This window comes from Chlorogloea sp. CCALA 695 (assembly GCF_003003885.1).
Taxonomy (GTDB): domain Bacteria; phylum Cyanobacteriota; class Cyanobacteriia; order Cyanobacteriales; family Chroococcidiopsidaceae; genus Aliterella.
In genome coordinates this window covers 1-115,343 of sequence record NZ_PVWN01000008.1, presented here as the reverse complement: position 1 = coordinate 115,343, position 115,343 = coordinate 1, and the positions used below count along the sequence as shown (strand labels likewise).

98 protein-coding genes, 1 tRNA gene and 1 other RNA gene (1 of these 100 running past the window's edge) are annotated in these 115,343 nt (G+C 41.8%); 56 read left to right on the top strand and 44 right to left on the bottom strand.

Features of this window, described 5'->3' with window-relative positions; all coding sequences use genetic code 11:
* The 3 genes from C7B70_RS06720 to C7B70_RS06710 all read right to left on the bottom strand — a co-directional run.
* Positions 1–97, bottom strand: the start of a protein-coding gene (locus C7B70_RS06720) for a hypothetical protein (protein WP_106368285.1). 431 nt of this gene lie to the left of the window's left edge; only the first 97 of its 528 coding nucleotides appear in the window; it begins with the start codon at positions 95–97; its stop codon lies beyond the left edge, outside the window.
* A gap of 67 nt (positions 98–164) precedes the next feature.
* Positions 165–590: a hypothetical protein gene (locus tag C7B70_RS06715; protein ID WP_106368284.1), complete on the bottom strand. Its 426-nt coding sequence runs from the start codon at positions 588–590 to the stop codon at positions 165–167.
* Positions 591–719: 129 nt separating this feature from the next.
* A complete protein-coding gene (locus tag C7B70_RS06710; RefSeq protein WP_106368283.1) occupies positions 720–902 on the bottom strand; it encodes a CsbD family protein in 183 nt (60 codons plus the stop codon).
* Positions 903–1,114: 212 nt separating this feature from the next.
* Between C7B70_RS06710 and uvrB the strand changes: the two genes are divergently transcribed.
* The gene (gene uvrB, locus C7B70_RS06705) at positions 1,115–3,124 is read left to right on the top strand and encodes an excinuclease ABC subunit UvrB (RefSeq protein WP_106368282.1); all 2,010 of its coding nucleotides are present in this window, start codon (positions 1,115–1,117) and stop codon (positions 3,122–3,124) included.
* A gap of 42 nt (positions 3,125–3,166) precedes the next feature.
* On the opposite strand, the gene ppc is transcribed toward uvrB, so the two are convergent.
* Both ppc and C7B70_RS06695 read right to left on the bottom strand, forming a co-directional pair.
* The gene (gene ppc, locus C7B70_RS06700) at positions 3,167–6,175 is read right to left on the bottom strand and encodes a phosphoenolpyruvate carboxylase (RefSeq protein ID WP_106368281.1); all 3,009 of its coding nucleotides are present in this window, start codon (positions 6,173–6,175) and stop codon (positions 3,167–3,169) included.
* Positions 6,176–6,289: 114 nt separating this feature from the next.
* Positions 6,290–6,514, bottom strand: a complete 225-nt coding sequence (locus C7B70_RS06695; RefSeq protein ID WP_106368280.1) for a hypothetical protein — start codon at positions 6,512–6,514, stop codon at positions 6,290–6,292.
* 223 nt (positions 6,515–6,737) lie between these two features.
* On the opposite strand from C7B70_RS06695, the gene C7B70_RS06690 reads away from it, so the two are divergent.
* From C7B70_RS06690 to C7B70_RS06675, 4 genes are all read left to right on the top strand, one after another.
* Positions 6,738–7,103, top strand: coding sequence for an STAS domain-containing protein (locus C7B70_RS06690; protein WP_199192107.1), 366 nt, complete (start codon positions 6,738–6,740; stop codon positions 7,101–7,103).
* Positions 7,104–7,407: 304 nt separating this feature from the next.
* Positions 7,408–7,794, top strand: a complete 387-nt coding sequence (locus C7B70_RS06685; protein ID WP_106368316.1) for a Mini-ribonuclease 3 — start codon at positions 7,408–7,410, stop codon at positions 7,792–7,794.
* A 487-nt stretch (positions 7,795–8,281) separates the two neighbouring features.
* Complete coding sequence (rlmB, locus tag C7B70_RS06680; protein ID WP_106368315.1) at positions 8,282–9,214, top strand: 23S rRNA (guanosine(2251)-2'-O)-methyltransferase RlmB; 933 nt, start codon at positions 8,282–8,284, stop codon at positions 9,212–9,214.
* Positions 9,215–9,261: 47 nt separating this feature from the next.
* Positions 9,262–9,558: a DUF1816 domain-containing protein gene (locus C7B70_RS06675; protein WP_106368278.1), complete on the top strand. Its 297-nt coding sequence runs from the start codon at positions 9,262–9,264 to the stop codon at positions 9,556–9,558.
* Positions 9,559–9,584: 26 nt separating this feature from the next.
* On the opposite strand, the gene C7B70_RS06670 is transcribed toward C7B70_RS06675, so the two are convergent.
* Both C7B70_RS06670 and C7B70_RS06665 read right to left on the bottom strand, forming a co-directional pair.
* Positions 9,585–10,418 carry an alpha/beta fold hydrolase gene (locus C7B70_RS06670; RefSeq protein WP_233220841.1) on the bottom strand — a complete coding sequence of 278 codons (834 nt, stop codon included), beginning with the start codon at positions 10,416–10,418 and terminating at the stop codon, positions 9,585–9,587.
* A gap of 2 nt (positions 10,419–10,420) precedes the next feature.
* Entirely contained in the window at positions 10,421–10,999 is a 579-nt protein-coding gene (locus C7B70_RS06665; RefSeq protein ID WP_106368276.1) for a Uma2 family endonuclease, read from the bottom strand.
* Positions 11,000–11,101: 102 nt separating this feature from the next.
* On the opposite strand from C7B70_RS06665, the gene gatA reads away from it, so the two are divergent.
* Complete coding sequence (gene gatA / locus C7B70_RS06660; RefSeq protein WP_106368275.1) at positions 11,102–12,553, top strand: Asp-tRNA(Asn)/Glu-tRNA(Gln) amidotransferase subunit GatA; 1,452 nt, start codon at positions 11,102–11,104, stop codon at positions 12,551–12,553.
* A 104-nt stretch (positions 12,554–12,657) separates the two neighbouring features.
* On the opposite strand, the gene C7B70_RS06655 is transcribed toward gatA, so the two are convergent.
* Entirely contained in the window at positions 12,658–13,461 is an 804-nt protein-coding gene (locus tag C7B70_RS06655) for a fasciclin domain-containing protein (RefSeq protein WP_106368274.1), read from the bottom strand.
* Positions 13,462–13,875: 414 nt separating this feature from the next.
* Between C7B70_RS06655 and C7B70_RS06650 the strand changes: the two genes are divergently transcribed.
* From C7B70_RS06650 to C7B70_RS06640, 3 genes are all read left to right on the top strand, one after another.
* Complete coding sequence (locus C7B70_RS06650; protein ID WP_106368273.1) at positions 13,876–14,154, top strand: GlsB/YeaQ/YmgE family stress response membrane protein; 279 nt, start codon at positions 13,876–13,878, stop codon at positions 14,152–14,154.
* Between the two features lie 266 nt (positions 14,155–14,420).
* On the top strand, positions 14,421–15,215 hold the full coding sequence (locus C7B70_RS06645) for a glutathione S-transferase family protein (protein WP_106368272.1): 795 nt from the start codon (positions 14,421–14,423) through the stop codon (positions 15,213–15,215).
* 22 nt (positions 15,216–15,237) lie between these two features.
* The gene (locus tag C7B70_RS06640; protein ID WP_106368271.1) at positions 15,238–15,993 is read left to right on the top strand and encodes an amino acid ABC transporter ATP-binding protein; all 756 of its coding nucleotides are present in this window, start codon (positions 15,238–15,240) and stop codon (positions 15,991–15,993) included.
* On the opposite strand, the gene C7B70_RS06635 is transcribed toward C7B70_RS06640, so the two are convergent.
* Positions 15,990–16,574, bottom strand: a complete 585-nt coding sequence (locus tag C7B70_RS06635; protein WP_106368270.1) for a Uma2 family endonuclease — start codon at positions 16,572–16,574, stop codon at positions 15,990–15,992. The genes C7B70_RS06640 and C7B70_RS06635 overlap by 4 nt on opposite strands.
* Positions 16,575–16,578: 4 nt before the next feature.
* On the bottom strand, positions 16,579–17,265 hold the full coding sequence (gene lipB, locus C7B70_RS06630) for a lipoyl(octanoyl) transferase LipB (RefSeq protein WP_106368269.1): 687 nt from the start codon (positions 17,263–17,265) through the stop codon (positions 16,579–16,581).
* A 551-nt stretch (positions 17,266–17,816) separates the two neighbouring features.
* Here lipB and hpf point away from each other — a divergent pair.
* Positions 17,817–18,455 carry a ribosome hibernation-promoting factor, HPF/YfiA family gene (hpf, locus tag C7B70_RS06625; protein WP_106368268.1) on the top strand — a complete coding sequence of 213 codons (639 nt, stop codon included), beginning with the start codon at positions 17,817–17,819 and terminating at the stop codon, positions 18,453–18,455.
* Between the two features lie 34 nt (positions 18,456–18,489).
* On the opposite strand, the gene C7B70_RS06620 is transcribed toward hpf, so the two are convergent.
* Positions 18,490–18,942 (bottom strand): peroxiredoxin, encoded by a 453-nt coding sequence (locus C7B70_RS06620; protein ID WP_106368267.1) that lies wholly within the window; start codon positions 18,940–18,942, stop codon positions 18,490–18,492.
* Between the two features lie 118 nt (positions 18,943–19,060).
* Complete coding sequence (locus C7B70_RS06615) at positions 19,061–20,272, bottom strand: HhoA/HhoB/HtrA family serine endopeptidase (RefSeq protein WP_106368266.1); 1,212 nt, start codon at positions 20,270–20,272, stop codon at positions 19,061–19,063.
* 224 nt (positions 20,273–20,496) lie between these two features.
* Here C7B70_RS06615 and C7B70_RS06610 point away from each other — a divergent pair, with 224 nt between their 5' ends.
* Both C7B70_RS06610 and C7B70_RS06605 read left to right on the top strand, forming a co-directional pair.
* On the top strand, positions 20,497–21,315 hold the full coding sequence (locus tag C7B70_RS06610; RefSeq protein ID WP_106368265.1) for a sugar phosphate isomerase/epimerase: 819 nt from the start codon (positions 20,497–20,499) through the stop codon (positions 21,313–21,315).
* Complete coding sequence (locus C7B70_RS06605) at positions 21,302–22,864, top strand: glycosyltransferase family 39 protein (RefSeq protein ID WP_106368264.1); 1,563 nt, start codon at positions 21,302–21,304, stop codon at positions 22,862–22,864. Before C7B70_RS06610 ends, C7B70_RS06605 begins: the two co-directional genes overlap by 14 nt.
* Positions 22,865–22,904: 40 nt before the next feature.
* Here C7B70_RS06605 and C7B70_RS06600 read toward each other — a convergent pair whose 3' ends face one another.
* Positions 22,905–23,708: an SDR family oxidoreductase gene (locus C7B70_RS06600; protein ID WP_106368263.1), complete on the bottom strand. Its 804-nt coding sequence runs from the start codon at positions 23,706–23,708 to the stop codon at positions 22,905–22,907.
* Between the two features lie 25 nt (positions 23,709–23,733).
* Between C7B70_RS06600 and C7B70_RS06595 the strand changes: the two genes are divergently transcribed.
* The 12 genes from C7B70_RS06595 to C7B70_RS06540 all read left to right on the top strand — a co-directional run bounded on the left by C7B70_RS06595 (position 23,734) and on the right by C7B70_RS06540 (position 40,906).
* Complete coding sequence (locus tag C7B70_RS06595) at positions 23,734–25,572, top strand: fatty acyl-AMP ligase (RefSeq protein WP_106368262.1); 1,839 nt, start codon at positions 23,734–23,736, stop codon at positions 25,570–25,572.
* 36 nt (positions 25,573–25,608) lie between these two features.
* On the top strand, positions 25,609–25,980 hold the full coding sequence (locus C7B70_RS06590; protein ID WP_106368261.1) for a hypothetical protein: 372 nt from the start codon (positions 25,609–25,611) through the stop codon (positions 25,978–25,980).
* A 251-nt stretch (positions 25,981–26,231) separates the two neighbouring features.
* Positions 26,232–26,561 (top strand): hypothetical protein, encoded by a 330-nt coding sequence (locus C7B70_RS06585; protein WP_106368260.1) that lies wholly within the window; start codon positions 26,232–26,234, stop codon positions 26,559–26,561.
* Positions 26,562–26,608: 47 nt separating this feature from the next.
* The gene (locus C7B70_RS06580; protein WP_106368259.1) at positions 26,609–28,708 is read left to right on the top strand and encodes a pentapeptide repeat-containing protein; all 2,100 of its coding nucleotides are present in this window, start codon (positions 26,609–26,611) and stop codon (positions 28,706–28,708) included.
* A 301-nt stretch (positions 28,709–29,009) separates the two neighbouring features.
* Positions 29,010–32,828 carry an EAL domain-containing protein gene (locus tag C7B70_RS06575; protein WP_106368258.1) on the top strand — a complete coding sequence of 1,273 codons (3,819 nt, stop codon included), beginning with the start codon at positions 29,010–29,012 and terminating at the stop codon, positions 32,826–32,828.
* Between the two features lie 81 nt (positions 32,829–32,909).
* A complete protein-coding gene (purC, locus tag C7B70_RS06570; RefSeq protein WP_106368314.1) occupies positions 32,910–33,647 on the top strand; it encodes a phosphoribosylaminoimidazolesuccinocarboxamide synthase in 738 nt (245 codons plus the stop codon).
* A 52-nt stretch (positions 33,648–33,699) separates the two neighbouring features.
* Positions 33,700–36,075, top strand: a complete 2,376-nt coding sequence (locus C7B70_RS06565; protein ID WP_233220840.1) for a BamA/TamA family outer membrane protein — start codon at positions 33,700–33,702, stop codon at positions 36,073–36,075.
* Positions 36,075–36,950, top strand: coding sequence for a UDP-3-O-acyl-N-acetylglucosamine deacetylase (lpxC, locus tag C7B70_RS06560; RefSeq protein WP_106368257.1), 876 nt, complete (start codon positions 36,075–36,077; stop codon positions 36,948–36,950). Before C7B70_RS06565 ends, lpxC begins: the two co-directional genes overlap by 1 nt.
* Before the next feature lie 100 nt (positions 36,951–37,050).
* A complete protein-coding gene (gene fabZ / locus C7B70_RS06555; RefSeq protein ID WP_369831826.1) occupies positions 37,051–37,566 on the top strand; it encodes a 3-hydroxyacyl-ACP dehydratase FabZ in 516 nt (171 codons plus the stop codon).
* Positions 37,567–37,605: 39 nt separating this feature from the next.
* On the top strand, positions 37,606–38,448 hold the full coding sequence (gene lpxA, locus C7B70_RS06550; protein WP_369831829.1) for an acyl-ACP--UDP-N-acetylglucosamine O-acyltransferase: 843 nt from the start codon (positions 37,606–37,608) through the stop codon (positions 38,446–38,448).
* The gene (lpxB, locus tag C7B70_RS06545) at positions 38,448–39,650 is read left to right on the top strand and encodes a lipid-A-disaccharide synthase (protein ID WP_106368254.1); all 1,203 of its coding nucleotides are present in this window, start codon (positions 38,448–38,450) and stop codon (positions 39,648–39,650) included. Before lpxA ends, lpxB begins: the two co-directional genes overlap by 1 nt.
* Positions 39,650–40,906: a DNA cytosine methyltransferase gene (locus tag C7B70_RS06540; protein WP_106368253.1), complete on the top strand. Its 1,257-nt coding sequence runs from the start codon at positions 39,650–39,652 to the stop codon at positions 40,904–40,906. Before lpxB ends, C7B70_RS06540 begins: the two co-directional genes overlap by 1 nt.
* 55 nt (positions 40,907–40,961) lie before the next feature.
* Here C7B70_RS06540 and leuS read toward each other — a convergent pair whose 3' ends face one another.
* Entirely contained in the window at positions 40,962–43,520 is a 2,559-nt protein-coding gene (gene leuS / locus C7B70_RS06535; RefSeq protein WP_106368252.1) for a leucine--tRNA ligase, read from the bottom strand.
* A 104-nt stretch (positions 43,521–43,624) separates the two neighbouring features.
* On the opposite strand from leuS, the gene C7B70_RS06530 reads away from it, so the two are divergent.
* Positions 43,625–44,023 (top strand): gamma-glutamylcyclotransferase, encoded by a 399-nt coding sequence (locus C7B70_RS06530; RefSeq protein WP_106368312.1) that lies wholly within the window; start codon positions 43,625–43,627, stop codon positions 44,021–44,023.
* 47 nt (positions 44,024–44,070) lie between these two features.
* Here C7B70_RS06530 and C7B70_RS06525 read toward each other — a convergent pair whose 3' ends face one another.
* The 4 genes from C7B70_RS06525 to C7B70_RS06510 all read right to left on the bottom strand — a co-directional run bounded on the left by C7B70_RS06525 (position 44,071) and on the right by C7B70_RS06510 (position 47,272).
* A complete protein-coding gene (locus C7B70_RS06525) occupies positions 44,071–44,535 on the bottom strand; it encodes an anti-sigma factor (RefSeq protein WP_106368251.1) in 465 nt (154 codons plus the stop codon).
* A 131-nt stretch (positions 44,536–44,666) separates the two neighbouring features.
* Positions 44,667–45,323, bottom strand: coding sequence for a sigma-70 family RNA polymerase sigma factor (locus C7B70_RS06520; protein WP_106368250.1), 657 nt, complete (start codon positions 45,321–45,323; stop codon positions 44,667–44,669).
* Between the two features lie 435 nt (positions 45,324–45,758).
* Positions 45,759–46,301 (bottom strand): late competence development ComFB family protein, encoded by a 543-nt coding sequence (locus tag C7B70_RS06515; RefSeq protein WP_106368249.1) that lies wholly within the window; start codon positions 46,299–46,301, stop codon positions 45,759–45,761.
* Between the two features lie 89 nt (positions 46,302–46,390).
* A complete protein-coding gene (locus C7B70_RS06510; protein ID WP_106368248.1) occupies positions 46,391–47,272 on the bottom strand; it encodes a M23 family metallopeptidase in 882 nt (293 codons plus the stop codon).
* A 301-nt stretch (positions 47,273–47,573) separates the two neighbouring features.
* Here C7B70_RS06510 and C7B70_RS06505 point away from each other — a divergent pair, with 301 nt between their 5' ends.
* The 3 genes from C7B70_RS06505 to C7B70_RS06495 all read left to right on the top strand — a co-directional run bounded on the left by C7B70_RS06505 (position 47,574) and on the right by C7B70_RS06495 (position 51,635).
* Positions 47,574–48,449, top strand: coding sequence for a TIGR02281 family clan AA aspartic protease (locus C7B70_RS06505; RefSeq protein ID WP_106368247.1), 876 nt, complete (start codon positions 47,574–47,576; stop codon positions 48,447–48,449).
* A 129-nt stretch (positions 48,450–48,578) separates the two neighbouring features.
* Complete coding sequence (locus C7B70_RS06500; protein ID WP_106368246.1) at positions 48,579–49,019, top strand: hypothetical protein; 441 nt, start codon at positions 48,579–48,581, stop codon at positions 49,017–49,019.
* Positions 49,020–49,223: 204 nt separating this feature from the next.
* Positions 49,224–51,635 carry a PhoX family phosphatase gene (locus tag C7B70_RS06495; RefSeq protein WP_106368245.1) on the top strand — a complete coding sequence of 804 codons (2,412 nt, stop codon included), beginning with the start codon at positions 49,224–49,226 and terminating at the stop codon, positions 51,633–51,635.
* 105 nt (positions 51,636–51,740) lie between these two features.
* Here C7B70_RS06495 and purM read toward each other — a convergent pair whose 3' ends face one another.
* Positions 51,741–52,775, bottom strand: coding sequence for a phosphoribosylformylglycinamidine cyclo-ligase (purM, locus tag C7B70_RS06490; RefSeq protein WP_106368244.1), 1,035 nt, complete (start codon positions 52,773–52,775; stop codon positions 51,741–51,743).
* A gap of 396 nt (positions 52,776–53,171) precedes the next feature.
* Here purM and C7B70_RS27585 point away from each other — a divergent pair, with 396 nt between their 5' ends.
* From C7B70_RS27585 to C7B70_RS06455, 7 genes are all read left to right on the top strand, one after another.
* Positions 53,172–54,209 carry a septal ring lytic transglycosylase RlpA family protein gene (locus C7B70_RS27585; protein ID WP_106368243.1) on the top strand — a complete coding sequence of 346 codons (1,038 nt, stop codon included), beginning with the start codon at positions 53,172–53,174 and terminating at the stop codon, positions 54,207–54,209.
* Positions 54,210–54,325: 116 nt separating this feature from the next.
* Positions 54,326–55,894 carry a bifunctional pantoate--beta-alanine ligase/(d)CMP kinase gene (locus C7B70_RS06480; RefSeq protein WP_106368242.1) on the top strand — a complete coding sequence of 523 codons (1,569 nt, stop codon included), beginning with the start codon at positions 54,326–54,328 and terminating at the stop codon, positions 55,892–55,894.
* Positions 55,895–56,161: 267 nt separating this feature from the next.
* Positions 56,162–56,776, top strand: a complete 615-nt coding sequence (locus C7B70_RS06475; RefSeq protein ID WP_106368241.1) for a superoxide dismutase — start codon at positions 56,162–56,164, stop codon at positions 56,774–56,776.
* Between the two features lie 113 nt (positions 56,777–56,889).
* Positions 56,890–58,212, top strand: a complete 1,323-nt coding sequence (locus tag C7B70_RS06470; protein ID WP_106368240.1) for an NAD(P)/FAD-dependent oxidoreductase — start codon at positions 56,890–56,892, stop codon at positions 58,210–58,212.
* Positions 58,212–58,439 carry a hypothetical protein gene (locus C7B70_RS06465; protein ID WP_106368239.1) on the top strand — a complete coding sequence of 76 codons (228 nt, stop codon included), beginning with the start codon at positions 58,212–58,214 and terminating at the stop codon, positions 58,437–58,439. Before C7B70_RS06470 ends, C7B70_RS06465 begins: the two co-directional genes overlap by 1 nt.
* A gap of 33 nt (positions 58,440–58,472) precedes the next feature.
* Positions 58,473–60,662, top strand: a complete 2,190-nt coding sequence (gene ppk1, locus C7B70_RS06460) for a polyphosphate kinase 1 (RefSeq protein WP_106368238.1) — start codon at positions 58,473–58,475, stop codon at positions 60,660–60,662.
* Positions 60,663–60,847: 185 nt separating this feature from the next.
* Positions 60,848–61,759 carry a hypothetical protein gene (locus C7B70_RS06455; RefSeq protein WP_106368237.1) on the top strand — a complete coding sequence of 304 codons (912 nt, stop codon included), beginning with the start codon at positions 60,848–60,850 and terminating at the stop codon, positions 61,757–61,759.
* A 49-nt stretch (positions 61,760–61,808) separates the two neighbouring features.
* Here the strand turns inward: C7B70_RS06455 and C7B70_RS06450 are convergent, their stop codons facing one another.
* The 10 genes from C7B70_RS06450 to C7B70_RS06405 form a co-directional block, all read right to left on the bottom strand.
* Positions 61,809–63,092 (bottom strand): ABC transporter substrate-binding protein, encoded by a 1,284-nt coding sequence (locus C7B70_RS06450; RefSeq protein WP_106368236.1) that lies wholly within the window; start codon positions 63,090–63,092, stop codon positions 61,809–61,811.
* A 100-nt stretch (positions 63,093–63,192) separates the two neighbouring features.
* Positions 63,193–63,284: transfer RNA gene (locus tag C7B70_RS06445), tRNA-Ser, on the bottom strand.
* 75 nt (positions 63,285–63,359) lie between these two features.
* On the bottom strand, positions 63,360–64,286 hold the full coding sequence (gene crtB, locus C7B70_RS06440; RefSeq protein ID WP_106368235.1) for a 15-cis-phytoene synthase CrtB: 927 nt from the start codon (positions 64,284–64,286) through the stop codon (positions 63,360–63,362).
* Positions 64,270–65,709 (bottom strand): 15-cis-phytoene desaturase, encoded by a 1,440-nt coding sequence (pds, locus tag C7B70_RS06435; protein WP_106368234.1) that lies wholly within the window; start codon positions 65,707–65,709, stop codon positions 64,270–64,272. Before pds ends, crtB begins: the two co-directional genes overlap by 17 nt.
* A 142-nt stretch (positions 65,710–65,851) precedes the next feature.
* Positions 65,852–66,622, bottom strand: a complete 771-nt coding sequence (locus C7B70_RS06430) for a carbohydrate ABC transporter permease (RefSeq protein ID WP_233220843.1) — start codon at positions 66,620–66,622, stop codon at positions 65,852–65,854.
* Between the two features lie 308 nt (positions 66,623–66,930).
* Positions 66,931–67,494, bottom strand: a complete 564-nt coding sequence (locus tag C7B70_RS06425) for a 5-formyltetrahydrofolate cyclo-ligase (protein WP_106368311.1) — start codon at positions 67,492–67,494, stop codon at positions 66,931–66,933.
* 61 nt (positions 67,495–67,555) lie between these two features.
* Positions 67,556–68,500, bottom strand: coding sequence for a GDP-L-fucose synthase (locus tag C7B70_RS06420; protein WP_106368232.1), 945 nt, complete (start codon positions 68,498–68,500; stop codon positions 67,556–67,558).
* A 22-nt stretch (positions 68,501–68,522) separates the two neighbouring features.
* Complete coding sequence (gmd, locus tag C7B70_RS06415) at positions 68,523–69,593, bottom strand: GDP-mannose 4,6-dehydratase (protein WP_106368310.1); 1,071 nt, start codon at positions 69,591–69,593, stop codon at positions 68,523–68,525.
* Positions 69,594–69,894: 301 nt separating this feature from the next.
* On the bottom strand, positions 69,895–70,713 hold the full coding sequence (locus tag C7B70_RS06410) for a sugar transferase (RefSeq protein WP_369831824.1): 819 nt from the start codon (positions 70,711–70,713) through the stop codon (positions 69,895–69,897).
* A 491-nt stretch (positions 70,714–71,204) separates the two neighbouring features.
* The gene (locus tag C7B70_RS06405) at positions 71,205–72,341 is read right to left on the bottom strand and encodes a glycosyltransferase (RefSeq protein ID WP_106368231.1); all 1,137 of its coding nucleotides are present in this window, start codon (positions 72,339–72,341) and stop codon (positions 71,205–71,207) included.
* A gap of 83 nt (positions 72,342–72,424) precedes the next feature.
* Here C7B70_RS06405 and C7B70_RS06400 point away from each other — a divergent pair, with 83 nt between their 5' ends.
* Positions 72,425–73,351 (top strand): NAD-dependent epimerase/dehydratase family protein, encoded by a 927-nt coding sequence (locus C7B70_RS06400; protein WP_106368230.1) that lies wholly within the window; start codon positions 72,425–72,427, stop codon positions 73,349–73,351.
* A 36-nt stretch (positions 73,352–73,387) separates the two neighbouring features.
* Here C7B70_RS06400 and pgsA read toward each other — a convergent pair whose 3' ends face one another.
* The gene (pgsA, locus tag C7B70_RS06395; RefSeq protein ID WP_106368229.1) at positions 73,388–73,915 is read right to left on the bottom strand and encodes a CDP-diacylglycerol--glycerol-3-phosphate 3-phosphatidyltransferase; all 528 of its coding nucleotides are present in this window, start codon (positions 73,913–73,915) and stop codon (positions 73,388–73,390) included.
* A 403-nt stretch (positions 73,916–74,318) separates the two neighbouring features.
* Between pgsA and C7B70_RS06390 the strand changes: the two genes are divergently transcribed.
* Positions 74,319–75,002, top strand: coding sequence for a sugar transferase (locus tag C7B70_RS06390; protein ID WP_233220838.1), 684 nt, complete (start codon positions 74,319–74,321; stop codon positions 75,000–75,002).
* Positions 75,003–75,147: 145 nt separating this feature from the next.
* On the opposite strand, the gene galE is transcribed toward C7B70_RS06390, so the two are convergent.
* Together galE and ssrA are read right to left on the bottom strand one after the other, a co-directional pair.
* The gene (gene galE, locus C7B70_RS06385) at positions 75,148–76,146 is read right to left on the bottom strand and encodes a UDP-glucose 4-epimerase GalE (RefSeq protein ID WP_106368228.1); all 999 of its coding nucleotides are present in this window, start codon (positions 76,144–76,146) and stop codon (positions 75,148–75,150) included.
* A 94-nt stretch (positions 76,147–76,240) separates the two neighbouring features.
* Positions 76,241–76,628, bottom strand: a transfer-messenger RNA (tmRNA) gene (gene ssrA / locus C7B70_RS06380).
* 188 nt (positions 76,629–76,816) lie between these two features.
* Between ssrA and C7B70_RS06375 the strand changes: the two genes are divergently transcribed.
* The 3 genes from C7B70_RS06375 to C7B70_RS06365 all read left to right on the top strand — a co-directional run bounded on the left by C7B70_RS06375 (position 76,817) and on the right by C7B70_RS06365 (position 80,122).
* Entirely contained in the window at positions 76,817–77,128 is a 312-nt protein-coding gene (locus tag C7B70_RS06375) for an immunity 53 family protein (protein ID WP_106368227.1), read from the top strand.
* 199 nt (positions 77,129–77,327) lie between these two features.
* Positions 77,328–78,452 (top strand): class I SAM-dependent RNA methyltransferase, encoded by a 1,125-nt coding sequence (locus C7B70_RS06370; protein ID WP_106368226.1) that lies wholly within the window; start codon positions 77,328–77,330, stop codon positions 78,450–78,452.
* Positions 78,453–78,511: 59 nt separating this feature from the next.
* Entirely contained in the window at positions 78,512–80,122 is a 1,611-nt protein-coding gene (locus C7B70_RS06365; protein ID WP_106368225.1) for an NAD(P)/FAD-dependent oxidoreductase, read from the top strand.
* A gap of 22 nt (positions 80,123–80,144) precedes the next feature.
* Here C7B70_RS06365 and C7B70_RS06360 read toward each other — a convergent pair whose 3' ends face one another.
* From C7B70_RS06360 to psaA, 4 genes are all read right to left on the bottom strand, one after another.
* Positions 80,145–81,071: a hypothetical protein gene (locus C7B70_RS06360; protein WP_106368224.1), complete on the bottom strand. Its 927-nt coding sequence runs from the start codon at positions 81,069–81,071 to the stop codon at positions 80,145–80,147.
* A gap of 134 nt (positions 81,072–81,205) precedes the next feature.
* Positions 81,206–81,817, bottom strand: coding sequence for a Uma2 family endonuclease (locus tag C7B70_RS06355; protein ID WP_106368223.1), 612 nt, complete (start codon positions 81,815–81,817; stop codon positions 81,206–81,208).
* 157 nt (positions 81,818–81,974) lie between these two features.
* The gene (gene psaB / locus C7B70_RS06350; RefSeq protein WP_106368222.1) at positions 81,975–84,188 is read right to left on the bottom strand and encodes a photosystem I core protein PsaB; all 2,214 of its coding nucleotides are present in this window, start codon (positions 84,186–84,188) and stop codon (positions 81,975–81,977) included.
* 76 nt (positions 84,189–84,264) lie between these two features.
* On the bottom strand, positions 84,265–86,523 hold the full coding sequence (gene psaA, locus C7B70_RS06345) for a photosystem I core protein PsaA (protein ID WP_106368221.1): 2,259 nt from the start codon (positions 86,521–86,523) through the stop codon (positions 84,265–84,267).
* 392 nt (positions 86,524–86,915) lie between these two features.
* On the opposite strand from psaA, the gene C7B70_RS06340 reads away from it, so the two are divergent.
* The 5 genes from C7B70_RS06340 to era all read left to right on the top strand — a co-directional run bounded on the left by C7B70_RS06340 (position 86,916) and on the right by era (position 91,893).
* Positions 86,916–88,190: a hypothetical protein gene (locus C7B70_RS06340; RefSeq protein ID WP_106368220.1), complete on the top strand. Its 1,275-nt coding sequence runs from the start codon at positions 86,916–86,918 to the stop codon at positions 88,188–88,190.
* A 14-nt stretch (positions 88,191–88,204) separates the two neighbouring features.
* The gene (locus C7B70_RS06335; RefSeq protein ID WP_106368219.1) at positions 88,205–88,459 is read left to right on the top strand and encodes a hypothetical protein; all 255 of its coding nucleotides are present in this window, start codon (positions 88,205–88,207) and stop codon (positions 88,457–88,459) included.
* Between the two features lie 70 nt (positions 88,460–88,529).
* Positions 88,530–89,168, top strand: coding sequence for a histidine phosphatase family protein (locus C7B70_RS06330; RefSeq protein ID WP_106368218.1), 639 nt, complete (start codon positions 88,530–88,532; stop codon positions 89,166–89,168).
* Between the two features lie 422 nt (positions 89,169–89,590).
* A complete protein-coding gene (locus C7B70_RS06325; RefSeq protein ID WP_106368217.1) occupies positions 89,591–90,763 on the top strand; it encodes an RNA-guided endonuclease TnpB family protein in 1,173 nt (390 codons plus the stop codon).
* 146 nt (positions 90,764–90,909) lie between these two features.
* Entirely contained in the window at positions 90,910–91,893 is a 984-nt protein-coding gene (era, locus tag C7B70_RS06320; protein ID WP_199192096.1) for a GTPase Era, read from the top strand.
* Positions 91,894–91,970: 77 nt separating this feature from the next.
* Here the strand turns inward: era and C7B70_RS27580 are convergent, their stop codons facing one another.
* The 3 genes from C7B70_RS27580 to C7B70_RS06305 form a co-directional block, all read right to left on the bottom strand.
* Positions 91,971–94,193, bottom strand: coding sequence for a bifunctional diguanylate cyclase/phosphodiesterase (locus C7B70_RS27580; protein ID WP_233220837.1), 2,223 nt, complete (start codon positions 94,191–94,193; stop codon positions 91,971–91,973).
* 168 nt (positions 94,194–94,361) lie between these two features.
* Complete coding sequence (locus C7B70_RS06310) at positions 94,362–96,680, bottom strand: ATP-dependent helicase (RefSeq protein WP_106368216.1); 2,319 nt, start codon at positions 96,678–96,680, stop codon at positions 94,362–94,364.
* Positions 96,681–96,826: 146 nt separating this feature from the next.
* Positions 96,827–98,512: an NAD(P)H-quinone oxidoreductase subunit 4 gene (locus C7B70_RS06305; protein ID WP_106368215.1), complete on the bottom strand. Its 1,686-nt coding sequence runs from the start codon at positions 98,510–98,512 to the stop codon at positions 96,827–96,829.
* 106 nt (positions 98,513–98,618) lie between these two features.
* Here C7B70_RS06305 and C7B70_RS06300 point away from each other — a divergent pair, with 106 nt between their 5' ends.
* Positions 98,619–100,238 (top strand): glycosyltransferase family 39 protein, encoded by a 1,620-nt coding sequence (locus C7B70_RS06300; protein WP_199192095.1) that lies wholly within the window; start codon positions 98,619–98,621, stop codon positions 100,236–100,238.
* A gap of 80 nt (positions 100,239–100,318) precedes the next feature.
* Here the strand turns inward: C7B70_RS06300 and C7B70_RS06295 are convergent, their stop codons facing one another.
* A complete protein-coding gene (locus C7B70_RS06295; protein ID WP_106368213.1) occupies positions 100,319–101,404 on the bottom strand; it encodes a RuBisCO accumulation factor 1 in 1,086 nt (361 codons plus the stop codon).
* A 212-nt stretch (positions 101,405–101,616) separates the two neighbouring features.
* Here C7B70_RS06295 and ubiE point away from each other — a divergent pair, with 212 nt between their 5' ends.
* Positions 101,617–102,324 (top strand): bifunctional demethylmenaquinone methyltransferase/2-methoxy-6-polyprenyl-1,4-benzoquinol methylase UbiE, encoded by a 708-nt coding sequence (ubiE, locus tag C7B70_RS06290; protein ID WP_106368212.1) that lies wholly within the window; start codon positions 101,617–101,619, stop codon positions 102,322–102,324.
* A gap of 51 nt (positions 102,325–102,375) precedes the next feature.
* Positions 102,376–103,605 carry a DUF445 domain-containing protein gene (locus C7B70_RS06285; RefSeq protein ID WP_106368211.1) on the top strand — a complete coding sequence of 410 codons (1,230 nt, stop codon included), beginning with the start codon at positions 102,376–102,378 and terminating at the stop codon, positions 103,603–103,605.
* A gap of 36 nt (positions 103,606–103,641) precedes the next feature.
* On the opposite strand, the gene hflX is transcribed toward C7B70_RS06285, so the two are convergent.
* From hflX to sufR, 3 genes are all read right to left on the bottom strand, one after another.
* The gene (gene hflX / locus C7B70_RS06280; protein WP_106368210.1) at positions 103,642–105,327 is read right to left on the bottom strand and encodes a GTPase HflX; all 1,686 of its coding nucleotides are present in this window, start codon (positions 105,325–105,327) and stop codon (positions 103,642–103,644) included.
* 45 nt (positions 105,328–105,372) lie between these two features.
* Positions 105,373–106,395: a 7,8-didemethyl-8-hydroxy-5-deazariboflavin synthase subunit CofG gene (cofG, locus tag C7B70_RS06275; RefSeq protein ID WP_106368306.1), complete on the bottom strand. Its 1,023-nt coding sequence runs from the start codon at positions 106,393–106,395 to the stop codon at positions 105,373–105,375.
* A gap of 107 nt (positions 106,396–106,502) precedes the next feature.
* Complete coding sequence (gene sufR / locus C7B70_RS06270) at positions 106,503–107,156, bottom strand: iron-sulfur cluster biosynthesis transcriptional regulator SufR (RefSeq protein ID WP_106368209.1); 654 nt, start codon at positions 107,154–107,156, stop codon at positions 106,503–106,505.
* Positions 107,157–107,372: 216 nt separating this feature from the next.
* On the opposite strand from sufR, the gene sufB reads away from it, so the two are divergent.
* The 5 genes from sufB (at position 107,373) to C7B70_RS06245 (ending at position 112,860) form a co-directional block, all read left to right on the top strand.
* The gene (gene sufB / locus C7B70_RS06265) at positions 107,373–108,809 is read left to right on the top strand and encodes a Fe-S cluster assembly protein SufB (protein ID WP_106368208.1); all 1,437 of its coding nucleotides are present in this window, start codon (positions 107,373–107,375) and stop codon (positions 108,807–108,809) included.
* A 60-nt stretch (positions 108,810–108,869) separates the two neighbouring features.
* On the top strand, positions 108,870–109,652 hold the full coding sequence (gene sufC / locus C7B70_RS06260; RefSeq protein ID WP_106368207.1) for a Fe-S cluster assembly ATPase SufC: 783 nt from the start codon (positions 108,870–108,872) through the stop codon (positions 109,650–109,652).
* A 2-nt stretch (positions 109,653–109,654) separates the two neighbouring features.
* The gene (gene sufD / locus C7B70_RS06255; RefSeq protein WP_106368206.1) at positions 109,655–110,998 is read left to right on the top strand and encodes a Fe-S cluster assembly protein SufD; all 1,344 of its coding nucleotides are present in this window, start codon (positions 109,655–109,657) and stop codon (positions 110,996–110,998) included.
* 17 nt (positions 110,999–111,015) lie between these two features.
* Positions 111,016–112,275, top strand: a complete 1,260-nt coding sequence (locus C7B70_RS06250; RefSeq protein WP_106368205.1) for a SufS family cysteine desulfurase — start codon at positions 111,016–111,018, stop codon at positions 112,273–112,275.
* Positions 112,276–112,344: 69 nt separating this feature from the next.
* Positions 112,345–112,860, top strand: a complete 516-nt coding sequence (locus tag C7B70_RS06245) for a Uma2 family endonuclease (protein ID WP_199192094.1) — start codon at positions 112,345–112,347, stop codon at positions 112,858–112,860.
* A gap of 229 nt (positions 112,861–113,089) precedes the next feature.
* On the opposite strand, the gene C7B70_RS06240 is transcribed toward C7B70_RS06245, so the two are convergent.
* Positions 113,090–113,434 carry a YkvA family protein gene (locus tag C7B70_RS06240; RefSeq protein ID WP_106368204.1) on the bottom strand — a complete coding sequence of 115 codons (345 nt, stop codon included), beginning with the start codon at positions 113,432–113,434 and terminating at the stop codon, positions 113,090–113,092.
* Positions 113,435–113,662: 228 nt separating this feature from the next.
* On the opposite strand from C7B70_RS06240, the gene rnc reads away from it, so the two are divergent.
* The 3 genes from rnc to C7B70_RS26890 all read left to right on the top strand — a co-directional run bounded on the left by rnc (position 113,663) and on the right by C7B70_RS26890 (position 115,168).
* A complete protein-coding gene (gene rnc / locus C7B70_RS06235) occupies positions 113,663–114,328 on the top strand; it encodes a ribonuclease III (RefSeq protein WP_106368203.1) in 666 nt (221 codons plus the stop codon).
* A 419-nt stretch (positions 114,329–114,747) separates the two neighbouring features.
* A complete protein-coding gene (locus tag C7B70_RS28275) occupies positions 114,748–114,870 on the top strand; it encodes a hypothetical protein (RefSeq protein ID WP_255409314.1) in 123 nt (40 codons plus the stop codon).
* Between the two features lie 58 nt (positions 114,871–114,928).
* Positions 114,929–115,168 (top strand): tryptophan-rich sensory protein, encoded by a 240-nt coding sequence (locus tag C7B70_RS26890; protein WP_255409315.1) that lies wholly within the window; start codon positions 114,929–114,931, stop codon positions 115,166–115,168.
* The last annotated feature ends 175 nt before the right edge of the window (positions 115,169–115,343 follow it).

Sequence of the window (115,343 nt, the reverse complement as noted above, 5' to 3'; positions counted from 1 at the left end):
GCAATTCCGAACCCGTATCCGCATCGCCTAAACTTTCTGTAGTTCCTTGTGCCAAATCGTTCATAATTTGACGTTTATACTGATCGCTACTACTCATTTAATTTATTCTCCTTTTGTTTATTAATAACTGCTGATTGTTGTCAAACTTACAATCAATTGACAACTTATTTGTATTCAACCTGGTTAGATTGAACGTCATACTTTGCAGTTAAAATCAATTTTTTATCTGGGGCGTACATCAAAACTGTTAAGTCTTGATTGGGGAAGTTTTTGTGAAATCCTTGAGCTAAAGATTTGGCTAAAGGTTTTACTTCTGTGGGGCTAACTTGAGGAGTAACTATAACTCCCAGTTTATTGTTGTCGCGCACGTAAGCATCTTTAACTAATCCTTTGCTTTTGCTGACAACCCAGTTACCAAAGTCTTGTCCGCCTGCGCTATTTCCTCTTTCTATTTGCCCGTAATTGTTACTACTACTTGCGGCGGGTAAGGTTGGCGACTTTGCTTGAACAGCGCCATTACAAGCTACTGTTGTTGTTAGTACCAATACCAAGACTAACGCTGTTAAAATTCTGCGTAGTTGCTTAATCATGCTGAATTTACTTTGTTTTTATTTTTACAGATTGTGCGGAACATTAGTCTAATGTTCCGCTTTTTTATTTGTCTCTTAGTTTAATAAGCCTTGACTTTTGTTACAATCTACTTAAGGCTCATTAATCTATTAATCAAGCTTTTCTTTTACTTTGTCTTTTACATCTTCTACAGTATTGCGCGCTGTACTTTCGGCTTGCTTTGCTTTGCCTTCTGCTTGATCTTCAGGATCGCCTGTAACATTACCTAAAGCTTCTTGGGCTTTGCCTTCTATATTTTTACCAGCAGCTTTGATTTTGTCATCTAAACCCATGATCTTGTCCTTCCTTAAGTAATAAAATAGCTTCAAACTTATCTGAATTTTGAAGCAGAGTTGTTATCTTGTTTACAACTTAACTATTTATTCAAGCCTTAGACTTCTGCCAGAAGACATATTAGTTATCTATGCTAAAAGATGTAAAAACTTGGAACTAGCAGCAGTTATTAAGTTGAGATTTTTGTTAATAAAAGTAAAGTCAAAAATTAATGATAGTAAACAATAGCTCCTTTCAACTCCAAGCACCTTTTTCGCCCACGGGGGATCAACCAAAAGCGATCGCCCAACTAACCACAAGTATTCAAGCCGGAAAACGCTATCAAACTTTACTAGGCGCAACAGGTACGGGGAAAACCTTTACTGTTGCTTCAGTAATTGAAAAAATCGGCAAACCTACCTTAGTTTTGGCTCACAACAAAACCTTAGCCGCTCAACTTTGTAACGAGTTTCGAGAGTTTTTTCCTGAAAACGCCGTAGAGTATTTTGTCAGTTATTACGACTACTACCAGCCAGAAGCCTATATTCCTGTTACCGATACTTATATAGAAAAAACTGCCTCAATTAACGATGAAATTGATATGTTGCGCCACTCGGCTACAAGATCGCTTTTTGAACGCCGAGATGCGATCGTTGTCGCTTCAATTAGCTGTATTTACGGTTTGGGTACGCCGAGAGAATATTTAAAAGCGGCTATTCCCTTACAAATAGGCAAGGAAGTTAATCAAAGGGAACTATTACGCGACTTAGTTACCGTACAGTATCGCCGCAACGACTTAGAAATGAGCCGAGGACGCTTTAGAGTAAGGGGAGATGTCTTAGAAATAGTACCCGCCTATGACGATCGCATTGTTAGAGTAGAATTTTTTGGCGACGTAGTAGAGGCGATTCGTTACGTCGATCCGGTGACGGGAGAAATCATTAAAAGTATCGAAGCTATAAATATCTATCCAGCAAGACACTTTGTTACCCCTGAAGAACGGCTAGAAGGCGCTTGCGAAGCCATAGATCGAGAATTGAGACAAAGGCGACTTGATTTAGAAACTGAAGGCAAATTATTAGAAGCCCAACGCATAGATCAACGCACCCGCTACGACTTAGAAATGCTGCGGGAAGTAGGTTATTGTAACGGCGTAGAGAACTACTCCAGACATTTAGCCGGACGCAGCCCTGGAGAGCCGCCAGAGTGCTTAGTTGACTACTTTCCTGATGATTGGTTGTTAGTGGTAGATGAGTCTCATGTAACCATCCCGCAAACGCGGGCAATGTACAATGGCGATCGCGCCCGTAAAAATGTATTAATCGAGCATGGTTTCCGTTTACCCAGCGCCGCCGACAATCGCCCCCTCAAAGCCGATGAATTTTGGCAAAAGGTCAATCAATGTATCTTTGTCTCCGCAACTCCTGGAGAGTGGGAGTTGGAATTGTCAGAAGATCGCATTGCCCAACAAATAATTCGCCCCACCGGGGTAATCGATCCAGAAATTTTTGTGCGTCCCACCGAGGGGCAAGTAGACGATTTACTTGGAGAAATCAAAGATCGCATTGACCGCAAAGAACGAGTGCTAGTAACCACTTTAACTAAGCGCATGGCGGAAGATTTGACCGAATACTTGCAAGATCGGGGTGTTAGGGTGCGGTATTTGCATTCAGAAATCAACTCAATTCAAAGAATCGAAATCTTGCAGGAATTGCGAGAAGCAGTTTTTGATGTTTTAGTCGGTGTAAACCTGTTGCGGGAAGGCTTAGACTTGCCTGAAGTGTCTCTCGTAGCGATTTTAGATGCTGACAAAGAAGGCTTTTTACGCTCGGCGCGATCGCTTATTCAAACAATTGGGAGGGCGGCGCGTCACGTAAACGGACAAGCAATTATGTACGCCGACAATCTCACCGACAGCATGGCAAAAGCCATTGAAGAAACTGATCGGCGAAGAGAAATCCAGCTTGCTTACAACGAAAAGCATCAGATTACGCCCAAGTCGATTATCAAAAGATCCGCCAACTCAATATTGTCATTTTTAGAAGTATCAAGGCGACTAAATGCTCAGGAATTAGCCATCGTTGACGAACAAGTAGACGATTTACCTTTAGATAAATTACCTGACTTAATCGTGCAATTAGAAGCACAGATGAAAGACTCTGCCAAAAACTTAGAGTTTGAAGAAGCGGCAAAATTCCGCGATCGCATTAAGCGCCTGCGAGACAAGTTATTAGGGCATTAAACCCATTCGTAGAGACGTTCCACCAGAACGTCTCTACAATTTTTAACCAGTATTTCGCATTCCCGCCGCAATGCCATTAATAGTTAGCAACGCACCTCTGAGCAATTCTCCCTTGCTGTACCGAGAATGAATCACCCCTGAAGTTGTACTACCCGATTGACGTAAACGCTTGAGCAACGATACTTGCAAAAAGCCCAAAGGTACAATCGTCCCATTTCGCAATTGTACAGACCTTTGCAACACTGGATCGCCATCCAGCAGCCGCTTATGCCCTGTAATCGTCAAAATTAAATCCCGCGTCAGGTAATACTCGTTAGCAATTTGTTCAAATACCCTTTCTAAACGCGCTTTATCTTCTGGGTGTGACAACTCATCTACATAGTGCTGTCCCATTTGAATATCTACTTTAGCTAGAGTCATTTCTACTTTTGAAATCACCATTTTAAAAAATGGCCACTTCATATAGAAACACCGCAGCAATTTAATGTGATCTTCAGGGGAATCTTGCACAAACTCTTGCAAAGCCGTACCCACACCGTACCAAGAAGGCAACAAAAAGCGGGTTTGTGTCCAGCTAAATACCCAAGGAATCGCCCTCAAACCACTTATATCTTTATTTCCCCCCTGACGACGAGCGGGACGAGAACTAATTTGCAGTTGGCTAATTTCGCCAATAGGGGTTACTTGATGGAAAAAATCGATAAAGTCTGGCTGCTCGTAAATTAAATTGCGATAATGAGAACGCGATCGCGCTGAAAGCTCCTCCATAATCTCATTCCAAGGCTGAATATTATCAAACCCCGTCCGCAGTAAGCTTGCTTGAATTACGGCTGTTGCGATCGTTTCCAAATTATAGAGCGCTAATTGCGGCAGGGAGTATTTAGAAGCTAATACTTCTCCTTGTTCGGTAATTTTGATTCGCCCATTAATACTATTGCCTGGTTGCGCCAAAATTGCCTCGTAAGCTGGCCCTCCACCCCGTCCTACAGAGCCACCGCGCCCGTGAAAAATTCGCAAGTGTACCCCATACTCCTCAGCGATTTTTTGGAGTTCTTTTTGAGCTTTATGGATTTCCCAATTGCTACTTAAAAACCCTGAATCTTTGTTGCTGTCGGAGTAGCCTAACATTACTTCTTGTAAGTCAAAACTATGTCCCTTTGAGGCATAACCACCAGCTAATAAAGCGCGATAAGATGGCATCTCAAACAGTTTTTTCATTACCGAAGGGGCGCGTTGTAAGTCTTCTACCGTTTCAAATAACGGCACTACTTGCAGCGTCCCAGTAGCCGTACCGGGGTCAAATAGTCCAGCTTCTTTAGCTAATAACAACACTTCCAGTAGGTCGCTTAATTCCCGGCTCATACTGATAATGTAAGTCTGACAAAGATTAACGCCAAACTCTTGTTGCAAGCTTCGCACTACACGAAAGGTTTGAATCAACTCATTTGTAGCTGGAGAAAAAGGCAATTCTGTTGGTATTAAAGGGCGGCGAGTTTGAAGTTCGCTAGTTAGCCAAGTCACGCGCTCGGCTTCTGACAAGTCGTGGTAAGGTCGGGGTAGTATTTGCAGATATTCTAAAATTTCATTAAGCGCGTCAGCGTGGCGGGACGATTCTTGACGAATATCCAAATGAGCTAAGGTAAAACCATAAATTTCTACTTGACTAATCAAGTTATCTAATTCTCGGCAATTAATGCCCGTTTCCTTAAGATTGCTTTGAATTAGCCGTAAATCTGCTAAAAAATCAGTATCAGCATGATAAATTCCTTTGGCATCAATACTGATTACTTTTTGCCTTAAGTCTGTATTAGATAAACTAGCATTGCGATCGCGCGTATTTTCTAATTTTTTCAGCACATAGCACAACTTCAATCTATAAGGTTCTTGACGATAACGCAAAGCTTGCGCCTCATAAACCTCGTTCATCTGTGATTGTTCTTGCTCTAACGATTCCAATAGGTCAGGCAAAACATCGCTCAAATGCAAAGATAAACTTAACAAATCTGTAAGGCGTTTAACAGATTTGATATATTTTTCTAGTACCATCTGCCTTTGATAACAGGCTGTTTGCCAAGTAACTTCGGGCGTTACTGACGGGTTGCCATCACGATCTGAACCTACCCACGAACCAAATTTGCAAAAATTCTTGCTAGGGGGATTTAAACGCGGAAAGCTTTGAGCAATAGAGTGTTTCAGACTTTGATATAGCTTCGGAATTTCATCAAATAAAACTTCTTGGAAGTAATGCAAAGCATATTCTACTTCATCTAAAACTGCTGGCTTAAACTGATGCAGTTCGTCGGTACGCCACCACAGTCGGATTTCTTCAGTCAACTGCTCTTTTAATTCCGCCGCTTCCCAAGAACTTGCTTCATCAACAATTGCTTTACCTTCTTCTAATTGGTCGAGTTGCTGAAACAATTTCGCCATCCGGCGCTGCTTATCGCGAATTGTATGGCGCACAATCTCTGTAGGGTGCGCCGTAAATACGAGTTGAATATCTAGTTGGTCAATGAGGCTTTGAATGTGCTGGGGTGGCACATTCATCTCGCGCAAGTAAGGAAACAACGTCTGAAATGTACGCGGATCTTGAGGTTCGTTATGAATAGCTTGCCAATTTTTTTCTAATAAATTTGCGCCCACTCCCCCATTGACAAACTGCGGTTCTTCTGATATAGAATCAAGTAAAATCTGTTGAGACTTTTGGGGAAAACGGCTAAGAAGTTGTTGGCGCTGTTCGTAATGCTGCTCGACAATATTAATTAGCTGGAAATATAAAGCAAAAGCACGAGCGGCGCGGATTGCTTCATTAAAATCTAGTTGGGCAATTAACTTAGTGACAGACGACGCTTCGTCGTTGTTTGCTTGTCCTTCAGGGGAACACAAATCGCGCAGTTTTCCTAAAAGATCGACCAATTCTTGACCGCATTCAAGCCGAATTACCGACTCCCACAAGTCTTCTACTATTTGGAGGCGATCGCGCAAAAATAGATCGATGGGCGAGATAGTAACACCTAATACTTCATCAGACGAGTGGAGGAGCGAACTCATAAGTATCTATTCGGGTAAAGCCGGGAATAATCTAACAATTTTAGGGTTTAATTCCAATTAAAGTAGTTTCACAAACAACAAAATTTTGTTACCACTTGTGAAACGAGGCTATTACTAGGCATTTTTTTCAGGGAAAGGCAGAATAGGCAATAACTCGCCTCTAAACATTTCTACGCTGGCGAGAGAAGCTGCGCTTAAAATGGGTTCTAAGGCTTTTCCTACTACCAGCGCCACTAATACAGGTGCAGTGCTTAGTTGTAGTAAGGTACTACAAGAAATCGTCAGTAAACCCAAGTCTAAGCCATCCTTGGGTGATGGTTGGTGATAAGAGTTAGACATTGTTAATTTTAGTTAATAATTTTAGCGTTTTATTGATACTTAAGAGTGGTAATAATTTTAGTTCACTCTTAAAGTTAGTTTAGCGTTCCCCATACACAAGCAACAGACAAATGCCAATGTCTATTAACAAATTTAAGTTAAGTCTTTCAACGGTAGACAACTCCTCAGAAAAAAACTTATACTTAATCCTCAACTTGATGAATGACACCGCGAGGAGAGTATTATCGCTGAACCATTAAACCTAACTGTTAGCCTAAGAGGTACTCGTGAAGTCAAGGATAACTACCAGCTATTCCGCCTCACAGGGTTGTTAGATGCTTTTTCTGAACCAACATTTCGCAAGGTTATCGGCAAATATATAGAAGAAGGGCCCATACATATTATTTTGGATCTTTCTCAAATTGATTTTGTTGATAGTTCTGGCTTAGGCGCTTTAGTGCAACTTGCAAAACTTGCTCAAAGTGCAGGGACATTGCAAATTGTCACTAATGCCCGTGTTACGCAGACCGTTAAGCTGGTACGCTTAGAACAATTTTTATCTTTGCGCCCAAGTGTAGCTGTAGCTTTAGAAAATACTAAGCAGGCGTAAAACTTCTCACGTCAAAAACCAATTACCCGCTATCCAATTTTTTAATCTGGATAGCTTAATTTTTGTGTCGTTATTGTGAAGATAACTGTAGTTAGTCACCAAAACTTGGCGATCGCGCCATCATAGTCAAGGACAGCTACAACAGGTAACATACTAATAAATAACAGCACCTTTAGTAGAGTTATTGCCAATCCAAGAGTTATAGAGGAATACATAATTTGTGATTGAGGAGAAAAAGTGCTTAGTTCAAGAGCCTGAAGAATTAGCAATCCAATCTTTACAAAGGCTGGTGAATTTAACACCAATGAACCTTGCACAAATCCAACAAGTTTCTCCAGCAGCTTTAGCTTATATAGGTGATGCGGTATATGAGCTTTATATTAGAACAAACTACTTATTGCCGCCAAAAACTGCTTACGCCTACCACCAATTGGTAGTAGCTCAAGTACGGGCTGAAAGTCAAGCATTACAACTAGAATGTTTGCGGGATTGTTTAACCCCGACAGAACTTGAAATTGTCCGCCGGGGGCGCAATGCGGCTAACCGCCCACCAAAACGAGTAGATGCCGAAATTTACGGACGGGCTACCAGCCTAGAAACTTTAATTGGTTATCTTTATCTGACAAATTTCCCACGATTGAGTCAATTGCTGCAGAAACTAAACCTGCGCGAAGCGCCAGTAAACAAGTAAAAGCTATAAAGCTTATAACCAAAACACTTTTATGCTTTTGAGGGCTAAAATAAAAGCCATTGAGCAAATATGAAAAGATTATAAATATACATCGAAAGATTCCTTAAATCAATCTTTAGATACTAAAATAACTTTTTAATTTCTATAAACTACTATTGATTCGGCTTGCCAGAATCTAAATTAACAAGAACAAATGGCTGATAAACCTCAGAAGAAGATAATTTCTGGTAACCCATATCAGGGTAAACCGAGGATTGGGAATGACGGTGGCTCTAAACCTGTCTTAAAAAATCCCACAAATAAAGGCTATGGAATAGATCGTCAAAAACAATCTCCCAAAAGCTTTAAAATCAGTTTGCCTAACGTAGGACAACCAAAGAGCGATCGCTACAATAACGAAGACCGTTATACTCCTTCAAGTTCAAACGAAGATCGTTATAGTTCAAGTCCAAAGAGCGATCGCTACAATAACGAAGACCGTTACAAATTGCCTAACGTAGGGCAACCGAAAAGTAATCGCTACAATAATGAAGATCGTTACAAGCCTTCAAGTTCAAACGAAGATCGTTATAGTTCAAGTCCAAAGAGCGATCGCTACAATAACGAAGACCGTTATAAACCTGATCCCATTCCAGCAAAGGAAGAAGATAGTGACTTACTTTATGGTCGTCACACCGTATTAACCGCTTTAGAAAACCAGCGCTCTCTCCATCGGCTTTGGATTACATCGCGCCTGCGTTACGATCCCCGATTTCTCTCTTTAATTGATCTAGCAAAGGACAATGGCACAGTTGTTGACGAAGTTGAACCCAAACGATTAGATCAAATTACTAATCGCGCCAATCATCAAGGTATAGCGGCTCAAATTGCCCCCTACAGTTACAGTGAACTTAGCGAATTAATCGAAACAGCCAAAGCTCAATCCGAGCAGCCAGTAATTATAGTGGCAGATAGCATTAACGATCCCCATAATTTAGGGGCAATTATTCGCACCGCCGAGGCTATCGGCGCTCAAGGCTTAGTAATTCCGCAAAGAAGGGCGGTAGGGATAACTTCTACAGTCATGAAAGTAGCAGCCGGAGCCTTAGAAACCTTTGCCGTGGCAAGAGTTGTAAACCTTAGTCGGGCATTGGAAGAATTAAAAACTGCGGGTTTTTGGATTTATGGTACAGCAGCAACCGGAAGTCAGCCAGTACATACCGTACAATTTAGCGGTGCGATCGTTCTAGTTGTTGGCTCTGAAGGTGAAGGCTTAAGTTTATTGACTCAGCACTGTTGCGATGTATTAGTGTCAATTCCCCTAGTGGGAGATACGCCTAGTTTGAATGCCTCTGTAGCTACAGGCATGGCTCTTTATGAAATCTATCGCCAACGATGGGGAACTAGATTGCATTTAGACAAAGCGAAAAAAGAAATATAACAGTAGAGATTGAGAGAACACATTGTAAATAGTATTAGGACAAGAAAATGAAAAATGTTTGGCACGATCTCAAAGAAATTTTAACTAACTTCTTCCACAACTTCGGTTGGGCATGGTGGGTAGAAATTGTCACGCAAACCCCTAATTGTACTTACTACTTTGGGCCCTTTTTGAGTACAAAAGAAGCCAGTAATGCCCTTAATGGCTATGTAGAAGACCTAGAACAAGAAGGCGCTATAAACATACAAGTACAAGTCAAACGCTGTAAACCTCAAGCTTTAACAATCGCTGAGGACTTGGCAGAAAAAAGAGAAACATACAATAAGCCAGCTTTTAGTAATTAGATCCTAAATAGAGCGGCATCCTGCCCCTACTTTGTTACTTCAGGATGAGCAGCAAGCCAAGTATCAATATCGCTATTCACTTGCTGGGGTATTTCCCAAGGAAATAAATGGGCAGTGTTGGGGTAGCATTGCCACTGACAATTTTTAAGATACTGGGCAGTTTCTAGGCTTGAGGAAGGGGTAATATGTCGGTCTTCTGACCCCGCCAGCATCAAGCAGGGGACTCTAATTTGCTCTAAAGCCTCTAAACGGTTATAACCAGCGTTGAGGGCGGCATTTAAAGCAGCTTGAGCCGCCGGAGAAGTTTGCAAAAAAGCTGACATGGCATCGGAGGCAAGATAACGGTAGGTAGCCCCTGTATGTTGTTGGACAAGGTAGCGATAAAGAGACTTTTTCCCAAAAGTATCAATATTCCACTGCCAGCTAGGTTGTAGTTGATTAATGATTGAAGCTACCCCAGTGAATAAGTTGTCTTGCCAGCTAATCGGTGGATGATTGCCTCTAGGACGAGCCGCCGTAGCAATTAGAATTAAACCTGTAACTCGTTTGGGCAACTTTAAGGCTAATTCCATTGCCAAAATGCCACCTAAAGACCAGCCGAGAATTAGACATTTTTCAATTTGTAAACGGTCTAGCAGCGCCTCTAGGTCAATTAAATGGTCTTGCATGACAAAACTGCCCTGAAACCGACTTTTGCCATAACCACGCAAGTCGGGCGAAACCGTTTTAAAGTGTTGAGACAAAGGTTGAGTAAACACCGACATACTGCTACCTTTGCCGGGATGCCCGTGCAAGCAAAGAATTGGAAAACCTTGCCCTTGAATGTAAGTATTAAGCCAGTGAGGTTTGGATGATTGCAAAATTAAGCCCAAATTTCTTGTAAATCTAGCTCAAAACCTGGCAATATATCTTCCCCAGATAGAGAGTTAGGCGCGTTTTGAACTTCTACCGTTTGATTTGGGCGATAGATTTGTGCGCTCTTGCTTTCGGGATGAATTAACCACCCTAAGCGAGTGCCATTATCTAAATATTCTTGCATTTTGGTTTGCACATCAATTAGGCGATCGCTCGGTGAACATAATTCCACGACAAAATCTGGACAAATAGGCGCAAATTTACGCTTTTGAGCCGCATTTAAAGTATCCCAGCGCTCTTGTTTTATCCACGAGGCATCAGGAGAACGAATTGCACCATTAGGGAGCGTAAAACCCGCCGAAGAATCAAAACCTACCCCTAGACGATTTTGTTGATTCCACAGCCACAACTGCCCATTTAATCCCGAATTTTGCCTTCCTGTCTCGCTTCCGGCTGGTGACATGACAACTAATTCTCCGGTAGAAGTACGTTCAAATCTTAAATCTCGGTTGGATTGACAAATCTGCTCAAATCGTTCGTCGGTAAGCTCTATAGCGGAGTGGAGATTTAAAGTTAGGGCAGTCATAGCATTTATAGGATTGACTTACTACTAAACCTAGCAAGTTTTGAAGGCGCTGTAAGATGCGATCGCCTATACTAAATTGACTTATATTAGGAACGCGCTTTTATGGCATCTATCCGCGAGTTGCACCAGCAGCTAGTTAGCAAAGAACGTTCGGCTGTAGAAATTACTCAAGAAACTTTAAACCGCATTGCCACCTTAGAACCCAAACTACATAGCTTTTTGTGTGTCACGGCCCAGCACGCATTGTCTCAAGCACAAGCCATTGATGCCAAAATTGCCGCCAACGAAGACATTGGCTTACTAGCTGGAATTCCCATCGGCATTAAAGACAATATGTGTACTAAAGGTATTCCCACAACTTGCGCCTCAAAGATGTTGGAACACTTTATACCGCCTTACGAATCAACAGTAACGCAACTCCTCGCTCAAGCAGGAGCGGTAATGGTTGGTAAAACTAACCTTGATGAGTTTGCGATGGGAAGTTCGACGGAGAACTCGGCTTATCAAGTTACCGCCAATCCTTGGGATCTAACGCGAGTTCCTGGGGGTTCCTCTGGGGGTTCTGCCGCCGCCGTAGCCGCCGATGAATGTACTGTATCTATAGGCTCGGATACGGGGGGTTCTATCCGCTTGCCAGCCTCTTTTTGTGGAGTTGTGGGCATGAAACCAACCTACGGCTTAGTTTCGCGGTTTGGGTTAGTGGCTTTTGGTTCATCTTTAGATCAAATTGGGCCTTTTGGTCGCAGTGTAGAAGATACAGCAATATTATTAAAGGCGATCGCATCTTACGATCCCAAAGACTCCACAAGCCTAAATGTTAAGATTCCCGATTATACCAAATCGCTAAAACCTGACCTCAAAAACCTCAAAATCGGTATCATTACTGAAACTTTCGGCGAAGGGTTAGATCCCGTAGTTGCCCAAGCAGTGAGTAAAGCGATTGAACAACTCAAACAATTAGGCGCAGAAATAAAAGAGATTTCTTGTCCTCGTTTTCGCTACGGCTTACCCAGCTATTACATTATTGCCCCTTCAGAAGTCTCGGCAAATTTAGCCCGGTACGATGGAGTTAAGTACGGTTTGCGTGCTACCGACCCCGAAAACCTCTTATCAATGTACACTCGCACTCGTGCGGAAGGTTTTGGTACAGAAGTCAAACGGCGGATTATGCTCGGAACTTATACTTTATCGGCGGGGTATTACGACGCTTACTATCTCAAAGCTCAAAAAGTTCGCACTTTAATTAAGCAAGATTTTGAAAAAGCCTTTGAACAAGTAGATGTATTAGTATCGCCCACAGCGCCAACTACAGCCTTTAAAGCTGGCGAAAAGAATGCCGATCCTATTAGTATGTATTTGACCGATTTAATGACTATTCCCGTAAATTTGGCGGGTTTGCCAGGTTTAAGCTTACCGTGTGGCTTTGATGACAATGGTTTACCCATTGGTTTACAGCTAATAAGTAACGTCTTACGCGAAGACCAGTTATTTCAAGTTGCTTACGCTTATGAACAATCTACACAATGGAAAGATCGTACACCGTCGTTGAGTTGAAACTTGTCAAAAGTCTAAACACTTGTATAAAAAATCCCGCCTTGCTTAAGGCGGGTTAAAAAGTGATAAGTTTGATCGCTATCTAGCAAGCTAAAAGGAGCTTTTTAGATGTCTGGGGGCAAAATCACTTTGTCAATTGCATGAATTACGCCATTACTAGCTTGAATATCTGGCTGAACTACTTTAGCATCGTTGTTCAGTGATACACCTGTAGCCGGATCAACTTTAACGTTGATGGAACCACCCTCTACAGATTTTACTGCTCCAGATTTTAAATCTGTAGATGTTACCTTTCCGGGAACTACATGGTAGGTCAAAATTTTGACTAACAATGCTTTGTTTTCTGGTTTCAATAATTCTTGCAGAGCTTCTTGAGGCAATGCTGCAAAAGCTTGATCGTTTGGTGCAAAAATTGTAAATGGACCTGTACCTTCTAAAGTTGCCGTTAAATCTGCGGCTTTTAAAGCGGCGGTAAGAGTTTTAAAAGAACCATTGGCGGCGGCTAAAGCTACTAAGTTCTCACTTCCTGTTGACGCGCCAGGAGTAGTCTCAGTCGGTGATGAAGTCGATGGTACTGGAGTAGTAGCATCGGGGGTTGGAGCCGGGCTAGTTTCTGGAGTTGTTGCCGGAGTAGTAGCGTCGGGCATTGGAGCCGGGCTAGTTTCTGGAGTTGGAGCCGGAGTAGTAGCATCGGGCATTGGAGCCGGGCTAGTTTCTGGTGGAGTTGCGGCTCCACCAGAGCGATTGTAAGGAGGCTCGTTAAAAATACTTGGTTTAGGGTTAAGCACTCCTCCCCCGGACTGCTGCGCCTGTAAAGGGAAGCCAATTAAAACACTGGCGCTGGCAATTCCCAAAAAGTAAGTCACTTTTTTAAGCAAGTTACTACCATGCTTTTTGTTCTTAATCATTGTTGTTGTCCTTTTTTTATTTCCGGCACTTGATAAGTTTTACAACATTTACTTACAACTTGACAAAGATTTGGTCAAAAACATAACGCACATCTAGCTTAAGACTGATAATTTATCAATTTAATTGCTAGAAATATTATCTGAAAGGTTTTCCCATCAAATTGCTGTTTGTTAATAGTTAATAAGTTATTGATTGATTTAGTTTAAAGAAGCTGAATAGTTTTAAAAGTTCCCTCGACAAATTATTTTCTATAACCCAAATAAAATAGTGTCGTTAAAACTTTAAAACCAATGGACAAAGATGATATTTCTATGCCTTTAGATTCTTACTTACGATAGAGTGAAATTGATAAGTGCAAGTGATAACTTATACATAAGGGAACAGAAATACTAAAAACAAAAAGAGAAAAAAATATGTTTGGAATTTTAGCATGGGTAGTGTTGGGTTTAATTGCAGGCGCGATCGCTAAAGCCATTTACCCAGGTCATCAAGGCGGCGGTCTTCTTGCCACAATGATTTTAGGAATTTTGGGTGCGGTAGTTGGTGGTTGGCTAGGTGGAATGTTCTTTGGTGGCAATGTAGGGACAGCAGCATCGGTAGGAGCTTTGACAATTCCAGGCGTTATCTTTGCAGTAATTGGCGCGATTGTCTTATTGTTTATCTGGGGTTTAGTAACTCGCCGGACTGCATAACAAAATCATGCGGAAATTGAATAAGAATTAATACTCTCTTAGCTTGCAAGCTGGGAGAGTATTTTTTATTGATAATAGTAATATTAGATACAAGTAAGTTCAAACAAAACCTATCAACTTATAGTTAAATAAATAGAGCGATCGCCTCTTCTGCGAAAAAGCAAAAATTTCTTAGCTATATAAAGATAATTTGTCAAAATAGACCCTTTTGAGGAATCATAATAATAGGCACATTACTAACGTTAAATTCAAAGTAACACCTAAAAATGATTGAATTATACCAGTTTGAACTATCGCAGTATTCCGAAAAAGTGCGATTGATCTTAGACTACAAGGGCTTAGATTACCGCAAAATCGAAGTAATTCCAGGCATGGGGCAAATAGACTTATTTCGTCTAACTGGTCAACGTAAAGTTCCGGTGATCAAAGACGGTGCTAATATTGTGAGTGATTCAACGGAAATCGCTAAATATTTAGACCAAAAGTACCCTGATCGTCCGCTATTTCCCACCGATCCCAAGCAAAGAGGGTTATGTTTGCTAATAGAGGAATGGGCTGATGAATCCATTGGTGTAAAAAGCCGCCAAGCCTTATTTGGCGCACTAAGCCAAGATCAAAACTTCCGCAAAGCTTTATTGCCAAATACTACGCCAGACTTATTAAAAGGCTTAGTAGGAGCCGTTCCCAATGACCTATTAAAAATATTAGGGTTTGGAGTGGGCGCAAGTCCTGACATTGTAAAGTCGGCTGAAACTGATTTAAAGCAAGACTTAGAAGCATTGTGCTTGCTTTTAGCAGATAGTCCTTACTTAGTAGGCGATCGCACTACCTTAGCAGATTTATCGGTAGCAGGATTATCAATGCTAATTAAGTTTCCTGATGGCCCTTACTTAGATTTACCCGCTAATGTAAAAGGCAAAGGCGTACCAGGTTTAGCAGACAATTTAGCTTATCAACCATTTTTTACCTGGCGCGATCGCTTGTACAGCCAATATCGCAAACTTACTCCTGGTGCTGTAAATATTACAGGTTCGGCTCCTACAGCGATTAGTATTGATTGAGTAGTCCAGACGCTAAATAAATATGGACAAAGTAATCGCCTTTAATAATATTGAAAAGAACTTTGGCTCCCTAAAAGTCTTGCAAGGCATCACTGGTGCAATTAACCAGGGAGAAGTAGTAGCTGTGATTGGCTCCTCTGGGTGTGGTAAAAGTACGCTTTTACGCTGTTTTAACCGCCTAGAAGCCATCAATAGCGGACAATTGGTAGTTAACGGCATAGATATATCTCACCCCACCCTAAACTACCGAACTCTGCGCCAATTGCGAAGTTTGGTCGGGATGGTATTTCAGCAATTTAACTTATTTCCTCACTTGAGTGTCCTTGAAAATCTTACCCTTGCACCGCGTCAGGTATTAGGCAAAACACCGAAAGAAAGCGCCCAAATCGCCGGAGTGTACTTAGACAAAGTAGGCTTATTTGATAAAGCATCTGCTTATCCAGAACAACTATCTGGGGGACAAAAACAAAGAGTGGCGATCGCGCGAAGTTTGTGTATGAATCCACAAATTATGCTTTTTGACGAACCGACAAGCGCCTTAGATCCAGAACTTGTAGGGGAAGTGTTGCAAGTAATGCAGCAATTAGCCGCCGATGGAATGACAATGGTAGTTGTTACCCATGAAATGCAATTTGCCCGCGAAGTAGCAAGCAAAGTTATCTTTTTAGATAAAGGCAAAATAGAAGAGCAAGGGATAGCCCGTGATGTTATAACTAATCCCCAGAGCGATCGCCTGCGTACTTTTCTAAGTCGCTTAAAAATAACGAGTAATTTCTAGCCTTCATGCTGCAATGCTTGGTTAAATGCGATCGTTGCATCGTATTGATCGGGCATATTTAAGCAGCGAACAAGTAAATTTATATCTAATTCCGGTAAAAACTTACTTTTATCTACCTGTTCGTATTTACTGGCTTGTAGGTGGTAAATAAATACTCGCTGCTTTTGGTAAAACCAAACTTCCGGTACACCCCAACGCCTGTATTTTTCTAGCTTATTCACACCACCGCTAGTAATAACTACTTCAATAGCGATATCTGGTATAGGCTTAATAAAATCTAAGTTATACGATTCATCAGGCTCTCCCCTTGCGCCATCTTCACGATTTCCTAGCGTATATCCACCTGTAGTATAAAATCTTCTCCCAATATGTCGCAGGTAAATTTCCAGCAACAAACCTACTGTACTTTTCGATTCTTCATGCGCTGGTGAAGGGGACATTATATCTAGGGTTCCATCTAAATAAGTTAAACGTATTTTTGTGTCTTCTAGCAAAGATGCGATCGCCTCAAACTTTTCCCACGAGATATCGTAAAGAGTAATAATCGATTCTTGGTTGCTAGTTTCTAATTGTTCAAGCATGGTGCTACAACTCCTGATTTTCAATAAAATCAACCCTAAATACTTCCGCAAAAGCTACCGCTAATTGGGTGCGTACTTCCTCTAATTTAATACCTGGAATCCATTGCGCCATACTCCCTACAGCTTTATCCGCAATTCCACAAGGTACTATTTGCTCAAACCCCGTTAAATCGGGACATACATTTAAGGCGAAACCGTGCATAGTCACCCAGCGACTAACTTTGATGCCGATCGCACCCACCTTAACCCCTTCTACCCAAACCCCTGTTAATCGGTTAAGGCGATCGCCTTTTAATCCATAAACCGCCAAAACCTTGATCAACACCTCTTCTAACTGTCGCAAGTACCAGTGCAAATCTTGACGATAGTATCTCAAATTTATTATTGGGTAGCCGACTAATTGACCTGGACAATGATATGTTACTTCCCCACCTCGCTCTACTCGGTACACCTCAAAGCCGCTTTTGTCAATATCAAATTTTACAAAATCTAGACTAGCACCTTGTCCCAAGGTATAAACGGGCGGATGTTCTAGCAAAATTAGAGCGTCATGCAAACTAGGATTATCGATGCGCTCTTGTAGTAGCTTTTTTTGCCAATCCCAAGCTAGGGAGTAGCTTATTAATTCTCTGTTATATAAGTAACAGCAACGGCGGTGAGTTTCAGTTAATGTTTTGGTACTCGCAATCATTACAAAAATCAAGGGTAATTTTTACTAAATTTGAGCTTAAAACCCGGCGCTAAAATCAAGAATTGTCAACAGATGCAAAAAATCTTGAAGCTAGAGCAAAATAACTGTTTTCTCCAATACAAAGTGGTAGGGTAACTGTATGATCTCAAATCGGCAGGGAGGAAGTTTCTTCTAACCTAACCATGCACCAGAAAGTTGAAGTGTTGAAGGGCAAAATATCAATATCTATACCGTTGGTATAAGGGCTAAAAATTTCAATCGTAACTGTAAAACTATATACCTTAACTGCTAACTAATTAAGTTAGCTATCAGAAAATCTTTGCGATCTTCAAACAACGTAAGCCAATCGACTTTAGCAGTAAAAAAGGTAATATAAATAGGGTGCGTGGTAGCAATGAAAAGATATTTAAATTGTAACTGGATGCTCAAAAAGCAGAAATCGGCATTGCCCCACTAAACCAAGGAATAGTTATTTATAATAATCGCTATTACTCTAGCTTTGCCTTTGAACAAAACACAATTAGCACAAGCAATTTAGCGGAGAATTAAATATGAAGCTTGTCATTCACGGCAAAAATATTGAACTTACCGATACAATTCGTGAGTATGTACATCAGAAGATTGAAAAAGCGGTAAATCATTTTCAATCTTTGACGACAGAAGTAGATGTACATTTATCTGTAGCTCGCAATCCACGTATTAGCAGCAAGGAATCAGCAGAAGTAACAATATATGCCAACGGTAGTGTAATTCGTGCCGAAGAAAGCAGCGAGAGCTTGTATGCAAGTATAGATTTAGTCGCAGATAAAATAGCTCGTCAACTGCGAAAATACAAAGAGAGAAAGCAACCTAATAAAGCGACCGTTGAACCAATAGTAGAAGCAGATAGTGACGACACGATACCATTAGTAACCGACTTAATAGGCGATCGCACTCCTCAATTACCAGCCGAAGTTGTCCGTACTAAGTATTTTGCCATGCCACCAATGACAACAGCCGAGGCATTAGAGCAATTACAAAACGTAGACCATGATTTTTATATGTTTTGCAATGTCCAAACTGGAGAAATAAACGTAATTTACGAGCGCAATCATGGCGGCTATGGTGTAATTCAACCGCGCAATAACGGACACAATAATAATGGTACTACTCAAAGTAAAAGTAGCGAAAAACCTCATTTAGTTAAATAAATCTGTAGGGCGTACACTTAAGTACGCCCACTTATTACACTGCTTGCAGAATTTTCAACGATTCTTGAATGTGACCTTTAAAGTCAAATTGGGAGTTGAAAATGTGTTTGACTACTCCTTGCTCATCGATAACATAAGTTACTCGTCCTGGAAGTACAAAAGCTGTTGACGGAACACCGTAAAGCTTACGAACTTGGTTATCTTTGTCACTAAGTAGAGTAAAAGGTAAATTGTACTTAGCAGCAAATTTTTGATGAGATTCTGGGGAATCGGCGCTAATGCCAATAACTTCTGCCCCAGCACCTTTAAATACTTCATAGAAGTCTCGAAATTCGCAAGACTCTTTTGTACATCCCGGCGTATCATCTTTAGGATAAAAGTAAAGTACGACGGATTTTTGAGCGCGAAAATCTTTCAAGCTAATAGACGTACCAGATTGAGAAAGAAGGGTAAATTCTGGCGCTGTATCTCCAACTTTAACGGGCATAGTAATTAGTTATTGGTGATTTTTTTTATCCTAGCGCGATAGCGCAAGCGCGCACGCAGGGCTTCGCATCCTCGAACAAACCAAGGAAACAATACTTGCTTTGTATTGCTTCCTCTGACTATGCAGCCTCGCTTTGCAACTCTCCAGCTTTCACCCCGATTTGCTGGGTTTGATTTCCACGCTGAATTTTGAGTTGTAAAGTCTGACCGATGCGGCTATTTTCAACAAGATTTTGCAACTGTTCCCCGGTAGTCACAGGTTGCTTGTCAATTTGCAAAATTACATCGCCGCGTCGTAAACCCGCCGATGCTGCGGGGGAATTAGGTACTACACGCACTACTAAAACACCTTCAACTTCCGGTACATTAAGCGGCGAATTGGGGTCGGTATTGTTAGCTTTGGCAAGTTCTGGAGTCAGATTCTCCATTTGTACGCCTAAGTAAGGGTGAGCAATTTTCTCGCCGCGCATCAACCTATCTTTAATCTCTTTGGCTTTATTAATCGGAATTGCAAAGCCAATTCCCATCGCATCGGCGCGAATCGCAGTATTAATGCCAATTACTTCACCTTGATCATTTAGCAATGGCCCGCCAGAATTGCCGGGGTTAATGGCTGCATCAGTTTGGATAAATTCTAAACGCTTATCAGGAATACCAACTTGAGCGCTAGAGCGTTTTAAAGTTGAGACAATACCTAAAGTAACCGTACTATCAAAGCCTAAAGGATTTCCCACTGCGATCGCCCAATCACCTACTTGCACTTCTCCCGAATCTCCTAAAAGTGCGACGGGTAAATCGCCGTTGGTGGAATTAACTTTAATTACCGCTAAATCGGTAACTTCGTCAGCGCCCTGTACTGTGCCTTCTAAGGTGCGTCCGTCCTTTAACCTTATTGTTACTTTGTCTGCCTGGTTAACTACGTGAGCATTGGTCAAAATCTCGCCACTACGGTCAATAATAAACCCCGATCCTATCCCTCTTAATCGTTCTTCGGGCATTCGCTGGGGGAAACTTTCACCAAAAAAGCGCCGAAAAGTAGGATCTTCAAACATCGGATCGTTAATTCTCCGCGTTACGGTACGCTCAGTATCAATACGAACTACTGCTGAGCCTACTTTGTTGACGGCGGCGGAAACAAAGTTATTAGAGCCTACATTAGCTCTGGGAGGCTTTTGAGCGACAATTGGAGCCGAATCTACAACGGTTGGCATTGATAGAGCTTGAGACGGCATGACGCGCAAGCTACTAAAGGCAAACAGTACCCCAAAGGCGATCGCTAGTCCATGAGTAATTAGTTGACGTAAGGAGCGCAATTTATTCTTTAATCGCATAGTATCAATAATTCAAGAGCCGAGATAAACAGCAACTTCTCTTAGTGTATTTGATGGCAATAGAGTGTGGCTCAATTTTAGCAATCCCCTAACTAAAAATAAGCAGCTATTTTTAAGCTCGAAAAGTTGCTGTTGCCTTTTGGCAGGTAATTCTTTTTGTTTCTTTAGCTGACACCGTTATTTTTACAGTAAAATTTTGCTAATAAATTTATAAAATTAGTTTAATGAAAATTGCAGTTTCTAATATCGCTTGGCAACTAGCCGAAGAAGAAACGATCGCTCAAATTATGCAAGCTTTAGAAATCAAAGGAGTGGAAATTGCTACTACTAAACTTTGGTCTTCGCCTTCAGTAGCAACAAAAGATGACATTGAAGACTATAAGAATTTTTGGCAAAGTAGAAATATCAAAATTGTTGCTATGCAATCTCTATTATTTGGTAAACCAGATTTAACGATTTTTGCTAATGCTGAAACGCGCCAAGAGACGTTTACATACTTGGTAGAGACGATTGAGTTAGGTAGCAAATTAGGTGCTAAAGTTTTAGTATTCGGCGCTCCTAAAAATAGACAACTTGTGGGCTTAAACTACGAACAAACTCAGGAAATAGCTCTAGAGTTTTTTCATAAACTAGGTGAATTTGCCGCTAATTTAGGAATAAGTTTTTGTATTGAGCCTAATCCTCAAGTTTATGATTGCGATTTTATTACCGATTCTCGGCAGGGTTTTGAATTAGTAAATAAAGTTAACAGTGCTGGTTTTAGATTGCATTTAGATACGGCTGCTATGACTTTAAGTAACGAGTCTATTTCTCAGGCTTTAAGACAATCTTTCAGCACATTATGTCACTTTCATATTAGCGAACCTTCCCTAGTAACGATAGGAGAAGGAAAGGTAAATCATGAAATTTTTGCTCAAACTTTAGCAAGTCTTAATTATCAAGGTTGGACATCGGTTGAAATGAAAGCACAACACCCAATTTCAAATGTTTTAAATGTCTCAAAAGCTCTAGAATTTGCAATTAAATACTATGGTAACAAGTAAGCAATGCGATCGCATTATCTTAGTTTTTTGCCTTACGACCTGCTTGCTTGCTTTATTTATCGGTTCTTTTCGTGAAGTTGGCGCTTTTGGGGTAGAAAGTGATTTTTATGAAGTTTATGCGGTACAAGCTGAAAATATTTTAGCAGGAGGTTTTTACACTTATGAGCATAATCCCCCTGGTTATTGCTTACTTTTAGCAGCGATAACTTTTTTAACGGGGAATACTTTTATAGCTGGTAAACTTATTAGCGCGTTTGCTACCGGATTTTTTGGTTGGATATCTTACCTTTTACTTAAAACTTTATTTGGATATAAGATTGCTTTTATATCTACTATTTTTTTATTACTTACCTTAATTCCTAGCTCTTTTTTAGCTGCTACTGATGTAGTTAGCTCGGCGTTTATTACTCTATCTTTGTATCTCTTTTTACGTCAACCATTTTTAAGTTTGAATAATTGCTTTTGGTTAGGATTTGCGGCGGGAATTTCCTATTTAATGAGAGGAAATGCAATTTTTGTAAGTGTAGGCATTGCTTTTTGCTTAATTTTTATAAACTTTGAGCGGATAACTTGGCAAAAAAGATTAATTAAAGCTGTTATTTTTATAATTGGAGTTTTTGTAGTAACTTTTCCTTGGTTTATTTATACTTGGAAAGTTAACGGTAGTGCTTTTGCAAGTACGGCTTATTTACAAGTCGCCGCACACTTTTTTCATCCCCAAGATGATGAATTTATTACTAATATACAAGCAATGCGATCGCATTTTCATTCTTTCTCAGAAGTCTTGCTATACAATCCACCCAAATTAATCAATAGATATCTGCAAGATGTTTTGTTTTTGAACATTCCTAAACTCTTTTTACCCAAATCTTTAATAGATAGTCTAAACTTCCCGGTTTATCAGCTTGTTTTAGCTATACCTTTGTTTTTTGTGCTTAGGGGACTATTTTTTATAATCAAAGACATCAAGCAAAAGCAAGATAAACTTACTCAAAAACAGACAGCTTTTTTATTACTAAACCTCCTCGGTTATTTACTTTTAGTTTTGGTAGGATTTCACCGCCGCTATTATCTGTTTTTGTTTCCGCTTATATTCACTTCAATTATTTATCCTTTGGTTATTTTTCCCGGAAAAGCTCGTTTATATAGATTGGCGTTTAACTGGATTTTTATAATACATTTAGTTTTAGTTTTGAGCGCGGCGGCTTATATAGAAACTAAATTAATTCTAGTTTCCGAACCTAAGTATCTGGTAGAGATAGCAGCTTTTTTAAAAACTTCCTCTTTACCTAACGAAACTATTATTGTTCGCAAATCCCACCTGGCTTATTTAGCAAATTTGAAAGCAGAGTTTCCTTTAGCAACAAATGCTAACGAATATTTAGATAAAGCCAAAGAAATTAATGCTAGTTATATTGTTTATAGCGATTATGAAGCTAGTTTATGGAAAGGTCTGGAATCTTTGAGTAACCCAAAAACATTGCCAAGTACATTTAAACTAATTTACACTCATCCACCAACAAATACTTTAATTTATGAAGTAAAATAATCAATTACCAATTACCAATTACCAATTACCAATTACCCAATTAAGTTTTACTTTTAGCAATCAGACGGTCAAAATAATAGTTTAATCCTGGAGCAATGAGACTGTGGAATTTATTTAATATAGTAAGTTCTAAACCAGGTGCGATCGCAAAAGTTTTTTTCTCTATTCCCTTAACAATCTCTTTAGCCACCGCTTCCGCACTCCAAACCTTTGCTGTAGCAGTAATTAGCTTTGTTGCTGGTGGTTTAGTCTTATTTTCTTCTGCAAGTTGAGGAGTGTCTGTATCTGGTGGATAAATAATTGATATTCCTACTCCCAAACCCTTCAATTCACCGCGCAAAGATTCCGCCAAACCCCGCACCGCAAACTTACTAGGACTATAGGCACTATACCCATAAATGCCAATTAAACCCGCACCCGACGAAACTAAAACGATATGACTGTTTGGTTGCATCGCTGGCAATGCTGCTTTAATACAATAAAGAGATCCAAAGTAATTAATTGCCATTGTCTGCTCAAATATTTCTAGGGGTAACTCTTGAAAGTAGCCAGGGTGTGCGATTCCCGCCGAATTAATTAAAAAGTTAGGTAAGCCATTGCGCTCGATTGCAGTATTAATTGCTGCGGTTGCTTGCACTCCATCGGCTACATCAGCGCTTAAAGTAATAACTTGCTGGTTTGAATCTAAGCATTTTGACAAAATCTCAACTTTTGCAGCTTCAAGCCTGGTGCGATCGCGCCCAATAATTGTAATATGGCTGCCAAGACTTGCTAATAATTGCGCTGTAGCTTTACCAATACCACTAGAACCACCAGTAACGATCGCGTGTTTTTGAGCAAACATAATATTTAATTAGAATTTACAGCTAATGTCCGGCGAAAAAGATTACTTAAATTTAGTAGAATTATTGCGATATCGCTCCCAGCACCAAAGTAATTGCACTGCTTATACTTTTTTAACAGATGGAGACGCAAGCGTTAGCGTAACTTATCAAGAGTTAGATTTACAAGCTCGCGCGATCGCTGCAAACCTACAATCAAAAAGAGTTAGCATTGCCCTTTTAGTCTATCCCTACGATGGCGGGTTGGAATTTATCGCCGCTTTCTTTGGCTGTTTGTACGCAAAAGTAATTGCTGTACCCTGTCATCCCCCGCGCAACCGCCACGCCAGCAATGATTTAGCGGCGCGTTTAACGTCTTCTCAAGCAAAAATTGTTTTAACTACCAAAAACCTTAAATCTAAGCTCAAAAATCAGCTAGGAACCCTTGCACCTTTAGAATGGCTAACTACTGACGAGCCTTACTCAAATACCGACTGGCGAGAACCAAATATAAGTGGCGATACCTTAGCTTTTTTGCAATATACTTCTGGTTCTACGGGAGTGCCTAAAGGTGTCATGATTACCCATGATTGCGTACTACACAATCAAAAAATCTTGCAACTAGCCTTTTGTCATACCGAAAAATCTATTGGTGTCGGTTGGTTGCCTTTATTTCACGATATGGGACTTATTGGTAATGTACTGCAATCGTTGTATGTAGGAATGCCTTGCATTTTCCTTTCACCCATTGCTTTTGTGCAAAAACCCGTGCTTTGGCTACAAGCCATATCTCGTTACGGTGCAACTACTAGCGGCGCTCCCAATTTTGCTTACGAGTTACTGTGTGATCATGTTACCCCGGCGCAAAAACAAAATTTAGATTTGAGTAGTTGGGATGTAGCTTTTACTGGCGCTGAACCCGTGCGCGTTGAGACTATGGAGCGCTTCGTAAAGGCATTTGCAAGCTGTGGTTTTCGTAGCGAAGCCTTTTACCCCTGCTACGGGATGGCGGAGGCTACGTTGCTGATTTCTGGGGGTGAAAAAACTACGCTACCAGTAATTAAATATGTTGAAAAAGCCGCCTTAGAAAAAAATCAAGTAATTACCGTAGATAGTTACAGAGAAGGGGTAAAAAGCCTTGTTAGTTGTGGTAAATCTTGGTTAAGTGACACAATTGCGATCGCAAATCCCCATTCTTTAACCCAATGCCAAGATAATCAAGTTGGAGAAATCTGGGTTTCAAGTTGCGGAATCGGTAAAGGTTACTGGAATCTAACTGAACAGACAAACCACACTTTTCAAGCTTCCTTTCCCGACAATCCGCAATTAGGCTGCTTTTTGCGTACTGGCGACTTAGGCTTTTTAGCTGATGGCGAACTATTTATTGTTGGTCGTCAGTACGATGTTTTGGTATTTTGGGGATTCAACCACTATCCGCAACACATCGAACAAACCGTAGAACAATGTCATCCCGCCTTAAAACCTAACTGCGGTGCAGCTTTTTCCGTTGAAGTAGATGGGGAAGAAAAGCTAGTTATTGTCCAAGAATTAGAACGCAATTATCGCCATATTTTAGCTAAAGATATAGCTGAAACTGTCCGGTGGGCGGTATTTGACCAACATTTAATCGATATTTATGCGATCGCTCTGCTCAAACCTGGTAACATACCCAAAACCTCTAGTGGCAAAATTCAACGCCAAACTTGCAAGCAAAAGTATCTCGATGGTAGTTTAAATATTCTCAGCCAGTGGCGTTTACAAACATCAAGCAATCTAACGTCTTTAATCAACCGATACTTAAATCCCCTCACCCACGCCAAAAGATACTTGACGTTTACTAAAGGTAGCTTGCGGCGCTGGCTATTTTTAATACACCGCAGCGATTAGTTATCCTAGAGATAGCGCAATTAAAATTATCTGAAAATGAGTCTTAAATCTTTCGATCTCAATATTTCTAATTTAGGACGGTGGATTGCTATTATTGGCGTTGCTTGGCTAATTGGTACTGTTGGCTTAGGGTGGCTTGTCAATTGGTTTCTAATTTTGGTGGGATTACTGATATTAGTACCCGTTTTAGGCTTTTTTGGCTTTCGCTTTTGGCTGCAAAGCAACCTAATTCAAGATAATTGTCCCGTCTGTCATTACGAATTTACAGGTTTAAATAAAACTCAATTGCCATGTCCTAATTGCTCTGAACCTTTGCAAGTAATTCAAGGTAAGTTTAATCGCTTTACTCCGGCGGGGACTATTGACGTGCAAGCGGTGGAAGTTTCTAGCCAATCGCGGGATGATTGAAGCTAAATTGACTAGACAAAAATATCGATAATTAGCTAACTTACTCTTAATATTTCTACACAATAAATTAGCCAATAACTTATATAATTATTCATCCCCAGTAAAGAAAATGGTATAGAGAAGCACAACTTTTTAGTTGTTCGCTAGGATGCAGTTTGCAATAAAAAAATTTGCTAAAGTTTCCTCACCAAAAAATGTTTGCCGACTTATAATTTGTGACTAAAGATAGTTATAGCTAACGCCAACCAAAAATGAATACTGAAGAAAGCGAACAAGACTTACAGCGTCGTTTGCAAGAACTAGAAGTTTCACTGCCTACTAACACCCACCCGGTAGCAACCCCAAGCAAAACCAGCAACAATTCTGTAGCAGGATTAAATCAGTTTATCAGCTTGTTTAAGTCTTTACCCAACGTGGGAAAGATAATTGTAGTCGGCGTTGGGACTATAGTTGGATTTGCCATACTCAAAAGCTTATTAAGCTTAGTCGCAACGCTGTTTAGCCTAGCGTTTTTAGGGTTGATTGTATATTTTGGATATCAGTTTTTGGTAGCTCGTAACTCTCAAAAAATAGAAAAGTAATTCCAACGCTAGGTAGGGAAATCAAAACTTTATATTAAGGATATAAAATGGCTAATCCAAGTGTGAGGAGAGGAGGCGATCGCAATTATAAGCAAGTAAAGCTAAAACCACTACCATTAGTGACTAGACGTTTTGCAGCTTGGGCGATCGAAATATCAATAATTGCTAGTAGCACTATAGTTCCTTATAGCATGGGAATCTATGCCAAAACCCATTTAGCAGAGCAAGTACCATTAAACCCAGTCCTCGTAGCAACTGAGAAAGTAATCACAAGTACCTTTGCTTTGCCTGCAAGTAAAGAAGTTAAAGAAGTTCCACCATTAACTAATTTACTCTGGTCTGCGGCTCTTTTAACCCCCCTGTTACTAGGTAGCTGGCAAATATATCTACTCGCCAAAACTGGCAGCACATTGCCCAAACGCTGGCTAGGTATTCGCGTAGTTACTACCGCCGGAAAACCCCCAGGATTAGCAAAAATTGTCCTCCGCGAAGGGGTAGTCGCTTGGGGGTTGCCGTTATCTATTGCCTACACAGTATGGCGTTGTAGTGGCTTATTTCCTGATCCTGGCGTGCTTGCCGTCTTAGCGGGGGTAATGGTGTTAGGAGAAGGTATTAGCGCCCGATTTGACCGCCAGCGCCGCTCGTTGCATGACCTAATTTCAGGAACTTACGTTGTCAATGCTAGTCGCATCTATGCCCCCAATAGTGGGCGCTTAGGCGAAAATAACGGGCAGGCAGTGGAGGGGAATACATCTATTTACAGTTGGAAAAAACCCGCCGCTCATGTTGCCGATGCAGCGATTATCTTAACTAAGAAAAAAAAAGTACAGCGCGATTTGTGGGTTTGGATGCGTCGCCATCCCAAATTTACCTTGACAGTTGTGGCAAGTTGTAGTGTGGGGACGGTAATCGGGACTTTAATCGCTACTGGGCTTTACGTTCGCACGCAAATAGATAGCGGGCAATTTGAGTACAATAGCGAACAATTATTAGCAGCCACCAAACAATTAAATTCTACCGAAGCGAACACTTTAACCCAGCGCACTGAAGCAATTTTAAATCTGGGTACAGTAAACAATCCCCAAGCCAAGCAGTTGTTAGTTAATTTATTGGCACAATCGACTAACCCAGAATTAACTAAGGTGATTCAACAAGCATTGGTTGCAAGCGGTACGGAGGCATTGCCAGCGTTGCAACGGTTGAATTTGTCAAGCGCCAATAATTTTGATGCTTCTAGCCGCCTTCAGCTTGTAGCTACCCAAAATGCGATCGCCGAAATTCTCTCCATTTATAGCGGCAAATTGACTTCGGTACAATTAGAGCGGATTAATTTAGGTGAGGCTGGTAATTTTAGCTTAGTCCTCAATCAAATTGACTTTGCTGGCATTGACCTAAGCGGAGCAAATCTCGACCGGGCTAACTTAGTAGATAGTCAATGGCAAAGTGTAGAAAATAATTCCACTGCTACCCTCAACGACGCGCAAATGAAATTTGCAATTCTTACTGGCGCAAACTTTAGCCGCGTCTCTATGCAGCGCGTTAACTTGTTTCATGCCAATCTCAACCAAGCTAACCTAGCGTTTAGTAACCTTACAAGTGCTAACCTTAGCAGCGCTCAACTGGTAGGAGCCGATTTGCAACAGGCTATATTAACTTCTGCAAGCCTTACCGGGGCAAATTTAGCCGGAGCAAATTTAGCTAAAGCTAATCTATCTTCTGCTCGTTTAGGTCGAGTTAGCGCCTTAAAAACTAACCTCCAACTTGCAGATTTAAGTGCTACCGATTGGCAAGGAGCAGATTTAAGCGGGGCAGATTTGAGCCGTGCTAATCTTAGCAATGCTAACTTGAGCTACGCACGAATGCAAAATGCTAACCTGCACCAAGCACAACTGCAAAATGTCAGCTTGCGAAATGCTGATCTTAGCCAAGCAGATTTGCGGGAAGCTGATTTAACGGGAGCCGATTTAGCTGGAGCAATTTTTGCCAATTCAAAATCTGCTCAAGCTGATGGGTTTATTCAAGCACCAACTGAGGAATCTCAATCGGCTTTACTCAAAGGCGTTGACTTTACCAATGTTAAAAACTTAGATACTACCCAGCTTGCGGCTATTTGCCTCCAAGGTGGCACTCATCCCCGTTGTCCTTAATCGTTGCTACGAGAAAGGAGAGATTTTTCTAGCATCAAAAGTTATTGAGACAGCGCTTTTTATTTTCTCAAAAATCAGTGATATTTATCACTATTTAGGTTTAAGTTGTGACTTTTATTAGTTGAAATTACTTAGATTTTGAAAAATAAATTTACACTTTTAGCACCCTAGGTTGCTGCTTTGACAAAAGTAAGCCAAAATCGAGAGTAGATTTAGGCTTACTTTTTTATTTCAATAGTGCTGATTTTTATAGGTAACGAAGGATTTTCCCTAGTTAGAGAAGCACAAATCTAAGTTAAAGATGAAAATACAACAAAAATTACTTCTTAGCTTTCTCTTTCCTTCCTTAATGGCAGGGATAATTGTCTGTTTTGCGATCACTAATAACTTAAGTATTCTTAACAATATTGCCCAAGTCAATCAAAGTTCCATCAAAGAAGTTACAGCCTTAACACAAATAAAGTTTGCTGGTACAGCAATCCAAGGTTATGCGAACTACTTGCAAAGACATAATAATTCTGCTTTAGAGCCAACTCCAGCGCTACTAACAAAAGCCGAAATTTATACAGGTATCAAAGTAGAATTAAATAATCTTGCAACGAACTTCAATAATCTTAAATTCGCTACCAATCAAAGTATTTATATCAGCGAACGAAGTTTCTTTAAGCGAAGTAACGAAATTCAGCAAGAAAAGAATGAAGTAGTAACTATAAATAACCTTGGTAAAAAACTGACTAATTATAGTCAGCTTGTAAATCAATATTTGAATCTAAATAATACAGATAGTATAAAAGCAGAAAGCTTTTTAAACCAATCTTTAGAGCCGTATTTTAAAACGATTATAGTTCCCTTAATTGAAGAAGCTTCCATTGATGCCCAAGCAGAATTAATAAAAGAAGCTAAAGAAATTGAACAAAGTATTGCCCATAACAATACAGTAATTAGCATCCTGGCTGGACTGAGTTTTGCCCTAAGTATTATTTTAAGTTCCGTACTATCTCGCACTATTTCTCAACCCATAGTTGAGTTAAAGAAAGCCGCCATAAACATTGCTAAAGGTAATTGGGCTACCCGCTTAAGCATAAAAAACAAAGATGAGCTTGGCAGTTTAGCGAAAGCTTTTAATCAAATGAACGAAGCTTTGGAGAAAACGACAGTTTCTAAAGATTATGTTGATAATATTATTGAGACTATTGTAGATAGCTTGATTGTTTTGGATCAAGATAAAAAAATTATTAAGCTTAATAAAGCAACACTAAGTTATCTAGGTTACAAAGAAGAAGAATTAATTAATCAGCCTTTTTCAAAAGTATTATGTGAAGCAGAAATAGCTAAAGTTTTTGCAAAAAAAGAATCGAGTAAAAGGATAGAAACAAGTTATTTAAAAAAAGATGGCAAACAAATATCAGTGTTATTTTCAAGTTCGTTGATGCGACAAGCAGGAGAAATTAAAGGCATAGTTTGTGTAGCCGGAGATATTAGCGAACAAAAAGCCCAGGAGAGCGATCGCGCTCTAGCAGAAGCGGAGAAAAATTTACTATCTACAGCAATCTCTCACGCCGCCGAAGCAATCGAAATTACCGACACCGAAGCAAGGTTTATATATGTTAATCCTGCCTTTGAGACAACCACTGGCTATAAACGTGCGGAAGTAATAGGGCAAACCTCGGCGGCTTTACTAAGAAGCGGAAAACACGATTCAGCCTTTTATCGAGAAATAGCAGTTACCTTGAGCAATGGTCAAGTATGGAGCGGCAGTTATACGGGTAGACGTAAAGATGGCACTTTATACTACCAAGACGTAACTATTGCACCCGTATTTAATTTAGCTGGATTAATTACTCACCATGTCGCAGTTAAAAGAAATATTACCGAACGCAAAAAAGCTGAAGAAAGATTAGAAAAAATTAATCAATGCTTTTTAAGTTTCCAAACAGAGCCGATGGTCAATATTAATCGACTTGCCGCTTTATGTGGAGAATTATTAGCCGCAAACTGCGCTTTATATAGTCGCTTAGATGAGGGAACACTATACTCCGTAGGTCAATGGCAGACTCCAAAAGGCTATAACGGGGTCAGTAGTGGGGAGGGGCACATCTGTTACGACGTAATTAATAGTGGTAGTGATGAAGTAGTTATTCTCAACGATTTACTCAATACAAAATATGCCCAAACCGAACCAAATGTACAGCAATACAATTTACACACCTATGTCGGTCAAGTTGTCAAGTGTGAAGGTTTAAGGATAGGTGCAGTGTGCGCCTTATACAAACAAAACTTTGTTCCCAGTAATGCCGATCGCAAAATTTTAGGAATAATTGCCGCCGCTATTGGTGTAGAAGAAGAAAGACGAGTAACTCAACAAGCCCTAAGCGCCAGCGAAGAAAGGTACGCCCTAGCCGCTCAAGGGGCTAACGATGGGCTATGGGATTGGAATTTAGTAACTGAGGAAATTTATTTTTCGCCTCGCTGGCGAACAATGTTGGGTTTAAGCACTGGAGAAATTGGTAACAAAAAAGAAGACTGGTTTAGTCGCGTCCACCCAGAAGATATCGAGCAATTAAAAAATGCGATCGCTTCCCATCTAGAAGGAAAAGTTCCCTATCTAGAAAATGAGTACCGCATCCAGCACAAAAACAGATTAACACGCTGGATGCTAGTACGAGGATTAGCCGTTGGCGACTCCACAGGCAAGCCCCACCGTTTTGCTGGCTCTCAAACAGATATTACCGAGAAAAAAGTCGCCGAAGCTCAATTAAGGTACGATTCCTGCCACGATAGTTTGACGGGGTTAGCCAATCGCCGTCTATTTATGGATCGTTTAGAGGAAGTGCTTGCTCGTACTGCCGACGATCAAAATTATTTATTTGCCGTCCTGTTTTTAGACTTAGACAGATTTAAGGTAGTAAATGATACGTTAGGTCATGAAATAGGCGATCGCTTGCTCGTAGCTGTAGCCCGTACCTTAGAATCTTGCGTGCGTCCTGGAGATACTGTTGCGCGCTTAGGTGGAGACGAATTTACAGTTTTACTTGACAACATCAAAGGTATTGACAATGCTACCCAAGCGGCGGAGCGGATTCAAAATCAACTCACCTTACCCTTTAATATTGGGGGCAACGAAGTATTTAGTACCGTTAGTATGGGCATCGCTTTAAGCAGCACTGGTTACAAGCAAGCAGAGGACATTTTACGCGATGCAGATATGACAATGTATGGCGTAAAAACCCACAGAAATGGTGGGCAATACTACCAAATTTTTGATCCCACTCTCCATTCTAAGGCGCTGGGGATACTGCAACTAGAAAACGATTTAAGAGGAGCGCTCGGACGACAGGAATTTGTTTTGTGCTATCAGCCAATTGTATCGCTCAAAAACTTCCGTATTGTTGGCTTTGAGGCTCTAATTCGTTGGCACCACCCAGAGCGCGGTTTAGTGTCTCCTGTCCAATTTATTCCGATGGCTGAAGCTACAGGCTTAATCAATGCTATCGGCTACTGGACGCTAGAGGAGGCTTGCCGTCAATTAAAATCCTGGCAAGAGCAGTTTTTTGGCAAACCATCTTTAACTATCAGCGTCAACCTATCTACTAAACAGTTTACTCAGGCAGATTTGCTCGACCAAATCGAAAAAGCTCTCCAAATAACTGGGCTAGAAAGCCGCTTTTTAAAGCTAGAAATTACTGAAAGCGTATTGGTAGAAAATGCCGAGCGCGTGAATGCTATGCTCGTACAAATGCGGCAAATGGGCGTGCGGTTGTCTTTAGATGATTTTGGTACGGGCTACTCATCTTTAAGCTATATGCATAGTTTCCCGATTGATACGTTGAAAATTGACCGCTCTTTTGTTACTGACGTTGATACAGAATTAGGCAAAATAGAAATTATCCGCACGGTGGTTGGACTTGCTTGGAATTTGGGCATGGATACCATCGCGGAAGGAGTGGAAACCAAAACTCAAATGTATCAACTCAAATCGCTAAAATGTAACTCCGCCCAAGGATACTATTTCTCAAGACCCTTAGATGTAAAAGCCGCTGAAGCCTTGATTGCCCAAGAGCGCGAGTATTTTAACAATACAAACAAAGTCGAAGGATTGGAATTTTGGGCAAGAAAGTAACTAGAATTACCTTGGTTGCAAACCACAGGTAGAATAGTTAAGCCTGCTTTTTGTAGGTTTATTGCCATCATTGAAACTATCATGTCTCGCACCAAAATCTACGAAGGCAAAGCGAAAATTATTTACGCTACCGAAGACTCGGAAATTGTTATTGCTGATTTTAAAGACGATGCTACCGCTTTTAATGCGCTCAAACGCGGCACTATCGACGGGAAAGGTAAAATTAATTGCCAGATATCTCAAGTGTTATTTCAATATTTGGAACAGTGTGGCATTGCTACTCACTTGATCGACTGCCCAAGTTTAAACCAAATGCGGGTAAAAAAAGTAAAAATTTTGCCCCTAGAAGTGGTAGTCAGGAACATTGCTGCGGGTAGTCTATGTCAACAAACAGGATTGCCATTGGGAACGGTATTAGCTCAACCATTGGTAGAGTTTTATTACAAAAATGATGCTTTGGGAGATCCTTTATTGACCCACGATCGCCTATTATTACTAAAACTCGCAACTAGTGAGCAAATTGACCAATTACAAGAACTTGCCAAAAAGTGCGATCGCGCTCTATGCGAATTTTTCTCAAACTGTAACTTGACTTTAGTAGACTTCAAATTAGAGTTTGGCACTGATAGTAATGGACAACTACTTTTAGCTGATGAAATTAGCCCCGATACTTGCCGCCTTTGGGACAATTTAGAATCCGATCCCCAAAATCGCGTAATGGATAAAGATCGCTTTCGTCAAGACTTAGGTAAAGTAGAAAATGCCTACGAGCAAGTTTTAGAAAGAGTTTTAGCCCAGTCTAATTTTAGGAGTAAGTAGAAAAAAAAGTAAGGTTTTTTGTTGAAGTTTAATAACTGAGGAACAAAGAACAGTGCCAAGTCTTCAAAAAGTTTCTTATAGCTCTAACTTATGGTGTGTGGAAGTGTTAAATAATTTCAATAAAATCTCAATAATTTCTGCTCGTTGGATGTTAAGCCGCCCTTTACAGGCTGCATTATGGTTAGTCGTAGGAATTTCAGCCTTTAATTCAATTTTGGCTCCAGAAATTGCTCAAGGACAACCCGTTATTAAAAAAACTCCGGCGCTGAAAGCTGAAAAGTTGCAGGTAAACTCAACGGTGAGTAATAGTGTGGTAGTAGAGACGATAGCTGGGCAAGAACTAGCCCAAACTCCCACGAATACAACCCCTTCTACTACGCCCAACCAATCGACAACCGATACAAATTCCCCGGTAAATCCCCCCGCACCAATAATACCTGCTCCAGGAACGGAAGGCTCACCGCAACAGGAAACCCCCAATCAACTAGAATTTGATATCACTCCAGGAAGTCAAAGCCCAACGATTGACAACAATACTCCAGCCCCAAACCCCCAAGCACCAGACAACGCTACCCCAGCACCAGATAATGCCGCCCCCGAAGCAGGCTCAGAGCCAAATCCAGAGGTGTTAGTCGGAGAAGTATTAGTTCAAGGTCAAGAAGGGCAACTAACTACTGAACTTGAAAACCAAGTATATCAAGTAATCAAAACTCAACCAGGACGCACGGCAACGCGATCGCAATTACAAACAGACATCAACGCTATTTTTGCCACCGGGTTTTTTGCTAACGTTAGCGCCGAACCAGAAGATACAGCTTTGGGAGTGCGAGTAACATTTATCGTCCAACCCAATCCAATTTTACGCTCTGTGCGAGTACAGGCAAATGCCGGGACAGAAATCCCATCGGTACTACCCGCAAAAATTATTGATGACATATTCAAAGAACAATACGGCAGCATTCTAAATTTGCGCCGCTTTCAAGAAGGAATCAAACAATTAAATAAATGGTATCAAGACAACGGCTATGTTTTAGCCCAAGTAAATGAGGCTCCAGAAGTAGCCACTGATGGCACGGTGACTTTGGTAATAGCTGAAGGCGTAATTGAGGATATTCAAGTTAGCTTCCGCAACAAAGACGGAGAAGACACCGACGAAGAAGGCAAGCCAATTAAAGGGCGCACTCGTGAATTTATCGTTACCCGCGAACTAGAACTAAAGCCTGGACAAGTTTTTAATCGCACTACCGTCCAAAGAGACCTACAAAGAGTATTTGGGCTGGGTTTGTTTGAAGACGTGAATGTGTCGCTCAACCCCGGTGAAGACCCGCGCAAGGTAATTGTAGTCGTTAACGTAGACGAGAAAAATAGCGGCTCTGTAGGTGCGGGTGCGGGTTTTAGTTCCTCAAGCGGCTTATTTGGTAGTTTGAGCTATCAACAGCAAAACTTGGGCGGCAATAATCAAGACTTGGGCGCAGAATTTCAAATTGGTCAGCGAGAACTACTATTTGATTTGCGGTTTACAGATCCCTGGATTGGTGGCGATCCTTACAGGACATCTTATACCGTTAATTCTTTTAGACGGCGTACAACTTCTCTAATTTTTGACGGCGGCGAAGATGAAGATGAAGTTACTCTGCCGAATGGAGATCGTCCCCGAATTCTGCGGCTTGGCGGCGGCGTAAACTTTACTCGTCCTTTGTCCAAAGACCCTCTCCGCAAGTCAGAATGGACAGCCTCAGCAGGCTTGGAATATCAACGGGTATCGATCCGCGACTCGGATGGCGAACTTAGTCCCAGAGATGAACTAGGTAATGACTTAAGTTTTAGTGGCGACGGTACGGACGATTTATTAACCTTGCAAGCTGGGGCAGTACGCGATCGCCGTAACGATCCACTCAGACCAACTAGCGGCTCCCTAGTCCGGTTTGGCGTTGAACAATCTGTGCCTATAGGGGCAGGTAATATCTTACTAAATCGAGTCCGGGGCAGCTATAGTCAATACTTCCCCGTCAGCTTCATTAATTTCAGCAAAGGGCCGCAAGCTTTAGCTTTTAATATTCAAGGCGGTACAGTATTAGGAGATTTGCCACCTTACGAAGCTTTCCTATTAGGGGGTAGCAACTCGGTACGAGGCTACGATGAAGGCGACTTAGGTAGCGGACGGAGTTTTGTGCAAGCTACTGCTGAATACCGCTTTCCTGTGTTCTCAATTGTCGGCGGCGCGCTATTTTTTGATGTGGGTACAGACTTAGGTAGTGGTAGCGAAGTTCCTGGAGATCCAGCCGGAGTAAGGGGGAAATCTGGTAGCGGTTTTGGCTACGGCTTGGGGGTAAGAGTTCAATCGCCTCTAGGCCCAATTCGGATCGATTATGGTTTTACTGATGAAGGCGATAGCCGCTTGCACTTTGGTATAGGAGAAAGATTCTAATGGGTGAGGGGCAAAAGGTAAATAAACATACTCTAGCTGACCAATTTAGCCTGTCGGGGGTGGGGTTGCATAGCGGTGTTACTACTACCGTGCGGGTTTTACCTGCTCCAGGACAAGGGCGCTATTTTGTGCGGGTAGACTTGCCCCAAAAGCCAGTTATTCCAGCTACAGTAGCGTCTGTAACTAATACAGTTTTATCGACCCAATTAGGGGAAAAAGACTCTGGCGTTCGCACGGTAGAACATCTGCTTGCCGCCTTAGCAGGTATGGGGGTGGATGATGCCCGAATTGAAATAGATGGGTTAGAAGTGCCTTTATTAGAAGGTTCTGCCCAAAGATGGGTAGAGGAAATTGCCTCTGTTGGGTTAGTAGAATCTTTGCCCAGGCGATCGCCACCGCTATTAACGCAGCCGATTTGGGTACGCCATCAAGATGCCTTTGTAGCCGCTCTCCCCGCCCCAGTAACCCGCTTTACCTACGGAATTGATTTTGATGTAGCAGCTATTGGCAATCAATGGCATAGCTGGCAAGAAACGCCGCTAGAAGACAATTCTTTTGCCCAAGAAATTGCCCCGGCGCGGACGTTTGGTTTGGCTCACCAAATCGAGGCATTACAGCAACAAGGTTTAATTAAGGGCGGAAACTTAGATAATGCTTTAGTTTGCGATCGCGCTCTGGGCTGGCTAAATCCTCCTTTGCGATTTGCAAATGAACCAGCACGTCATAAAATTTTAGACTTAGTGGGAGATTTGAGCTTAGTGAAAAATTTGCCTGTTGCTCATTTTTTGGCTTACAAAGCCAGCCATAATTTACATATTCAACTAGCCCAACTATTAGAGGAAAGCTTAGAAGATGAGGAGAAGGGGGAATATTAACCCGCACAGCTTGAGCTATTTCCTCAGCAAAAAACTTGCTCAAGTTCTCTATAAAATGTCCCCGCTAAAGATAAAATTACATTTCTAGTCCTGCACGTTTTTGACTCCCATGAAAACCGCCCTAACTAACTTAGAATTAATGGCAGAATCAGCCAGCCCTATTGATGAAAATACCCCATTAAAAACAGTTTTTAATGTTGAAGAAATCCAAAAATTGCTACCTCACCGCTACCCTTTTGCCCTTGTAGACCGGATTATTGAATACGTACCGGGAAAACGGGCTGTGGGGATTAAAAACGTTACCTTCAACGAACCGCATTTTCAAGGGCATTTTCCCGGAAGACCAATGATGCCAGGAGTATTAATCGTTGAAGCAATGGCGCAAGTGGGCGGAATTGTACTAACTCAATTGCCAGAAATGGAAGGGGGACTATTTTTGTTTGCGGGGATTGATAAAGTTAGGTTTCGCCGCCCCGTTGTCCCAGGAGATCGCTTAATTATGACTGTGGAACTGTTATGCGTCAAACGCCGTCGTTTCGGTAAAATGCAAGCTCGTACCGTGGTAGATGGGCAATTAGTTAGCGAAGGCGAATTGATGTTCTCTTTAGTCGATTAAACTAAGCAAAATTATCCTAACAGCCACTACAACTAACCTCTGCTTCTCGTTGGAGACCTATCTTTGAAGACCTTAATTCATCCTACTTCTGTAATTCATCCTGGCGCAGAATTGCATCCTACCGTTCAAGTTGGGCCCTACGCGGTAATTGGCAAACAAGTTAAAGTTGGCTCTGAAACTATCATCGGCGCTCATGTTGTTTTAGAAGGCCCTACAGAGATAGGACAAGGAAATCAAATTTTCCCCGGCGCTGCTATTGGACTTGAACCCCAAGACCTTAAGTATGATGGGTCTTTGAGTTGGGTAAAAATTGGCAACTATAACCGCATCCGCGAGTACGTGACAATTAATCGCGCTACGGGGGAAGGAGAAGCAACGGTAATTGGCGATCGCAATTTATTAATGGCTTATACTCATGTAGCTCACAATTGCGCGATCGCCGATTATGTCGTTATTGCTAACAGTGTTGCTTTAGCAGGTCACGTAAAAATAGAGTCAAGAGCTACTATTGGCGGTGTTTTGGGCATTCATCAGTTTGTGCATATTGGCAAGTTAGCCATGGTGGGTGGTATGAGTCGTATTGACCGCGATGTCCCGCCTTATATGTTAGTAGAAGGTAGTCCCGCCAGAGTCCGCAGCCTCAATTTAGTGGGTCTAAAACGGGCGGGAATATCAGAGTTAGACCAAGGGGCAGTTTTTCAAACTTTAAAAAAAGCTTTCCGCAGTCTTTACCGCTCAAATTTAACAATTAGTGCGGCGTTAGAACAATTAGAACTATTGCCAGATAACGATTACATTCAACATCTGCGCGAGTTTTTGCAATTATCGCAAAGGTCAGAGCGGCGCGGTTGTATACCCGGTCGGAGTCCACGCAAGAATTAATGGCTTTTAATCTAATTGAGCAAATAAAGAAAGTCAGAATTTTTATTAGCACTGGGGAAGTATCGGGAGATTTACAAGGTGCGTTGTTAATTACCTCCCTCAAGCGTCAAGCCATTAAAGCAGGGGTAGAGTTAGAAATTGTTGCTTTAGGGGGCGCTAAAATGGCGGCGGCGGGAGCAATTTTATTAGGCAATACTAGCAGCATTGGCTCGATGGGACTATTAGAAGCGCTGCCTTTTATTTTGCCAACTCTTCAACTCCAAAAACAAGCGATTGCATCTTTAAAGGCTCAACCGCCCGATCTGGTCGTGCTAATTGACTACATGGGCCCCAACATGAAAATCGGCAGTTACATTCATTCATCGCTGCCCCAAGTGCCTGTAGTTTACTATATTGCCCCCCAGGTCTGGGTGTGGTCAGTGACGGCGCGGGCAACAACGCGAATTATTGAAATTAGTAATAAGTTACTAGCAATTTTTCCTGAAGAAGCCCGTTATTTTGAAAAGCGGGGCGCAAATGTTAGCTGGGTAGGGCATCCTTTAGTTGATCGGATGCAAAATGCCCCAAGTCGGGAAGTTGCCCGGAAATTACTAAGCCTTGCGCCAGAAACAACCGCGATCGCCCTGATTCCCGCTTCTCGTCGCCAAGAGTTGAAATACTTGCTTCCAGCAATGTTTGAGGCGGCGAAGCAAATTCAATCTCAGTTACCCAACGTGCGGTTTTTGATTCCTTTAGCTTTAGAAATCTATCGCCAACCGATTGAAAAGGCGATCGCCTCTTACGGTTTGCAAGCTACTATTGTTTGTGGTCAAACGACTGAAGCTATTGCTGCTGCTGATTTAGCAATAACTAAGTCGGGAACGGTGAATTTAGAAATTGCACTGCTAAACGTGCCACAAGTAGTGATTTATCGCGTTAGTAGCTTAACAATTGCGATCGCTCGATTGTTAAAGTTTTCCATTCCCTTTATGTCGCCGCCCAACTTGGTAGAAATGAAGCCCATCGTGCCAGAATTGCTCCAAGAACAAGCCACGCCCGAAAATATTGTCCAAATAGCTCTAGAATTATTGCTTAATCCTATTCGTCGCCAAGAAACTCTAGACGCATACAAACAAATGCGCTTATCTTTAGGAGAAGTGGGAGTATGCGATCGCGCTGCCTCCGAAATTTTCCAACTATTAGAGGCAAGGGGTGAGAAGTAATCGACAATGGAAAAACAACCCTTGCAACTCGTCCCATTGCTATAGACTTATTTGCCGGGGTGGGCGGATTTTCTCTAGGAATAGAGCAAGCAGGATTTGATGTATTAGTAGCTGTAGAAAGCGATCCAGTTCATGCTTGCGCCTATAAGTTTAATTTTCCCCTCACAGAAGTAATCTGCCAAGATATTACTCAAGTAACCGCCGATACCATTAGACAAGCGGCTTTAAAAGCCTGGATTGCTCACTACAAAACTGACACTTTATGGGACGGAAAAATTGATTTAGTTTTTGGTGGGCCTCCTTGTCAAGGATTTTCACTCATGGGCAAACGTTTGATAAATGACGATCGCAATCATTTAGTTTTAGAATTTTGTCGCTTAGTCCTTGAACTAAATCCCCGCTATTTTTTGATGGAAAATGTGCCGGGAATGGTAGCCGGGAAACACAAAACTTGGTTAAATAAGCTCAAAAATAAGTTTAAACATCATGGGTATCATAGTAGGGCGCAAATTTTAAATGCGGCGGATTTTGGCGTACCCCAAAGACGCAAAAGACTGTTTTTTTGCGGCGCACAAGCTGGAATTAGGATTTATTTTCCCAAACCTGTAGCCGGTCTAGTTACAGTTGTAGATGCGATTGCCGATTTGCCCGATTTAGATAGTTTTCCCGAACTCAAAACCACTGATCAAGTGCTGTTAAGTTTTGAGCAATTAGCTCAAGCCGAGCAAAAAATTAGCGTGTACGCGCAAACTCTCCGCGAATCTAACTATTTTGCTTACCCGCGCGCGTGGAATCCACAATTGCTTACAAGTTCCCTGCAAACCCAACATAATCAAACTTCTATAGCTCGTTTTGCTGCAACGATCGCTAATCAAAGAGAACCAATTAGCCAATTGCGCCGCTTAGACTTAAATGGATTGTGTCATACCTTACGGGCTGGAACAGGAAGCGATCACGGTAGCCACACTTCCCCCCGTCCAATTCACCCAATTTTACCGCGAGTAATTTCAGTTAGAGAGGCGGCGCGGTTGCATTCTTTTCCTGACTGGTTTCGCCTGCATCAAACTAAATGGCATGGATTTAGACAAGTAGGCAATTCTGTACCTCCACTATTAGCCCAAGCTGTCGGTAAAAGTATTATTACTTCTTTAGCCCTAACGCCCGTCTCGCCTCAAATGGTTTTAACTCAAGGAGATCTGCAACTCTTACGCTTTGATGCTTGCCATGCAAAACAGTATTGGCTAATGAATGAGTAATCCTAAGCAATTACCAATTACCAATTACCAATTACCAATTACCAGTTACCCAAAGTCAAACTACAAAATTAACCAATTTTCCCGGCACAACAATTACTTTTTTAATCGCCTTCCCTTCCAGATGACGTATAGCTGCTTCCGACTGACGGGCATAATTTTCTAATTCTTGCTTATCAGCTTGGGCGGGAACTTGAATTGTGCCTCTAGTTTTGCCCATAATTTGAATTACTAGCGTTATCTCATCGGCGATTAAAGCATTAGGATCGTAAGTAAGCCATGTTTGCTGATGGATTGAACCCGTTTTACCGCTCAAATGCCACAATTCCTCGGCAATATGGGGCGCAAAAGGCGCGAGTAGCTGCATTAGTGTCTCAATCCCTTCCGCGTATACGGGAGAGTCAAAACATTTAGAATCTGCGATCGCATTACTTAACTTCATCAATTCCGAAACCGCCGTATTTAGATGATACTCCCCTTCTAAGTCTTCGGTAACTTCCTTAATTGCTGTATGAATTGCTCTTCGTAGCTCTTTTTCGGGCTTACTCAAGTTACCGTTTCCAATACTTATTTTCGCCCCATCAAACTCGCTCACCAACCGCCAAATCCGATTTAAAAAGCGAAATTGCCCTTCAACATCCGCCTTATCCCATTCCAAATCTTTTTCAGGCGGCGCTTTAAATAAAATAAACATCCGGGCGGTATCTACGCCATATTGGGCAATTACATCTTCTGGTGCTACGCCGTTGTATTTCGACTTAGACATTTTCTCGTAGAAAACCTCCAATTCTTCTCCAGTTTCTGGATCTTTTGGATCTTGTTCTTTTACTAAAGCAGAGGGAATATATTTATTAGTAACGGGGTTTTTGTAGGTAACTGCTTGTACCATGCCTTGAGTTAGCAAGCTTTGGAAAGGTTCATCAAAGTTGATTAGTTGGCGATCGCGCAATACTTTAGTAAAAAACCGCGAATACAATAGATGTAAAATTGCGTGTTCAATGCCGCCTACATACTGATCTACAGGCATCCAATCGTTAGTTTTGGCACTAGCAAAAACTTCTTTGTCATTTTTTGCATCAGCAAAGCGCAAGAAGTACCACGAAGAATCAATAAAAGTATCCATCGTGTCTGTTTCGCGCAAGCTAGGCTGGCTACAAGTCGGACAAGGAACATTTACCCAACTTTCCAATTGTGCCAAAGGAGAAGCGCCGCGCCCAGTAAAAGCCACATCATCAGGCAATTTTACAGGCAAATCTTGTTCTGGTACGGGTACAGCGCCACAACTAGGACAATAAATAATTGGAATTGGTGCGCCCCAGTACCGTTGCCTTGAAATCAACCAATCCCGCAGGCGGTACTGTACTCTTGCTTTACCGTAGCCTTTTTGTTCGGCATACTGAACGATCGCACCAATCGCCTTTACAGAGTCCATCCCCTCAAAAGCGCCAGAATTGACTACGAGTCCTGCGTCTGTATACGCTGCCTTTAAAGAGGTTTTAGACGATGTTTTTACTGTCCCTGGTGGCACAATTACTACTTGAATTGGCAGTTGCTTTTCTTTAGCAAACTTAAAATCTCTATCGTCGTGGGCTGGTACGCCCATCACCGCCCCTGTACCGTACTCGTACAGCACGTAATCGGCGATTAAAATCGGGATTTCTGAACCCGTAAAAGGATTAACCGCTATCCCCCCGGTAGGAATCCCCCGTTTAGGTTTATCTTCCGCCGTGCGTTCTAATTCGCTTTGACTTGATACTTCTTTAATAAACGCTTCCACCGCTTCTTTTTGCTCTGGCGTAGTCACACTAGCTGTCAAAGGGTGTTCAGGAGCCAAAACAACGTAAGTCACGCCATAAACGGTATCAGGGCGAGTTGTGAACACGCCAATTTTTTCTTCTAAGCCAACAATGGGAAACTCTAGGTAAGCACCAACAGATTTGCCAATCCAGTTTGCCTGCATGGTTTTAACTCGCTCCGGCCATCCGGTCAGCTTGTCTAAGTCATTTAGCAGTTGTTCGGCGTAGTCGGTAATTTTTAAAAACCATTGCCGTAATAGTTTACGCTCAACCATAGCGCCACTGCGCCAAGACTTTCCCGCACTATCTACTTGCTCGTTGGCGAGTACAGTTTGGTCTATAGGATCCCAATTTACGGCAGCTTCTTTTTGGTAAGCAAGCCCAGCTTGAAAAAACTGTAAGAAAATCCACTGCGTCCATTTGTAATATTCGGGCGCACAAGTGGCGATTTCTTTTTCCCAGTCAATCGACAAACCTAAACGTTGCAACTGACTCCGCATCTGAGCAATATTTTGATACGTCCACTCTTGAGGAGGAATACCCCGCTCAATTGCCGCATTTTCCGCCGGGAGTCCAAAAGCATCCCATCCCATCGGATGCAGTACGCGATAACCCTGCATCCGCTTGAGTCTGGCAATTACATCCGTAATTACATAATTACGGACGTGACCCATATGCAAGCTTCCCGATGGATAGGGGAACATAGAGAGAGCATAAAATTTTGGCTTACTTTCATCTGTAGAGGTGCGGTCTAAGCCAATATCTGCCCAACTTTTCTGCCACTTTTCCTCTACGACTGCGGGAATATAACGGGACTCCACAAACAAACTCCTGACTTGAAGCGATCGCGCATTGGTGTTTCGTTATTGTGGCACAATCTCGGTTTTTCCTGAGCTTATTGACACTTTTCAAAAGGGTATTTATTTTGTTAAAAGTTTTTGTATACGGCACTTTAAAGCCAGGAGAAAAAAATTATCCTTTCTATTGCACTCAAGCTGTAGAAGTTATTGAAGCGATCGCCTACGGTAAATTATACGACTTACCAATGGGCTATCCAGCCGCAATATTTCCTGAATCTGATCTTGTCTGGGGTTATGTACTGACGTTTTACGACACTACAGTTTTACAAACTTTAGACGAATTAGAAATTTACGATCCTAACCAGCCAATTAGCCAAAACCTCTACCAGCGATACCAAATAGAAGTTTACAACCCAAACTTTAATTCCTTGGGTAAAGCATGGGTTTATTGTATGAACCAACAACAAATTGATGCTTATAAAGGTGTTTTGATTAGCAATGGCTGGTGGACTAGCAAAAAATAAGCTGCTAACTATTGCTAACAGCTTATTTTGATAATAAAAATTTCCGATTATTGCTTGTGTGGTGCTGCTTTTTGGGGTTCAAAGGCAGATTCGGGAAGTTCAACTAAGGGAGTATTTAAGGCAACTACTAACTTTTCTTCTGTGCGGATTGCCTGATTGCTTACATTCGCCATCTGTAGCACCTGACGACCAGGAATAACGCTTGATACTGCCGCAATAACTGCCGCCGCTACTGCCGCACCAGCCCACTTCAACGAGCGATACTGGCGGCGTTTTTCTATTTTGCCAAATACCTGTTGAATTGTTTGCTCTACGTTTTGCGATGCAGGGGGTACGGGTAGAGTTTGAAAATTTTGGCGCAGTGCCAATAACCGTGCGTATAGCTTCTGAGTTTCGGCATCATTGTTTAAACGTTCTTCTACTTGTCGCTTTTCTGTAGAAGTGACTTCACCGTCTAGGTAGGCACTTAATAGCTCGAAGAAGTCGCGCTTCTGTGTGTTCATATCATTCATCAAGTATTTTTATTACCGGGATTAAAGGCGAACAAGTTACTTAGCAGTTATTCAAATCAACCGAGGGATTTTTAAATTCAAGGTCTATTTTAACATTTTTGCCAAGTTACATAAAAAGTTATTTGGGAGTTTTAACCATCTAAATAGCTTTGCAGTTGAGATTGAAGTCTAGTTCTAGCTCTAGCTATTCTTGACTTGACGGTTCCTAAAGAGACTTTGGTAATTTCGGCAATATCTTCGTAGGCTAAACCTTCAATTTCTCTTAAAACTATGGTTGTGCGAAAGACTTCGGGCAAGTCAGAAATCGCCTCCTGTAATTGTTCATAAAATTCTTGCGTTGTTAACTCCTCCTCTGGGGAGGGATTTTCGCCAGCAATTTCCCAGTTCATTTCCCCATCTTCCATAAAACGGGGAGCATCTAAAGACAGAGGGCTTGCCACTCGTTTACGCTTGCGTAACTCGTCGTAAAACAAGTTGGTAGCAATGCGGCTCAACCAGCCCCGAAACTTGACTGGTTCTTGTAAACGTTTGATATTGCGATACACTCGAATCCAAACTTCTTGAGTCAAATCCGCGCGATCTTGCCAATCAGGAGCTAGGTGATACAACACCCGTTCCACGTGAGATTGATAGCGCCGCAGTAACTCAGAAAAAGCAGCACGATCTGGGCTGCGTTCAGATTGACAACGCAAAATTAAATCGTAGTTTGACAATTTATCTATTTGCACTGGTGCTTGAGGAGACTTTGCCTCAACTGATGACCAGGGTACAGAAATAGCTAGACTCATACACGCCAATAAGAAACATCCCATTTTACTAGACAAGTCTACTAATAGTAAGTTCCCGATTTGAGTGTACTCGCCCTTGGCTCTATTTGGCGGCGATAGGATAGCCCATACTGTTGCCAATTGCTGCCTATAGGCTCAAGCCATTTGTTCCTGGTGGTAATGTTTTTTACTGGGCGCGAATTTGTAGTATCTTTGGGATGATTTGCTAAACGAACGACAGTAAGCAAGTTGAAGCACAACTTTATTATCAAGACTAAAAATAGTTTTGTTATCGCCCACCTTGCCACCTACAGCTACAATTAACTGCTTTTTTACACCTATTACTGCGGTAAAAAAGCAACCATTACGTTCTTAATTTGAGTTTGCCGGGTTTCTGCTAAAAACCCCTAAGCAAGCAAACAAATCTTCATATAGAGGTAGAAGCATCAAAGCGATTTACTCTGGCACTTGCTCGAAGGAGGGAGCGTAAGCTTGAAGTAGGGCGCTGACTTGTTTTAAAACTTCTTCCCCTGAATTTTTGCCTAAAGCTTGCCTTTCCGGGAAAAAGTCAGGACGATCTATGCTTTGGGCGATCGCTTCGTTTACTTGCTGAATAATCAATTGATCCAATTCTTCCTTAGCTCGTTGACGTTGATAATTGCCACCTTCTTCCGTGGTGGCATACAGTGGGGGCAGGCGGTTTAAAGCATAGGCTGCAATATCTCCAACATCGAGATGGCGATCGCTCGTAACTTCTATTTCTGCCACTCTAGCTAAGGCTTCAGTCAGTACCAATTCTTCCATGACATTGATAAACTGCTTGCGTTGTACAGCTACTACTTCCCCAGTTAGCAGCGACCCCATCAGCTTATCTAACCCCATATACTCCGCAGCAGATAGCTCTGAGGCTGCATCGCAAATAGACCCTACCTCCGCTTCCATTGCTGGTGTAAGATAACCAGTTTGAAGGGCTTGTTCAACTATTTTTTCAATACCCATAATGTCCCTAAACTCTATGGCACTTGCTGGTGATTTCTACATTACTCAATAATTTTGCCTTACTATTACAGAAAAATTGCAAAACAGAGCTAATTAAATTTGCGCTCGCGCCAAGGAGTAGGATCGACCGATTCTCCTTGTACGTATAATCCCCAATGTAAATGTGGCCCTGTTACGGCTCCTGTGGAACCTACAGCGCCAATTACTTGACCTGCTTTAACAACCTCTCCTTCTTGGACATTAAGACGGCTGAGGTGCAAGTAAGTCGTAATTACCCCTTGCCCGTGATCAATGCCAATGATATTACCGTGGACGCGAAAACCTTGGGAAACTCTGCCAACTAAAGCAACGCGCCCATCGGCGGGAGCTATAACTGGAGAGCCTATAGCTCCGGCATAATCTACGCCACGATGATAGTAGTCTTGAGCGAATTTACCATTATAGTAGCGACGGACTCCGTAAATAGCAGAGATTCTGCCTTTATTAGGCTTAAGAAAAGCTCCATCCCAAAATTTTTGCGGAGTTTTCAGCGCTTTAAGCTCGGCTACGCGCTTTAGCTCGTGTTCTGTAGCTTCAAGCCCAGATTTTCCTGGGGATAGTCTAATTCGTTGGACGGGAAATTTGCGATCGCCTACAAATACCGACATTTGTTTAGTTTCCGCTCCAGCATCTATTTGTAACGATCTTGTACCTGGCTTTTGCAGGGGGGTTGTCGGTAAAAATGCACGGTATTTATTCGCGGCGATGGCAAAGGTGGGGTAAGTTTTTTTGTTAATTGTCACCGATGGGGGGCTAGAGGCGGTGGGATTATCTGGAGTTACGACTACTGTTAAAGTATCTCCTAATCGCGGTTTGGCTGGGCTAACTTGCACTTGCAGCGCTTTTACCGAAGTTGCCAAAATTGTTGAAATAGCGACAGCTATTGTCAGTACCAGACTATTTTTGAAGTAGTTGGTGCTACTTTTACTCATAAGTTGCAGTGCCTTTAAGCTGAGGATTTTTAACAATTAAGTTTTGCTCTTGAATCAGATTACTTTTTGACTAGCTTCTTTGGCAAGCTAGTCTTGAGCTTCTGCTATTTTTTGCACTTTGAGGCAACGGAGAGAACCTATAAATAGCAACGTTTTACCCGTTAATAACTGAGGGGTTTTTGCTTTTAAGGTGTGAATTTAATAAATATCATCTATTACCTGACATCGCTAATAAAATTTTGTATGCTGGAGAATTGATAGCAAAAATACTACAAACAATTTTAAGTAATTTTACGCAAGTATGAAACGGTTTCTATCTCTACGTTTAGAATTAATTTTGCTAACTGGAATACTAGGATTAATCGGCACTGCTTGTAATAGCTTTAGTGCAGCTAAATTGCCTAAAAAGCAAAATCCTCAAGTAGCAATTGAACCTTTCGCAATCCCACAAACAGCAAAATTGCCGCCGCCACAAGTAGTTGAACATGATCGCTTTGAAAGTGCTTTAGATAAGGCTTATGGGGCTTTAACTATTACTCAATCTGCTCAAGGTGCAGAAGATTGGGGCTTAATAGCAGCACAATGGAGCGAAGCGATCGCCTTAATGAAAACTGTACCAACCCACAGTCCTTACAAACTGATCGCCCAAAAAAAAATTATCCAGTACCAACAAAATCTTAAGTACGCCCAGCAACAAGTAATTCGCCCGATTCCACCGCGTCCGGCTCCCTTGCGCGCAATTCTGCCCACCGGATCTATTGTTACCCCCGTACAACCGCTACCAATACTTACTCCCACAAGTTCGGGAGTGTTTCAAGCAGCGATCAAAACCCGTCATGGGGGAACTCCTGTAGTTGATGTTACTTTCAATGACAGTACGCAATTTGAAATGATTGTCGATACGGGGGCTAGTGGTACAGTAATTACTCAACAAATGGCTGCGGTTTTGGGAGTTGTCCCGATAGGTAAAGCTACAGCAAATACTGCTAGCGATCGCAATGTAGAATTTTCTATTGGCAACGTTAATTCTATAGAAGTGGGTGGTGCGGTAGTTAATAATGTCCCTGTGGCGATCGCTCCGACGGCAAACTTAGACTTGGGATTGTTAGGGCAAGATTTTTTTAGCAATTACGATATCACAATTAAACGCGATGTTGTAGAGTTTCGACCCCGTTAGCCTGTAGAACTTTCTTTACCCAAAATTAACTAATGCTTACTTACTTGTTAATTTAGCAACTGTTAACCTGAGTTAAATCTGCATTAGGCAATTTTTTACTTTAATGCAGAGTGTTTTTAGGAATTAGGAATGGGTAATTATCTCAATAATTGCTTGGTAATTGGTATTGCTCTATTTTTACCATTCAATTGTCCAGCTTTCGCTGAGACTAAATTTATAAATATCAGCCTAAAGACAGGTGCAAATCAAAGTTTTAATAACTTGATGCAGCAAGCTGAATCAACAGCTATTAATTTAATCAACCAAGAGTTCAATCGGTTATCAAAAATTACAGAAGTTGGAATTATTGTAAGTTGCGATCGCAATGGGCAAGTAGTACCAATACTTTCCTCTAGAGTTTCCCGCGCTAATTGGCAAGCTCAACCTAGCATCGAATCTTGGACTAAGTATTTTACTAAAGCAGAAATTTTATTGGGCTTTAATTTACCTCAGAAAACTAAACCTAATTTACATAGATTATCAGTAAATCTTAGTTCCCAACAGAGCGATCCTGGCTTCCGAGATGACTGAAAATTTAGTTATTTTTAGGCGATTTTAGCGCAGGTTTGCTACCAAATTTAATTAAACCAAAGTCTTTAGGAAAAATTTGTTTTAGTGTTAACCCAAACATTAACTCATTTTAATCTCGTAAGAGTATGGTATCAAAGACAACAAACTTATTGTTGCCAAAAAGCATTTTTTAACTACGGCAATTTTAAGCAATAAAGAGGTCTGATGTCTAAGCTTACTCGAAGACAGCTACTTGTGTTTTTTGGTGCAAGTGCTGGTAGTGCAGCGTTTGCGCCAATTTTAGGCGAAAAATTATTTGATAGCACGGCTCAAGCGGCGGAAACATTAAAATTTACTCCCGTGCGTTTGCCTCATCCTTTACCTATTTATCAACAGCAAAATAGCTACTACGCTACAGGTGTAGAACGCGGAAACGTTCTAAATGCGGCGACGGATACAAGGTTAAGTACCTACACAATTATTGATGATGTGGTAGTACCGCCAGAGTACGAGCGTTACGTTATTGTTAGTTGGGGCGATCGCGTATTTCCCAATAAAGACGAATATTTTGGTTACAACTGTGACTACACAGGCTTTGTGCCGATTAATGGCGACAACGATGGCTATTTGTGGGTAAATCACGAATATGTTTCTTATCCCATTAGCGCTTTAGCACCAGAATCGCCTACCGACTTGACCGGATTCCCTGAATCCTTTACGTCTGTTATCGGTTATACCCCTACAGTCAAAGATCGCACGCTTTTAGGCGAATTTTTGTACAACATGGGTGGTTCGATTTTACGAATTTCTAGAAGAGTTCGCGGTGGGCGCTTTGGGGTCGTCAGCGATGCCAAAAACCGACGCATTCACACCCTTTCTGGCTTAGGAATCAATAGCGGACGGATGGATGCTTACAAAGCCGTCACTGCTTGGGGAGCTAAAAGTTATCAGCAAGGCGACCAAAATTATTTAATTGGTACAGGCCCGGCGGCGGCGGAAGTATTTAATATTAGTAGCGATGGTTTGGGTAATAAAATTATCGGTACAGGACACAATTGTTCCGGCGGGACAACTCCTTGGGGAACAATTATGTCCGCCGAAGAAAACTTCCAAGCAAGTACAGCCTTCTTTGTAGGCGTGCAAGAAGCAGTAAAACCCGATGGTACTCAAACTGGGTACATTGCTGGCACGACTGGGGCAGAGTTTGGCATGGTAGGAGAAAAATACGGCTGGATGGTAGAAATCGATCCTAACGACCTCAATTGTCGCCCCCGCAAACATACAGCTTTGGGTCGATTCCGCCACGAAAACATTACCATGCGCGTTGAGCGAGGTAAAAAATTAGTAGCCTATATGGGTGATGATCGCCGGGGAGGTCATACTTATAAATATGTGAGCGATCGCCAGGTAACTAACCCTACAAGTAAAAATAACAGTGCTTTATTTGAGTCTGGGACTCTCTACGCTGCGCGCTATCAGCCTGATGGTACAGGGCGATGGATTCCGCTTCAATTAGACACCAAAACTAGCCCCAATCGTCCCTCTGATATTGCATCTACAGAAATTGCTCAATTGGGTAAAGCGAGTAATAACGGACTTGTTCGCTTACCCCGGCGCAATGGCGTAGCAGGGCAAACTACCGATGGTGGTTCTTTATCTGTTACTACTAGCGCCGTTGTGAATTCTAGCGGTGTAACTACTTCCTTTGGCGAGGCGGAAGCGCTCCCAGATTACCGTAACAAGCGGCTATCAGACTTTTATTCAACTCAAGGTGCGATAGTTTGTGATGCTTTCTTAGCGGCTAATTTGGTGGGAGCAACGCCAACAGCGCGTCCTGAAGACTTAGAAGTGCATCCCCGTACTAAAGAAGTGTTTATCGCTTATACCGACGGCGCAGCCGGGGGCGATGGTTATCCTGATTCCAAGATTTTTGTTGTGTCTAAATACACTAGCGCTATCAATGATGCTCAACCGTCGGGGGAACTATTTAAAATCACTGAAAATAGTGCTGATGGTACAGGTTTATTTTTCCGTTGGACGCGATTTGCCAAAGGTGGAGAAGCAGGGGCGGAAATTGGCTCTGGTTTTGCGAATGTAGACAACTTGGTATTTGACAACCAGGAAAATGTCTGGGGTGTAACAGATATGTCTACTGGCTCTCACAATGGTTTTGATGTGGGTGCGGCGGCGACTCCTAAGCTGATTGAACATACTGTAGTAGGCGCAAGCTCAACGAGTGCGGTTGCTTCTGATAAAAATGTCGAGACTTCTAGCTTGATTGGGGTGTTTGGCAATAACTGGCTATTTTATATTCCCACCAGTGGCGCAAAGGCTGGAGAAGTTGTACCTTTTGCCTATGGGCCGCCACGCTGTGAAATGACTGGCCCTACTTTTGTGTCAGATACGCTAATTATTTCTATTCAGCACCCAGGGGAAGATTGCCCCTACGCTCCTCAAGTTACTCTTAATCGTGATATTGAGATGTTGAATTTGGATGGTACTTTGTTTACTCAAAATCGAACTCTCCCACGCGGTAGCAATTGGCCCAGTAATATTAAGGGCAATGCTTTGGGCGCACCTCGTCCTTCAGTAATTGGTATTCGTCGTAGAAATTCGAGAAATCGTAATTTTGTCTAACTGATGTATTAATTACTTTTGTGTATATTTACAACAGGTAAGTCTTTTTTAAATAAGAGACTTACCTTTTTATTGCGAAAAAAATATTAAATTGGATTGGGTATTTTAACTAATGTCTGTTATCCCCTCTAACTTACCCGTCCCAGCGATTACTTCACCGATCGCATAGGTGGCAATTTCTTGGGAGTTAAACCACTCTATTGCTTGCCTAGCTTGGTTTGGTGGTACTAACAATACAAAACCAATTCCCATATTAAAAGTATTAAACATTGCCGCCTTATCTACGGAGCCAACTTCTGCTAACCAATTAAAAATTGGTGGAATCACCCAACTATTAGCATTCACCTGGATAGATTGATTTTCACCTAAACAGCGAGGTAAGTTTTCTGGCAACCCTCCCCCGGTAATATGAGCCATACCGTGAATTTCTAAACCGTTCGCAAGGGCTGCAAGTACAGGTTTAACGTAGATTTTGGTTGGGGTGAGCAATCCTTCTCCTAAGAAGCTGCTCCCTACTTCCTCAACGCGATCGCTCCAACTATATTTACTCTGGTCTACAATCTTACGGACTAAGCTAAAACCATTACTATGCAATCCATCACTAGCTAAAGCGATCGCCATATCACCAATTTTTACTTGGGATCTATCCAGCATCCGGCTTTTTTCGACAATTCCCACACAAAAACCTGCCAAATCGTACTCCCCCGGCTGATAAAATCCCGGCATTTCCGCCGTTTCTCCACCGAGTAAAGCGCAGCCAGCTAGTTTACACCCTGTAGTTATCCCTGTAACTACTTGGGTTAATTGTTCGCTTTGTAACTTCCCGGTGGCTAAATAATCTAAGAAAAATAATGGCTCTGCTCCGCTTGTGAGTACGTCATTTACACACATTGCTACTAAATCTATGCCTACGGTATGATGACAGTTGAGAATTTGAGCTAGTTTTAATTTTGTCCCTACTCCATCAGTTCCCGATACTAAAACTGGCTCCTTAAAGCCTCCAGGTAACTGAAAACAGCCGTTAAACCCACCCAATCCCCCGATAACTTCTGGTCTGTGGGTGCTGTGAACTAAATTTCGGATTCGTTCTACAAACGCTCTCCCCGCTTCAACATCTACCCCTGCCTCTCGATAATCCATAAAAACTAAACTGCCTCTGTTGCGATCGCACGTCCACGATGTATTTTACAAGCTATAAGCCTTTAAGCCTGCTTCAAAAACCAAGAAAAGAATTGTAACAAGTCTTGTAAAGTTTTATAAATATTTTCTCATAAAGGCAGTAGGTATAAAAACCTGCAAACATTGGCATAGTCTGCTTTTACTCCACTGTACTCCGTCAAAAGTATAGATTAAATTTATATCTTTTGCGTTATGGCACTGATCCCCAACTTAAAACCTTCGTGTTAGTCTGTTGCAGTTGTTAATCAAAAAATAAAGACATAACGAGTCCAAGTTTGGAGTATAAAAAAATCGCCTTTGGCAACAACTCCAATACGGATTTAACTGCAAATTGCAAACTGTCAACACAACGGATACATGAATAAACAAATTTTGTGGACTGCTGCCGCCCTGCTAACAACTACCATTGCAATTCCATTAGCCAGTCAGGCTGAAATTGTTCGAGAAGTTGAATCGACAAGAGACAGTCAACCAGCACTTACTTCTAGCCCTAGGGCAAAAAATTTGCCTGTGGTGAAAGTGGGTGAGTACAAGTCCCCAGTAAAAAATCGAGCCGATGGTCAAGTAATTGCTAGAATTCATCCCCATCAACAAGTTGGTTCAAATCGTCAAGCTGCGACAATCTACATTCAAAATCTTCCGGTTTTAACGTTTTTGAGTGCCAAAGACAGAGTTACTAGCAAAACAGAATCCATCAATAATCAAACTAAAGTTAAAGTTGCCACTACCGAAACTAAGGTTGTCAACAAAGAGAATAATTTACAATCTAGCAATACCCCCGTTTGGAGAGCAACTAGAGTTGCAGCCAAGCTCAATCAAATCAATTTAGCAAGTTTGGATGCTCAAGAAATTGCCGTAAGTTGGAAAAGTAGCGATCGCTACGGCATTAGAGTTAACGGTGAAGAATTGGTAGAAATCAACACCGAAACCTTACTCCCAGACACCACAAAAGATCCCGCCTTAGATGCTTTGCAAGTAACCAATCGTCTGCGCCGACTTTTGGGCAATGCACCGCCTTTAAAGGTCATTGCGGGATTACCAGAAGCGCCAAAACCTCAAATCGTCAAGCAAGCCCAGCAAGTTGTTGCTCAAGCTGTTAAAGTTGGTTCTCGTGGCATGGCTTCTTGGTATGGGCCAGGGTTTCACGGTCGTCGCAGTGCCAACGGTGAGAGATACAACCAAAATGGCTTAACTGCCGCTCATCGTAGTTTACCCTTTGGCACAAAGGTAAAAGTAACTAATGTACGGACTGGTCGCTCGGTAGTTGTGCGAATTACTGACCGAGGCCCTCATGTCCGGGGACGAATTATTGATCTCTCGGCGGCGGCGGCGCGGATAGTAGGAGTTATGCAAAGTGGTGTAGCCCCAGTACAGGTTGAGGTATTAGGTAGATAGGGGAATTGGTAATTGGGAATTGGTAATTGGGAATTGGTAGGGAGACAACTTTTGTTTATCCTTACCAAGGATTGACGATAAACTAACAGGTGAGCAAAAATTCTGAGGAAATCTAGGTGCGCCTGTTTACAACGGTTGCAGCTTTGCGTTGCTACTTGAAGCTGTACCAAAAAAGAAATCAATCGCCTGATGAGACAGATAATCCCTCGGTTTCCATTGGTCTTGTTCCAACGATGGGGGCTTTGCATTGGGGTCATTTAAGCTTAATTGCACGAGCTAAAAAGGAAAACGATTTAGTAATTGTGAGTATTTTTGTTAATCCTTTGCAATTTGCTCCTACAGAAGATTATCAGAGCTATCCTCGGACATTGGAACGCGATCGCTTGCTGTGTCAGCAATCTGGCGTAGATGCTATTTTTGCCCCAGAGGCTCAAGAGTTGGGGGTAAACGAGCAATTATCCTCTCGTACTCAAGTTGTACCACCTAGTAGTATGACCTCAGTTTTATGTGGCAAAACCAGACTAGGACATTTTCAAGGAGTAGCAACGATTGTTACTCAGTTATTTAATATAGTTCAACCAAATAAAGCTTATTTTGGGCAAAAAGATGCTCAACAAGTTGCGATTATTCGACGGTTGGTTAAAGATTTGAATTTTTCGGTAAAAATTGTTACTTGTCCAACAGTTAGAGAAACGTCAGGACTTGCTAAAAGTTCCCGCAATCAATATTTGACCCCAGTGCAAATAGAGCAAGCAGCCGTTTTGAATCGTAGTTTGCAGCAAGCAAAGCTGGCTTTTCAAGCTGGAGAACGCGATCGCCAAGTATTGGAAGCTATTGTAAATAAAGAATTGGCAACAGTTGAATGTGTAGCTGTTGAATATGTTGAATTAGTAGAACCAGATACATTAATGCCTTTAGAAAAAATTGAAGATCGAGGATTACTAGCGATTTCTGTTCGTGTGGGATCTGCAAGGTTAATTGACAATGTATTGTTAAAAGTGCGATCACCGATTGTTGCTATTGATGGCCCGGCGGGGGCGGGAAAGTCTACCGTAGCAAGACTTGTAGCGGCGGAGTTGGGCTTAGTTTATCTCGATACGGGGGCAATGTACCGGGCGTTGACTTTTCTTGTTTTGCAATCGGGAATTTCTGTAGATGACGAGCGCGCGATTGCTCAAGTAGTTAGCAATTGCTCTATCCAATTATCTAGCAGTACCGACGATTTAGATTATCCGGTGCGAGTGTGGATTAATGGCGAAGAAGTAACCCAAGTAATCCGTAGTGCGGAAGTTACAGCCAATGTCAGCGCGATCGCATCTCAAAAAGCTGTAAGAAGTGCTTTGCTACAGCAGCAACAATCTTGGGGGCTTAAAGGTGGCTTAGTCGCCGAAGGACGGGATATTGGTACTCATGTTTTTCCTAATGCTGAATTGAAAGTATTTTTAACCGCCTCTGTGAGTGAAAGGGCCCGTCGTCGCCAGCAAGACTTTCAAACCCAAGGGCAAGTTGAGATTACTTTAGAGCAATTAGAACAAACTATTCAAGAACGCGATCGCGCTGATAGTACCCGCGAACTTGCTCCCCTCCAAAAAGCCCCCGATGCTATAGAACTTTGTACTGATGGTTTGAGTATTAATCAAGTTATAAATAAAATCATTTCATTATATCATGAAGTGGTGATTTAAACAAATACACAACATTAAAGTTAACTAAAGTGCGATCGTCTACTTTCATTTACAGTTAGACATTCTGGCAAGCTAACTTAGAGCAATAAATAAACTAAAACTTTGATTGGAACAGCGATTTGGAGTTTTAACCCGAAAAACAAACTATTAACTTTTATTTCAGTAGCAATTTATTAGTGAATTTATTAGAGAGTCAGCTTAATATGAGTGCTAAAGCTTGCAAATAGCTCTGTGCTTGGCAAGAGCTTACTTAAGGATTTTTTGACAATGGCCTTTGAACTTTCGCCTTTACCTTACAATTACGACGCTTTAGATCCGTATATCGACGCGCAGACGATGCAAGTGCATCATGACTTACACCACCAGGCTTACGTAAATAACTTGAATGCAGCCTTAGAAAAGTATCCCGAACTGCAATCAAAAAGCCCAGAAGAATTGATTAAGGATCTAAGTAATTTGCCCCAAGACATTACAGGCGCAGTCCGCAATAATGGCGGCGGTCATGTAAATCACACGATGTTTTGGCAAATTATGGCTCCAAACGCCGGGGGAGAACCAACCGGAGCAGTTGCTCAAGCTATTAGCGAAAACTTTGGCGATTTTGAAAGCTTCAAACAGAAGTTTAACGACGCAGGAACAAAGCAATTTGGTAGTGGTTGGGTGTGGCTAGTTCGTACCACCGACGGCAAAATTGAGATTACAAGTTCGCCAAACCAAGACAACCCCATGTCTTCGGGAAACTTCCCCATTATGGGTAATGATGTGTGGGAACACGCTTATTATCTCAAGTACCAAAACCGCCGCGCGGAGTACCTTAAGCAGTGGTGGAATGTAGTTAATTGGGATGAGGTTAATAATAGATTGGCGCTCGCTAGTCGTTAGTAGCTACTTTAGTTAATAGAGCAGACAGTCAGGCGAAGTCTTGGCTGTTTTTTTTGCAGGTAAGTTGATTAATATCAAGAGAGTGCAACCTGTAAAAACTGAGGTAAAAAAAGTTGACTTCAACTAACATCAATGACTGTGCCATTGTTATTGGTGGTAGCATTGCGGGACTATTGAGCGCTCGTGTACTTGCAGACCGTTTTGCTTCAGTGACCATTATTGAAACCGATAAATTGCCCGATTTGCCAGAGGCTCGAATCGGCGTACCGCAATCTGTTCAGCCTCATATTCTTTTTACTAAAGGGTACAGAATTTTAGTTGAACTATTCCCCAATATTGAGGAACAATTAAGGGCGGGGGGAGCAATAGCTATAGATTGGACGCGAGAATTTAATCATTTTAGTCGTCGGGGATGGAATGCAACTTCAAGTTTTCCCTCCGACTTGATTTCTGTTAGTTGTTCGCGTCCCTTATTGGAGTGGTGTATCAGACAGCAGTTAGCTAATTACGCCAATATTCATTTTGTAGACAAACATCGTGTTACAGGACTACTTTCGCATAGCAAGACACGGATTACCGGAGTAGCTTTGCGTTCAGCTACAGGCGATCGCCAGGAGTTACCAGCGTCTTTAGTTGTCGATGCTAGTGGTCGCCGTTCTGCTGCGCCTAGTTGGTTGCAAGAGTTAGGTTTTACGCCGCCACCAGAAACCATTATTAATCCTTTTTTAGGCTATGCAACCCGCCGCTATAAAGAACCGGAGGGTTTTAAATCAAATTGGAAGGTAATGCTAATTTCTCAGTCGCCGCCAAAAGGTACGAGATTAGGCTATTTAGCAAAAATTGAGGGGGGCGAATGGATTGCAACTTTAGGCGGGTATGGGGGTGACTTTCCCCCGATAGATAATCAAGGTTTTTTAGATTTTGCCCGTAGTTTGCCAAGCTTGGAGTTTTACGACGCAATTAAAGGCGCTGAACCAACATCACGCATTTATGCTCATCGCGCTACGGCTAATCGACTGCGCCATTATGAAAAAATTAAGTTACCTCAAGGCTTTGTCTGTTTGGGTGACGCGGTATGTGCTTTGTGTCCGGTTTATGGACAAGGAATGACGGTAAGTGCGATCGCTGCAACAATTTTGCGCGACTGTTTAGGCGACCTTAATCCGACTCGTTTCCAAAAAAAGTTAGCTAAAAGCAATTCTCTGTCTTGGATGTTAGCAACGGGGTCAGATTTACGTTTTACGACTACTCAAGGTGGAAATAGACCTGTTAAATCGGGGGGATTTTTCACTTCTTACACTGAGCGATTGCTAAAGATGACAAATTCTGACCCCAAGATGAACGCTCTATTAATGGAAGTAGCTCATTTACTCAAGTCGCCTTTAGCGTTTTATCAACCTCAAATTGCCTTTAAAGTGTTAACTAAAAAAGATTGATGGATAGCAACGAATTAGCACAATATATAGAAGCAACAGATAGCATTTCTAAGCCTTGGCTGTTGGTACAATTGCGTTTAAAGAAACTCGAAGAAGCAAGAACAAGTATTTCTGCGGATGAATACTCTACAAAACTTGCAGAAATTCACCAAGATTTGATGAATTTAGGGCAGTGGTGGATCGGAATAGAAGAAAAAGAATTTGGTACGCCAAAGTTGGAAAATTAGTCAACGATTACAGCTTTACAAGCAAGTAAAACTATGCCTAGATCGAAAAAAACTCCGTTGGAAATTAACCTCAACGATCCGCAATATTACTTTAACCGCGAATTAAGCTGGTTGGAGTTTAATCATCGGGTATTGCAAGAAGCTGCTAACGAAAACTCCCCTTTGTTAGAACGATTGAAGTTTTTGGCAATTTTTAGCACCAACTTAGACGAGTTTTTTATGGTGCGCGTAGCAGCGTTGAAGCAGCAAGTAGAAGCAGAGGTAAGTAAATTAAGTCCTGATGGGTTGACGGCTCAAGAGCAGTTAGAATCCGTGAGTCAACATCTGCGCCCTTTAGTTGCCAAACAACACCAACACTTTGAAAAAATAATTAGACCGCTTTTAAACCAAGCTAGCATTCATATTATTGACTATATCGATCTCAACCAAGAACAGCGTAGTTATTTACAAACCTACTTCGAGCAGCAAATTTTTCCAGTTTTAACGCCTTTAGCTGTAGATCCAGGGCATCCATTTCCGCATATTTCTAATCTCAGCTTGAATCTAGCAGTCGTCGTCAAAAACCCAGAAACCGATGAGGAATTATTTGCCAGGGTAAAAGTACCAAGAGTATTACCGCGATTTTTGCCGCTACCAGAAGAATTGAGCTTTACACCTAATGGATCTCCGGCAAAGTGGGCGGGTGTACCTTTAGAACAAGCGATCGCTCACAATCTAGAATCGCTGTTTCCGGGCATGAATATTCAAGAATACTATCCTTTTCGGATTACCCGCGATAGTGCGCTGGATTTAGAAGAAGATGAGGCGGATGACTTATTAGAAGCGATTGAGCAAGAACTCCGTAAACGGCGCGTAGGTGGCGTTGCAGTCCGCTTAGAAATTCAACCCCAAACTCCCGAAATTGTTCGCCATCGGCTGATGCGAGAACTAGAATTAGCGGAAAGCGATGTTTATGAAAACGATGGGTTATTGGGTTTGGGCAGCTTAATGTCATTTTTGGCATTGCCAATGCCCGAACTTAAAGATCCGCCCTGGAAATCTGTAATTCCGCCCCGCTTGCAAAAGTTAGGCTCTTTTAATTCCCCCTCTACAGACTCTAATTTTGACTTTTTTGCGGCAATCCGCGAACAAGATTTGTTGGTACATCATCCTTATCATTCTTTTTCTTCTACCGTCCTACGGTTTATTAACGATGCTTCGCGCGACCCGGATGTACTGGCAATTAAAATGACGTTGTACCGCACTTCAGGAGATTCGCCCATTGTTAATGCTTTAATTGCGGCGGCGGAAAATGGCAAGCAAGTAGCGGTGCTTGTAGAGTTAAAAGCTCGGTTTGATGAAGAAAATAATATTTATTGGGCGCGGCGGTTAGAAAGGGTGGGAGTTCATGTAGTTTACGGATTAAGCGGACTAAAAACCCACTCTAAAATAGTAATGGTAGTGCGCCAGGAAGGCGATCGCATTCGGCGTTATGCTCATATCGGTACGGGTAACTACAACCCTAAAACCGCTAGACTCTATACAGATTTGGGCTTATTTAGCTGTCGAGAAGATTTGGCGGCAGATTTGACAGATTTGTTCAATTACCTTACAGGCTACTCTAGGCAGCGCTCTTATCGGCAGTTATTGGTAGCTCCGGTAAATATGCGCGATCGCACTTTAGCTTTAATTCGTCGGGAAATGGAACAAACCCAAAGTAGTAGTATTCCAGGGCGGATTATTGCCAAAATGAACTCCCTTGTCGATCCACAAATTATTGCTACGCTTTACGAAGCTTCCCGCGCTGGGGTGCAAATTGACTTAATTATACGCGGTATGTGTTCTTTACGTCCCCAAATCCCAGGAATTAGCGAAAATATCCGCGTTATTAGTGTAGTCGGGCGATTTTTGGAACACTCTCGGATTTACTATTTTCACAATCAAGGCGAAGAAGAAATTTATATTGGTAGCGCCGATTGGATGCCACGCAATTTAGATCGCCGAGTAGAAGCAATTACCCCCGTGCGAGATCCTGATTTGGCTAAAGACTTAGAGGAAATTCTTGGCATCACTTTAGCCGACAACTGCCAAGCTTGGGAATTGCAGTCTGATGGTAGTTATAAAAAGCGCGGCGCTACTTTAGATGACGTGGCGGTTCCTCAAACTAACTCGCAAAAGCTATTTATGCAGATGGCATTGCAATCGGCAGGTGTAGGAGAGAAACCTAGCCCGAATCCCAAATAAACTTACTTTAATGAGTACAAAACCGGAAATTTTTGCGCTTATTGAGCTTTTAAAACCTGTTAGTAATTTTCTAGTCCGTTCTAGCTGCCCTTTGCTCAGTCCAATCCTTGATATCTGCCTTCTTAGCGATTAACAAAAGCATGGCCTATGCTAAGTTTTTAACAAAAGTGTGTGAGTAGAAACGTATGATTAACTTCAATAAACTCAAATTTGGATTAAATCTATTAGTGGTAGCGCCCCTAGCGGCGGGGATTGCTGTTATTAACACGAGCTTATCTACAGTTCAAGCTCAAACCACAAATAATAGTGTAGAAACCTCTGCCCAACTACCAGAGAACACTGTGCAGTTTTCTATCAGTAGTACGCAAATTCCTGCGGCAGCTTTTTTAGATGCTTCCCAATACCAAACAGCTTTTCTTGAGCCGAATAATTCTGCCGCAGTCACAAATAATCCTCTCCCAAGTTCTCAAACCGTTGCGGCTAATCCAGAGAACTTAGACCAATTACAACAAACCGCTCCGGCTTTAGAACAAAATGTAACTCCGGCTCCAATTCCTGGCACTACTGCCACTGATGCTAATAATTTGAGCAAGCAACCCTCTATTGTTAACCAATTGGAGAATTTGACCGATTCGCCAGAAGTCGCTCAACTCCCGGTAGCTCCAGGTAGGAGAACTCGCGGCGGCTCTAGTTATGTAGGACTAGGCGTAAACGTTGGTTTAAGCGGTGATACGGTCTTAGGTGATGGAAACTTGATGATTATCAGCAAAATTGGTTTGACAAACTCCTTGGCTTTGCGTCCCGGCGTGATTTTAGGTGACGATCCTATAATCCTTCTTCCTGTTACTTACGAGTTTTCTATCCGCCGTGCAGAGGCTTTGGAAGAATCTTTACGGATCGCCCCCTACATCGGTGCTGGCGTAACGATCTCCACCGCCGAGGATGATGACATTGGTTTATTGCTAACAGGTGGTATAGATGTCCCCTTAAGCAGTCAGTTTACGGCTAATGCTGGGCTGAACGTCGGGATTGCTGACGAAACTGATATTGGGCTATCGGTGGGAGTTGGTTATAACTTTGGCGGCTTCGGACTTTAATTAGTCGGTAGGGACACAATTATTTGCGTGTCCCTAGAATTAATGCTGACTATTTCGGGCTAACTTGACTCGTAACTGATAACTTGCCATCATTAGTTACCGTCCACACATCGTAAACGCCCAAGACATCGCCGTTTTCATCAATATCTACGTTGCCACTTGCTCCTTGATAATTGATATCTTGACCGGATTTTAATAACTTCAACCCTTCGCAAACGTCTGATACTTCTGTCCCTGGAGCATTCGCAACTTCACGAATTTTACTTTGCACACCAACCCCTGTATTAGCTTTAGCAGCTTCGGCGGCTAGAGTTAAAAGCGCTGCTGCATCCCAAGAGTGGGGTACATACTCTCCTGGTGGTTGATTTTTTTTAGTTTGCCACAGCTTCGTAAGCGCTTGTAAAGCTTTGCCATCTGCACCGGGTACAGTTCCAATTGCGCCGCCAATAATAAATTTACCATCGCTAGATTTACCAACTTTCCCCGGAAAACCTGCGGACTTCACGCCGTCGGTGAGCATAATTTGGATGCCTTGGCTGACTCCTTGCTGGTAAGCAGATTTGAGTAGCAAGCTACCAGTTTCTTCGTAAAGTATGGCAACAACCGCATCGGGTTTATTGGCAAAAGCCGCCGCCGATTCAGTATCAAAAGTAGTTGCTTTGGGGTCGTAACGAGTGGGTTTAGCTTCATTAACTATCGTTCCACCCAATTTTTTGAAAGCACTAATAAAAGCTTTTTCAAACCCAACGCCATAGTCATTATTGATAGCTACCGTTGATACCCGTTTAAAACCTTTTTCCTTTGCCAATTGAGCTAAGGCTAAGGCTTGGTAAGTATCTGGGGGTGCAGTCCGCGCCCAAAATCCCTTAAGTTCGCCTTTTTTGGCTCGTTCGGTAAATACTGGGCTAGTGCTACCAGGAGAAATTAAGACAACTTTGTTACGCGCTGCTACCCCGATGGCAGCACCAGAAACGCTACTAGCGTAAGAACCAACGACTCCTGCCACTTGATCTACTTCGGCAAGCTTAGTCATTGCTGTAGTGCCAGCTACGGGGTCAGTTTGATCGTCTTGGGATATTAGGGTAACATTTTGCCCGTTTACACCCCCACAGGCATTAACTTGTTCTACTAATAACGGTACAGCCCCCGCCATTTGCTGCCCAATAGTAGCTAAATCTCCTGTTAGGGGTAGTAGGGAGCCAATTTTTAGTCCCTCATTATTAGTTGAAGTTGAGGGCGTGGGGCTAGTTTCTCCTGTGGGAGTAGTAGGTTGACAACCGACCGCTAGTAGCCCACTTGCTATTGCTAAAGCGATCGCAAATTTATTAACCATAAAAATATTCGACTCCTTCACTGCTAAAAATTCAATTCATTCCACAATTTGCAAATGAATTTGATTTTAGACCAAAAGAGCCAAAACATTGTTCGGAAAACGGAGAAGGAGGGATTCGAACCCTCGGTACGGAGTTACCTGCCGTACAACAGATTAGCAATCTGTCGCTTTCGACCACTCAGCCACCTCTCCAGTTATGAGGCAATAACTAATCTACCAGACCTGACAACAATATGCAAGTGTTTTGATCAAGTCGGGGCAACTTGATCAAAGCACTTGACTTCGCAGCCAAGCCATTGGTAGATAACGAAGCTTTTTGAATCCCGACACGTAAGCCCGTTTTTTAAATACGTCGTAATCGTTACGTTCAATTTCTAGCAAAATCTGACTGTAAAGCATTAAAGATGCGAGGACTGGCCAGCGTGCATCGGGTGCTAGGTAGCCAATTCCTTTTTCAGCTTGGCGGTAATACTCTTGGGTACGGCGAATTTGAAAGCGCATTAGTTCTCGCCATCGCTCGTCAATTACACCTTTAAATAAATCTTGCTCCGTGTAGTCAAAGCTTGCTAACTCGGCTAAAGGTAGATAAATTCGTCCTCGCCTAGCATCTTCGCCAACATCGCGCAAAATATTTGTAAGTTGATTTGCAATCCCTAAAGTTACCGCTTCCGGGGTGGGATCGGGGATTTTTTGCTGACTCCAAGAGGCAGTATTGCACCGACTATCTACCCCCATCACCGTTGTTGACATTAAACCCACTGTCCCCGCAACTCGGTAACAGTACAAGTTTAAGTCTTCAAAGGTTTCGTAACGACTACGGTACAGATCCATTTGCTGTCCCGCAATCATGTCTCGAAACGGCTGAATATCTAGCCCGAAGCGTTGAATAGTATCTACTAACGCCACGTCCGGGTCTTCAAGCGGCTGGAAGGCAAACAGCGCTTCTAACTGTTTTTCCCATAGTTCTAGGGTTTCTGGGGTCGTAAATTCTGCCGCCGGGCCGTCAACTAATTCGTCTGTCCGGCGACACCAAACATAAATTGCCCAAATTGCTCGGCGCTTCTGCTGGTTCATAAGCAGTGTGCCGAGATAAAAAGTTTTGGAATACTTTGCCGTAATTTGGCGGCAAAGTTCGTAGGCATCCTCTACAGAGACTAATTTTCTCATGCACGGGGATTCAGGCAGTTGCAGCATTCGTTGCAGTCTGGAGTGGCGTTTGTAAGGGTTCGGACAATGTTGTCTCAATTTTGGTGCTGGCGATCGCCTGCGCTGTTAGCTTACCAGAAAATACGGCTCCTTCCATACTTGCTAGGTAGCGTTGCATGGTGTAATCCCCAGTTAAAAAGAAATTTTTAATTGGGCTTGTTTGACTAGGGCGGTACTCTTGGCGACCAGGAGTGGCTTTGTAGACTGATCGTGGAGTTTTAACGACGTGATACTTTAGTAGTTTTGCTTGATTATCACCGCTAAAATGGTCGGGAAATAATTTTGCAAGTTCGCTTGTAGTAGCAGCAATAATTTCCTCGTCCGATTTGCTAATCCACTCTTTTGCTGGCGCTAAAACTAATTCCAACATGGAGCGGTCGGGATTAGCATATTCGCGGCAAGTATTGCTCATATCGGCGTAAACATTTAGTAAAGGCGATCGCGAAAATAATAAGTGATCAATGTCCGTTAACTTGCGGTCAAACCACATATGGACGTTAATTACAGGTACGCCTTCTAATCCGTCTAGTTTTTGAAAATACTCCATTTTACGCCAAGGCTCTGGGAGGAGTAATTTTAGAGGATCTACAGGCAACGCCGAAACATATAAGTCCGCCGTTACAACTTCCTCGACTGCTCCCTTTATTCCACTAAGTAAAAAGCCTTTAACGGAGCCATCGGGGTTAAGCAGAATTTCTTTGAGCGGTGCGTTTAAGCGCACTTCACCGCCGCTATTAGTAATATGGTCTACTATTGGCTGGCACAACCTTTCTGTCGGCGACCCATCCAAAAAAGCCATTTTGGAGCCATTTTTTTCCTGGAGGAAGCGGTTGAGAGCCGTTAATAAAATAGTTGCCGAAATTTCATCTGGGCCGATAAAGTTCAGCGATTTGCTCATAGCAATAAATACTTCTTTGTTGACTCTTTCGGGAATTTTGTGGTTTTGCAGCCATTCCGTCCAAGAATACTTATCCATTGCTTCGACGTACTTTTGCCCTTGAATCATCGCCGGAATTAACCCAATACCAAAGCGGATTTTTTCATTCCACGTCAGCATATCGTTGTTGCCCAAAATTGCTGCTACCCCGTTAATTGGCGCTGGCAAATTGGGAAAGTCGAAACGGCTGTAAGTTCCTGGCGCGTCTGGCTGGTTGAAAATCATTGAGTGTTCTTTCCACTGCAACCGATCTTCAATGTCTAATTCTTTGAATAATTGCAACATATTGGGGTAAGCCCCAAAGAAGATATGCAGCCCGGTTTCGTACCAGTCGCCGTCTGCATCTTTCCACGCTGCCACTTTACCGCCCAATACGTCCCGGCTTTCCAAAACTATCGGCGTATGACCCGCATCTGTAAGATATTTGGCACAAGACAGTCCTGCTAGACCTGCCCCGGCGATCGCTACTCGCATATATATTTTTTTACTTGTGAGGATTATTAATGTTTCTGGGTTTAATTATACTTTGCATTCCGTTACACTTTGCACCAGTAAAAGTAATATTTAAGAACAATTACTTAGTTAAGTGAGTATTGCCGTCAAAACTGCCAATTTTTTACCCTTTGACCCCGCTCCCAGCCTCCGTTGGCACTATATAACGCTGTAAAAACAAAAATAGTCCTAACACCGGAGCAATAGAAATTACCGATCCGGCAGCAATTAATCGCCAGTCTAAAGAAAATGTCCCCGCTAAATTAGCTACTCCCAAGGGCAATGTGTACAATTCGGGGCGATCTAAAACTATTAAAGGCCACAAAAAATCGCTCCAAGAGCCGATAAATACAAAAATTGCCAACGTCATTAAGGCGGGGCGAATAGCAGGTAGCATTATGTGCCACCACAACCCTAATTCCGTACATCCATCCATACGGGCGGCTTCTTCCATTTCTTTGGGTACGGCGGCAAAGGCTTGTCGCAGTAAAAATATGCCAAAGGCTGAAGAAATCGCCGGGAAAATAATTCCTATATAAGTATTTCTGATTCCTAGCTGGACTGTGAGTATGTACAAGGGAATCATGACGATTTGAAAGGGAATCATAATTGTGGAAACAACTAAGCTAAAAATTACTTCTTTTCCCCGAAAATCTAACCTTGCCAAGGGATAAGCCGCTAAAGCGCAAAATAATAAGTTCAATCCTACGCTTAATACGGCGATCGCACTACTGTTAAATAAATACGTGCCAAAGGGGTTTGTTTGCCATACTCGAATGTAATTATCTACTGTCGGCTGGCTTGGCAACAACTGTGGTGGAAATTGAAATATATCTTCAGTCGGCGATTTTAATGATGTACTTACTAGCCACAACAACGGCAATAACATCAACATTGCGCCAGATCCCAATACTCCATACTTAAACGCGTTCTTCCACCATCGGTTTGGTCTATAAGTTGTATTTTTTACTTTCATTTCTTTACCTATCTATTTAACTAAGTTTATTATTTCTATTTAATTAAAAATCTCTTTGTCTCTCCCTTATTTTGCTCTACAAACTATCAGTTTATTTTTTAAAAATGCTTGACTTATTTACATTAAGTGTCGTACTATGGAATTATATTGATCTAACTAAATGCTTGCTAAAGGTAGGTGGTTAGGGCGCAGAGGAGAATTCTCCTTTGCGCGGCTTGAATTAAAAATTAATTTAGGATTATCAACTCTTTCTCTGTACAAATGCCGTGCAGTTTTTGATCCCAACAATTAATTGGCAACTGGGGTATAAAAGCAAAATCAAAGACTACTCCTATAGTGGGTATAGTAGTCCAGAGGGGAGAACTAAGTAAGCGGTCATAATAACCGCCCCCGTAGCCTAAACGGTAGCCTAGCGCGTCACAACCCACCGCCGGAACAATAATTAAATCTACATCTTTCGGTTGTAAAAGAGGAGCCGTAGGTAAAGGTTCTAGAATGCCGTAAAAGTTGGTTTGTAAAGGTTGTTGCCATGCCCAAGAGTGCCAAATCAACGATTTATTAACGCAGCGTGAAAACCCCCAATTATGTTTAGTAGTAAATAAACAACTCAAATCTGGTTCAAAGCGAAAACTAAAATAAGCGGCAATAGTTTTCGCGTTAACAAATATAGCCGATGATTGCAATAAGGCGCAAATGTGGCTACTTTTTTCTTGCCATTGGGAAGGTGGCAACTGTTGGCGCTGCTGCAAAAGTAATCGCCTTAATTGATTTTTGCTTGTTGGAGGATTAATAGTAATAATCAATTGCCGGTATTGGGGAGTAGAGACGCGCCTAAAACGCATCCCTACAATTTTAAGTAGAGTGCTGGCGATACCAAGCGATCGTATTACTTAGCCCTTGTTTAAAATCTATTTGGGCTGTAAAGTCAAAAGCCTGCTTTGCTCTATTCGTATCCAAGCAACGGCGCGGTTGACCATTAGGTTTACCTGTTTGATAGACAATTTCGCCCTCAAACTCCATCAACTGACAAATTAAGCTAATTAAGTCGCCAATAGAAATCTCATAACCCGTTCCCAAATTGACAGGCTCCGCTTCATTATAGGCAACGGTCGCCATCACAATTCCTCGTGCCGCGTCTTGGGAGTAAAGAAATTCACGAGTAGGACTGCCATCCCCCCAAACGGGAAGTTGCCGATCTCCCCGTTGCTGCGCTTCGTGGACTTTACGAATTAAAGCTGGAATTACGTGGGAACTATCGGGATTAAAATTATCTTCAGGACCGTACAAATTTACAGGCAATAAATAAATGCCATTAAAATCATACTGCTGCCGATAAGCTTGGAGTTGTACTAATAGGGCTTTTTTAGCAATGCCATAGGGCGCATTAGTTTCTTCTGGGTAGCCATTCCAGAGGTCATCTTCCTTAAAAGGTACAGGAGTAAATTTTGGATAGGCGCAGATTGTACCGACACAGACAAATTTTTCAATTCCTGCTTGATAGGCACAGTGAATTAGTTGTGCGCCCATCATGAGATTGTCGTAAAATAATTCCCCAGGTTTGACTTGATTTAAACCAATGCCGCCCACGTGGGCCGCTAGGTGAATTATTATGTCTTGATGCTCGATAACACGCTGACAGTTTTCTAAAGTTCGCAAGTCGCGATCGCTAGATCTTACTACAGTAATTTTATTAGGGTCTGCCCCAGCAACGCCCAGTTGCTCAACTACTTGACGACCTAAAAATCCCGCCCCACCAGTAACAAGAATCCGTTTGTTTTTTAAGTCTAAAACGGTCATAATTTTATTGCTTTTATATAAGTTAAAAGTGGTTGCCAGTCTGCTGCCGAGTTGTCGCTAAATCCTTCATGTCATGAGTACCGTCAGCGCTACTATAATTCAAAGCTTGTAAGTCAGCTTCTACCATAATTGCGACTAACTCCTTAAACGTAACGGTAGGTTCCCAACCTAAACATTGCTTTGCCTTACTTGGATCGCCAATTAATAATTCTACTTCTGCTGGACGCAAGTAGCGCTCGTCAAAGTCTACATAGTCGTGCCAATCAAGATTGACATGGCTAAAAGCTAAATCGAGAAATTCCTGAACGCTGTGGGTTTCCCCTGTAGCAATTACGTAATCATCGGGTTTGTCTTGCTGCAACATCAGCCACATAGCTTTAACGTAGTCTTTGGCGTAGCCCCAATCCCGTTTAGCGTCGAGGTTTCCTAAATAGGTTTTTTTCTGCTTTCCCGTGACAATACGGGCGATCGCTCTCGTAATTTTGCGCGTGACAAAAGTTTCTCCTCGGCGGGGCGATTCGTGATTAAATAAAATCCCGTTACAGGCAAACAAATCGTAAGATTCGCGGTAATTGATGGTTTGCCAGTGGGCGTAGACTTTAGCACAGGCGTAAGGACTTCGCGGGTAAAAGGGTGTTGTTTCTTTTTGGGGTACTTGTTGCACTAAACCATACATTTCTGATGAACCCGCTTGATAAAACCGGACTTCAATCCCTGTACGCTGTTGATAATCTCTAATTGCTTCTAATAAACGTAGCGTTCCCATCCCCACTGTATCAACCGTATACTCTGGCGAATCAAAGCTGACTCGAACGTGAGACTGAGCGCCTAAGTTATAAATTTCTATAGGTTTAACGTCTTCTAAAATTCTTCTTAGAGTTGCACCGTCCGTCAAGTCGCCGTAGTGTAAAAATAACCGCGCCCCTTTTTTGTGAGGATCTTCATACATATGGTCGATGCGATCGGTATTAAATGTTGAAGTGCGGCGAATAATACCGTGTACTTCATAACCTTTTTCTAGTAGAAGTTCCGCCAGATAAGAACCATCTTGTCCGGTAATTCCTGTAATCAGCGCTCGTTTGCCTTCACTCATGCTAGTCCTTTGGGGTGATCTCAAGTAAATACTCATCTGATATAAGTTACCAGATGAGCGAGATTTTTCCAACGATTGGTGTTAAATAAATTTAATTAGGATTTAACTTATGTTTGTTATTACCCTTAAAATTTATTACTGAACCAACAAATTATTTTTCTTGGTTCAGTAATAAATTAATTTAAATTCTAAATATTAATTGAAAGATTTATTAAATGTAGTTTTTTATTTCAAGTTTTCTCTGAAAAATTAAGGTTCGAGCTACAATTTTCAAGCATCGAACCTCTACAATAATATTGCTTTAGTAAGCGCCATTATTTTTGGGGACAAGTACAACTCCAATTGTTTTGATAATTATCCATATATCTAACCAAAAATTATGATTTTTTGCGTAGTAAAGGTCAATTTGAATGCGGCGACTGTAGGGGATGTCATTCCTTCCTGACACTTGCCACAATCCTGTAATCCCAGGTTTTATAGTTAAAACCTTATCGATATACCCCCCATACTTAGGTAATTCTTCAACTACTAAAGGGCGTGGGCCTACTACACTCATATCTCCTAGCAAAACATTCCAAAATTGCGGAAATTCATCAAGGCTAGTCAATCGTAAAAATCTGCCAATCCTTGTTATTCTAGGGTCTTTTTTTAGCTTGAAGTTGTTTTCAAACTCCTGACGAAATACCGGAGAATCCATTAAATCTAGCAACACCTCATCGGCATTAGTGACCATAGTGCGAAACTTAATGCAAGTAAAAAGTTTGTAATTTTTACCCACTCGTTTTTGCATATAGAAAATTGGTCCTTTTGAACTTAGGGCAATTAACGAAACTAGCAATAAGTACAATGGAGAAAATCCAATCAACACAAACAGCGAAAATACAATATCAAATAGTCGCTTATTAAACTCTTTGTTTAAGCGCAACCATAGGTAAAGATTTTTAAATAATCTCCGTCCAGAAGGCAATGATTCAGTTTTTGATTCCACCCCGCTAGTAGCAACGCGGACTATAGAAGTCACTCCTTTAGACCATTTGCTACCACCATCGACACAACCAGGATTGCCTTTTACGAAGGCTCTTAATCGCTTGCCAAAGAGGAGTGAATGGGCAGTCATCATACTCCTTAACACAATCCACACCACACATAGTCCCGATCTTAAAGCCAGATGACCATAAATAAAGCGATTTTGATCTAAATCATTGTGGATAACCTTAAAAATGTATATTTTACTACCCAACTAGGTCTGTTTCAGGGCTCAAAGTTCCAGAAACTAACTCTAGGATTTACCTAACACTGTAATAATACGATTACTTTTCCTCATCGATCAAAATAAAAAATGGCGTTTTTAGCTTCCCACTACCGCAGGCAACCTCCAAAGAAATGCCAGTGAAGAATTTGCTGCAACTAGCTAACAACTACAGTGTAGTAGTACCAGCCGAATATGAAACGTGGCGATAGGTTCGTACTTGCTTTTGTGCTGAAGTTTATCCTAAATCATGATGGGTCTTGAAAGCACAAGAAATAAAAAAATATGCGTTGTGTATTTTTTTCTTAACTAGAAACAATTTACAACGCTGTACCACCCTATTTTTGCTCAAGTTCATATAGCTACGTTCGAGCGGAAAATTGCTGCCAGGAATTTTCGACAAAATCTTGATAATGCTTTTGGAAAATTGTCGGCGCAAACTGTCTAGCGTGATTATAGATTGTCTCAGAATGAAAATTTTTGGCGCATTGTTCAAACCTCTCTACCGCCTCTATTAGCGCCGTCACCGTTTGCGCCTCAAAAAATAAACCTGTACCATTTTTTGGGTGTTGATAGATATCTAGGACGGTTTCTAACGCTCCTCCAGCGCCATAGGCAATTACTGGCGTACCGCAAGCTTGGGCCTCAACAACGGCAATGCCAAAGTCTTCATAGGCTGCGTAAATAAAGGCTTTAGCCTGGGACATATATTTTTCTACTACTTCGTCCGGTTGCGCCCCTAATATCTGGACATTTGGCTGCGCTAATTTCCGAATCTCTTTGAGTTCCACGCCTTCACCAATGACTACTAATGGGCGCTGTAATTGGTTAAAAGCTCGGACGATTAAAGCTACTTGCTTATAGCTTACTAACCGAGAAACCGTAACGTAAAAATCTTGTTTTGTCTCTAAAAAAGGAAACCGCTCAATATTGACGGGTGGGTAAATTACAGTGGCGGTTCGGCGGTAGCAGCGCCAAATCCGCCGCGCGGTATTTTGAGAGTTGGCAATGAAGTAGTCTACCCGGTTGGCTGTAAGTACATCCCACTGGCGCAGTTGGTGCAGCAAATACCTAGTGAAAACTCCCGGCAAACCTCGGCCCATTTGGCTGCTACGGAGGTAATCAAAGGTCAATTCCCAGGCAAAACGCATAGGAGTATGACAGTAACAAACGTGCATTTGGGTGGGGCTAGTTAAAACACCCTTGGCGACGGTGTGGGCGGAGGAAAGAATAATGTCATAACTGCGTAAATCTAGCTGTTCAATGGCGAAGGGCAATAATGGCAAGTATTTCTGCACTCCGTTTTGACTACCAGGAAAGTGTTGGAGAAAAGTTGTACCAATGTTTCGCCCAAATAAATAACTTTCTTTGTTGGTTGATTCAAAATCAATTAAGGCATACAAGTCAGCTTCAAAGTTATTGAGAATGGCTTGAACTACAAGTTCTGAGCCACCCGTAGCTTTGGGGGTTAACCATTCATGGACGAGGGCATATTTCACAGGGCAAACTTACGGATTTTACAAAGCGCGATCGCACTAAAACTGATAACCTCGATCAAGGCATTTAAAATTTTAATTTAGCTATGCGAATTTTAATTATCGGCGGTACTCGGTTTATTGGCGTATACCTAACAAAGCTATTGGTAGCTCAAGGTCACGAAGTTGTATTATTTAATCGTGGCAATCATCCTGTCCCCTCTGGAGTAGAACAAATTATTGGCGATCGCACTATCAAGAGCGATCTGGTTGAAAAGCTTTCGTCACAACACTTTGATGCTATTTTTGACAACAATGGTCGGGAACTATCTGATACTCAGCCTTTAGCTGAAATCTTTGCAGGCAAAGTGCAGCATTTTGTCTATATGAGTTCGGCGGGAGTTTATTTACAAGCTGTGGAACTCCCCCACGTTGAAGGAGATGCGGTAGATCCCAAAAGTCGTCACAAGGGTAAGCACGAAACTGAGGCTTATTTAGCAGATTTAGGTATTCCTTTTACTTCTATTCGTCCTACGTATATTTACGGACCGCAGAATTATAATCAGCTAGAAAGTTGGTTTTTTGACCGCTTGGTGCGCGATCGCCCAATTCCTATTCCCGGTAATGGTTTACCTATTACTCAATTAGGTCATGTAGCAGATTTAGCCGCCGCGATGGTGCAAGTATTAGGCTGCGAACGGGCGATTGGGCAAATTTACAACGTATCGGGTGATCGCTACGTTACTTTTGATAATTTAGCTCGTGCTTGCGCTGTGGCTATGGGCAAAGCCCCCGAAAATGTCCAAATTGTCCACTACAACCCAAAAAACTTTGATTTTGGTAAACGTAAGACTTTTCCTTTCCGCCCTCAGCATTTTTTTACTTCGGTAACCAAAGCTATCAATGAGCTAAATTGGCAACCTAAATACGATTTAATTTCTGGGTTAAAAGATTCTTTCCACAACGACTATTTAGCCACAGGTAAAGATCGCATCGAGGTGGATTTTTCTGTAGATGAGCAAATTTTGGGTTAATTACTGGTAAAAAATCCTTCTGGTTCAATTTTCTGCTTAGTGCTGGTTTTGAGGTGGAAACATATAAATTGCCCCGGAAATCAAGGTCATAGCTACGGAGAACCAAAAAGTAGCTTTAGCAACAATTGCCCAGTTTTCTGGTAGCGGTGCAATTAATAGCGCGATCGCTGCTATTTGACTAACAGTTTTAAGCTTACCCCAAGCGTTCGCTCCCACAACGGCGGTAGTTCCAGTTAAGCCTGGGGTAACGCGCCACCCAGCAATAGTTAATTCCCGCGCCAAGATTAAAAATACTCCCCACGCGGGGACTTGTCCTAGTTGAATTAATGCTAGTAACGGACTAAGTACGAGCAATTTATCTACCAACGGATCGAGGAATTTCCCTAATTCTGTGACTTGGTTCAATTTACGTGCTAAATAACCATCTAGCCAATCGGTTGCTGCTGCAATCAAAAAAATTATCATGCTAAAAATGCGGGTTTCCATCGTTGGTGATACCAAGCAATAAAGTAGAATTGGCAAGGCAAGTAGCCGGGATAACGTAATCCAATTCGGTAAATTCATAAATTTAGATTAGTCGGAGCTAGGGGCAATAGTAAACTAAAACACCTTAATTACGGAATATATAGTTTAAGATGATTACCAACTCAAGCTGAAAACAAGCTGTTTTGCATCCTGCATTTCTTGCTACTCAAAGCTTTGAACCAACTCTATACTAAAGAAGCTAATCTAACTTACACGTTTTGAAGTACCTCCATGTATTTAACTATAAGTTTTAGTAGTTTAAGATACCTAAGTATAAGTTCTGAGAAAATCTCTTTACGTAAGCTTTACAAAACCGGATAATCCCAGTAATCTTGATGAAGATTCTGCAAGGTTAGGTCGAAATACTACCCTTACTTCCGGTCAGAGTTTATATTCAGAGTAACCCTAAGTAATTCTACGGTTCCTTTATTGCAGGTCAGTTATGACAATGTATCAAGCACCGTTCCCCACCGCATTCGACGCAACCCCATCTAAATCGGCGGAACAAAACATTGCTGCACACCGTTCAGCAACATCAGTATTTAAACGCTTTTTAGATGTGATCGGCAGTTTGGTCGGGCTATCGATTTTAGCGCTAGTGTACGTGCCAGTGGCGATCGCAATCAAGCTAGATAGCCCCGGCCCAGCAATGTATAGTCAAGAGCGGTACGGTCTTCAAGGGCGCACCTTCAAGATTCGCAAGTTTCGCTCTATGGTCGTAAATGCTGACGCTTTAAAAGACCAGGTACAAAATGAAGCTTCAGGTCTGATCTTCAAAAATAAAAAAGATCCGCGAGTAACGCGCGTAGGTCGCATCCTCCGCAGCACCAGCTTAGATGAACTTCCTCAATTTTGGAACGTTTTGGTAGGCGAAATGAGTTTAGTAGGAACCCGTCCACCTACTGGGGATGAAGTTGCCCTCTACAATGATCGCCACTGGAAGCGCTTAATGGTAAAGCCCGGTTTAACTGGCGAGTGGCAAGTAAACGGTCGTTCTAGCATCAAAGACTTTGAAGAAATTGTCAACTTAGATTTGCGCTACCAAAGTCAGTGGCATCCTCTATACGACATATACGTAATTTTGAAGACAATTTATGTTTTAGTTGCCAGAGTAGGCGCATTTTAATATTAGTAATTTGTACTAACAAGTAGGCTAGAAGATGAAGTTAGAGTCGTTGAATTTAACTCTTACCCTTCATTCTTCAAACTTACTCTCAATCTGAAACAGTAGGAATCTTTGATTTATACATTCCCACTTGCAAGAAGATTTATTAAATATGCCTTTGTTGATGCCACTTCCAAGCATGAGTCAATATTTCTTTTAAGGCTGGGTACTTAGGTTCCCAGCCTAAAATATTTCTAGCTTTATCGCTGCTACCAACAAGAATAGGCGGATCTCCAGGACGGCGATCGCTCATCACTACTTTAATTTCTCGTCCGGTGACACTTCTTGCTGTATCAATAGCCTCTTTAACTGAAAATCCTTGCCCGTTGCCTAAATTAAATACACTGGTATCCCCGCCGTTTAATAAATATTCTAACCCCAAAATATGAGCATCAGCTAAGTCTGTAACGTGGATATAATCGCGGATACAAGTCCCGTCAGGGGTGGGGTAATCTGTGCCAAAAATTGCCACCGAATCTCGCTTACCCAAAGCCGCCATTAAAACTAAAGGCAAAAGATGAGTTTCGGGGTTGTGATCTTCTCCCAATAAGCCTGTAGGGTCGGCTCCGGCGGCATTAAAATAGCGAAAATAAACAGATTTTAGACCATAGGCTACATCAAAATCTTGCAAAATTCGTTCTACCATCAATTTAGTAGCGCCGTAGGGATTAATCGGATTTTGGGGATGATCTTCGGTAATTGGTACAGTATGAGGTACGCCGTAAGTAGCGCAAGTAGAAGAAAATACAAACTGCTTAATAGAAGATGCGATCATCGCTTCTAATAAGGTGATCGTGCCAATTACATTGTTACGGTAGTATTTAGCCGGATCCGTGACAGATTCTCCCACGTAAGCGTAGGCGGAAAAGTGCATAACTGCGGCAATATTACGACTAGCAAATAGTTTATCTAGTAAAGGGCGATCGCTAATATCTCCAACAATTAGCTCTACTTTCAACACTTCTTCTACCAGTTCTCGATGTCCGTAAACCAAATTATCGAGAACAATTACTTCATAACCCGCACCAATAAGCGCTTTTACTGCATGGGAGCCTATATATCCCGCTCCCCCGGTAACTAAAATAGTGGGTTTTGCTGGTGTCATTTTCTTTCCTTTTTACCTCAACTTTACTTAGTTTAGTCGAGGTCACATACTAAACAAAAATCCATCTAGCGTTTTGCTAAATGGATTTCTATATTTATGGAGCTTACGGGAATTGAACCCGTGTCCAAATTGGGTATTGACTCCCCGTTCATTCACAGGTTTATCCTATCTAATCCTCAAGGCGGGAACCGTCCCTTATCCCGGACGGTGGGATTCACTGGTTAAGTCTTAACTAGCAAACCACCCAGAGAACATTTGCTAGAGCATCCGTTGGGGGTTGGTCTATAGTCCTTAACGGAGTCAAACTATAGACGCTCACATTAGACGAGAGTTTTTAGGCTACGGCTACTGCTTTACGAGCGAAAGGAACGATGTTGTTCGCATTTACTTTTTTTTCGAGTCTTTGATTTACGAGAGGAAACTCGCTCTCGACCTGCATCACAGAGTAGCTTTCGCCAACCTGTCGAAACCTTTAAAGCCCCGTACTTTTACATTATAGTTTGTTATGGGGGAATTGACATCTTTAGCACTTATTTGTTACTGGTATGCGATCGCATTAATTCTAAAGCTTCGCGTAATATAATTAGATATTGCCGTATAACATCTGTTCTAGAAGTGTTGTAAAGATTTCTATATAATCAACAGTTAATAGACTTTGTTTAGATGAGAAATGGACGTTCTCGGCGATCTACAAAAATGGTACGCTGCAAATTGCAACGGTGATTGGGAACACTCCTTTGGAATCGTAATTGAAACCCTTGATCATCCAGGGTGGCTAATAAAAATTGACCTTGAAGAAACAAGTCTTGACGGCAAACATTATCAAGCACTTCGGAGGGAGCTTTCTGAAGAACAGTGGATTTTTTGTCGCCTTGAAAATAATAAATTTATTGGTGCTGGTGATGAAACTCAACTTGAGGAAATTTTAAAAGCTTTTTTAAGTTGGGTTAAGAATCCAACTACTACATCTGTATCAATTTAGATGTTGGACAAACTGAAGTTTTGAGTAGGTTAGCGTAGTTATAGCTGTAAATGAGTTTGAAGTGCGAAGCCCGTAACCGGGAGCGCGATTAGGCTATCGTGCGATTCCTTATTAGTAGAGCTATTGGTTGGTGGAATGCGAAGCTCTGCGAGCGCGCTGGCGTATCGCACTGGTAAAAAGGTGTTATTCATTAGTTACTATGAAACAATATTTTGCAACCGTTGCTAGGGGCTTAGAAACCCTTGCGGCTCAGGAATTGGAACAATTAGGCGCTCATAAAGTAGAGCCAGGATTTTGCGGTGCGGCTTTTGTTGGGGATCGCACTACACTTTATCGCGTTAATTTATGGGCAAGGTTACCGTTTCGGATCTTAGTAAAGTTGCAGGAGTTTCCATGTTTAGATGCTGAGGATCTTTATAATGGCATCCAAACAATTGATTGGTCAGAGTATCTTACCCCAGACTTGACGCTGGCGGTAAATGCGACGGGAAAAAGCGATCGTCTCAATCACACGCATTTCACGGCGTTGCAAGTTAAAAAAGCAATTGTCGAACAGCAGCAAGAACAGTTTGGTGATAGGTCTAATGTAGAAACACAAGATCCCGATGTACGAATCAACGTGCATATCGAGCGCGAAGTTTGTACTGTCAGCCTTGATAGTTCGGGAAATAGCTTGCACCGTCGGGGTTATCGTCCAGTAATGGGCGCTGCTCCTCTCAAAGAATCTCTAGCGGCGGCTTTGATTCAACTATCTTCTTGGCAGCCAGAACAAATGTTCTACGACCCGCTTTGTGGTTCGGGTACTTTACCCCTAGAAGCTAGTTTAAAGGCGCTCAACATCGCCCCAGGGCTATTTAGAGAACGTTTTGGGTTTGAAACTTGGCTCGATTTTGACTTGACGCTTTTAGAGGAACTGATTGAATCGGCGAAGAATAGTCAAAAAGATACACTCCCTGCGCCAATTTGGGGAAGCGACAAAGATGAAAAGGCGATTGAAAGTGCAGTTTCAAATGCGACAAACTGCGGAGTATTAAATCATGTCTGGTTTTCCCAAATGGACTTGAGCGACGTTGTAGCCCCCGCCGACAGTGGAGTTTTGTTTTGCAATCCCCCTTATGGTGAACGATTGGGGAAAGATAGCGACTTGGGGGCATTTTATAAGCTTTTAGGTGACGTGCTAAAACAACGCTTCAAAGGCTGGACTGCTTTTGTATTGAGTGGAAACAAGGAATTAGCTTTGTGTATAGGGCTAAAATCATCCCAACGGACGGCAGTGTTTAACGGCACTTTACCTTGTCAGTTAATGAAATACGATCTGTATTAGGCTAGAAGAAATCCCCAAAAGAGCGAAAATTAATTTCAATTAAGCCATTTGTATTGACTATGTTACGACTAACCGAAGTGAAGCTTCCTCTCGATCATCCCCAAGAGGCGATCGCAACGGCTATCCTTAAAAAGCTTCAAATCGCCCCCACCGATTTGCTCGGCTATACAATTTTTAAGCGCAGCTATGATGCTCGTAAAAAAGGCGAGATTGTGCTTGTCTATATTTTGGATGTAGAAACAACTCATGAAAAACCACTCCTTGAGCGCTTTAAAAAAGACCCCCATATTAGCGTTACGCCCGACATGAGCTATCGTTTGGTAGTCAAAGCCCCAATTTCAAATGAAACCCGACCGATTGTGATTGGTACAGGCCCTTGCGGAATGTTTGCAGGCTTATTACTAGCACAAATGGGTTTTCGCCCGATTTTGTTAGAACGGGGTAAAGCAGTGCGCGATCGCACGGTGGATACTTTTGCTTTTTGGAAAAATAAAGAAAGTCTCAACCCAGAATCTAATGCTCAATTTGGCGAAGGCGGAGCGGGGACGTTTTCTGATGGTAAACTCTACAGTCAAGTTAAAGATTCTCAGCATTATGGGCGCAAAGTCCTGACAGAATTCGTCAATGCTGGCGCTTCTCCAGAGATTTTATATGTAAATAGACCCCATATCGGTACTTTTAAACTGGTGGGTATAGTTCAAAGCTTCCGCGCCACGATTGAATCATTGGGCGGCGAAATTCGCTTTCAAAGTCGGGTAGAAGATATCGATATTGAAAATGGGCAAGTGCGGGGGGTAAGGCTTGCTAGTGGAGAATATATCGCCAGCAATCATGTAGTTTTGGCGGTAGGGCATAGCGCCCGTGATACCTTTCAAATGCTGTTCAATCGGGGAGTTTACATCGAAGCTAAACCTTTTTCTATTGGCTTTCGAGTGGAACATCCCCAACCAATTATTGATGTCGCTCGTTTTGGGGAAAATGCTGGGAATAAACTTTTAGGTGCAGCCGATTACAAACTTGTTCACCACTGCCAAAATGGGCGCTCTGTATATAGTTTCTGTATGTGTCCGGGAGGACTTGTAGTAGCCGCCGCCTCTGAACCCGGACGATTAGTTACTAATGGAATGAGCCAATACTCTCGCAATGAACGTAACGCAAATAGTGCGATCGTTGTCGGGATTACACCGGAAGATTATCCGGGACATCCATTAGCTGGAATTGATTTTCAACGTCGCTTAGAAGAACGAGCTTTTGAATTGGGCGGTAAGACTTACTATGCTCCTGGACAGTTAGTAGGCGATTTTATCGCTAATCGTCCTTCTAACAAGCTAGGAACCGTTAAGCCATCTTACTCCCCCGGAGTTAATTTAGGTGATTTGAGCCAGAGTTTGCCAGATTATGCCATTTCTGCTATTCGCGAGGCGTTACCAGCTTTTGCTAAAAAAATTAAAGGCTTTGCGATGAACGATGCGATTTTGACAGGGGTTGAGACTCGCACATCATCACCGATTCGGATTAAACGCCAAGAAAATTATCAATCTCTAAATACCCAAGGTCTTTATCCGGCGGGGGAAGGCGCTGGGTATGCGGGGGGAATCCTCTCGGCGGGTATTGATGGTATTAAGGTGGCGGAAGCTGTTGCTTTAAATATATTGCGGCTTGCTAATTAAAGTTTTTTAGATTTGCGACTTCTTAACTATTGTCAATCAGTGCTGAATCTATTGCACTACAGTCACCCAAAATATTAGCAGCTACTAAACGGGCTGTACCAGAGCTTCCCCAGTAGTAACCATGACCATCAGATACGCCTATCGCCATTGCTGCATGAGCTTGACCAAAAGTCCGCGCTCCTCTTTCTGCTCCATTAGCATCAGCCCAAATATACTTATCACGAAAAAAGATTGTAGGTATTGAACCAGCGTTGATACTAGCTTTAAGGGGGTAGGCAATGATATCTGAAGAATGAATAATATTCAGCCATCTTAAAGGTTGATGATAATATTTTTCCGTAAAATCTTTGATTTTCACCGAACTAATATTCAGCATCATATTAAAAAATAAGATAGGCGAACCCATAGTAGTAATGCTTTTCAAATAGGTTTTTTGCTCCTTCCTATCAATATTTAGTGACTCAATCATGGCGCGAATCTCATAAGCTGGGTCGTCTAGCTCAAATTTTTCTGAAAACAAAACGTCCCATAAAACCACACTACCAAGAGAGTGAGTAATAATGTGTAACTCCTCCTCTTGAGGAAATGTTTTTATAAAATCAGCTAATCCTTGAGCGATCAATTCTCTAATTTTTCTGCCTCGCTCCGTATTGAAGTAAGTAAGAATATCTCCAAAAAATTCAGAAATAAAGTCTTGCCTGAATTCTTGATAGCGAAAAATATCTTTTACATCAACGTTTGGATGGATTTTTTTAAAATCTTGCAAATCCTGATGAACCCAGTTCCAAATCTGCCCCGTTTGCTTCAAAATATTGCCCCAAAAGCTGGCGTAGAAGTGAGGGAGAGGCTTGTCTTTTTTGTTAAATTCTTCTCTGATTAAAGCTTCTAATTTTCTTGAATATCCGGCATCTTTTGTGGCAACGCCATGTATAAAGAACACCAATGTCATAAATAAACTCTATATGATTACATTTAATATACAAGGTGAGTTATGAAAATGAAACCATTTTTAACTACAAATCATGCCTTAGTTATCAATTGGCTGTGAATTTATACATTTGTTTAAACTTTATCTTTAAGAACTCATAAACCAGCAGCAAAAATCTCTTGAGCAGTTAAATTTAATTGGGGGAACGTTGGTGATAAAATGCGATCGCTTTTTCTAAACTGACTAACTTGATATTCCCCTTCCACGAGTTGATAAATTGAAATAGTTGGTTGCTTAGGATTGCCAATAAACCGCCTTCCACCTAAACCAAGATAATCAACAATCCAGTATTCAAGAATCCCCATTTTTTCATAATCACCGGCTTTATTTAAGTAATCATCGCGCCAATTGGTACTTACAACTTCTACTAATAATGGAATTGATTCTGCATAACTAACTGTCGATTGATTCTTCCATCTGGGTTCTGTTGCTAAATTAGGACGGTTTAATAACAGTACATCTGGCGAGTAAGCGGTTTCGCTTTCAAGTGGTTTAATTAAAACTGTTTTGGGAATACCGTAGGGCAAGTTAAGACGACTATATTCTAAGGTGAATCTCTCAGCCAAAAATACAACGATCTCTTCATGTTCGCCTAATGGTTGCGACATCTCAACTATTACCCCATTATGTAGTTCATAATGACCGATGCTAGGTTTCTCATCTATAAATTCCTCAAAACTTACTATTTTAGGTAAAGCTTGAATCATATAAACCTCAGATTTGATACCTGAACTCAAAAGTAACTTCCAATATCATCTTAACTTTCACGCTCTAAACCCTTCGCAAACTCGGTTCATTCCTAAAAAAATCCCCCACCGTTAGGCAGGGGATTTGATTTATTCAACTACACTTTAATTGAAACTATCAACCAAATTTACCAGCAGTTGAAGCAATCAAGAAGGCTGCGTAAGTTAAGACATAACCAACTGTAAAGTGAGCAAGTCCAATCAAACGACCTTGAACAATAGACATAGCAACGGGCTTGTCTTTCCAGCGAATTAAGTTAGCAAGCGGTGTCCGCTCGTGCGCCCAAACTAGAGTTTCAATCAACTCTTGCCAGTACCCTCTCCAGGAGATCAAGAACATGAATCCTGTTGCCCAAACTAGGTGTCCAAACAAGAACATCCACGACCAGACAGCCAAGTTATTCATCCCGTAAGGGTTGTAACCGTTGATCAACTGAGCCGAGTACAGCCAGAGATAATCTCTTAGCCAACCCATCAAATAAGTTGACGACTCGTTAAACTGAGCGACGTTGCCTTGCCATACCCCCAAATGTTTCCAATGCCAGTAGAAGGTCACCCAACCAATAGTGTTGAGCATCCAGAACATAGCAAGGTAGAAAGCATCCCACGCTGAAATATCGCAAGTACCGCCACGACCAGGGCCATCGCAAGGGAAGGAGTAACCGAAGTCCTTTTTATCGGGCATCAGCTTAGAACCACGCGCATCCAAAGCCCCTTTGACCAAAATCAACACGGTAGTATGAATACCGAGTGCAAAAGCGTGGTGGACGAGGAAATCGCCAGGTCCAATTGTCAAGAATAAAGAGTTAGTACCGTTATTAATGGCATCTAACCAACCAGGTAGCCAAGCCGCACCCGCCGTAGAAGCGATGCTATCAGGGTTAGATAGTAGGGTGTCAAAACCGTACAATACCTTACCGTGAGCGCCTTGAATGAACTGGGCAAACACTGGCTCGATGAGGATTTGCTTTTCAGGAGTACCGAAAGCCACTACTACATCGTTGTGGACGTACAAACCTAAAGTATGAAAACCCAAGAATAGCGACACCCAACTGAGGTGAGAAATAATCGCTTCTTTATGCTTCAGTACCCGGTCTAAGACGTTGCCTTTATTTTGTTCGGAGTCATAATCGCGCACCCAGAAGATTCCAGCATGGGCGAAAGCTCCTACCATCAAGAATCCAGCAATGTACTGGTGATGGGTGTATAAAGCTGCTTGGGTTGTGAAATCCTGCCCTATAAAAGCATAGGGAGGCAAGGCGTACATATGTTGCGCTACTAACGATAGTGCTGTACCTAAAGCTGCTAAGTGAATAGACAACTGAAAGTGGAGCGAGTTGTTGTAGGTGTCGTACAAGCCTTGGTGAGGCAAGTTGAATTGACCTTCAGTCTTAACGCCAAAGAAGTTCTTGGCATTGAGCATTTCTTTAATGCTGTGACCAATGCCGAAGTTGGTGCGGTACTGGTGACCCGCAATAATAAAAATTACTGCGATCGCTAAGTGGTGGTGAGCCATATCGGTCAGCCACAGCGATTTAGTCTGAGGGTGGAATCCACCTAAAAAGGTAAGAATTGCTGTACCAGCACCTTCTGACGTGCTAAATATTTGACCTGCGGTATCTGGATTTTGGGCGTAAACACCCCAATCACCAGTAAAGAAAGGACGCAAGCCTGCGGGGTGAGGCAAAGTTGTTAAGAAGTTGTCCCAACCTACGTGCTGTCCGCGAGATTCGGGGATAGCAACGTGGACTAAGTGACCAGCCCAAGCTAAAGAACTAACTCCAAACAAACCTGCTAAGTGGTGATTCAAGCGTGGCTCGGCACTCTTAAACCAAGACAAACTAGGACGGAACTTTGGTTGTAAGTGGAGCCAACCAGCAAACAGAAATACTGCTGCTATTAGTAATAAACCCACTGCACCTGTATACAGTTCGTTGTTTGTCCGCATCCCAATTGTGTACCACCAGTGGTACACACCAGAATAAGCAATATTAACTGGATAGGTCGCCCCAGCCTGAGTAAAGGCATCTACTGCGGCTTTACCAAAGTGAGGATCCCAAATCGCATGAGCAATCGGACGGACGTTGAGGGGATCTTTAATCCATTGTTCAAAGTTGCCTTGCCAAGCTACGTGGAACAGGAGGCTAGAGGTCCACAGGAAGATGATTGCCACATGACCAAAGTGAGTTGCGAAAATCTTTTGGTAAAGATTTTCTTCTGTCATGCCATCGTGGCTCTCAAAGTCGTTGCCTGTAGCAATCCCGTACCAGAGCCGACGAGTTGTCGGATCTTGGGCAAGATCCTGGCTAAATTTTGGAAATTTTGTTGCCATAGGTTTTATGAATTTGCTTCCATTGAGCGTTCAGTTGCCTGCACTTGCTGAAATGCTGACCCCTGAACGCTGACCGCTAACCTACCGAGATAATCCGAGCTTCAAAGAAAGCCCAGATAGTGACGATCGCTCCTAAGAGGAAATGCGCCACTCCCACCGCTCGACCCTGAATAATACTCAGAGCGCGGGGTTGAATTGCTGGGGAAAAATTCAGCTTATTATGCGCCCAAACAATTGATTCGATTAGTTCTTGCCAGTAGCCGCGACCGCTAAACAAGAACATTAAACTAAATGCCCAAACAAAGTGAGCGCCTAAGAATATCAAGCCGTAGGCTGATAGAGATGTGCCGTAGGACTGAATTACTTGCGCTGCCTGCGCCCACTGGTAGTCGCGCAACCAACCGTTAATGTTGATGGCACTCTGGGCAAAGTTGCCTCCAGTGATATGCGCTATAGTTCCATCGGCATCTATCGTCCCCCACACATCCGACTGCATTTTCCAACTAAAGTGGTAAACGGCGATCGCAATAGTGTTGAACATCCAAAATAAACCTAGGAATACGTGATCCCAACCGGATACTTGGCAAGTGCCGCCCCGTCCTGGTCCGTCGCAAGGGAACCGGAAACCCAAGTTCGCCTTATCTGGAATCAAGCGGGAGTTACGAGCAAATAAGAAGCCCTTGAGGAGAATTAAGACTGTGACGTGAATTTGGAAAGCGTGAATGTGGTGGATCATGAAGTCCGCCGTACCCAATGCCATCGGCATCATGGCAATTTTGCCACCTACCGCTACAATTCCACCACCCCAGACGTAGCTAACAGGTTCTAACTGGTTTGGAGCCGTTGTTCCTGGAGCTAAAGTTTGAATGTTTTGAATGAACTGTGCGAATACAGGCTGCAATTGAATTGCTGTATCCGAGAACATATCTTGAGGACGACCCAAAGCTTGCATGGTGTCGTTATGAACGTACAACCCGAAACTGTGGAAGCCCAAGAACATACATACCCAGTTCAAGTGGGAGATAATCGCGTCTCTGTGACGTAGCACTCGGTCTAAAACGTTGTTACGGTTTACGACTGGATCGTAATCTCGCACCATAAAGATCGTAGCGTGGGCGGCTCCTCCAACAATGAAGAAAGCGCCAATCCACATATGGTGGGTAAATATCGATAGCTGCGTAGCGTAATCTATTGCTATATACGGATACGGAGGCATCGCGTACATATGATGCGCCACGATAATCGTTACCGAACCCAACATTGCTAGGTTTACTCCCAACTGAGCATGCCAAGAGGTAGTCATATTTTCATATAAACCTCTATGACCGTCGCCTGTGAAGGGCCCTTTATGATTTTCGAGAATTTCTCTAATGCTGTGTCCTATACCCCAATTAGTGCGGTACATATGACCAGCGACCAAGAATAGCACCGCCAACGCTAGGTGATGGTGTGCTGTATCGGTCAACCACAAACCGCCTGTTTGTGGATTTAGACCACCTTTAAAAGTCAGGAAGTCAGCATATTGACCCCAATTGAGCGTCCAAAAAGGTGTTAACCCTTGGGCAAAACTAGGATACAACTCTGCCATTAAACGACTGTTCAAGATGAACTCGTGGGGCAAGGGAATATCTCCCGGAGCCACACCCGCGTCTAATAGCTTGTTTACTGGTAAAGCAACGTGAATTTGATGACCAGCCCAAGATAGGCAACCCAAACCGAGTAAGCCTGCTAGATGGTGGTTCAACATCGACTCTACATTCTGGAACCATTCCAGTTTGGGAGCGCGTTTGTGATAGTGGAACCAACCAGCAAACAGCATTAATGCTGCTGCCACCAAACCGCCAATGGCAGTTACGTAAAGTTGAAATGTACTTGTAAAACCCGCAGCCCGCCATACATGGAATAAGCCGGAGGTAATTTGAATACCATGGAAGCCACCGCCCACATCGGCGTTTAAGATGTCTTGACCAACAATGGGCCAAACTACTTGAGCGCTAGGTTTGATGTTTAAGGGGTCTACTAACCACGCTTCATAATTTGAAAATCGAGCGCCATGAAACTCCATCCCGCTAATCCATAGGAACACTACCGCCAGGTGGCCGAAGTGGGCAGCAAAGACTTTACGGGATATATCTTCTAAGTCACTCGTGTGAGTATCAAAATCATGAGCGAGGGCGTGGAGGTTCCAAATCCAAGTGGTGGTTTTTGGGCCTCTAGATAAGGTGCGGTCGAAGTGACCTGGTTGCGCCCACTTCTCGAAAGAAGTAGGAACTGGATCTACATCAACAACAACTCTTACTTTTTTCTCCTCTCGCTCAGGAGGACTTATCGTCATTCAGACTCTCCTCTCTAGACAAGGAACCAGGAATTATAAACATTACCAACTACCTTTTGACTTTTGACTGAGGAAGCTCTTTTTAGGATTTGCACCCACAGCTTTACAGTCGCCAGCAGCGATGATGTAAATTTGCTTTCTCCGTGAATTATAGAGCCTTAACTGTAGGTGTTTTAAGGGTTTGTTAACAATAATTCAAAGTCCGAGGCGATCGTACTTTTTTTTGCCCAGATAATTTAACTTTTTGAGAAAAAGTCAAGAGGATTTTCTAGAGTTGTTGTAAAAATTTACCTTTGGGGGGTGATTTTCGCTGGTTACATAGCAGTGATCGGCGTTTAAGATGATGGAAAGCAACAAATATCAATAATGTTGATAGCTAAGGAGAACTTAGAGTGCTAGGTAGATTGGGGCAGAAATTAGGTAGAGCGTTTAGGATTGCCTTAATAGCGATCGCATTATTAAGTACGGTAAGTTGTAGTAGAGGCAATGGAACAACGACAGTGCTTGCAAAAAGCAGTAATACTATTGCCCCTGGAGACATAGTGGAAGTTTCTCCTCCATCAGTAATTCAAACTCTGCGGCGAGAAATGGAGATTTATCAGCCACAAGTAACTATAGTTAGTCCCGAAGCTAATGCTGTATTTCAAGACGATAAAATTGAAGTAAGTTTGCAAGTGCAGGACTTATCTATATTTAAAGATTCCCAATTAGAGTTAGGCCCACATCTGCACGTGATTCTTGACAATCAGCCCTACATAGCTGTTTATGACCCAAATAAGCCTTTGATACTGGAGGGTTTAGACCCTGGTACTCATACCTTGCGCGTTTTTGCGGCTCGTCCTTGGCATGAAAGCTTTAAAAATGCTGGCGCTTATGCTCAAACAACATTTCACGTTTTTACTAAGACTCAAGATAACAATCCTGATTCAGCCCTGCCACTTTTAACCTACAGTCGCCCCAAAGGTACTTACGGAGCGGAGCCTATTTTATTAGATTTTTATCTAACTGATGCGCCTTTGCGCCTAACTGCTACAGAGAACAATGTTGCTGATTGGCGGATTCGTTGCACAATCAACGACTACAGTTTTGTTTTAGATAGTTGGCAAAGTATTTATCTTCAAGGCTTCAAACTAGGTAAAAACTGGGTACAACTAGAATTTATCGATAGTCAAGGTAACTCGGTCAAAAACGTTTTTAACAACACTATTAGAACTATTACTTACGAACCTAAGAGCAAAGATACGCTTTCGCAGCTAGTTACAGGAAAATTATCCGCCGACGAGGCGCGGGGAATTGTTGACCAAAATTACACTGTGAGAACATCTGAACCACTTATTGAGCCGTTACCTATTCCTACGGAAACACGCAGCCCTGAACCACTTATTGAACCGCTACCTATTCCTACAGACATACCCAGCCCTGAAACCTTACCAACAGAAACACCCAGCCCTGAACTACTTATTGAACCGCTACCTATTCCTACAGACATACCCAGCCCTGAAACCTCAACAGATGAAGTTAAACCGTCAAGAAGTAAACAGATAGGAAACTATTTTAATCGTCTCGACCGTACCAATATTAAGACTGCCCCTAATTTACCCTCAATACCAGAAACTACTGATATTCCAGTAGAGACACCCAGCCCTATAGCCCCAAAACTTGATTAAGTTAGATTGAACTTATGAATACCCAACCGCAATCATCACAATTTTTGACTCTAGAAGATTCAGCCCAGGTAGACGCAGCGCTGCTTGCTTCTAACGAAAAATTTTTGACACGGCTTACAGTTTCGTCATTAAATTTGTTGAAACATATTGCTCAAGAATATGCAGTCAATATTGAGGATTTAACAACTAAACAAATAATTGCTTGGTTTGAAAAAGACAGCAAAATTCGACGAGAGCAAGGTTCTAAATCGGCTTATTTGCAGTGGTAGAAAGACAAGTTACAATCTTCTCAACATTCACGTTGGTTTTTCAATTAAAAACTTTGTACAAAGGGGAACAGTGACTTTAACTCTATATTTACTCCGTCACGGACAGACAGAATACAGTCTAAACAATGCTTTTTGTGGCTCTGTTGACCCCGAACTAACGGATGATGGAATTGAGATGGCACAAGGGTTTGCGGCGGCTTACCAGTCTTTAGAGTGGCAGGCTATCTATGCAAGTCCGATGCGAAGAGCGATCGCCACAGCTACACCATTAGCCGAAAAACTGGGTATAGAGTTGGAATTACGCGACGGTTTGAAAGAGATTGATTATGGCAAATGGGAAGGAAAAACCGTAGCAACAGTATCTAGTGAATATCACGACGACTATATACGTTGGACGGCAGATCCGGCGTGGTATCCGCCCACAGGGGGAGAATTAGCCGTTGCGATCGCAAGTCGTGCTTTAGTTGTAATTGAAGAAATCAAGCAGCGTTACAGTAGCGGCAATATTTTGATTGTTTCCCACAAAGCAACGATTAGGATTATTTTGTGCAGCTTACTCGGTGTTGATGTGGGGCGTTTCCGCTTTCGGTTGGGGTGTCCGGTGGGATCTGTAAGTAAGGTAGAATTTGGCGCTAATGGCCCTTTGCTGCATAGTTTAAGCGATCGCACTCATTTAAGCCAAAGGTTGCGAACATTACCGGGAACGTAGGAGGCGCGAAGCTTGCGTCTCTTTTATTGCTCCCTAAGCAAATACCTAAACTAACCCACGAGCCATCTTAACTGATGTACTATTAGCTGAAACAGCAGAAGCCCTACGGCTCACTCTTAGGAGCGCGGGATGAATGCGCGGGAAAAACGAAGCATTGGCTTTATTGTTTTTATGCATAGCATGAACAAATAAAGGTAATAGTTGAGTTTTTCCCAAAATATTTATTTTATTTTCTTTTCCACTGGTAAGCTATCTATCCAATCTTCAAGCAACTGTGTAATAGTTTTATCCGTAGTAGCAGCACAAGCCTGAAGCTTGTAATATCTCCTATCAGAAAGTCTAACGTTTAACCTTTTTATTTTCATTCTGTCCCCCACTGGCGTTACTTTATGTTATCATTTTCCTAGAAGAAGGTGAAACAAATGCGAATTTCATACCAATACAAAATCAAACCAAACAAAGAACAAGCTGAGAAAATTGATAACACACTTGAAATGTTGCGTTACCAATATAATTATTTGCTTGCTCAAAGGGTTGACTGGTATGAAATGAATCGTTGCCCTATTGATAGATACCCTTTGATTTGCTACTTGCCAGAGTTAAAAGAACAACCAAACTACTACAAGCAAAAGGCATCATTAACTCATTTAAAAATAAATAGACCTTGGTACAAAAACATCCATTCTCAAGTCTTGCAGGAAGTCCCTAAAAAGGTTGAGATAACTTTTGATCGATGGTTAAAAGGTGATGTTAACGGCAAAAAATCTGGTAGACCGAGATTTAAAGCTAAAGGACGATACAAAACGTTCACTTACCCACAATTCAAACTTCATCAGTTTGTCGGTAACAAAATTATATTATCAAAAATAGGTGATATAAAAGTTATTGTTCATCGTCAAATACCTGACGGTTTTGATATCAAGACTGCCTCTGTCACTAAAAAAGCCGATGGTTACTATGTGACTCTAAGTCTTGATGATAAGGCAGTTACAACTATTAATCCTAATTTTGACGCTGATAATATTGTTGGTATTGATGTAGGTTTAATAGATTTTTATGTTGCTTCTGACAATACCCGAATTGCTGCGCCAAAGTATCTACGTAAAGCTGAACGAAAATTAAAGTCAGCACAACGTAAAGTATCACGTCGTAAAAAAGGTTCTAACCGTCGCAAGAAAGCAATTAAACAATTGGGAATCAGGCATAAAAAGGTTGGTGATACTAGAAAAGATTTTCACTTTAAAATAGCTAAAACAGTGCTTGATAAGTACGATATCGTAGCTGTTGAAAAGTTGAATATCAAGGGACTTGCTAAAACAAGATTGGCTAAAAGTATTAATGATGCCGGATGGGGACAGTTTATTTCAATACTTTCAAACAAAGCCGAAAATGCTGGCTTGAAGGTAATACCTGTTAATTCAAATGGTACAAGCCAAGAATGTTCTAACTGTGGTCACAAAGTTAAAAAGCCGCTATCCCAGAGAATGCATAACTGTCCTGTATGCCACACCAGTTTGTGTAGGGATTTGAACGCTGCTATAAATATAAGGAACCGTGGGGCGCACGGTCTTAAAGCTCAGTCAATGTCTTCATAGAAGATTCGCTGAGAAGCCCACATCTGTACTCAGGTCAGTGTGTGGAGTACGTCACTTAACGGCAGTACATTAAACTGAAAGATAGGCAAATTGTAGGAAATTGCAACTTTTATTTAGTTTCCCGATCATTGCCTCGCTACAAAATTATGTTAGAAAATAATATCGATTCTCAAATACCTAATCAAAGCAATATTTTAGACTTATCGGGAATAGCAACTATTCCCCAAGCACCTGCGGGTTTTAAGTCAGGATTTATTGGCATTATTGGTCGCCCGAATGTCGGCAAATCAACGCTGATGAATTATTTAGTCGGGCAAAAAATCGCCATTACTTCCCCGGTTGCCCAAACAACGCGCAATCGCTTACGTGGCATTTTAACTACTCCTGAAGCACAATTAATTTTTGTTGATACGCCAGGAATTCATAAACCCCACCATCAATTAGGAGAAGTATTAGTACAAAACGCCAGAATTGCCATTGATTCGGTTGATGTAGTGTTGTTTGTGGTAGATGGAGCGGTGGAAGCTGGAGGAGGCGATCGCTATATTGTCGATATCCTCAGTCACAGCAAAACTCCAGTTATTTTAGGCATCAATAAAATTGACACGCAACCAGCCGCCGATGCCCAAATGTTAGATACTACTTATGCTCGAGTTACTGAGGCTAACCAATGGAAAATGGTTAAGTTTTCGGCTTTAACAGGTGATGGATTAGTAGGATTGCAGCAGTTGTTAATTGAAAAACTTGAAGTTGGCCCTTATTATTACCCGCCGGATTTAGTTACAGACCAGCCAGAGCGGTTTATTATGGGGGAACTTATCCGCGAACAGATTTTACTTTTAACTCGTGAAGAAGTGCCGCACTCTGTGGCGATCGCTATTGAAAAAGTTGAAGAAGAACCAACTATTACTCGTGTATTCGCCACTATAAATATTGAACGCGATTCCCAAAAAGGGATATTAATTGGCAAAGGTGGAAGTATGCTCAAAGCCATTGGTAGCGCGGCACGGGAGCAAATTCAAAAATTAATTGCTGGCAAAGTGCATTTAGAATTATTTGTTAAAGTTCAACCTAAATGGCGGCAATCGCGGACTCGTTTAGCAGAATTAGGTTATCGGGTTGAAGAATAGTTACCACTGCGGTTTAGAAATAATTAATTCCTCTGCGGCTTGACTGGGCAATGGTTTGGAGAAGAACTTAATTGCCCCTACGGGCAATTAAGTTCTCTAAGACGGGCTAGTTGCTCCGCCGTTTCGATTCCTTCGGCGATCGCACTCATGCCAAGTTTTTGGGCAAGAGTCAAAATAGTTTCGGTAATCTCTAAGTTGCTCCTAATGCCTATTTTACTGACAAACGAACGATCAATCTTCAATTCATCAATGGGAAAACAGTGCAAACGGCTTAAGGATGAATATCCCGTACCAAAGTCGTCAATAGATAACTGGCCTCCTAAAGCTTTAATTTGCAAGAGCGTGGCAATTGTTGATTCGTCATTTTCTGCTAAAACGTTTTCGGTAATCTCCAACTTAAGGCTAATAGCATCTAGGCTTGTATCGGTCAAAATTTGGCTAATTTGCTGGCTCAAATTGGGTTGAGAAAACAATTTGTTACCCAAATTGGTACTAATTAGCAAGGGTGGATTAGTAGGAATTTGCTCTTGCCATTGTTGCATTTGGCGGCAGGCTTCACGCATTACCCACTGGTCAATGGGGTTAAGCAGCCCAGTTTCTTCGGCTAAGACTATAAATTTAGCAGGAGCAAGGATACCGTGTTGGGGATGTTGCCAGCGAACCAAAGCCTCAAAACCTGAAAGCCTCCCCGTTACTAGGGAGACGAGGGGTTGGTAATAAACCAAAAATTCTTGACGTTCGACCGCTCGACGTAGTTCTGTTTCCATCTGCAAACGGGCAACGGCTCTAATGTGCATGGCGGTATTAAATATCTCGTAGCGCGTCTTCAATTGCTTGGCACGATACATAGCAATATCCGCATCGCGGAGAATATCATCAGGCAAGAGATATCCTGTGACGCTTAAAGCAATGCCAATACTAGCAGTAGCGAATACTTCTTGTCCTTCAAGCTCGAAAGGTAAAGCTAATGCTGCCTGGATACGTTCGGCAACGCGAATTGTGTCGCTGACATCGGTAAGACTTTCTAGTAGTATTGTAAATTCGTCTCCTCCTAAACGGGCAATGGTATCGCTAGGACGAAGGCAAGTTTCTAGTTTACGGGCAATGGCAATTAGTAAGCGATCGCCAAAGGTGTGTCCGAGGCTATCGTTAACCACCTTGAACTGATTTAAGTCAATAAAAAGTACCGCATATAAAGTATTAGGGACTTGTTTGCCATGCTCAAAAGCTCGTTTTAGGCGATCGCTAAATAAGGCGCGATTGGGTAAACTTGTCAGTACATCGTAGAAAGCGCTGTAATTCAACTGTGCGGCAGAATCTCGTAAGGCTTTTTCCGTTTGCTGGCGATTGCTTGCTATTCCACCTAATAGCAAGCAGGTCAGCGTAATTGCCATCAAGCCAAATTGCAAAGCAACTACGTTAGATTTACCAAAGGTAGCACATACCAAAAATGCCACAGCAACGTTGATAAACAAGACCGTCCCAGTCGCCCGCTCAAAACCATGCTTTAAAGCAATCCAGATTGAGGGTAAAAACACAAAATAGGTATAGTCCAAATTATTCCCCGGACGAGAACTATAGGCAACCCAAATCCCTAAGCTTAGAGCTAAACCTTCTACCAGAAATAGGGGAATTTTTCGGCAGGCAGGCAGTATTTTATGCTCTCTAGCTGGTGCTTCATTTTCGGAGATCGCCCAAATCCAGGGGAACTTGCGGAGCAAGACTAATAAAAACGGCGTAAGCATAGTAATACCCGTTGCATCTCCTGCCCAGTAATGCAAGGTATTTATTAAATATTTAGACCAAGGTACAACCTCAAAGTAAGCAAAGGTTGCTGCTTGTAACAGCGCAACAATTAATGGTGCAATTAAAACGGCGATCGCTAAAAACCAAGTTACATCCCGCAGTTGCCGCAAACGGGGGTTAATTCGCAGTTTATACAATAGGAAAGCGCAAGCGCCGCCATACCCTAGCGTTACCATTAATTCCAAGATCAGCAGTGCCACCCAATCAATGTTTCGACCAGTAATAAAATGGTTATGGATAAACGCACTCAGCAATAGCGCAAAGCTATATTTCCAGCCAAAAGCAAGGATGAGAACGATATCGAGGGCTGAAGCTGGAGACCAAACAGAGATTTCTGGTGCGGTTTCAAAGGTTAGAGCTATACTGTCTAGAATCCCCCAAGCAACCAAATAAATTGTTACCACCCAGATATATCGGACAAATGGCGGGGTACGCTGCCAATATTTAAATAGAACTCGTGAAACTTGCCATTCACCCTCTTTTACTTCGGTCATACTAATAGTTGTGAAACAACGTCACATTTTAGATTTTTATGACTACTAGGAGCAATCGGTTTTACTACTGTTAAAAATGTTGATGGCTTAATGTACGTCTATAACCTAGGAACTACATTGAGTCTTTAGGCAGATGACAATCTAATTCAAATGTTTGTTTTTAATCAGTTATTTAGCTTGTAACGATGCAGTGGAGATCGCACTAGAGGGAAATTGGCGCTTTAATGCTGGAAAAACAGGACAGGGCGGACGATTATCTAAACTATTGGGTTTGCTCCAAATAAAAGGCGCTTTTTGTGCCGCCGACATCCACAATAAGCGTTTGGCTCTAGTCATTGCTACGTAAAGTAAGCGAAATTCCTCGGCGGTTTTTAGTTGTTTGGCATCTTCCCAAGCTTGAGCAATATCTGGTAAAACGGCTTGTCCGTGAAGATGGGCGCGAATTTGAGCGCGGGCGACTTCAGACAAACTAAATTCACCTAAAAAATGCGTTTGCGGCGGAACCCACAAGATACCAGGAATAATATTTTCATGCAAAAAAGGTAGAAAAACATAGTCCCAATCAAGCCCTTTGGCTTTGTGCATAGAAATAATTGTTAGTTGACCAGGACGAGTAAAACGTTCCTCCACAGCATCAGTTTCTACAGGCTCAAACCTTTCCGAGCTAACTATTTCGTTAAGTACCGTTAGCATCGCCGCTAGGGAACTATTACCCGTCGTCTGTTGGGCGACTCTTTCAGCTAATTTATCGGCAGTTGCAAGTTCGGCTCCGTCATAGTTTAGAGTTAAAGCCAAAAAGGAAATTAGTTGATAAGGCGGCAATTCTAGACGAGCGCGGAGCAATTGATGACACAAATTACGCGGTTTAATCGCGGCTTCCCTAAGAGGTGGATCTAAAGGAGTAGGATAGATAAATTGTTCGGGAAGTAAAGCTAAGGCGTTGAGGTCTTGACGCTCGATTAGCTGACGTTGGACAAGGACAGCTAAAGCGGCTTTGAGATAATCGGGAGAATGGGGACGATCAAGAAATTGCAACCAGGCTAGAATCTCCGCCGGGACGTGAGAGCGGCGATCGCTCTCGGAGACTTCATATAAACTAATGTCATGCTCTTGACATACAGGTGCAAGTTTTTCTGCTAACCATTGACCTTGTTTATTTTCTCTAACTAAAATCGCGCAAGAGCGATCGCTATGTTCAGTTAATAGACTAACTACGCGATCGCCAATTAAACTAGCGGTGTGGTGAATGTCTCGCGGTGTATAAAGTTCTAACCCTTTACCCCCAGGAGCGGGATTAGCATCGCTCTGGGGATCGTCAGCGTCTACGGGGTGAATTTTTTGGACACGAAAGGGAGCTTTATTACTTTTATAAGTACGATTTACCCATTCCAAAGTAAAGTTAGCCGCATCAATAATAATTTTGCTACTACGTCCGGCTCGATCCATTGTGGCTAGATGTCCTTGGCGATCGCATTGTTCGCAAAATTGGCGAAAATAAATCGGATCAGCTGGGGTAAATGTAGAATTTATTGCTTGATTAGGATCGCCCACGCGAATTAAATTTGTTGAATGCTCCTCATTAACCGCCAGAATTTTAAGTAGCCTAGTTTGCAGTTGGCTGGAGTCTTGCGCCTCGTCTTCAAACACTGCAAAAACTTGGTTTTGTTCAATTTGACAAGCTCTGTCATTGTCTAACACCCGCAGAGCGCCTAAAATCATATCGTCGTAGTCGATTAGATCGCGCGATCGCATAATGCTTTGATACTGCTCGTACAATCCCGAAGCGATTTCCAAAATATTGTAATCATCGTCGGATTGACTACTAATTTGGCTCAAAGTAGCGGGTAAAATTCCCGAACTTTTGGCTTCGCGGATGACACTATGAGCTAAACCGGGTAATACTTCGGTACGCAATACCGATTGACGGCGCAAGCGCTCGGTTTCTTCTCCGTCAAATTGCCGCCCTTGTAATAATTTAGAGTAATGCCCTGGATTACTCCCAATCCATTGTTCTACACAAGTACGAATTAAGCGATGGCTTTGGTTTGGGGTAATTAAAGTAGAATTATCTAATTGTAATCCAGCCAAATCGGGGTAACGACTAGCAATATTTAACGCCAAACCGTGCAGAGTATGGACGCTAAACCCTGTGGGTGGTAAAGATAGTTTTTTTTGTAGATAGTAGCGAATTTTGGCTTTAATATTTGCTGCTGCTGATCGTGTAAAAGTGACTACAATTAGCTGATAGCGCGAGTGAAGACCATAACGAGCGATCGCAACGGCGGCTGCGGCTGCCATTCCCGTAGATTTTCCCGCCCCAGGGACGGCGGAAACTGCCATTTCTCCACCAAGCCATTGTGCCATTTGCTGCTGTCCGGGACGAAGGCTGGTTTCAATTTGGTTACAAGCTTCTTGCCGGAGTGTAGATAATTGGTTATCAATGTAATTCTTAGCGCGAATTCTTAGAGGTTCTAACCCTTGGTTCATAGAAGTTTGCTTGCTATTTCAAGTTATCTATAGCAATCCTAAATCAATTGCCAACTTGTGGGGGCGTAAGGTATTGCGCCCCTACAGTTAATGTCTACCAATCCTATATGATCGCTATATATTGACAGCAGCAAGATTTGACTTTTTTATTTAACTATCCCTAAAACCTCTGCTGTTTCTACTTGAGCGATTCTTTTAAATGCCAATGTTCTATTTGCATAGATTCCGGGGTTTGTTCGAGCTATTTGGGTGTAGGATTGACGAACTTGAGTGTTAACTGCAACGGTTTTTGCATCGTACATCTGCGTTGTAAATCTAGGATATAAGCCAATACCAACAATTAAAACAATAAAACTAGCCGCAATTGATAGTTCGCGCCAACTTGCATCTCTGTAAATCGCTTGACTGGGAAGAACGCAATCCGTACCAAAACAAGATTCTTCATCTTCTTGATTTTGTTCTTGATCATCATCCAGGTTACAGTTAAGTTCTGCACCAGTTCCGTAAAATACCTGTCTCAACATTGATAATAGATAAATTGGCGTGAGAATTACGCCAACCGCAGCAAGAAGTACTGTCACCGTGCAGAATGTCGAACTGTAGATATCGCTGGTTGTTACCCCAACAAATATCAAGATTTCACTAGCAAAACCGCTCATTCCGGGGAGCGCTAAAGATGCCATAGCACTAATTGTAAACAGTGCAAACACCTTGGGCATTACCTGACCAATTCCAGACATTTCACTCATTACCATTGTTTGAGTGCGATCGTAGGTTACACCAGCTAGGAAGAATAATACTGAGGCAATCAAACCATGAGAAATCATTTGCAGCATCGCACCGTTAATTCCTATATCGGTAAAGGATGCAATACCCAGCAGTACAAAACCCATATGAGATACTGAGGAGTAGGCAAGACGACGTTTCATGTTTGTCTGGGCAAAGGAGTTTAACGCGCCGTAGATAATGTTAACTACACCTAAAATTGCCAGCAACGGTGCAAAGTAAATATGGGCGGCGGGGAGAAGTTCTAAATTTAGGCGAATTAATCCATAGCCACCCATTTTTAAGAGTACGCCTGCTAGTACCATTGATACTGGTGTAGAGGCTTCCCCGTGAGCATCTGGAAGCCAAGTGTGCATAGGAAAAATCGCCAGTTTGACACCAAAAGCAATTATCAATCCTGCGTACAAAACGAGTTCTAAGGCGAGAGGATAATCTTTGAGGGCAAGTTGGGCGATATCAAAAGTAACATCGCTACCCCCAGAGAATGCCATCCCCAAGGCAGCTACAAGAATAAAAATAGAAGCTGCGGCAGTATAAATAATAAACTTTGTGGCGGCGTAACGACGCTTTTTACCACCCCAAATACTAATAAGTAGATAAACCGGAACGAGTTCGACTTCCCACATGATAAAAAACAGTAGTAAGTCTTGAGCAACAAAAACTCCAATCTGCGCTGAATATAATAGCAACATCAGCATATAAAAGAGTTTGGGTCTGCGGTCAACTTGCCAAGCTGAAAAAATCGCTAGGGTTGTTACAAATCCGGCTAAAAGAACTAAAGGTGCTGATAACCCATCGACAGAAACAGCCCAATTAAGTTTCAATTGAGGTATCCAAGCATAACTTTCTGCTAGTTGGAAAGTTGCGTTACTGGGGTCGTAGTTCTGCCAAAAGGCATAGCATATCAAAATCAAATCTGCGATCGCTACTCCTACTGCATACCATTTTACCCGCTTGCCGTCTTTGTCAGGTAATACTGGAATTAGTAATGCCGCTATTGCAGGTAGCAAAATTATTGTAGTTAGCCAAGGAAATTGTTCTGCCATTGCCCTTAATAAGCAAATATACTCATTGTATTCAATTACACTAGCTTACAATATTGTGTAAATAAATATTAATAGTTATTTACTTTAGATACTATTACTTTAAATAATGAATGATCGCAGAATACATTACTTAGCACTAACTGGGACGCTTTTTTTGGGTGCTATTTTGCGCCTGGGAAACTTGGAAGGCAAGTTTTTGTGGCTAGATGAAGTAATTACAGCTATTTTCAGCTTAGGACGCAACTACAATAATGTACCGCTAGAAGTAGTTATTCCTTTTCATCAATTACAGCAAATTTTTACTTTAGTGCCAGAAGTTAGCTGTACTCAGATTGCTCAAAATATTGCTCTGCAATCTACTCATCCACCGTTATTTTTTTGCTTGCTACATAGTTGGTTTGGTTTAGTTAATCCCCTTTCGCCTAGCTGGGTGTGGACTTTGCGATCATTTAGCGTTTTGTGGGGCGCAAGTGAAGTTGGGGCAATTTATTTACTTAATACTAAAGCTTTTTCACCCTCGGCGGGACTGACGGCGGCGGTAATGATGGCGGTTTCTCCTTTTGGCGTGTACCTTTCTCAAGAAGCCCGTCATTATACTTTGCCTGTATTGTTGATTACTTTAGCATTACTCGGACTAATTCTAATTCAACAAGATATTGTTAGTAAGCGCTTGCGAGTCAGTATATGGATATTTTGGACGACGGTTAATATTATCGGGCTATACGTCCATTATTTTTTTATTCTGGCAATAGTTGCAGAAATTGTGACTTTGTTAGGCGTAATGTACAGAAATCAGCGCAATTTCCTTCGTTATAGTATTGCTCTAACTCTGGCAATATTAGCAATTATTATTAGCTTTATTCCTTGGCTACCCGTCTTAACTGGTCATTTTAACCGCCCGGAAACTAGCTGGATACCTTCGCCTCACAACGTTGCACCTATTTACCAAATTCTAGCGGCTTGGTTACTTACGATCGCAACTTTCCCTGTAGAAAATCAACCTATACCGATCGTAATTTTGTCAGGTTTGGGGACTTTAGTTTTTGGTGGCGGTGTGCTGTGGCTAAGTTTCAAAGGAATTAAGCAATTATGGAAATCAACCAATCTATCAACTTTTACTCTTGCTAGTTTCATAATTGTAGTTTTGCTGGAATTTTTGGCGATCGTCTACTTTTTAGGCAAAGATATTACCATCACGCCTCGTTATAACTTTGTTTATTACCCAGCTTTTCTAGCTTTAGTAGCCGCCGGATTGAATAAAAATCTAGAGCGTCCTCAAACTTTTAGCTTAATTTTCCTTGGATCGCTATTAAGTTGCCTATTCGTGATTTCTAACTTAGCTTTTCAAAAACCCTACAATCCTCAACAAGTTGCTAAAACTATCAATTTAGAGCCTAATTTACCTGTAATGGTTGTGATGGGATACAGAGATTACCAAAATGTAGCATTAGGTTTGAGTTTTGCTTTAGCCTTAGAAAAGGTGAGAGATTCGGGGGATTTTGTGTTTTTAGAGCGATCGCCTAATGGTTACGAATCTGTATGGCAAAAACTCGCCCTTCTACCGCCCTTAAAAGCCCCATTACTTAACCTATGGGTAATTGCTCCCGATTTAAGACAGCGAGAATATCCGCCGCAGTTGGCGCTCTCTAAGCATTCTTGTTTTATGGATTCTGAGCAACATTACCGCATTGGCGTACCTTACCAGCTTTATAGATGTAAAAATTAGGAACACTTTAGCGTTACCTGATTCAAAATTAAACCTACGTAGAGACGTTGCATTGCAACGTCTCGTTGCCAACAGTAATTTTACTCGTCTATTTGCCAAACATCTTTAGTAATTTCTTCGTCCAAAATTTTCTTAGGACGAATCAGCACCACAACTCTACCTAGTAACTGCACGTCTGGTTTAGTTTCAAACCATTGCAATTCTATTTGACCAGAATTATCAGTTATAAAGTAACTATTAGCATCCCACTCGCGCTCGGAACGATCTACTACAACTAATACAGGCTCGGTAGAACTATTTGGCGCATCCGGTAAAAATTCACCGCTAGATAATATAACAATGGGATCTTCAGCTTTTAATACTACCTGCCATCCTGGTAATGTAACCCACGCTTGCTCTCCAGCAAACTTTACCATCCCAAAAGGTCTAATTTCTTCTACCATAGGCACAGCTTTAACATCATCGGTACTCAAAGGCATTTGTCCAGCCACGGGGACAATTCGGGCTAATTCTTCATCAGTTTGCAGCCTATAAAAAGGTAATTTAGGAGCCGATCGCGTTTGAACTACACTAAAATCCATTAATAACTGTTCAATTTGTTGTCTAGCGTTAAGAGAATGAGCAAATTTTAAACCTTTAGCAATTAAACGCGATCGCTCTTGCATATCGTTTTTTTGCCGAATCAAGCGCCAGTAGTGATAAGCTACAGCATCGCCGCGATGAGAAGTAAAGCCGTTAGGTAAGGAAGATAAACGGGTATAGTCTTTAATGGCTCTAGCTACTTCACGAGCATCATCAATATTTAGCCCATGAGTTACTATGAGATCCGCCGCCGCCGCGCGATCGCTGTGAGCTAATAGACGCAATTCGTATAGAGTCTCGCTACCACGCCCGGTAAAATGCGATCGCACTTCTTGCGAAACTCCAGATTTTTCCATAGAAGCATAAACTTGAGATCCTACAATTATCTGGTTTTGCTGGATTGGCTCAAATCCTGTCGCTTCAAAAATAGTTTGTGGACTTAGCCCAGATTTTTGTAATTTTGAACAAGCAATTCCCCACTCTACCCAGCTACCTTGTTTTTGGCGCAAATTTCTGATTAAAGTTTCGCTTTCTTCGTTTGATAGCTCGTCACTATTGACACTATTAGGTGTTAGTTCAGTCATAATTACAGATAGAAATTTTTTTAATGAAATGGACTAAACATAAATCCCCTAAAAAACTGGGGGTTAAATTTATTTTAGGTTCGCTTACTCATTCTAGAACTACTAGGGGCGATCGCAATAACTCGTTATACAGCTAACTTTGAGTCAAAAACCCCCTTGCTTATAGCTAAAGTCTACTAGAGTAGACTAATAAATCTTTGACAATAGGTTTAATGGAATCAACTGATATCCGCGCTATTTTTGATCGCATTGCTCCGGTTTACGACCAAATGAACGATCACCTAAGTTTAGGTCAACATCGCATTTGGAAGCAAATGACAGTAAAGTGGAGCAAAGCAAAGCTTGGTGATACTTGTTTAGATGTGTGTTGTGGTAGTGGCGACTTAGCGTTGCGTCTAGCGCGCTCTGTTGGTACTACAGGTAAAGTATACGGCGCAGATTTTGCTGTAGCGCAGCTAGAAATTGCCAAACAACGAGCTTTAAAACAATATCCCCATCCGCCGATAACTTGGGTAGAAGCTGATGCTTTAGATTTACCTTTTGCTGATAACTATTTTGATGCGGCGACTATGGGCTACGGTTTAAGAAATGTTACAGATATCCCCCGTAGTCTTCAGGAATTATATCGCGTTCTCAAGCCCGGTGCTACAGCCGCAATTTTAGATTTTCATCGCCCAACTAATACTTATTTAAGTAATTTTCAGCAATGGTATTTAGATAATTTAGTAGTACCAATGGCGCAAAGATTGGGTTTAACTGAAGAATATGCTTATATTAGTCCAAGCTTAGATCGATTTCCCACCGGACAAAAACAAGTAGAGTTAGCGAATAATGCTGGTTTTTTATCCACCCATTACCCCATTGCCAACGATATGATGGGAGTGCTGGTAGTTAAAAAAGTGCGATCGCCTTTAACTTAGACTTTAATAGTCTTTTGGCTACTAGAGCATATTACTTATTAAAATCTTGCTTTGGACTGGTCTAATTTGTGGCTTTACGTTGCGCCACCTGTCGTAGGTGGAATTATTGGCTACTTCACTAATGATATAGCCATCAAAATGCTGTTTCGTCCTTACCGAGCGCTCTATATTGGTAAACGACAGTTACCTTTTACTCCTGGCTTAATTCCCCGCAACCAAGAACGTTTGGCGGTGCGTGTATCAGATACAATCATGGGTTCGCTGCTAACGCCAGACGAACTGCAAAAACTGGCGCGGCGACTACTGCAACCCGAACGAGTCCAAGCAGGCATTCTATGGCTGCTGAAGCTGGCTCTAGAGCAAGTAAAAGTAGATAAAGAGCAAAAAAGCACTAAAATTGTCGCTGGTATTCTAAAAGACTTAGTAGGGCAATCTCTGCCCCGTTTACTAAAAGTTGTAGCACGGCGTGAAGACTTTTTAGAGACGCAAATTAATCAAATATTTGACCAAGTATTATTAGACTTTCAACTGAGCGAAGATCAAGCAACAAAGCTTGCTGATTGGCTATTGCAGGTTGTTTTACCACCTGACGCGATTAGACAGTTGATAATTGACTTTTTGACTGATCGCACGATTCAATTAATCGATGAAGGATTTAGAGAAAAAGCAAGCGGTACTTACTGGGTAGTAGCTAATTTATTTGGTTTACGAAACACTTTAACTAGGTTACGGGCTTTTTGTTTAGACGAAAAAGAAGCAACTAATGAAAGGTTGAGCGAATTAATTAAATCTTTGGTGGTACGCGATCGCCTGAAAACTTGGTTAAAAAGTATATCTCTACAAAACTTGCCCGTTTCTACGGTGCGCCAGCTACGAAAAACCACCCGCGATACTATTCGGGGTTACGTGCAAACGCGGGGAATGGACTTTTTACAAGGGTTTAACGATTCGATAGATTGGGACAATACAGCTAACTTGCTCCTCAATCGATTAAGAAATTCCGCCGCTCTCGGTAGCTCTTTAGAAGTTGTGAGCAAAGAACTAGCTTTACTATTAGAACGTTACTTAGAAAAAGATTTAGAGGCAATTGTTGCTCAAGCCATCCCTATTTTGTCTATTGACCAAGTAATTATAGATCGCGTCAAGTCTACATCGGCGGCAGACTTGGAAGCCGCAATCGAAGGAATTGTTAAAAATGAATTGCAGGCGATCGTTAATTTGGGGGGGTTATTAGGGTTTGTAATTGGTTTATTGCAAAGTGTAGTGTTGTTTTTGCAATAAAAATAGACTGGGACACAAATAGCGTGTCCCAATGATTTATGAAGCTACAGCATAGCGAATTAGCTGAGAAATCCTTTGGCGCAAAGTTTCTAACCCCAAGACTTCGCGCGCCGCAATAAATACAGCTTGCGGAAATTCCTCTCTAGCGAGTTCTAACGTCTCACTATCAGCACAATCAATTTTATTTAAAACTACTAATGCTGGTCCCGGAGTAATCGGCATTTCTGCCAAAATACTCATTACTGACCTAATTTGACTTTGCCAAGCTGGATGAGATAAGTCTGCTACATGAAGCAAAGCATCGGCTTCGGTAACTTCTTCTAAAGTTGCTCGAAAAGAATCCATTAACGACGCTGGCAATTCGTGAATAAATCCTACAGTATCTGTAAGTACAATCTGTTTAGGTCTACTTGTCACCGCGTCTGGTAACAACATTCGGCGGGTAGTAGGGTCGAGGGTCGCAAACAATTGATCGGCGGTGTAAACTTCAGAATTCGTCAAAGCGTTGAGTAGCGTTGATTTTCCAGCATTTGTATAACCAACGATCGCAATTGATGGTACTTCTCTGTGTTGACGTTGCTGGCGTAACCGCGATCTATGAGCTTGTAATTGATCTACTTCAGACTGCAATCTACTAATTCGCCGGGCGATCGCTCGCCGCTCAGTTTCTAGTTTAGTTTCCCCTGGCCCCCGCGTCCCAATACCACCACCCAACCTTGACATGGCTTGTCCTCTACCCGTCAATCTGGGCAACATATACTCTAGTTGAGCGAGTTCTACTTGCAGTTTTCCCGCTCGTGATTGGGCGCGTTGAGCAAAGATATCTAAAATTACTTCGGTTCTGTCTACAACTCTAATACCGATTTGGATTTCCAAATTACGCACCTGAGAAGGGGAAAGATCGCGATCAAAAACGATTAAATTAGCTCCTAAAGTTTGAGCAGTTAAGGCTATTTCTTGAACTTTCCCTTCGCCAACCACAGTTTGGGGATGAACCCGCGATCGCTTTTGCTGGATTATTTGTAAAACTTCCCCCCCGGCGGTATTTATCAGGCGTTCTAATTCCGCTACAGTGTCTTTAAATTGTTGGGGTGTAATGCCATCAGTAAACATTCCGACCAATAAAACCCGATCGCGATCGCTATCTACTTTTTGAGCGACAAACTCTTGCTGAAACCGTCCTTCTATTTCTGCTACTAAATCAATAAAATCTTGATTGGCAACAATATCTAGGCTCAATGATGGCGATACTTGCCAATTTGACCCATTTTCGGGAGTAAGGTTAGCGATATAAGCTTCTTTAACGTAACCTGTCGCCCCGCCTCCCCGTCGTTCAAAGCCTGAGCCTGTAACGTTCAATACGATTAAACTATCTAATCGCTGAAGCGCCATCGCGGTTAAAGCAGCTTCGTTTGGGGGTTCGGTTTTTAATTGCGTTGTTATACACCTAATTCCGCTTAATCTTTCCGCGCCATAACGGGGCAATTCTAAGGGGGGAATTTGAGTTTGACGGGGCGTACCAACACCTACACGGATCGCCTGTCCCCGGCGATTGAAATAAGTGCATATAGGCTGATTAATGTCTGTGCTAATGGCAGCAAGTCTTTGAGCAAATTCTGGCGTAGTCAAGCGATCGCCTGGTAGTCGCTGATGATACAGTTTTTGTAATTGTTTGATTTGGCTAGATTTCAGCCCTTGAAGGTTTCCGTATATAGTTTCTATAAGCGTTTTAACCAGTAAATGGTTCCCGAATCCAGTAATTATATCTTACAAAATTGCGTGACTTTGAGAGGCTTCTTTATTAGCTTTTAAAATGCGATCGCGCCAAGTTTGATATTTTGCCTGCAATTCCCCAGATAGCCAAGTGTAATATTGAGGATAAACAGGTAAACGGGGTACGAGTTGCCAAGAATCTAGAGCTAAAATATCTGATAAGTGTTGAGAGTGCAAATGCGGATAATCGGGGTTAACTTCGTCTTTGATGCCAATACCGCCCAAATCTCGCGCGCCTGCTTCCAAACAAGCAAGTAATAAGTTGGGATAGACAACTAAGTTAGGCGGAATTTGAATTGCAATTTCTGGTGGTAAAATTTCTCTTGCGAATGCGATTACTTTTGGTAATTCCTGTAAGTCAAAACCTGGCAATGCCATAGCTTGTAAAGTTCCTGGACTATGAGGTTGTAAGATAACTTCTTGAATATGCCCGTAACGTTGATGAACTTGGGCGATTACTTCTAAAGTTTCTCTCCAATCTGCGATCGTTTCCCCAATCCCCAAAAGTAACCCCGTTGTAAAGGGAATTTGCAATTCTCCCGCCCATTTTAGCTGTTGCAGCCGTACTTCTGGCACTTTACTAGGTGCGTGTTGATGAACAGTTTGCAGTAGTTTAGGCGTTATTTGTTCTACCATCAATCCCATTGATACATTAACGGCTTTTAACTGCTTCATTTCTTTAAAGCTCAAAATGCCAGCATTAGTATGAGGTAGAAATCCTAGAGATAGCGCGAGTTCACACAGATCGTAAATTAGTTTAAACCATGCTTGACGGCGGGAAGAATTGGGATGTACTTCGCCACTCAAAATCAAAATTTCACAAATCCCTTGACTTTGGAGTTGTAATAACTGCTCTTTTGCTGTGTCTAAACTTAACCAATCACTTTTACCCGGATCTGTACGAAAGTTGCAATAACTACACTGGTTAAAACACTCGTAAGTCGGGACTATTGTATGAGCGGGGCTATAAGTAACAATCTTAGAAGACGTTTTAAAAGACTTTCGATTAGTATCCAACAGTTCTACTCTTGCCTCAAAATATTTTCCCCCCTTTTTCAAGGGGAGGTAAAAAGCGGTGTAGCTTTGCTTCCCGCTTTATTGCCGTGGGTTAGGGGGGATCTCTTCTAAAGATTATGCGATCGCACTAAATAACCGCAGCGTTGCTCTCCGTTAATAATCCAATGAGTACGCTCAACGGTACAATCTGGCAATATCTGAGCAAACATCTCTAATTCGTGTCCGCAAATCCCCGGAAAAGACTCCGCAACGTTAGAGATAGCGCAATTATGCTCCGTCATCATAAAACCGTCGCTAGATTCTAAAGAATGACATTCCGCCATAAACCCCTCAGCTTTTCTAAGTTCTACGAGTTTGGTAACGCGATTTTCTAAACAACCGTTACCCAATTTTGAGCGATATTCTATAGCTTTACGCTGCCATTGCTTGCTTAAAATCTGACTAACTTGCTCTGCTCCTACGGTTTCGGCTAAAGTTCCCAGGAGAGAAACAGCAAAAGCACTATAATTTTGACTTGTAGATTGGTTAAAGCTTTCGCGCCCTTTACTGCTAATTTGATAAGCGTGTTGAGGACGGCCCATTTGCTGAGACTTCGCGCTGTAGGAAATTAAATCTTGATTAGCCAAATCTTTTAAGTGACGGCGTACGGCTTGCTGACTAATTTCTAGCTTGGTTGCCAACTCTTGGGCGGTAGCTGAAGAATGCTGCCCTAAGTATTGCAGAATGTCTTGCTTAGTGGAGGGCTGCTGTGCGATCGCCATCTTTTTCCCAACAAAATTTCACTTTGACAACATACCTGTTGTTAATGTAGCCTAAAATGGAGATACATTAAACAACAAAGGTGTTGCTTTAATCGTACTATACTAAAAGCCATTTACGAAAATGGCGATTTCCCGTCTGCACCTTAAAGAGAGAACAGTTAGTAGTTTAGCTGCTAACAAACAAGATTCATTAGAGAACACGAGAGAACACTACTGATGACTGCAACTGTCAAAACGTTAGTTAACCAACCCTACAAATACGGTTTTATTACCGACATTGAGTCAGACACGATTCCCCGTGGACTTAGTGAAGATGTAGTACGCTTAATTTCGGCGAAAAAAGAAGAACCGGAATTTATGTTAGAGTTCCGGCTTAAAGCCTATCGTCAATGGCTGAAAATGACCGAACCTACTTGGCCCAATGTCAAGTATCCAACTATTGATTATCAAAATATTATTTATTACTCTGCTCCTAAGCAAAAAGCAAAGCTCAATAGCTTAGATGAAGTAGATCCTACACTTTTAGAAACATTTGAAAAGCTAGGAATTTCGTTATCTGAGCAAAAACGTCTATCTAACGTAGCGGTAGATGCAATTTTTGACAGCGTATCTGTAGCTACAACTTTCAAAGACAAACTAGCTAAAGATGGCGTAATTTTCTGCTCAATTTCAGAAGCCTTAAAAGAACACCCAGAATTAGTCAAGAAATACTTAGGTAGTGTTGTTCCCGCCGCAGACAACTATTTTGCCGCCTTAAATGGCGCGGTATTTAGCGATGGCTCTTTTGTCTACATTCCCAAAAACACAAAATGCCCGATGGAACTATCTACGTATTTCCGCATCAATAGCGGCGATACAGGGCAGTTTGAGCGGACTTTGATTGTCGCAGAGGAAGGTAGCTCAGTTTCGTATCTAGAAGGCTGTACAGCCCCCATGTACGACACAAACCAACTACACGCGGCGGTAGTCGAGTTAGTTGCTTTAGACAATGCAGAGATTAAATACTCCACAGTTCAAAACTGGTACGCTGGCGACGCAAACGGCAAAGGTGGAATTTACAACTTTGTTACCAAGCGGGGATTGTGTCAGGGAGTCAATTCTAAGATTTCATGGACGCAAGTAGAAACAGGTTCGGCGATTACTTGGAAGTACCCCAGTTGCGTACTTGTAGGCGACAACTCGGTAGGTGAATTTTACTCGGTAGCACTTACCAATCACAAACAGCAAGCCGATACCGGGACAAAAATGATTCATGTGGGCAAGAATACCCGCAGTACAATCATTTCTAAAGGCATTTCGGCGGGTAACTCCTCTAATAGTTATCGGGGTTTGGTGAAAATCAACCCGAAAGCTGAAGGTGCTAGGAATTATTCGCAATGCGATTCAATGCTAATTGGCGATAACGCTAGCGCGAATACTTTTCCTTATATTCAGGTACAAAATCCGGCGGCGAAGGTAGAACATGAAGCGTCTACTTCCAAAATTGGCGAAGATCAATTATTTTACTTCTCCCAACGCGGTATTTCCTCAGAAGATGCGATTTCAATGATGATTAGCGGCTTCTGCAAGGATGTATTCAATCAATTGCCAATGGAATTTGCTGTAGAAGCGGATAGGTTGTTGAGTTTGAAGTTAGAAGGAAGTGTAGGGTAATTCAAGGGCAGGTGAAAAGCCTGCCTTTTTAACGAAAGGTAACAGGGAAAAATAGAAAGAATGATTGTTGAAAATAGCGATGTTTTGTTGTCAGTAAAAAACTTGACGGCCCAAGTAGACGGAAATTCGATTTTAAAGGGTGTGAATCTGGAAGTAAAAGCCGGAGAGATTCATGCAATTATGGGCCCTAACGGTTCGGGTAAAAGCACTTTTTCTAAGGTAATAGCAGGACATCCGGCTTATGATGTGACTGCGGGAGAAGTAACTTTTCAAGGCGAGAAGTTGCTAGAAATGGAAGCGGAAGAACGTGCGAGAGCAGGTGTATTTCTGGCGTTTCAGTACCCATTAGAGATTCCAGGAGTTAGCAACCTAGACTTTTTGCGCGTAGCTTATAATTCTCGCCGCAAACAGCAAGGTTTAGAGGAATTAGACTCTTTTGATTTTGATGAGTTGGTGCAAGAAAAGCTAGATATTGTCAAAATGAATCCAGCTTTTTTAAGTCGTAGCGTCAATGAAGGTTTCTCCGGTGGAGAGAAAAAGCGCAACGAAATCTTGCAAATGGCAATATTAGAGCCGACAGTAGCAATTTTAGATGAGACAGATTCGGGTTTAGATATTGATGCGCTGAAAATTGTTGCTAATGGTGTAAATCAGTTAGCAAGCGCCGATAATGCCACAATTTTAATTACTCACTACCAACGGTTGCTAAATTATATTGTCCCGGATTACGTTCATGTAATGGCAGAAGGGCGAATTATCAAAAGTGGTGGTAAAGAGTTGGCGTTGGAATTAGAATCGCGCGGTTATGAGTGGGTGCTACAAGCGGTAACGGAGGTAGGGTAAGTATGCAGTTACTTAGCAATCTAGAGGAGTTAAAAGACAAAGATGCTTATCTCAGCGAGTTATTAAAGCAGTGTCAAGCACAAAAAATCGCGGTACTAGAACCAGAATTAATATTATTGTTGCAGGAATTGCGCGATCGCACCTCCTCCCTAATCCATCTAGCCACCTTACCCACAACCAGAGATGAAGAATGGCGCTTTACTGATTTATCAGCTTTGCGTCAAGTAAAATTCACTAATGTAGAGACATTGCACGCAACGGCTAACATTGAATCGTTAATCTTACCGGAAGCTGCAAACAGTCGTTTAGTGTTTGTCAATGGCGTTTATGCACCCCAGTTTTCGGCGATTGCAAATTTACCCGATGGAATTACAGTTAGTAATTTAGCTGGTTTACCAATAACTCATCGCTCTCGGATAAAAAACTATCTAGCTCAACAGCAAGGCGCAACAGAAGTTTTTACAGCCTTAAACACTTCTGCTATAAGTGATGTGGCGATTGTGTGGGTAGGCAAAAATGTTGTAGTCAATGCGCCTATTCATCTATTATTTGTTTCTACAAGCGAACAACCAACTATTTCTCAACCGCGTTGCTTGCTGGTGGCGGAATCTGGTAGTAATGTGACGGTGATTGAGGAATACAAAAACGCTGCAAATACAGATACGGTTTACTTTACTAATTCAGTTACGGAAATTTGGGTAGAAGAAAATGCCGAAGTTAGCCATACTAGAGTTGAGCAAGAAAGCTTAGAGGCTTTTCACATCGGTAAAACGGCGGTTTCTCAAGCGCGCTCGAGTCGCTATACTTGCTACGCGGTGAGTCTTGGTGGTAAATTATCGCGTCACAACTTAGAAGTTTTCCAAGCTGGCGAACAAACAGATACTAATTTATTTGGCTTAACGGCAATATCTGGTAACCAAGTCGGCGATACTCATAGTGCGATCGCTCTTAATTATCCTCATGGTACAACCAATCAGTTACATAAGTGTATTGTGTCTGAGAAGTCGCATGGAGTGTTTAACGGCAAAGTTTTTGTACCTAAACCTGCTCAATTAACGAATGCAGCGCAGTTAAATCGCAATTTATTACTGTCTTCTAGAGCAAGAATTGATACCAAGCCTCAGTTAGAAATTACAGCAGATAATGTCAAATGTTCTCACGGTGCAACAGTAAGTCAATTAGAAGATGATGCAATTTTTTACTTACAAAGTCGCGGTATAAATGCCAGCGATGCGCGAAACCTTTTAGTTAATGCTTTTGCGGCGGAAATTATTAATCAATTGCCTTTAAGTTCGTTGCGCGAAAGTTTGACTAATGCTGTTAAGTCTTTTTCCACAATTAAGTAAATTCATATTTATCTAAAATGACAATTACTAAAGAAAAAACTCTTGCTGATTTAGTCCGTGCTGACTTCCCAATTTTACACCAACAAGTTAACGAACATCCTTTAGTGTATTTGGATAATGCGGCTACTTCGCAAAAGCCAATCCAAGTTTTAAATGCTTTACGAGACTATTACAAACAGTATAATTCTAATGTTCATCGAGGTGTACATACTCTTAGCGCCAAAGCTACCGATGCTTACGAAGGTTCCCGCGATAAAATTGCCGCTTTTATAAATGCAGCTTCTCGTCAAGAAATTGTTTTTACTCGTAATGCAACCGAAGCAATTAATTTAGTTGCTTATAGTTGGGGTACTAGCAATTTAAAGACTGGCGATGAGATTATTTTGTCGGTGATGGAACACCACAGTAATTTAATTCCTTGGCAATTGTTGGCGCAAAAAACTGGAGCGGTACTAAAGTTTGTTGAATTAAATGAAACTGAAGAATTTAACTTAGAACAGTTTAAAACTCTAATTTCAGATAAAACAAAATTAGTCTCCGTTGTTCATGTTTCTAATACTTTAGGCTGTATTAATCCCGTTCAAGAAATTATTGCGATCGCTCACAAGTACGGTGCTAAGGTATTGCTAGATGCTTGCCAAAGTGTCCCTCATATGCCTATAGACGTACAAAAGCTAGATTGTGATTGGCTAGTCGCTTCTGGTCATAAAATGTGCGCTCCTACAGGTATCGGCTTTTTGTATGGAAAGTTGAAATTGTTGCGCTCTATGCCCCCATTTTTGGGCGGTGGTGAGATGATTGCCGATGTATACTTAAACCATGCTACCTATGCAGATTTGCCACATAAATTTGAAGCAGGTACGCCAGCTATAGCAGAAGCGATCGCATTAGGGGCAGCAGTAGATTATCTTACTAATATTGGTATGGATAAAATCTATACTTATGAAGCCGAATTAACCGGGTATTTATTTGAGCAACTAGCGCAAATTCCCGAAATTCGTACTTATGGCCCTTTACCTAAAGTAGCAGGTTTTGGTAGAGCCGCCCTTGCTGCTTTTACGGCGGGAGATGTGCATCCTCACGACTTATCTACCATGTTAGACCAAGCTGGGGTGGCGATTCGTGCAGGACATCATTGCACGCAACCATTACATCGATATTTAAAAGCTCAATCCACCGCACGCGCTAGTTTATCTTTTTATAATACTCGTGCAGAAATTGATGTTTTTATTACAGCTTTGAAAGAAGCTGTAGAGTTTTTTGGGAGCATTTTTTAGAGAGATATCCCCCAACTCCCCTTTTTAAGGGGGGAGAATATATTAATACTGACAAAGGTTTTTTGTAAGATGATTGCTACTTCAATTCCTGCGGAGCAACGTACAATATTACAAAATATTAGTTGGGAAACTTTTGAAACTTTATTAGCAGAAACAGGCGAACATAGGGGTTCGAGATTTGCTTATGAGTGTGGCATTTTAGAAATTATGTCTCCACTAATTGAGCATGAAAGTTATAAAAGTATTTTTGGTAGCTTAGTTATTGTATTAGCAGAAGAATTAGGGATTGAGATTAAAAGTGCTGGCTCTACAACTTTAAAACTTAAATCAGCTAATCGCGGGATAGAGCCAGATAATTGTTATTACATTCAAAACGAACTTGCTTTTAGAGGTAAACAAACCTTAGATTTATCTACTGATTTACCGCCAGATTTAGCAATTGAAATTGATATTACTAGCACCTCTGTAAATAAGCTAGAAATTTACCCATATTTGGGTGTGCCGGAAATTTGGATATATAACGGACGAGTTTTACAATTTTATCATTTAGTAAAAAATCAATATACTGAATGCGAATTTAGTTAGGTTTTTCCGCTCGTATCAGCAACGGAAATAAACCGATTTACAGAGCAGAGTAAAACTATTGGAGAAATTGCATTAATCAAGTTATTTCGTAATTGGGTAAGAAATAAGAGTGTCTAGTTAGATAGTAAGGCTAACAAGTTTACTCTAATTATTTGTAACTCCTAACAAACAGATTGCGTTCCTTATATAGTAAGTAGATTAGCAGCCCTACCTACTTACTCTAATTTGGCTAATTATGGCTGAACCAATCTTGTGTTTTCTTTTTGGCAAGTTCTTTTACTTCGGGCGTGATGCACATTGCAACAGATAAGAGGGCGGCTGCTAAAGCCCCTAAGTCATCTGAGTATCCGGTAAGAGGAACAATATCAGGAATCGCGTCAGTAGGGAGAATAAAGTAAGATAAAGCTCCTACTATAACTGTTTTAGCCCATAACGGAGTTTCTTTTTGTTGATAGGCATAGAAAAGTATCAAAGCTTTTTCAGTAACATCTTTTCCAGCTTGTAGTGCAAATTTTTTTAGTTTTTCCCAAAAACTTGCTTCTGAATAGGAATTATTTTTTCCCGAATTATCCATTTATTCTATTCCTTTACTGTAAAAAAAAACTTTGTAAAGCCTAGCTTTAATTTCTTGATAATTAAAGTGTAAAACTACCTAGGATTTTGTTTGTGAATTAATAAGTATTAGAGATTGTACGCTTGACAAGCTCTAATATCAGTAAAATTTAATCCTCAATTATTTAAAATAGTTAGATTTACTATATTTATTATTTAATTAATTCTTACAGTAGGTGGATAATTCAAAATGCTAGAGATTCCGCACTTCCATAATAGTTCCCTCTTACATCAAGCGCTAACTCATCGTTCTTATATGAACGAACATCCTGAAGAAACAGAAAATAACGAGCGCTTAGAATTTTTAGGTGATGCTTTATTAGGTTTTCTAGTTGGTTCATTACTTTATGAATATTATCCACAAATGGACGAAGGTAAGCTTACTAAATTACGCTCTGCATTAGTAGATGAGCAACAGTTAGCTAAGTTTGCTAAAAAGTTGAATTTAGGCAGAAGAATGTTACTAGGTAAAGGCACAAAATTAGGCGGAGGCTGTAACAATCTCAACTTACTTAGCAGCACTTTTGAAGCTGTACTTGGAGCTTATTATCTTGATTCGGGATTTGAGGCAGTGCGGGATTTTTTAAAACCAATTTTTCTTGAAGCTGCAAAACATATTGTTGACTTTCAATCAAATAAGAATCATAAAAGTATGCTTCAAGAGTGGTTTTTATCTAAATCTACTGAATTACCTGAATATGAAATAGTAAGCGAGTCAGGCGCAGATCATGATAAAGAATTTACAGCAAAAGTATGTATAAAAGATAAAGAATACGGTAGAGGAAAAGGTCACAGCAAGAAAGAAGCGGAGAAGCGTGCGGCGGAAAATGCGTTGAAAAAATTAGGACTGTTGTAACGTTTAAAATAAAAAATGTGAAGCTCTGCGAGGGCGCTGGCGCTATCGCACTTTCCTGAATTTTAGTTTAAAGCCATGTAACGGATAAGACTAAACAAACAATAACTAAAGCAAATAAAAGAGCATTTTTTATTTCTCCAAGTTCTTTAGAAAGCGCAGTGTTTTTCATGTTTTTATAAAATAATTATAAGACCTATAACTTAACTATAGTACCGACCTCGTGGTTTAAAAACCGAAAATATACTGAATAAATTAACCTTGTCAGTATGAGTTCGTATTTGGCTCATGCTGTAAATAGAATCTTCATGAAAAAATTAACAAAGATTCAAGATAAAAATCTATTTTAAACTTAAGGAAGATTAATCGTGCCTTGACCTGTTGGCATTATAAATATGTAAGGTTAAGACAACAGAGCTAATGTGGTTAAATCTTGGATAGTGATCGCCTTAGTAACTTTTTTAGTTGCTAAGGCGGCGTATTATTCAAACCCCGTGATCTTAAATGGCTATTCAATTGCGCCGCCCGAAATGGTTGACATTTGAGCCATTGATCCCGGTAACTCGGACGGTTATTTTTATCTGAGGTGTTTGGTCAGCTAATATAGTTTGGCAACAGGAGCCAGGTAATACCAAAACTTGGCTATTAATGAGTTTTTATCTACTTTTAGAAGTTGTTACTGTGTCCTATACTTCTGTAACTATAAGGCTTCGCAGCCTGCAAGTAGGGAAGATTTTAGGCGGGTCGGGAGCGGTTTTAAGTGTAATACTTGCGATCGCAATTTTCCCAATATCTCGTTTAGCCGCCGGATTATTGCTTCATCAGGTAGTCCTACAGAAGTAATGATTTAGTGTAAGCGTGGACAAAGTACCAAATTGCCTGAATGAGTTTCTCAAACGACTTCTAGAACGATAAGGTTCTTCGTACTAGCCGCGAACAATGCTGAGATCAAGTGTTGTTGAAGCGCTCATTCTAGCTCGCGAGTGCCAGTTTCTTTACCCACGGCTCGATGTCGTTT

Excerpts from the sequence above, each read along its gene's own strand:
- C7B70_RS06495 (WP_106368245.1), top strand. The coding sequence starts at position 49,224 with ATGTCTAAGCTTACTCGAAGACAGCTACTTGTGTTTTTTGGTGCAAGT.
- C7B70_RS06420 (WP_106368232.1), bottom strand. The coding sequence starts at position 68,500 with ATGACCGTTTTAGACTTAAAAAACAAACGGATTCTTGTTACTGGTGGG.
- pds (WP_106368234.1), bottom strand. The coding sequence starts at position 65,709 with ATGCGAGTAGCGATCGCCGGGGCAGGTCTAGCAGGACTGTCTTGTGCC.
- C7B70_RS06715 (WP_106368284.1), bottom strand. The coding sequence starts at position 590 with ATGATTAAGCAACTACGCAGAATTTTAACAGCGTTAGTCTTGGTATTG.
- sufC (WP_106368207.1), top strand. The coding sequence starts at position 108,870 with ATGATTGTTGAAAATAGCGATGTTTTGTTGTCAGTAAAAAACTTGACG.
- C7B70_RS06370 (WP_106368226.1), top strand. The coding sequence starts at position 77,328 with ATGAAACAATATTTTGCAACCGTTGCTAGGGGCTTAGAAACCCTTGCG.
- C7B70_RS06325 (WP_106368217.1), top strand. The coding sequence starts at position 89,591 with ATGCGAATTTCATACCAATACAAAATCAAACCAAACAAAGAACAAGCT.
- C7B70_RS06310 (WP_106368216.1), bottom strand. The coding sequence starts at position 96,680 with ATGAACCAAGGGTTAGAACCTCTAAGAATTCGCGCTAAGAATTACATT.
- C7B70_RS06505 (WP_106368247.1), top strand. The coding sequence starts at position 47,574 with ATGAAACGGTTTCTATCTCTACGTTTAGAATTAATTTTGCTAACTGGA.
- psaA (WP_106368221.1), bottom strand. The coding sequence starts at position 86,523 with ATGACGATAAGTCCTCCTGAGCGAGAGGAGAAAAAAGTAAGAGTTGTT.
- lpxC (WP_106368257.1), top strand. The coding sequence starts at position 36,075 with ATGGGTGAGGGGCAAAAGGTAAATAAACATACTCTAGCTGACCAATTT.
- C7B70_RS06240 (WP_106368204.1), bottom strand. The coding sequence starts at position 113,434 with ATGGATAATTCGGGAAAAAATAATTCCTATTCAGAAGCAAGTTTTTGG.
- sufD (WP_106368206.1), top strand. The coding sequence starts at position 109,655 with ATGCAGTTACTTAGCAATCTAGAGGAGTTAAAAGACAAAGATGCTTAT.
- C7B70_RS06410 (WP_369831824.1), bottom strand. The coding sequence starts at position 70,713 with ATGATGACTGCCCATTCACTCCTCTTTGGCAAGCGATTAAGAGCCTTC.
- C7B70_RS06295 (WP_106368213.1), bottom strand. The coding sequence starts at position 101,404 with ATGACTGAACTAACACCTAATAGTGTCAATAGTGACGAGCTATCAAAC.
- hpf (WP_106368268.1), top strand. The coding sequence starts at position 17,817 with ATGAAGCTTGTCATTCACGGCAAAAATATTGAACTTACCGATACAATT.
- C7B70_RS06710 (WP_106368283.1), bottom strand. The coding sequence starts at position 902 with ATGGGTTTAGATGACAAAATCAAAGCTGCTGGTAAAAATATAGAAGGC.
- sufB (WP_106368208.1), top strand. The coding sequence starts at position 107,373 with ATGACTGCAACTGTCAAAACGTTAGTTAACCAACCCTACAAATACGGT.
- psaB (WP_106368222.1), bottom strand. The coding sequence starts at position 84,188 with ATGGCAACAAAATTTCCAAAATTTAGCCAGGATCTTGCCCAAGATCCG.
- uvrB (WP_106368282.1), top strand. The coding sequence starts at position 1,115 with ATGATAGTAAACAATAGCTCCTTTCAACTCCAAGCACCTTTTTCGCCC.
- C7B70_RS06645 (WP_106368272.1), top strand. The coding sequence starts at position 14,421 with ATGATTGAATTATACCAGTTTGAACTATCGCAGTATTCCGAAAAAGTG.
- C7B70_RS06375 (WP_106368227.1), top strand. The coding sequence starts at position 76,817 with ATGGACGTTCTCGGCGATCTACAAAAATGGTACGCTGCAAATTGCAAC.
- C7B70_RS06335 (WP_106368219.1), top strand. The coding sequence starts at position 88,205 with ATGAATACCCAACCGCAATCATCACAATTTTTGACTCTAGAAGATTCA.
- C7B70_RS06455 (WP_106368237.1), top strand. The coding sequence starts at position 60,848 with ATGATTAACTTCAATAAACTCAAATTTGGATTAAATCTATTAGTGGTA.
- rnc (WP_106368203.1), top strand. The coding sequence starts at position 113,663 with ATGCTAGAGATTCCGCACTTCCATAATAGTTCCCTCTTACATCAAGCG.
- C7B70_RS06685 (WP_106368316.1), top strand. The coding sequence starts at position 7,408 with ATGAACCTTGCACAAATCCAACAAGTTTCTCCAGCAGCTTTAGCTTAT.
- gmd (WP_106368310.1), bottom strand. The coding sequence starts at position 69,593 with ATGAGTGAAGGCAAACGAGCGCTGATTACAGGAATTACCGGACAAGAT.
- C7B70_RS06510 (WP_106368248.1), bottom strand. The coding sequence starts at position 47,272 with ATGAGTAAAAGTAGCACCAACTACTTCAAAAATAGTCTGGTACTGACA.
- lipB (WP_106368269.1), bottom strand. The coding sequence starts at position 17,265 with ATGATTGCGAGTACCAAAACATTAACTGAAACTCACCGCCGTTGCTGT.
- C7B70_RS06580 (WP_106368259.1), top strand. The coding sequence starts at position 26,609 with ATGGCTAATCCAAGTGTGAGGAGAGGAGGCGATCGCAATTATAAGCAA.
- crtB (WP_106368235.1), bottom strand. The coding sequence starts at position 64,286 with ATGCTGCAACTGCCTGAATCCCCGTGCATGAGAAAATTAGTCTCTGTA.
- C7B70_RS06620 (WP_106368267.1), bottom strand. The coding sequence starts at position 18,942 with ATGCCCGTTAAAGTTGGAGATACAGCGCCAGAATTTACCCTTCTTTCT.
- C7B70_RS06390 (WP_233220838.1), top strand. The coding sequence starts at position 74,319 with ATGACAATGTATCAAGCACCGTTCCCCACCGCATTCGACGCAACCCCA.
- galE (WP_106368228.1), bottom strand. The coding sequence starts at position 76,146 with ATGACACCAGCAAAACCCACTATTTTAGTTACCGGGGGAGCGGGATAT.
- C7B70_RS06305 (WP_106368215.1), bottom strand. The coding sequence starts at position 98,512 with ATGGCAGAACAATTTCCTTGGCTAACTACAATAATTTTGCTACCTGCA.
- C7B70_RS06250 (WP_106368205.1), top strand. The coding sequence starts at position 111,016 with ATGACAATTACTAAAGAAAAAACTCTTGCTGATTTAGTCCGTGCTGAC.
- C7B70_RS06360 (WP_106368224.1), bottom strand. The coding sequence starts at position 81,071 with ATGACATTGGTGTTCTTTATACATGGCGTTGCCACAAAAGATGCCGGA.
- C7B70_RS06300 (WP_199192095.1), top strand. The coding sequence starts at position 98,619 with ATGAATGATCGCAGAATACATTACTTAGCACTAACTGGGACGCTTTTT.
- ubiE (WP_106368212.1), top strand. The coding sequence starts at position 101,617 with ATGGAATCAACTGATATCCGCGCTATTTTTGATCGCATTGCTCCGGTT.
- C7B70_RS06430 (WP_233220843.1), bottom strand. The coding sequence starts at position 66,622 with ATGTTGATGTTATTGCCGTTGTTGTGGCTAGTAAGTACATCATTAAAA.
- C7B70_RS06525 (WP_106368251.1), bottom strand. The coding sequence starts at position 44,535 with ATGAATGATATGAACACACAGAAGCGCGACTTCTTCGAGCTATTAAGT.
- C7B70_RS06650 (WP_106368273.1), top strand. The coding sequence starts at position 13,876 with ATGTTTGGAATTTTAGCATGGGTAGTGTTGGGTTTAATTGCAGGCGCG.
- C7B70_RS06465 (WP_106368239.1), top strand. The coding sequence starts at position 58,212 with ATGGATAGCAACGAATTAGCACAATATATAGAAGCAACAGATAGCATT.
- C7B70_RS06590 (WP_106368261.1), top strand. The coding sequence starts at position 25,609 with ATGAGTCTTAAATCTTTCGATCTCAATATTTCTAATTTAGGACGGTGG.
- C7B70_RS06575 (WP_106368258.1), top strand. The coding sequence starts at position 29,010 with ATGAAAATACAACAAAAATTACTTCTTAGCTTTCTCTTTCCTTCCTTA.
- C7B70_RS06635 (WP_106368270.1), bottom strand. The coding sequence starts at position 16,574 with ATGCTTGAACAATTAGAAACTAGCAACCAAGAATCGATTATTACTCTT.
- C7B70_RS06400 (WP_106368230.1), top strand. The coding sequence starts at position 72,425 with ATGCGAATTTTAATTATCGGCGGTACTCGGTTTATTGGCGTATACCTA.
- C7B70_RS06520 (WP_106368250.1), bottom strand. The coding sequence starts at position 45,323 with ATGAGTCTAGCTATTTCTGTACCCTGGTCATCAGTTGAGGCAAAGTCT.
- lpxB (WP_106368254.1), top strand. The coding sequence starts at position 38,448 with ATGGCTTTTAATCTAATTGAGCAAATAAAGAAAGTCAGAATTTTTATT.
- C7B70_RS06675 (WP_106368278.1), top strand. The coding sequence starts at position 9,262 with ATGAAAAATGTTTGGCACGATCTCAAAGAAATTTTAACTAACTTCTTC.
- C7B70_RS06585 (WP_106368260.1), top strand. The coding sequence starts at position 26,232 with ATGAATACTGAAGAAAGCGAACAAGACTTACAGCGTCGTTTGCAAGAA.
- C7B70_RS27580 (WP_233220837.1), bottom strand. The coding sequence starts at position 94,193 with ATGACCGAAGTAAAAGAGGGTGAATGGCAAGTTTCACGAGTTCTATTT.
- C7B70_RS06600 (WP_106368263.1), bottom strand. The coding sequence starts at position 23,708 with ATGTTTGCTCAAAAACACGCGATCGTTACTGGTGGTTCTAGTGGTATT.
- C7B70_RS06610 (WP_106368265.1), top strand. The coding sequence starts at position 20,497 with ATGAAAATTGCAGTTTCTAATATCGCTTGGCAACTAGCCGAAGAAGAA.
- purC (WP_106368314.1), top strand. The coding sequence starts at position 32,910 with ATGTCTCGCACCAAAATCTACGAAGGCAAAGCGAAAATTATTTACGCT.
- purM (WP_106368244.1), bottom strand. The coding sequence starts at position 52,775 with ATGGATTATCGAGAGGCAGGGGTAGATGTTGAAGCGGGGAGAGCGTTT.
- C7B70_RS06615 (WP_106368266.1), bottom strand. The coding sequence starts at position 20,272 with ATGCGATTAAAGAATAAATTGCGCTCCTTACGTCAACTAATTACTCAT.
- ppk1 (WP_106368238.1), top strand. The coding sequence starts at position 58,473 with ATGCCTAGATCGAAAAAAACTCCGTTGGAAATTAACCTCAACGATCCG.
- C7B70_RS06695 (WP_106368280.1), bottom strand. The coding sequence starts at position 6,514 with ATGTCTAACTCTTATCACCAACCATCACCCAAGGATGGCTTAGACTTG.
- C7B70_RS06500 (WP_106368246.1), top strand. The coding sequence starts at position 48,579 with ATGGGTAATTATCTCAATAATTGCTTGGTAATTGGTATTGCTCTATTT.
- C7B70_RS06245 (WP_199192094.1), top strand. The coding sequence starts at position 112,345 with ATGATTGCTACTTCAATTCCTGCGGAGCAACGTACAATATTACAAAAT.
- C7B70_RS27585 (WP_106368243.1), top strand. The coding sequence starts at position 53,172 with ATGAATAAACAAATTTTGTGGACTGCTGCCGCCCTGCTAACAACTACC.
- C7B70_RS06450 (WP_106368236.1), bottom strand. The coding sequence starts at position 63,092 with ATGGTTAATAAATTTGCGATCGCTTTAGCAATAGCAAGTGGGCTACTA.
- gatA (WP_106368275.1), top strand. The coding sequence starts at position 11,102 with ATGGCATCTATCCGCGAGTTGCACCAGCAGCTAGTTAGCAAAGAACGT.
- ppc (WP_106368281.1), bottom strand. The coding sequence starts at position 6,175 with ATGAGTTCGCTCCTCCACTCGTCTGATGAAGTATTAGGTGTTACTATC.
- C7B70_RS06655 (WP_106368274.1), bottom strand. The coding sequence starts at position 13,461 with ATGATTAAGAACAAAAAGCATGGTAGTAACTTGCTTAAAAAAGTGACT.
- era (WP_199192096.1), top strand. The coding sequence starts at position 90,910 with ATGTTAGAAAATAATATCGATTCTCAAATACCTAATCAAAGCAATATT.
- C7B70_RS06605 (WP_106368264.1), top strand. The coding sequence starts at position 21,302 with ATGGTAACAAGTAAGCAATGCGATCGCATTATCTTAGTTTTTTGCCTT.
- C7B70_RS06365 (WP_106368225.1), top strand. The coding sequence starts at position 78,512 with ATGTTACGACTAACCGAAGTGAAGCTTCCTCTCGATCATCCCCAAGAG.
- C7B70_RS06515 (WP_106368249.1), bottom strand. The coding sequence starts at position 46,301 with ATGGGTATTGAAAAAATAGTTGAACAAGCCCTTCAAACTGGTTATCTT.
- pgsA (WP_106368229.1), bottom strand. The coding sequence starts at position 73,915 with ATGAATTTACCGAATTGGATTACGTTATCCCGGCTACTTGCCTTGCCA.
- C7B70_RS06640 (WP_106368271.1), top strand. The coding sequence starts at position 15,238 with ATGGACAAAGTAATCGCCTTTAATAATATTGAAAAGAACTTTGGCTCC.
- C7B70_RS06595 (WP_106368262.1), top strand. The coding sequence starts at position 23,734 with ATGTCCGGCGAAAAAGATTACTTAAATTTAGTAGAATTATTGCGATAT.
- sufR (WP_106368209.1), bottom strand. The coding sequence starts at position 107,156 with ATGGCGATCGCACAGCAGCCCTCCACTAAGCAAGACATTCTGCAATAC.
- C7B70_RS06355 (WP_106368223.1), bottom strand. The coding sequence starts at position 81,817 with ATGATTCAAGCTTTACCTAAAATAGTAAGTTTTGAGGAATTTATAGAT.
- C7B70_RS06665 (WP_106368276.1), bottom strand. The coding sequence starts at position 10,999 with ATGACTGCCCTAACTTTAAATCTCCACTCCGCTATAGAGCTTACCGAC.
- C7B70_RS06475 (WP_106368241.1), top strand. The coding sequence starts at position 56,162 with ATGGCCTTTGAACTTTCGCCTTTACCTTACAATTACGACGCTTTAGAT.